Source organism: Kitasatospora sp. NBC_01302 (assembly GCF_035976515.1).
GTDB lineage: Bacteria > Actinomycetota > Actinomycetes > Streptomycetales > Streptomycetaceae > Kitasatospora.
This window is the reverse complement of record NZ_CP108404.1, coordinates 2,001,723-2,114,834: the sequence shown is the minus strand read 5'-3', so window position 1 is coordinate 2,114,834 and position 113,112 is coordinate 2,001,723. Positions and strand designations below refer to the sequence as shown.

The 113,112-nt window shown below is 73.3% G+C and carries 103 protein-coding genes, 6 tRNA genes and 2 pseudogenes (1 of these 111 cut by a window edge); 62 read left to right on the top strand and 49 right to left on the bottom strand.

Annotation, left to right across the window (positions count from 1 at the left end):
• On the bottom strand, positions 1–18 hold the beginning of the coding sequence (locus tag OG294_RS08575) for an FAD binding domain-containing protein (protein ID WP_327065830.1). The gene continues 870 nt to the left of window position 1, outside the view; only the first 18 of its 888 coding nucleotides appear in the window; its start codon is at positions 16–18; its stop codon lies off the left edge, out of view.
• Between the two features lie 526 nt (positions 19–544).
• Between OG294_RS08575 and OG294_RS08570 the strand changes: the two genes are divergently transcribed.
• Positions 545–2,137 carry a PucR family transcriptional regulator gene (locus OG294_RS08570; protein WP_327065829.1) on the top strand — a complete coding sequence of 531 codons (1,593 nt, stop codon included), beginning with the start codon at positions 545–547 and terminating at the stop codon, positions 2,135–2,137.
• Positions 2,138–2,230: 93 nt separating this feature from the next.
• On the opposite strand, the gene OG294_RS08565 is transcribed toward OG294_RS08570, so the two are convergent.
• Positions 2,231–3,403: an alpha/beta hydrolase gene (locus OG294_RS08565; protein ID WP_327065828.1), complete on the bottom strand. Its 1,173-nt coding sequence runs from the start codon at positions 3,401–3,403 to the stop codon at positions 2,231–2,233.
• Positions 3,404–3,713: 310 nt separating this feature from the next.
• Here OG294_RS08565 and OG294_RS08560 point away from each other — a divergent pair, with 310 nt between their 5' ends.
• A complete protein-coding gene (locus OG294_RS08560) occupies positions 3,714–4,796 on the top strand; it encodes an ROK family glucokinase (RefSeq protein WP_442789319.1) in 1,083 nt (360 codons plus the stop codon).
• A 24-nt stretch (positions 4,797–4,820) separates the two neighbouring features.
• Here the strand turns inward: OG294_RS08560 and qcrB are convergent, their stop codons facing one another.
• On the bottom strand, positions 4,821–6,407 hold the full coding sequence (gene qcrB, locus OG294_RS08555; RefSeq protein ID WP_327065826.1) for a cytochrome bc1 complex cytochrome b subunit: 1,587 nt from the start codon (positions 6,405–6,407) through the stop codon (positions 4,821–4,823).
• A gap of 261 nt (positions 6,408–6,668) precedes the next feature.
• Here qcrB and OG294_RS08550 point away from each other — a divergent pair, with 261 nt between their 5' ends.
• Entirely contained in the window at positions 6,669–7,472 is an 804-nt protein-coding gene (locus OG294_RS08550; RefSeq protein WP_327065825.1) for an exodeoxyribonuclease III, read from the top strand.
• 9 nt (positions 7,473–7,481) lie between these two features.
• Here the strand turns inward: OG294_RS08550 and OG294_RS08545 are convergent, their stop codons facing one another.
• Positions 7,482–8,174, bottom strand: a complete 693-nt coding sequence (locus tag OG294_RS08545; RefSeq protein ID WP_327065824.1) for a lysoplasmalogenase — start codon at positions 8,172–8,174, stop codon at positions 7,482–7,484.
• A gap of 245 nt (positions 8,175–8,419) precedes the next feature.
• Between OG294_RS08545 and OG294_RS08540 the strand changes: the two genes are divergently transcribed.
• The 3 genes from OG294_RS08540 to OG294_RS08530 all read left to right on the top strand — a co-directional run bounded on the left by OG294_RS08540 (position 8,420) and on the right by OG294_RS08530 (position 11,207).
• The gene (locus OG294_RS08540; RefSeq protein WP_327065823.1) at positions 8,420–10,252 is read left to right on the top strand and encodes a DUF2398 family protein; all 1,833 of its coding nucleotides are present in this window, start codon (positions 8,420–8,422) and stop codon (positions 10,250–10,252) included.
• Positions 10,253–10,340: 88 nt separating this feature from the next.
• The gene (locus tag OG294_RS08535) at positions 10,341–10,823 is read left to right on the top strand and encodes a helix-turn-helix domain-containing protein (protein ID WP_327065822.1); all 483 of its coding nucleotides are present in this window, start codon (positions 10,341–10,343) and stop codon (positions 10,821–10,823) included.
• Positions 10,824–10,856: 33 nt separating this feature from the next.
• A complete protein-coding gene (locus OG294_RS08530) occupies positions 10,857–11,207 on the top strand; it encodes a DUF4180 domain-containing protein (RefSeq protein ID WP_327065821.1) in 351 nt (116 codons plus the stop codon).
• Between the two features lie 19 nt (positions 11,208–11,226).
• Here the strand turns inward: OG294_RS08530 and OG294_RS08525 are convergent, their stop codons facing one another.
• The 3 genes from OG294_RS08525 to OG294_RS08515 form a co-directional block, all read right to left on the bottom strand.
• Positions 11,227–11,451 (bottom strand): hypothetical protein, encoded by a 225-nt coding sequence (locus tag OG294_RS08525; RefSeq protein WP_327065820.1) that lies wholly within the window; start codon positions 11,449–11,451, stop codon positions 11,227–11,229.
• Between the two features lie 196 nt (positions 11,452–11,647).
• Positions 11,648–13,318 carry a BCCT family transporter gene (locus OG294_RS08520; protein WP_327065819.1) on the bottom strand — a complete coding sequence of 557 codons (1,671 nt, stop codon included), beginning with the start codon at positions 13,316–13,318 and terminating at the stop codon, positions 11,648–11,650.
• Positions 13,319–13,443: 125 nt separating this feature from the next.
• Positions 13,444–14,418 (bottom strand): acyl-CoA thioesterase, encoded by a 975-nt coding sequence (locus tag OG294_RS08515; protein WP_327065818.1) that lies wholly within the window; start codon positions 14,416–14,418, stop codon positions 13,444–13,446.
• Positions 14,419–14,491: 73 nt separating this feature from the next.
• Here OG294_RS08515 and OG294_RS08510 point away from each other — a divergent pair, with 73 nt between their 5' ends.
• On the top strand, positions 14,492–15,433 hold the full coding sequence (locus OG294_RS08510) for a DUF389 domain-containing protein (protein ID WP_327065817.1): 942 nt from the start codon (positions 14,492–14,494) through the stop codon (positions 15,431–15,433).
• A gap of 22 nt (positions 15,434–15,455) precedes the next feature.
• On the opposite strand, the gene OG294_RS08505 is transcribed toward OG294_RS08510, so the two are convergent.
• The 3 genes from OG294_RS08505 to OG294_RS08495 all read right to left on the bottom strand — a co-directional run bounded on the left by OG294_RS08505 (position 15,456) and on the right by OG294_RS08495 (position 17,906).
• Positions 15,456–16,682 carry an MBL fold metallo-hydrolase gene (locus OG294_RS08505; RefSeq protein WP_442789124.1) on the bottom strand — a complete coding sequence of 409 codons (1,227 nt, stop codon included), beginning with the start codon at positions 16,680–16,682 and terminating at the stop codon, positions 15,456–15,458.
• A gap of 249 nt (positions 16,683–16,931) precedes the next feature.
• Entirely contained in the window at positions 16,932–17,384 is a 453-nt protein-coding gene (locus OG294_RS08500; RefSeq protein ID WP_327065816.1) for a MaoC family dehydratase, read from the bottom strand.
• 81 nt (positions 17,385–17,465) lie between these two features.
• Positions 17,466–17,906 (bottom strand): pyridoxamine 5'-phosphate oxidase family protein, encoded by a 441-nt coding sequence (locus OG294_RS08495; RefSeq protein WP_327065815.1) that lies wholly within the window; start codon positions 17,904–17,906, stop codon positions 17,466–17,468.
• Positions 17,907–18,128: 222 nt separating this feature from the next.
• Here OG294_RS08495 and OG294_RS08490 point away from each other — a divergent pair, with 222 nt between their 5' ends.
• The 13 genes from OG294_RS08490 (at position 18,129) to OG294_RS08430 (ending at position 32,871) form a co-directional block, all read left to right on the top strand.
• Positions 18,129–19,028, top strand: a complete 900-nt coding sequence (locus tag OG294_RS08490) for a hypothetical protein (protein ID WP_327065814.1) — start codon at positions 18,129–18,131, stop codon at positions 19,026–19,028.
• Between the two features lie 277 nt (positions 19,029–19,305).
• Positions 19,306–19,875 carry a hypothetical protein gene (locus OG294_RS08485; RefSeq protein ID WP_327065813.1) on the top strand — a complete coding sequence of 190 codons (570 nt, stop codon included), beginning with the start codon at positions 19,306–19,308 and terminating at the stop codon, positions 19,873–19,875.
• A gap of 5 nt (positions 19,876–19,880) precedes the next feature.
• The gene (locus OG294_RS08480; RefSeq protein ID WP_327065812.1) at positions 19,881–20,903 is read left to right on the top strand and encodes a hypothetical protein; all 1,023 of its coding nucleotides are present in this window, start codon (positions 19,881–19,883) and stop codon (positions 20,901–20,903) included.
• Positions 20,904–20,988: 85 nt separating this feature from the next.
• Positions 20,989–21,849: an SAF domain-containing protein gene (locus OG294_RS08475; protein ID WP_327065811.1), complete on the top strand. Its 861-nt coding sequence runs from the start codon at positions 20,989–20,991 to the stop codon at positions 21,847–21,849.
• Positions 21,849–23,333 (top strand): hypothetical protein, encoded by a 1,485-nt coding sequence (locus tag OG294_RS08470; protein WP_327065810.1) that lies wholly within the window; start codon positions 21,849–21,851, stop codon positions 23,331–23,333. The genes OG294_RS08475 and OG294_RS08470 overlap by 1 nt, the downstream gene beginning before the upstream one ends.
• Before the next feature lie 4 nt (positions 23,334–23,337).
• A complete protein-coding gene (locus OG294_RS08465; protein ID WP_327065809.1) occupies positions 23,338–25,059 on the top strand; it encodes a CpaF family protein in 1,722 nt (573 codons plus the stop codon).
• 49 nt (positions 25,060–25,108) lie between these two features.
• Entirely contained in the window at positions 25,109–26,119 is a 1,011-nt protein-coding gene (locus OG294_RS08460) for a type II secretion system F family protein (RefSeq protein ID WP_327065808.1), read from the top strand.
• Positions 26,116–27,003, top strand: coding sequence for a type II secretion system F family protein (locus OG294_RS08455; protein WP_327065807.1), 888 nt, complete (start codon positions 26,116–26,118; stop codon positions 27,001–27,003). Before OG294_RS08460 ends, OG294_RS08455 begins: the two co-directional genes overlap by 4 nt.
• Before the next feature lie 47 nt (positions 27,004–27,050).
• Positions 27,051–27,320 carry a hypothetical protein gene (locus tag OG294_RS08450; RefSeq protein WP_327065806.1) on the top strand — a complete coding sequence of 90 codons (270 nt, stop codon included), beginning with the start codon at positions 27,051–27,053 and terminating at the stop codon, positions 27,318–27,320.
• A complete protein-coding gene (locus tag OG294_RS08445; protein WP_327065805.1) occupies positions 27,317–27,706 on the top strand; it encodes a TadE/TadG family type IV pilus assembly protein in 390 nt (129 codons plus the stop codon). Before OG294_RS08450 ends, OG294_RS08445 begins: the two co-directional genes overlap by 4 nt.
• A 29-nt stretch (positions 27,707–27,735) precedes the next feature.
• On the top strand, positions 27,736–28,200 hold the full coding sequence (locus tag OG294_RS08440) for a TadE/TadG family type IV pilus assembly protein (RefSeq protein WP_327065804.1): 465 nt from the start codon (positions 27,736–27,738) through the stop codon (positions 28,198–28,200).
• Between the two features lie 79 nt (positions 28,201–28,279).
• Positions 28,280–28,729: a hypothetical protein gene (locus tag OG294_RS08435; protein WP_327065802.1), complete on the top strand. Its 450-nt coding sequence runs from the start codon at positions 28,280–28,282 to the stop codon at positions 28,727–28,729.
• On the top strand, positions 28,729–32,871 hold the full coding sequence (locus tag OG294_RS08430) for a LysM peptidoglycan-binding domain-containing protein (protein ID WP_327065801.1): 4,143 nt from the start codon (positions 28,729–28,731) through the stop codon (positions 32,869–32,871). The genes OG294_RS08435 and OG294_RS08430 overlap by 1 nt, the downstream gene beginning before the upstream one ends.
• 127 nt (positions 32,872–32,998) lie before the next feature.
• Here OG294_RS08430 and OG294_RS08425 read toward each other — a convergent pair whose 3' ends face one another.
• Entirely contained in the window at positions 32,999–34,576 is a 1,578-nt protein-coding gene (locus OG294_RS08425; RefSeq protein WP_327065800.1) for a hypothetical protein, read from the bottom strand.
• Between the two features lie 185 nt (positions 34,577–34,761).
• Complete coding sequence (locus OG294_RS08420) at positions 34,762–35,670, bottom strand: NADP-dependent oxidoreductase (RefSeq protein ID WP_327065799.1); 909 nt, start codon at positions 35,668–35,670, stop codon at positions 34,762–34,764.
• 70 nt (positions 35,671–35,740) lie between these two features.
• Between OG294_RS08420 and OG294_RS08415 the strand changes: the two genes are divergently transcribed.
• The 7 genes from OG294_RS08415 to OG294_RS08385 all read left to right on the top strand — a co-directional run bounded on the left by OG294_RS08415 (position 35,741) and on the right by OG294_RS08385 (position 41,911).
• On the top strand, positions 35,741–36,337 hold the full coding sequence (locus tag OG294_RS08415) for a TetR/AcrR family transcriptional regulator (RefSeq protein ID WP_327065798.1): 597 nt from the start codon (positions 35,741–35,743) through the stop codon (positions 36,335–36,337).
• 224 nt (positions 36,338–36,561) lie between these two features.
• The gene (locus tag OG294_RS08410; protein ID WP_327065797.1) at positions 36,562–36,735 is read left to right on the top strand and encodes a hypothetical protein; all 174 of its coding nucleotides are present in this window, start codon (positions 36,562–36,564) and stop codon (positions 36,733–36,735) included.
• Positions 36,728–37,300, top strand: a complete 573-nt coding sequence (locus tag OG294_RS08405; RefSeq protein ID WP_327065796.1) for a hypothetical protein — start codon at positions 36,728–36,730, stop codon at positions 37,298–37,300. The genes OG294_RS08410 and OG294_RS08405 overlap by 8 nt, the downstream gene beginning before the upstream one ends.
• Positions 37,300–39,108 carry a putative T7SS-secreted protein gene (locus OG294_RS08400; RefSeq protein WP_327065795.1) on the top strand — a complete coding sequence of 603 codons (1,809 nt, stop codon included), beginning with the start codon at positions 37,300–37,302 and terminating at the stop codon, positions 39,106–39,108. Before OG294_RS08405 ends, OG294_RS08400 begins: the two co-directional genes overlap by 1 nt.
• Positions 38,996–39,436: a YrhB domain-containing protein gene (locus OG294_RS08395; RefSeq protein ID WP_327065794.1), complete on the top strand. Its 441-nt coding sequence runs from the start codon at positions 38,996–38,998 to the stop codon at positions 39,434–39,436. Before OG294_RS08400 ends, OG294_RS08395 begins: the two co-directional genes overlap by 113 nt.
• A 75-nt stretch (positions 39,437–39,511) precedes the next feature.
• On the top strand, positions 39,512–40,747 hold the full coding sequence (locus tag OG294_RS08390) for a toxin glutamine deamidase domain-containing protein (RefSeq protein ID WP_327065793.1): 1,236 nt from the start codon (positions 39,512–39,514) through the stop codon (positions 40,745–40,747).
• A gap of 204 nt (positions 40,748–40,951) precedes the next feature.
• Positions 40,952–41,911: a DUF4190 domain-containing protein gene (locus tag OG294_RS08385; RefSeq protein ID WP_327065792.1), complete on the top strand. Its 960-nt coding sequence runs from the start codon at positions 40,952–40,954 to the stop codon at positions 41,909–41,911.
• A gap of 26 nt (positions 41,912–41,937) precedes the next feature.
• Here the strand turns inward: OG294_RS08385 and OG294_RS08380 are convergent, their stop codons facing one another.
• The 6 genes and pseudogenes from OG294_RS08380 to OG294_RS08355 form a co-directional block, all read right to left on the bottom strand.
• Entirely contained in the window at positions 41,938–42,573 is a 636-nt protein-coding gene (locus OG294_RS08380; protein ID WP_327065791.1) for an isochorismatase family protein, read from the bottom strand.
• A gap of 115 nt (positions 42,574–42,688) precedes the next feature.
• Positions 42,689–43,690, bottom strand: coding sequence for a GlxA family transcriptional regulator (locus tag OG294_RS08375; protein ID WP_327065790.1), 1,002 nt, complete (start codon positions 43,688–43,690; stop codon positions 42,689–42,691).
• 48 nt (positions 43,691–43,738) lie between these two features.
• A pseudogene (locus OG294_RS08370) lies at positions 43,739–43,996 on the bottom strand (hypothetical protein); the annotation flags it as partial.
• A gap of 173 nt (positions 43,997–44,169) precedes the next feature.
• A complete protein-coding gene (locus OG294_RS08365; RefSeq protein ID WP_327065789.1) occupies positions 44,170–44,529 on the bottom strand; it encodes a hypothetical protein in 360 nt (119 codons plus the stop codon).
• A complete protein-coding gene (locus tag OG294_RS08360) occupies positions 44,519–45,529 on the bottom strand; it encodes a transcriptional regulator (RefSeq protein WP_327071475.1) in 1,011 nt (336 codons plus the stop codon). Before OG294_RS08360 ends, OG294_RS08365 begins: the two co-directional genes overlap by 11 nt.
• 87 nt (positions 45,530–45,616) lie before the next feature.
• Positions 45,617–45,799, bottom strand: a pseudogene (locus tag OG294_RS08355) (helix-turn-helix transcriptional regulator); the annotation flags it as partial.
• Positions 45,800–46,036: 237 nt separating this feature from the next.
• Between OG294_RS08355 and OG294_RS08350 the strand changes: the two are divergent.
• From OG294_RS08350 to OG294_RS08335, 4 genes are read left to right on the top strand one after another with little or no spacing between them, the layout of a single operon-like run.
• Positions 46,037–46,444: a hypothetical protein gene (locus OG294_RS08350; protein WP_327065788.1), complete on the top strand. Its 408-nt coding sequence runs from the start codon at positions 46,037–46,039 to the stop codon at positions 46,442–46,444.
• Positions 46,441–47,097, top strand: a complete 657-nt coding sequence (locus OG294_RS08345; protein ID WP_327065787.1) for a hypothetical protein — start codon at positions 46,441–46,443, stop codon at positions 47,095–47,097. Before OG294_RS08350 ends, OG294_RS08345 begins: the two co-directional genes overlap by 4 nt.
• Positions 47,061–47,915, top strand: a complete 855-nt coding sequence (locus tag OG294_RS08340; protein ID WP_327065786.1) for a protein kinase domain-containing protein — start codon at positions 47,061–47,063, stop codon at positions 47,913–47,915. Before OG294_RS08345 ends, OG294_RS08340 begins: the two co-directional genes overlap by 37 nt.
• Positions 47,912–48,394, top strand: coding sequence for a GNAT family N-acetyltransferase (locus tag OG294_RS08335; RefSeq protein ID WP_327065785.1), 483 nt, complete (start codon positions 47,912–47,914; stop codon positions 48,392–48,394). The genes OG294_RS08340 and OG294_RS08335 overlap by 4 nt, the downstream gene beginning before the upstream one ends.
• A gap of 212 nt (positions 48,395–48,606) precedes the next feature.
• Here the strand turns inward: OG294_RS08335 and OG294_RS08330 are convergent, their stop codons facing one another.
• Positions 48,607–49,125, bottom strand: a complete 519-nt coding sequence (locus OG294_RS08330) for an HAD domain-containing protein (RefSeq protein ID WP_327065784.1) — start codon at positions 49,123–49,125, stop codon at positions 48,607–48,609.
• A gap of 77 nt (positions 49,126–49,202) precedes the next feature.
• Positions 49,203–51,221, bottom strand: coding sequence for a putative Ig domain-containing protein (locus OG294_RS08325; protein ID WP_327065783.1), 2,019 nt, complete (start codon positions 51,219–51,221; stop codon positions 49,203–49,205).
• Positions 51,222–51,458: 237 nt separating this feature from the next.
• On the opposite strand from OG294_RS08325, the gene OG294_RS08320 reads away from it, so the two are divergent.
• A complete protein-coding gene (locus OG294_RS08320) occupies positions 51,459–52,007 on the top strand; it encodes a GNAT family N-acetyltransferase (protein ID WP_327065782.1) in 549 nt (182 codons plus the stop codon).
• Between the two features lie 13 nt (positions 52,008–52,020).
• Here OG294_RS08320 and OG294_RS08315 read toward each other — a convergent pair whose 3' ends face one another.
• Entirely contained in the window at positions 52,021–52,974 is a 954-nt protein-coding gene (locus OG294_RS08315) for an AEC family transporter (RefSeq protein ID WP_327065781.1), read from the bottom strand.
• Positions 52,975–53,307: 333 nt separating this feature from the next.
• On the opposite strand from OG294_RS08315, the gene OG294_RS08310 reads away from it, so the two are divergent.
• Positions 53,308–55,458 carry a hypothetical protein gene (locus OG294_RS08310; protein ID WP_327065780.1) on the top strand — a complete coding sequence of 717 codons (2,151 nt, stop codon included), beginning with the start codon at positions 53,308–53,310 and terminating at the stop codon, positions 55,456–55,458.
• A gap of 97 nt (positions 55,459–55,555) precedes the next feature.
• Here the strand turns inward: OG294_RS08310 and OG294_RS08305 are convergent, their stop codons facing one another.
• The 4 genes from OG294_RS08305 to OG294_RS08290 all read right to left on the bottom strand — a co-directional run bounded on the left by OG294_RS08305 (position 55,556) and on the right by OG294_RS08290 (position 60,463).
• Positions 55,556–56,944, bottom strand: coding sequence for a S53 family peptidase (locus tag OG294_RS08305; RefSeq protein ID WP_327065779.1), 1,389 nt, complete (start codon positions 56,942–56,944; stop codon positions 55,556–55,558).
• Between the two features lie 388 nt (positions 56,945–57,332).
• Positions 57,333–58,091: a 3-oxoacyl-ACP reductase FabG gene (gene fabG, locus OG294_RS08300; RefSeq protein ID WP_327065778.1), complete on the bottom strand. Its 759-nt coding sequence runs from the start codon at positions 58,089–58,091 to the stop codon at positions 57,333–57,335.
• A gap of 14 nt (positions 58,092–58,105) precedes the next feature.
• Positions 58,106–59,293, bottom strand: a complete 1,188-nt coding sequence (locus tag OG294_RS08295) for a thiolase family protein (protein WP_327065777.1) — start codon at positions 59,291–59,293, stop codon at positions 58,106–58,108.
• A gap of 21 nt (positions 59,294–59,314) precedes the next feature.
• Positions 59,315–60,463, bottom strand: coding sequence for an acyl-CoA dehydrogenase family protein (locus OG294_RS08290; protein WP_327065776.1), 1,149 nt, complete (start codon positions 60,461–60,463; stop codon positions 59,315–59,317).
• Positions 60,464–60,597: 134 nt separating this feature from the next.
• Here OG294_RS08290 and OG294_RS08285 point away from each other — a divergent pair, with 134 nt between their 5' ends.
• Positions 60,598–61,230 carry a TetR/AcrR family transcriptional regulator gene (locus tag OG294_RS08285; protein ID WP_327065775.1) on the top strand — a complete coding sequence of 211 codons (633 nt, stop codon included), beginning with the start codon at positions 60,598–60,600 and terminating at the stop codon, positions 61,228–61,230.
• Between the two features lie 66 nt (positions 61,231–61,296).
• On the opposite strand, the gene OG294_RS08280 is transcribed toward OG294_RS08285, so the two are convergent.
• The 11 genes from OG294_RS08280 to OG294_RS08235 all read right to left on the bottom strand — a co-directional run bounded on the left by OG294_RS08280 (position 61,297) and on the right by OG294_RS08235 (position 72,425).
• Positions 61,297–62,406 carry a nitric oxide synthase oxygenase gene (locus OG294_RS08280; RefSeq protein WP_327071474.1) on the bottom strand — a complete coding sequence of 370 codons (1,110 nt, stop codon included), beginning with the start codon at positions 62,404–62,406 and terminating at the stop codon, positions 61,297–61,299.
• A 376-nt stretch (positions 62,407–62,782) separates the two neighbouring features.
• Entirely contained in the window at positions 62,783–63,583 is an 801-nt protein-coding gene (locus OG294_RS08275; protein WP_327065774.1) for a TIGR03084 family metal-binding protein, read from the bottom strand.
• 36 nt (positions 63,584–63,619) lie between these two features.
• On the bottom strand, positions 63,620–64,276 hold the full coding sequence (locus OG294_RS41065; RefSeq protein WP_442789123.1) for an AMP-binding enzyme: 657 nt from the start codon (positions 64,274–64,276) through the stop codon (positions 63,620–63,622).
• A complete protein-coding gene (locus tag OG294_RS41060) occupies positions 64,164–65,153 on the bottom strand; it encodes an AMP-binding protein (protein ID WP_442789122.1) in 990 nt (329 codons plus the stop codon). Before OG294_RS41060 ends, OG294_RS41065 begins: the two co-directional genes overlap by 113 nt.
• 55 nt (positions 65,154–65,208) lie before the next feature.
• The gene (locus OG294_RS08265; RefSeq protein ID WP_327065773.1) at positions 65,209–65,844 is read right to left on the bottom strand and encodes a hypothetical protein; all 636 of its coding nucleotides are present in this window, start codon (positions 65,842–65,844) and stop codon (positions 65,209–65,211) included.
• Between the two features lie 457 nt (positions 65,845–66,301).
• Complete coding sequence (locus OG294_RS08260) at positions 66,302–66,730, bottom strand: hypothetical protein (protein WP_327065772.1); 429 nt, start codon at positions 66,728–66,730, stop codon at positions 66,302–66,304.
• Between the two features lie 324 nt (positions 66,731–67,054).
• Positions 67,055–67,981: a MerR family transcriptional regulator gene (locus OG294_RS08255; RefSeq protein WP_327065771.1), complete on the bottom strand. Its 927-nt coding sequence runs from the start codon at positions 67,979–67,981 to the stop codon at positions 67,055–67,057.
• A gap of 154 nt (positions 67,982–68,135) precedes the next feature.
• Positions 68,136–69,470 (bottom strand): ALF repeat-containing protein, encoded by a 1,335-nt coding sequence (locus OG294_RS08250; protein WP_327065770.1) that lies wholly within the window; start codon positions 69,468–69,470, stop codon positions 68,136–68,138.
• 55 nt (positions 69,471–69,525) lie between these two features.
• The gene (locus OG294_RS08245) at positions 69,526–69,906 is read right to left on the bottom strand and encodes a YybH family protein (RefSeq protein WP_327065769.1); all 381 of its coding nucleotides are present in this window, start codon (positions 69,904–69,906) and stop codon (positions 69,526–69,528) included.
• Between the two features lie 170 nt (positions 69,907–70,076).
• Positions 70,077–70,940 carry a class II glutamine amidotransferase gene (locus OG294_RS08240; RefSeq protein ID WP_327065768.1) on the bottom strand — a complete coding sequence of 288 codons (864 nt, stop codon included), beginning with the start codon at positions 70,938–70,940 and terminating at the stop codon, positions 70,077–70,079.
• A 210-nt stretch (positions 70,941–71,150) separates the two neighbouring features.
• Positions 71,151–72,425: a phosphatase PAP2 family protein gene (locus tag OG294_RS08235; RefSeq protein WP_327065767.1), complete on the bottom strand. Its 1,275-nt coding sequence runs from the start codon at positions 72,423–72,425 to the stop codon at positions 71,151–71,153.
• Positions 72,426–72,879: 454 nt separating this feature from the next.
• On the opposite strand from OG294_RS08235, the gene OG294_RS08230 reads away from it, so the two are divergent.
• The 4 genes from OG294_RS08230 to OG294_RS08215 all read left to right on the top strand — a co-directional run bounded on the left by OG294_RS08230 (position 72,880) and on the right by OG294_RS08215 (position 76,935).
• Positions 72,880–73,722, top strand: a complete 843-nt coding sequence (locus OG294_RS08230; protein ID WP_327065766.1) for an SDR family oxidoreductase — start codon at positions 72,880–72,882, stop codon at positions 73,720–73,722.
• 4 nt (positions 73,723–73,726) lie between these two features.
• Positions 73,727–74,842 (top strand): S-adenosylmethionine:tRNA ribosyltransferase-isomerase, encoded by a 1,116-nt coding sequence (locus tag OG294_RS08225; RefSeq protein ID WP_327065765.1) that lies wholly within the window; start codon positions 73,727–73,729, stop codon positions 74,840–74,842.
• A gap of 199 nt (positions 74,843–75,041) precedes the next feature.
• Complete coding sequence (locus tag OG294_RS08220; protein WP_327065764.1) at positions 75,042–75,551, top strand: hypothetical protein; 510 nt, start codon at positions 75,042–75,044, stop codon at positions 75,549–75,551.
• Positions 75,552–75,738: 187 nt separating this feature from the next.
• The gene (locus OG294_RS08215; protein WP_327065763.1) at positions 75,739–76,935 is read left to right on the top strand and encodes a methyltransferase; all 1,197 of its coding nucleotides are present in this window, start codon (positions 75,739–75,741) and stop codon (positions 76,933–76,935) included.
• A gap of 126 nt (positions 76,936–77,061) precedes the next feature.
• Here the strand turns inward: OG294_RS08215 and OG294_RS08210 are convergent, their stop codons facing one another.
• From OG294_RS08210 to OG294_RS08200, 3 genes are read right to left on the bottom strand one after another with little or no spacing between them, the layout of a single operon-like run.
• On the bottom strand, positions 77,062–77,637 hold the full coding sequence (locus OG294_RS08210) for a hypothetical protein (protein ID WP_327065762.1): 576 nt from the start codon (positions 77,635–77,637) through the stop codon (positions 77,062–77,064).
• Positions 77,634–79,025: a hypothetical protein gene (locus OG294_RS08205; RefSeq protein ID WP_327065761.1), complete on the bottom strand. Its 1,392-nt coding sequence runs from the start codon at positions 79,023–79,025 to the stop codon at positions 77,634–77,636. The genes OG294_RS08210 and OG294_RS08205 overlap by 4 nt, the downstream gene beginning before the upstream one ends.
• Entirely contained in the window at positions 79,022–79,831 is an 810-nt protein-coding gene (locus tag OG294_RS08200) for an ABC transporter ATP-binding protein (RefSeq protein WP_327065760.1), read from the bottom strand. The genes OG294_RS08205 and OG294_RS08200 overlap by 4 nt, the downstream gene beginning before the upstream one ends.
• Positions 79,832–80,010: 179 nt before the next feature.
• Between OG294_RS08200 and argC the strand changes: the two genes are divergently transcribed.
• The 18 genes from argC to OG294_RS08110 all read left to right on the top strand — a co-directional run bounded on the left by argC (position 80,011) and on the right by OG294_RS08110 (position 102,288).
• The gene (gene argC, locus OG294_RS08195; RefSeq protein WP_327065759.1) at positions 80,011–81,039 is read left to right on the top strand and encodes an N-acetyl-gamma-glutamyl-phosphate reductase; all 1,029 of its coding nucleotides are present in this window, start codon (positions 80,011–80,013) and stop codon (positions 81,037–81,039) included.
• Positions 81,036–82,208, top strand: a complete 1,173-nt coding sequence (argJ, locus tag OG294_RS08190) for a bifunctional glutamate N-acetyltransferase/amino-acid acetyltransferase ArgJ (protein WP_327065758.1) — start codon at positions 81,036–81,038, stop codon at positions 82,206–82,208. The genes argC and argJ overlap by 4 nt, the downstream gene beginning before the upstream one ends.
• Before the next feature lie 54 nt (positions 82,209–82,262).
• Entirely contained in the window at positions 82,263–83,195 is a 933-nt protein-coding gene (argB, locus tag OG294_RS08185) for an acetylglutamate kinase (protein WP_327065757.1), read from the top strand.
• The gene (locus tag OG294_RS08180; protein WP_327065756.1) at positions 83,192–84,484 is read left to right on the top strand and encodes an acetylornithine transaminase; all 1,293 of its coding nucleotides are present in this window, start codon (positions 83,192–83,194) and stop codon (positions 84,482–84,484) included. The genes argB and OG294_RS08180 overlap by 4 nt, the downstream gene beginning before the upstream one ends.
• A gap of 18 nt (positions 84,485–84,502) precedes the next feature.
• The gene (locus OG294_RS08175) at positions 84,503–85,057 is read left to right on the top strand and encodes an arginine repressor (RefSeq protein ID WP_327065755.1); all 555 of its coding nucleotides are present in this window, start codon (positions 84,503–84,505) and stop codon (positions 85,055–85,057) included.
• Positions 85,058–85,231: 174 nt separating this feature from the next.
• Entirely contained in the window at positions 85,232–85,453 is a 222-nt protein-coding gene (locus tag OG294_RS08170) for a ferredoxin (protein WP_327065754.1), read from the top strand.
• Positions 85,450–86,628 (top strand): cytochrome P450, encoded by a 1,179-nt coding sequence (locus OG294_RS08165; RefSeq protein WP_327065753.1) that lies wholly within the window; start codon positions 85,450–85,452, stop codon positions 86,626–86,628. Before OG294_RS08170 ends, OG294_RS08165 begins: the two co-directional genes overlap by 4 nt.
• A gap of 105 nt (positions 86,629–86,733) precedes the next feature.
• On the top strand, positions 86,734–87,927 hold the full coding sequence (locus OG294_RS08160; RefSeq protein WP_327065752.1) for an argininosuccinate synthase: 1,194 nt from the start codon (positions 86,734–86,736) through the stop codon (positions 87,925–87,927).
• Between the two features lie 95 nt (positions 87,928–88,022).
• Positions 88,023–89,447, top strand: coding sequence for an argininosuccinate lyase (gene argH / locus OG294_RS08155; RefSeq protein WP_327065751.1), 1,425 nt, complete (start codon positions 88,023–88,025; stop codon positions 89,445–89,447).
• A gap of 294 nt (positions 89,448–89,741) precedes the next feature.
• Positions 89,742–90,245 carry a GNAT family N-acetyltransferase gene (locus OG294_RS08150; RefSeq protein ID WP_327065750.1) on the top strand — a complete coding sequence of 168 codons (504 nt, stop codon included), beginning with the start codon at positions 89,742–89,744 and terminating at the stop codon, positions 90,243–90,245.
• 448 nt (positions 90,246–90,693) lie between these two features.
• Positions 90,694–91,716, top strand: coding sequence for a methionine ABC transporter ATP-binding protein (locus OG294_RS08145; protein ID WP_327065749.1), 1,023 nt, complete (start codon positions 90,694–90,696; stop codon positions 91,714–91,716).
• Positions 91,713–92,414 carry a methionine ABC transporter permease gene (locus tag OG294_RS08140; protein ID WP_327065748.1) on the top strand — a complete coding sequence of 234 codons (702 nt, stop codon included), beginning with the start codon at positions 91,713–91,715 and terminating at the stop codon, positions 92,412–92,414. Before OG294_RS08145 ends, OG294_RS08140 begins: the two co-directional genes overlap by 4 nt.
• A 90-nt stretch (positions 92,415–92,504) precedes the next feature.
• Positions 92,505–93,332, top strand: coding sequence for a MetQ/NlpA family ABC transporter substrate-binding protein (locus tag OG294_RS08135; RefSeq protein WP_327065747.1), 828 nt, complete (start codon positions 92,505–92,507; stop codon positions 93,330–93,332).
• A gap of 158 nt (positions 93,333–93,490) precedes the next feature.
• A complete protein-coding gene (locus tag OG294_RS08130; protein ID WP_327065746.1) occupies positions 93,491–94,117 on the top strand; it encodes a GNAT family N-acetyltransferase in 627 nt (208 codons plus the stop codon).
• Positions 94,118–94,319: 202 nt separating this feature from the next.
• Complete coding sequence (cbiE, locus tag OG294_RS08125) at positions 94,320–95,540, top strand: precorrin-6y C5,15-methyltransferase (decarboxylating) subunit CbiE (RefSeq protein WP_327065745.1); 1,221 nt, start codon at positions 94,320–94,322, stop codon at positions 95,538–95,540.
• Positions 95,541–96,055: 515 nt separating this feature from the next.
• A complete protein-coding gene (gene cobT, locus OG294_RS08120) occupies positions 96,056–100,072 on the top strand; it encodes a nicotinate-nucleotide--dimethylbenzimidazole phosphoribosyltransferase (protein WP_327065744.1) in 4,017 nt (1,338 codons plus the stop codon).
• A 115-nt stretch (positions 100,073–100,187) separates the two neighbouring features.
• Entirely contained in the window at positions 100,188–101,438 is a 1,251-nt protein-coding gene (gene cobA / locus OG294_RS08115; protein WP_327065743.1) for a uroporphyrinogen-III C-methyltransferase, read from the top strand.
• 43 nt (positions 101,439–101,481) lie between these two features.
• Positions 101,482–102,288 (top strand): TrmH family RNA methyltransferase, encoded by an 807-nt coding sequence (locus tag OG294_RS08110; RefSeq protein ID WP_327065742.1) that lies wholly within the window; start codon positions 101,482–101,484, stop codon positions 102,286–102,288.
• A gap of 7 nt (positions 102,289–102,295) precedes the next feature.
• On the opposite strand, the gene OG294_RS08105 is transcribed toward OG294_RS08110, so the two are convergent.
• Together OG294_RS08105 and OG294_RS41055 are read right to left on the bottom strand one after the other, a co-directional pair.
• Positions 102,296–103,252: a hypothetical protein gene (locus OG294_RS08105; RefSeq protein ID WP_327065741.1), complete on the bottom strand. Its 957-nt coding sequence runs from the start codon at positions 103,250–103,252 to the stop codon at positions 102,296–102,298.
• A gap of 108 nt (positions 103,253–103,360) precedes the next feature.
• Positions 103,361–105,478 carry a protein kinase domain-containing protein gene (locus tag OG294_RS41055; protein WP_442789121.1) on the bottom strand — a complete coding sequence of 706 codons (2,118 nt, stop codon included), beginning with the start codon at positions 105,476–105,478 and terminating at the stop codon, positions 103,361–103,363.
• A 459-nt stretch (positions 105,479–105,937) separates the two neighbouring features.
• On the opposite strand from OG294_RS41055, the gene OG294_RS08095 reads away from it, so the two are divergent.
• Positions 105,938–106,159 (top strand): hypothetical protein, encoded by a 222-nt coding sequence (locus OG294_RS08095; protein WP_327065740.1) that lies wholly within the window; start codon positions 105,938–105,940, stop codon positions 106,157–106,159.
• Between the two features lie 230 nt (positions 106,160–106,389).
• On the opposite strand, the gene OG294_RS08090 is transcribed toward OG294_RS08095, so the two are convergent.
• From OG294_RS08090 to OG294_RS08070, 5 genes are all read right to left on the bottom strand, one after another.
• A tRNA-Val gene (locus tag OG294_RS08090) sits at positions 106,390–106,461 on the bottom strand.
• Between the two features lie 78 nt (positions 106,462–106,539).
• Positions 106,540–106,611: transfer RNA gene (locus OG294_RS08085), tRNA-Val, on the bottom strand.
• Positions 106,612–106,706: 95 nt separating this feature from the next.
• Positions 106,707–106,778: transfer RNA gene (locus tag OG294_RS08080), tRNA-Val, on the bottom strand.
• Positions 106,779–106,808: 30 nt separating this feature from the next.
• A tRNA-Cys gene (locus OG294_RS08075) sits at positions 106,809–106,882 on the bottom strand.
• Positions 106,883–106,935: 53 nt separating this feature from the next.
• Positions 106,936–107,008 (bottom strand) — tRNA-Gly (locus tag OG294_RS08070).
• A 242-nt stretch (positions 107,009–107,250) separates the two neighbouring features.
• On the opposite strand from OG294_RS08070, the gene OG294_RS08065 reads away from it, so the two are divergent.
• From OG294_RS08065 to OG294_RS08055, 3 genes are all read left to right on the top strand, one after another.
• The gene (locus OG294_RS08065) at positions 107,251–108,318 is read left to right on the top strand and encodes a chorismate-binding protein (RefSeq protein WP_327065739.1); all 1,068 of its coding nucleotides are present in this window, start codon (positions 107,251–107,253) and stop codon (positions 108,316–108,318) included.
• Between the two features lie 39 nt (positions 108,319–108,357).
• A complete protein-coding gene (locus OG294_RS08060; protein WP_327065738.1) occupies positions 108,358–109,173 on the top strand; it encodes an aminotransferase class IV in 816 nt (271 codons plus the stop codon).
• A gap of 67 nt (positions 109,174–109,240) precedes the next feature.
• A complete protein-coding gene (locus OG294_RS08055; RefSeq protein WP_327065737.1) occupies positions 109,241–110,080 on the top strand; it encodes a GNAT family N-acetyltransferase in 840 nt (279 codons plus the stop codon).
• Between the two features lie 9 nt (positions 110,081–110,089).
• On the opposite strand, the gene OG294_RS08050 is transcribed toward OG294_RS08055, so the two are convergent.
• On the bottom strand, positions 110,090–110,578 hold the full coding sequence (locus OG294_RS08050) for a DsbA family protein (RefSeq protein ID WP_327065736.1): 489 nt from the start codon (positions 110,576–110,578) through the stop codon (positions 110,090–110,092).
• A gap of 148 nt (positions 110,579–110,726) precedes the next feature.
• Here OG294_RS08050 and OG294_RS08045 point away from each other — a divergent pair, with 148 nt between their 5' ends.
• On the top strand, positions 110,727–111,203 hold the full coding sequence (locus OG294_RS08045) for a hypothetical protein (protein WP_327065735.1): 477 nt from the start codon (positions 110,727–110,729) through the stop codon (positions 111,201–111,203).
• A 33-nt stretch (positions 111,204–111,236) separates the two neighbouring features.
• Here the strand turns inward: OG294_RS08045 and OG294_RS08040 are convergent, their stop codons facing one another.
• Together OG294_RS08040 and OG294_RS08035 are read right to left on the bottom strand one after the other, a co-directional pair.
• Positions 111,237–111,821, bottom strand: a complete 585-nt coding sequence (locus tag OG294_RS08040; RefSeq protein WP_327065734.1) for a CGNR zinc finger domain-containing protein — start codon at positions 111,819–111,821, stop codon at positions 111,237–111,239.
• 315 nt (positions 111,822–112,136) lie between these two features.
• On the bottom strand, positions 112,137–112,550 hold the full coding sequence (locus OG294_RS08035; RefSeq protein WP_030056266.1) for an SsgA family sporulation/cell division regulator: 414 nt from the start codon (positions 112,548–112,550) through the stop codon (positions 112,137–112,139).
• Positions 112,551–112,950: 400 nt separating this feature from the next.
• Here OG294_RS08035 and OG294_RS08030 point away from each other — a divergent pair.
• Positions 112,951–113,022 (top strand) — tRNA-Val (locus OG294_RS08030).
• Positions 113,023–113,112: the final 90 nt, after the last annotated feature.

Here is a 113,112-nt window from a genome sequence, read left to right as displayed (position 1 = left end):
GGGCCGCAGGAACTCCATGCGGGTGTCTCCTCAAGTCGTCGCCGATCGAACCTTTGGGCACTGTGCCCCGGGGACCGTACGGCCGCGCCCTGCGACGCGGCCGTACGGTCCCCCCAACCTCCGAAGAGCGGAAGCGGTCACCCCGGCGTTGCCGGGGCGTCTTGTCCTGGTCACCGGGGTGTGTCCGGCGGCGTGTGGCCAGTGAACCGCCGACCCGGGGCCCGCAGGCAGTCACCGATGGCATGAAGCCCGCGCGCCGGGTCCGCCCGGCATCCTGTACGTTCCTCTAAGGACGACGAATGCGCTGCTGAGCGGTTTGCCAACCGCCCCGTCCGGCCGTGATCCGGCCGTGACGGCCCGGCGACACCCCGTGACCCCGCACAGTGCTGAGACATATCGCCGAAGGCCCGGGATTCGGGCATATGGTGACCCCCCGACCCGCGCGGACGGTCACCGTCGCCGTTCGCCCGACCCCCTGCCATCGCGACCCCTGACCGGCTACCACCCAGTAACCCGCCCCCAGTTCAGACGAAGGAGTCTGCGGATGCGTGTCCGTGACCTGCTCGCCCCCGGCGCCCCGAGGCTGCGGCTGCTTGCCGCCGAGGAGGAGCTCGACCGTCAGGTCAGCGGTGTCATGACCACGGACCTGCACGACCCGGGCCGCTACCTGCACGGCGGTGAACTGGTGCTCACCGGCATGCTCTGGCGCACCGCGCCCGAGGACTCCGAGCGCTTCGTGCGCACGCTGGCGGCCGGCGGGGCGGTGGCGCTGGCGGCCGGCGAGGCCGAGGTCGGGCCGGTCCCCGAGGACCTGATCGAGGCCTGCCGCCGGCACCGGATGCCGCTGCTGGCCGTCCCCGACGACATCGCCTTCTCCACCCTGACCGAGTTCATCGGCCGCCAGGTCTCCGCCGACCGCGCCGCCGACCTGGCCGCCCTGGTGGACCGGCACCGGATGCTCGTCTCGGCGGCCGGCGGCGGCGGGCTGGACGCGGTGCTCGACCTGCTCGGCGGGGACCTGGACCTGGACTGCTGGGTGCTCACCCCCACCGGGCGGGTGATCGCCGGCCCGGTCGAGCACCTGAGCGCCGAGGACCGCGACCAGCTGGTCCGCGCCCACCTGGCCGCCCAGCGCCAGCGCCGCCGCCCCCCGCACCGGGCCCGGCTGGCCTCCGGCGCCTACTCGCTGCTGCCCGCCACCTCCCGCCCCGAGGAGGGCACGGCCCTGTCGGACTGGGTGCTCGCGATCGCCGGCGACGTCACCGAGTGGACCACCAAGCGCCAGCAGCTGGCCGAGAACCTGGCCCGCCTGGTCGCCGCCGAGCGCGACCGCCGCGACGAGGGCCGCCGGCTGCGCCGCCGGATCGCCGACGAGGTGCTGACGCTGCTGCAGCGCGACGCCGACCCGGGCGAGATCAGCCGCGCCCTGTACGCCTCCTCGGCGATGGCCGCCCGCTACGAGGGCGCCGAGCCGGAGCCGGTGGCGCCGGAGGGCTCCTGGCTGGTGCTCAGCGCCGAGGGGACCGGCCTGCCCGAGGGAGCGGTGCGCTCGATCCTGGAGGAGGCGCTGACCGGCACCTCGGACCGCGCGCTGGTGGCCGGCGCCGGCACCGGCGCGGTGGTGGTGCTGCCCGCGCCGGCGGCCGCGGTGCCCGCCGACGCGCTGCGCGAGCTGCTCGGCCCGCTGGAGGCCGGACTCGGCTCGGCCGGCCGGATCACCCTCGGCGTCTCGGCCCCCGCGCTGGAGGCCGGCGGCCTGCGCGGCGCGCTGGAGGAGGCCCGGCACGCGCGCCGGATCGCCGCCGCCCGGGTCGGCCGGGTCTGCGTGGCCGGCCCCGAGGAGCTCGCCTCGCACGTGCTGCTGCTGGCCGCGGTGCCCGACGAGGTGCGCCGCGCCTTCCGCAGCCGGCTGCTGGACAAGGTGATCGCCTACGACATCGAGCACCAGGCCGACCTGGTGCGCACCCTGGAGGCCTTCCTGCGCTCGGACGGCTCCTGGACCCGCTGCGCCGCCCAGCTGCACGTGCACGTGAACACACTGCGCTACCGGATCGGGCGGATCGAGGAGCTGACGGGGCGTGACCTGTCCCGGCTGGAGGACCGGGTGGACTTCTACCTGGCCCTGGAGCTGGCCTGACCGGCTGTCGGCTGCACAGTCGCCTCAGGCCCCGGACCATTCGGTCCGGGGCCTGAGCGTTCGGTGCCGTCAGCTCGTCAGCTCGTCAGCTCGTCAGGAGGCGGGCTTGGGCGCCGGGATGATCGTGGTCAGCCACTTGAAGACGTCCGGCACCATCGGGCGCCACAGCGAGGGCGTGTGCGGACCGGTGGTCAGCAGCACCTTCACCGTCGTCGGCGGCTTGGCGGCGGCGGCCAGCGCCTGCCCGTCCTCGTAGCCGTCGCCCTTGTCGCCGCTCTGGTAGAGCGCGACGTTCGGCGGGGTCGCGGCGTGCTTGAGGATGTAGAGCGGGTTGGAGATCTCGTTCAGGTGCGGGTCCTTCGCGGTGAGCGAGGAGGACAGGCTGCTCGGCTCGTTGTAGCCCGAGAGGCTGACCGCGGCGCGGTAGCGGTCGGGGTGCAGCAGCGCCATCCGGTCGGCGCAGGCCGCCCCGGCGGAGAAGCCGCCCACCGCCCAGCCGTTCGGCGAGGGGTCGGCCCGGAAGTTGTCCAGGATCATCTGCGGCACGTCGGTGGAGAGCCAGGTGTCGGCGTTGACCTTGCCCGGGACGTTGGCGCAGCCGGTGTCGACCGTGGTGCTGATCAGCTGGGTGCGCGGCGAGATCAGGATGAACGGGGTGACCTGGCCGGACTTCATCAGCGGCGCCAGCTGCTCGGAGACCTTCAGCGAGCCGAACCAGGTCTTCGAGGACCCGGGGAAGCCCGGGAACAGCTCGACCACCGGGAAGTTGGTGTTCTTGTACGCCGGGTCGTTGTACTGCGGCGGCAGCCAGACGTTGACCTCGCCGTCGACCCCGGAGACCGTGCCCTTCAGGTCGGTGGTCTGCACGTCCTTGGGCACCAGCGGGTCGTCCACCGGCTTGAACTGCTGGATCACCTTGGCGCGGGCGGGCTTGGCGGCGTCGTTGCCGGGCTGGCCGGGCTGCCCGTTCGCGCCCGCGCCGTTCGCCCCGGCCACCGCGGCCGTCGGCACGTTGGGCACCGAACTGATGTGGCCGCCGTCACCCAGCAGGTCGTCCCAGCTGCCGTAGATCATGTTGGCGTTGTTGACCATCACGAAGATCATGGCCACCGCCGTCACCTGGCAGAACAGCAGCATCACCAAGCGGGCCAGGAACTGGACCGGCTTGGGACCCCCGACCCGCCCCCAGAGCACCAGGGTCACCAGGAGTGACACCGGTACCAGGATGATCGTGAGGATCAGGAAGGGCTGGCCTGTCAGTTGCATCAATGACTCTCGTATCCGAATTACTGCGGCCACCCGGACCTGGGGATGCCCGGTGCCTAACGACGTGCGGGGGTGGACGTATACAAGAACGACGGCGTGAACGTGTGCCCGGTTTCGTGCGTAGCTGACCGGAACCTGAGAGGAAGATCACGTGCAGCTGGGCGTTCGCCGTGTTCCGGCCTCCTAGTCTGACATCTGCCTGAGCGTGGCCCGGACCCGCGTCTCACCCCGCGCCCGGATGATCGGCGCGGCGTATCGTTCCAACGTGACCCAGCCCAACGGCCGCACCGGCCAACCCGTCCTCCCCGCGCTGCTCGGCCTCGGCCAGCGGGGCCTCGGTCAGCGCCGGTTCGACCGGTACGGCGCCGACCGCCGCCGCACCCTTCCGGCCGGCGTGCTGCGGCTGCCGACCATCGGCATCGACATCGGCGGCACCAAGGTGGTGGCCGGGGTGGTGAACGGCGAGGGGAAGATCGTCGAGCAGCTGCGCACCGAGACCCCGCACAAGAGCAAGAGCCCCAAGGTGGTCGAGGACGTCATCGTCGAGCTGGTGCTGGAGCTGGCCGACCGGCACGACGTGCACGCGGTGGGCATCGGCGCGGCCGGCTGGGTGGACCACGACCGCTCCCGGGTGCTCTTCGCCCCGCACCTGAACTGGCGCGACGAGCCGCTGCGCGAGGCGCTCAGCGACCGGCTGAAGTTCCCCGTGGTGGTCGAGAACGACGCGAACGCCGCCGCCTGGGCCGAGTGGCGCTTCGGCGCGGGCCGGGGCGAGGACCTGCTGGTGATGATCACCCTGGGCACCGGGATCGGCGGCGCGGTGGTGCGCCACGGCTACGTGGACCGGGGCCGCTACGGGCTGGCCGGCGAGTTCGGCCACATGCAGGTGGTCCCCGGCGGGCACCGCTGCCCGTGCGGCAACCGGGGCTGCTGGGAGCAGTACTCCTCGGGCAACGCGCTGGTGCGCGAGGCCCGCGAACTGGCGGTGGCCGAGTCGCCGGTGGCCCAGCCGCTGCTGGCCCGGGCCGGCGGCGAGGTGACGGCGATCACCGGGCCGCTGGTCACCGAGGCCGCCCAGGCCGGCGACCCGATGGCGGTGGAGCTGCTGCACGACATCGGCACCTGGCTGGGTGTGGGCCTGGCCAACCTGGCCGCCGCGCTGGACCCGGGCCGGTTCGTGATCGGCGGCGGTGTCTCGGCCGCCGGCGACCTGCTGCTCGCCCCCGCCCAGGACGCCTTCCGCCGCACCCTGACCGGCCGCGGCTTCCGTCCCGAGGCCGAGCTCACCCGTGCCGCCCTCGGCAACGAGGCCGGCCTGATCGGCGCCGCCGACCTGGCCCGCGCCGTCGCCCGCCGCTTCCGCACCGTCAAGCGCAGCCGCGCCGAGCGCTGAGCGGGTCCGCCGGCAGGGGCGGGCTCACTCCCGCTCGCTCTCCGGTGCCCCCGGCAGCTCGATCCGGTCGCGGTAGTACCAGCGGCTGAGCGCCGCGCGCAGCCGCGGCCCCGGCCCGCGGCCGGTGGCGCGCACGGGCGCCGGGCGGTCGTACAAGGTCAGCGCATGGCGCTGCACCGGGGTCAGCGCCCGCTGCTCGCCCTCGTAGCCGCCCTCGACCGACTGGCGGACGAACCCGGTGGGCGCCGAGCCGCCGGTGAAGCGGTCGCGGTCACCCGCCTGCAGCGCCAGGCAGAGACGGCGGGTGAGCCAGAAGGCGAACACCGGGGTGACGAAGAGCGCCACCCGCAGCACCCAGTCCACCGAGTCCACCGAGAGGTGCAGGACCAGCGCCAGCACGTCCTGCCCACCGGCCAGCAGCAGCACCACGTACGCCGTCATCGCGGCCACCCCCACCGCGGTGCGGGCCGGGCGGTCGCGGGGGCGGTCGCACAGGTGCCGCTCGCCGTGGTCGCCGGTGATCCACTGCTCCAGGAAGGGGTAGGCGTAGAGCGCCCCGAAGAGCACCAGCGGGAGGACCACCGCGGGCAGCAGCGGGTTCCACGCGATGGTGTGGCCCCACAGCCGGGTCTCGGTGCCCGGCATCAGCCGCAGCGCACCCTCCAGGAAGCCCATGTACCAGTCCGGCTGGGCGTCGGTGGAGGCCTGGTCGGCCCGGTAGGGGCCGTACTTCCAGATCGGGTTGATCTGCGCCAGCGCCCCGAGCGCCGCGATCACCCCGCAGACCATCGCCAGCAGCCCGGCGGTCTGGGTGGCGAACTGCGGGAACATCGGCTTGCCGACCACGTTGCGTTCGGTGCGCCCAGGGCCCGCCCACTGGGTGTGCTTGAGGTGGTAGACCAGGATCAGATGGGCCGTCACCAGGGCGACCAGCAGGCCGGGCAGCAGCAGGATGTGCGTGGTGTACAGCCGCGAGACGATGTCGGTGCCGGGCCACTCGCCGCCGAAGGCGAAGAACGCGAGGTAGCTGCCCACCAGCGGGACGGCCAGCATGAAGCCCTGCGCGGTGCGCAGCCCGGTGCCGGAGAGCAGGTCGTCGGGCAGCGAGTAGCCGGCGAAGCCCTCCACCAGGGCGAGCTGGAAGAGCGTCAGGCCGATCAGCCAGTTGACCTCGCGCGGCCGGCGGAAGGCGCCGGTGAAGAAGATCCGCAGCAGGTGCGCGCCGATCGCGGCCACGAAGACCAGCGCGGCCCAGTGGTGGATCTGCCGCACCAGCAGCCCGCCGCGCACCTCGAAGCTGATGTCCAGGGTGCTGGCGTAGGCCTCGGTCATCCGGATCCCGCGCAGCGGCGCGTAGCTGCCGGCATAGACCACCTCGCCCATCGCGGGCTTGAAGAAGAAGGTCAGGTAGACGCCGGTGAGCAGCAGCAGGACGAAGCTGTACAGGGCCAGTTCGCCGAGCAGGAAGGACCAGTGGTCGGGGAAGACCTTGCGCAGCTGCCCCTTGGCGGCGTCCAGGAACGGCAGCCGTCCGTCCAGGGCGACGGCGCTCCGCTCGGCGGCCCGGCCCAGGTCGGGCCCGCCCTGCTCCCCCGGTCGCCGCAGCCGCATGCGATCCGCACCTCGTCTCCGCTCCGGCGGCCGTCCGGGTGGACCGGCCCTCGCACCAGCTTGTCGCGGGTGCGGCGGACCGGCCCTGCCCCGCCCGCGCGCGGCGCCGGGGTTCACCCCGTCGCGCTATCCGCGGGCGCTCGGCCCGGCGGGTGCGGGCCGGATCTCGACGGTGGGCGGTGCTGTCGGTGCCGGACGGTATCTTCGGGGGCGGGTGCCAGGCCCGGCATCCGCCGCCCGTACCTGCTGGAAGGCCTGGTCGTGACCGTCCGCATCGCCACCTGGAACATCAACTCCGTCACCGCGCGGCTGCCCAAGCTCCTGGAGTGGCTGGAGAGCGCGAAGCCCGACGTGCTCTGCCTGCAGGAGCTCAAGTGCGCCGCGGACGCGTTCCCCTACGAGGAGGTGCGCGCCCTCGGCTACGAGACCGAGGCCCACGGCACCGGGCGGTGGAACGGGGTGGCCATCGTCTCCCGGATCGGCTTCGAGGACGTGGTGCGCGACCTGCCCGAGCAGCCGGGCTACCTGGCCGACGACGCGATGCTCCCGGTGATCGAGCCGCGCGCCATCGCCGCCACCTGCGGCCCGGTGCGGGTCTGGTCGGTCTACGTGCCCAACGGCCGCGAGGTCGGCCACGCCCACTTCCGCTACAAGCTCGACTGGCTCACCACGCTGCGCGACTCGGTGCGGGCGGACGCGGCCGGCGGGCGCCCGTTCGCCGTGCTCGGCGACTTCAACGTGGCGCCGAGCGACGAGGACGTCTACGACCTCGCCGACTTCGAGGGCGCCACCCACGTCACGCCCTTGGAGCGCGCCGCGCTGGCCGAGCTGCGCGAGGCGGGCCTGGCGGACGTCATGCCCCGCCCGCTCAAGTACGACCGGCCCTACACCTACTGGGACTACCGCCAGCTGGCCTTCCCGAAGAACCGCGGCATGCGGATCGACCTGGTCTACGGCAACCCGGCCTTCGAGGCGGCGGTGACCGACGCCTACGTCGACCGCGAGGCGCGCAAGGGCAAGGGCACCTCCGACCACACGCCCGTGGTGGTGGACCTCGACCTGTAGGACGGGGCCTCAGTCCTGGGCGGACTTCAGGGCGGCGGTGGCGAGCAGGTACTGGGCCAGCAGATAGGTCGACATGATCCAGAACTCGTGTCCGGGCAGCTCGCGCCAGCCGGCCAGGCGGGTGGCGATCAGCGTGTCGGAGAGCAGGAAGAGCGCGCCGCCGAGCCCGCCGCGCCGGCCCAGGCCCGCCGAGGCCACGGCGGTGGCGGCGAGCAGCAGGCTGTAGCCCGCCACCGGCGCCTTCAGTTCCCCGAGCCCGGGCCAGAGCTGGCTGATCATCACCGCCCAGGCCAGCGCGTACCCGGCCGCCACCAGCGCGGTGCGCCGACGGTCCGTCAGCGCACCCTGCTTGGCGAACATCGTCACGTAGCAGATGTGTGCCGCGGCGAAGGCGCCCATGCCGGCCAGGAACGCCGGCTCGCTGTCCACCTGGAGCAGTGCGTCCCCGGCGGCGCTGGCCAGCAGCGCGGGGGTGAGCAGCCGGGGCGCGCGGTCCGGCGCCGCCGAGCTGACGGCGTGGGTGGCGAGCAGGGGCATCAGGGCGGGCTTGGTGACCTGCTCGACCACCTTGGCCTCCGTCAGCAGCGAGCCCAGATGCGTGGCGGCGGTCGCGGCGAAGGCGGTCAGCAGACCGCGGGTCCGGCGCGGGGCCCGGAGCGCAGGGGCCCGGCGGGCGGTTGCGGTCGTCGTCAGGTTCAGCATGCCCGGCACGATAGGCGACCGGGGCGGACACCGGAAGACCGGGTTACCCGCGCGTAACCGCGGTCATCCTAGCGGTCCCGCCTGTTCGGTATCGCGCCAGGGCTTGCCCTGCCCCAACTGCCCGCCGACTCTCCGAGGCTGCGCCGCCACCTCACTCCGGTGTCTTAGGCTGTCTCCCGACACGATCGAGCGGGACGGACGAGCCGCGCGGCACACGGCCGCGGGACAGCACGGCGGAGGGGCGCGTGGGCGGGGGCGGAGGGCTGGAGGGGACCGATCCACCCACCGGCGCTGGTGACCTGCTGACCCTCCCTTCCGACGGCACCAGGCCGCCCACCGCTGCCACGCCCCCGCCGTCCTCCGGCGGCGGCACCGAAGCGGGCCCCGGCCCGCAGCCGGCCTACGGGGGCGAGGTGACACTGACCCTGACGGACTGGCAGCCGATCGAGCCCGAGCGGCGGCGCCCGGCGGCCGGGGGCGGAGCCGACCTCACCGAGGGGCTGCGCGAGCTCGCCCGGTGCTTCGCCGCCGCCACCCCCGACCAGGCCCACGACCTGTTCGCCAACGCCTTCGGCCTCTACGGTGCCCGGCACGTCGGCACCGCCCCTGCCCCGGCCTGCGCGGACCTCGCCGAGGCCAGCTGGTGGCACGGCCCGACGGTCCGTCAGCATGCCGGAGCGACGCCGTCGGGCGGCTCGCCGGCCCGTGCCCGGCGCGGGCGCCGCCTCGCGATCGCCCCCGCACCGGCCCCCTCCGCCGCCGCCGGCCGGCACCGCAAGCCCGAGCCGCCGGCCGGCGCGGCACTCCCGCAGGGCGCCGACCGCCGCCGCGCCGACGCGCTCTCGGCCGAACGCCGGGCCGCCGCACGGATGCTGCTCGCGCACCCGCTGGTCACCGCCACCGGCCCGCACGCCCAGGCCTTCGGACTGATCCGCCGTCACGCGGCCTGGCTCACCGAGCGCTTCGCCGAGCAGCTCGGCTATCCGCTCACCGTCACCGACTCCTTCGCCCGGTTGCGCAAGGCCGAGCTCGGCACCGGCACGCTGCGCCGCCTCACCGTGCACGGCCGCCCCTGCACCCCCGAGCAGTACGCCGCGCTGGCGCTGACCCTCGCCGTGCTGCTGGACGGCCCGGCGCGCTGGCCCGCCGCGCAGCTGGCGGCCCAGGTCGCGCACCCCGGCGCCGCCGCGGTGGGGGAGAGCGGTGCCGAAGCCGTCGCCGAGCCGGGGGTGCAGCCCCTCGCCGTGGATCCGGAGGCGGTCGGCGTGGCGATCGCGCTGCTCACCGAGTGGCAGGTCCTCGCCCTCTCCATACCCTCGGCAGCCGCGGCGCCCGCCGCCGCCTGGCTGACCGTCAACCGTGAACTCGCCGCTGCCGTGGTGGCCGGCTGCCGCCCGCCGGGCCCGCAGGACCCGCCGGCGCCGCGCACCACCGTGCCGGTCGCGGTCCGCCGCCGGCTGGTCGAGACACCGGCGCTGCTGCTGGCCGACCTGACCCCGCTGGAGCGGGAGTGGCTGTGGGAGTCGCGCACCGCCGAGGCGGCGATGCTCGCGGACTTCCTCGGGCTGACCGCCGAGATCCGCTGCGAGGGGATCGCGCTGCTCGACCCGGCGGGCGAGCTGACCGACCTGCGGTTCCCCGGTCCGGGGCCGCTGGCGCACGTGGCACTGCTGCTGGTCGAACGGCTGGTGGAGGAGCTCCGTCCGCTGCCCGCCGAGGACGAGCCAGCCGCCCGTCCGCCCGCGCCCGCGACCGCGGGCGTGCCGATCGCCGAGGCGCTGATAGACGGGATCCTCGGGGACCTGGCCGACGAGTACGACTCCGAGGACCACGGGCACGACCCGCGCGCCGCCCACTGGCGCCGGGCGCACCTGGCCGACCGGGCCGCCTTCCGCCGCGACCTGCTCGACCTGCTGCACGCGATGGGACTGATCGCCCCGAGCGCGCCGAGCGTTCCGTCCGGCGGCGAGCCGTGCGCCGCCCGCGGCGGCTGGACGCTGCTCGCCCCCGCGGCCCGCTACGCCGCGCGGCTCGAACTGGGCACCGAGCCGAGCACCGGGCGCCACTCCCGTCGCTGACCCCCTGCGTCGATCCCTCCCTATCACTCCCTATGCTGCCGTGAGGTTGGACAGCATAGGGATGTTTAGGGAAGGATGGTCCCAGGAGATGGCGCCGCAGATGTACTCGGTCGACCAGGTCGCCGTCCTGCTCGGCCTGCACGTACGCACGGTCCGCGCATACATCAGGGACGGGCGGCTCAAGGCCGTCCGGATCGGCAAGCAGTACCGGATCGCGGCGCAGGACCTGGCGGAGTTCACCGGCGGGTCCACGGCGGTGGCCGAGACCGAGGGCGCGTCCGGCGGTGCGGCCGAGGTCGCGACCGGGGGGTCGGGCGTCGCCGCGGCGGCGGAGGTCGAGGTGTCGAGCATCGTCCGGATCGACGGCATCGACGCCGTCGCGATGGACCGGCTCGCCACCCTGCTGCACGCCTCCGTCGCCCACCGCCCGGACCGGGTGCCGTTGCGGGTGGAGACGGTGCGCGACGAGGCGCGCCGCACCATGAAGATCATCGTGCTGGGCGGCGCGGAGGACAGTGCCGAGATCCTGCGCCTGGTCGGCGCGGTGGCGGCGGACATCTCAAGCCCCTGACAGAGAGGTTGAGTGGGAATGACGGTCCATCGGATGAGCGGTGCTGCCGTGCTGGTCTGCGAGCCGAAGGGGGATCCCGTGTCCGGCGTCCCGGACGCGCTGCAGCTGATCGGCGACGCGGCCGGCGGCGAAGCGCAGTGGGTGGCGGTGCCGGTGGCGCGCTGGCACCAGGACTTCTTCCGGCTGCGCACCGGCGTGGCCGGCGAGCTGCTGCAGAAGTTCGCGCAGTACCGGGTCAACGTCGCCGTGGTCGGCGACATCTCCCGGTGGACCGAGGAGAGTTCGGCGCTGCGCGACTTCGTGCGCGAGTGCGACCGGGGGAGCCAGATCTGGTTCGTCACCGACCTCGCGGAGCTGGACGAGCGGCTGGCCGCCCGGGGCTGACCGCCTCCCGGCCGGCCCGTCAGCGGCTCTGGGCCGCCGCGGTCACCGCGGTGTGGTGCTGGACGGTCTCCACGGTCGCGCCCACGCCGAGCGTGCCGAGCGCGACCGAGGCGGCCACCGCGGCGCAGGCCAGGTAGCGGCGGTGGCGCTTGGGCAGCGGAAAGCGTGCGGCGTCCGGTGCGTCCGGGGAGTCCGCGGGGAGGGGCTCCACCGGGAGGCGGAGCGGCGGCAACGAGTCGTCCATGGTCCGAGCATTCCAGTCGGGTGTTAAACGATGACGACACACGGGTGAACGCCGCACCGGCGGGATGCGGCGGTTTGGCACGAAACGGCCCGCCCCCACCTGGGCAGATGCCCCGGGAGCGGGCTCCCGGCCGACCGCAGGCCGGTCGGGTCCCGCTCGGCGGGCGGTGGAGAACGGCCGCGACGGCGGCGCTACTTCACCCGGACGGGGGAGCCTGGCCGGCCGGCACCTTGTCCGGCGGGTCGCCGACCGCCACCCGCACCGCGTCGCGCAGCCCGTGCCCGGGGTGGAACCGCGGCGGCCCGGCCGACGGGTCCTGGCGCAGCTCCTTGACCAGCGCCAGGCAGAGCCCGAGCATCACCACCACGAACGGCAGCGCGACCAGGATGGTGGCGTTCTGCAGCGCCGTCAGCCCGCCGGCCAGCAGCAGCGCGGCGGCCACCCCGCCCATCAGCACGCCCCAGACCACCACCAGCCAGGTGCGCGGGTGCAGCGAGCCGCCGCTGGAGAGCGAGCCGAGCACCAGCGAGGCGGAGTCCGCGCTGGTGATGAAGTAGGTCATGACCAGGAGCACGCACACCACGCTGCTCACCGACCCCCAGGGCAGCGACTTCATCATCGCGAAGAGCGAGGCCTCCGGACCCTGCGGGATGGTGGCCACCAGGTCCGCGCGCCCGGTGGCGTCCAGCCGGATCGCGGTGCCGCCCATCACGCAGAACCAGACCACGGTGGCCCCGCTGGGCACCAGCAGCACCCCGACCAGGAACTCGCGCACCGTGCGGCCGCGCGAGATGCGCGCGATGAAGGTACCGACGAAGGGCGCCCAGGAGAGCCACCAGGCCCAGTAGAAGATGGTCCAGGACCCGAGCCACTTCTCGTCCGTGAAGGCGCCGGTCTGACTGGCCATCGTGACCAGGTCGGCGAGGTAGCCGCCGACGGTGGCCGGGATGGCGTCCAGCACGTAGACGGTCGGCCCGACCACGAAGACGAAGAGCATGATCACCGAGGCCAGCACCACGTTGGCGGTGCTCAGCCACTTGACCCCCTTGTGCACCCCGGAGAAGGCGGAGAGCACGAAGGCGGCGGTCAGCGAGCCGATGATGATCAGCTGCAGGTGCCGGGAGTTCTGCGCCGAGGAGATGTAGCCCAGGCCGTCGGCCACCTGCAGCGCGCCCAGGCCGAGGCTGGTCGCGGAGCCGAAGACGGTGGCGAAGACCGCCAGCAGGTCGATCCCCTTGCCCGCCCAGCCGTTCGCCCGGCGCTCGCCGAGCAGCGGCACGAAGGCCGCGCTGATCCGGTTGCCCCGCCCCTTGCGGAAGGTCGTGTACGCCATCGCCAGGCCGCCGACCGCGTAGATCGCCCACGGGTGCAGGGTCCAGTGGAAGAGCGAGAACTCCAGCGCGGACCGGGCGGCCGCCGGGGTCAGCGGGGTCAGCCCGGAGCCGGGCTGCGGCTGGGCGTAGAGCTGGAGCGGCTCGCCGACGCCGTAGAACATCAGGCCGATGCCCATGCCGGCGCTGAACATCATGGCGATCCAGGCCAGCGTGGAGAACTCGGGGCGCTCCTCGTCGCGGCCCAGCCTGATCCGGCCGAACCGGCTGAGCGCCAGCAGCACGGTCAGCACCAGGAAGACGTCCGCGGCGACCACGAAGAGCCAGCCGAAGTTGTGCAGCACCCAGCCGAGCGCGGTGCTGGACGCGTGGCCCAGCGACTTCTGGGCGAAGACGCCCCAGCCGACCACGCCGAGCACCACCACGGCGCTGACCCCGAAGACCACCCGGTCGGTCGGCAGCGTCTCCCGCGGGGGCGGGGCCGGCGCCGGCAGCGGCGTCAGGAGGTCCGGGCTGTCGGGGGGCTGACGGGTCATCGGTGGCCTCTCGCCGCGACGGTGCGGCGGAAAGCGCCGCATATCGCACTATCTCCGGCGAAATCTCGGCACCGGCCCCCGACGCGCCGTGTTCCCCGACGCGCCGTGCCCCCGCCCCGCGGGCGTCAGCCGCGCGGCAGCGGGCGCCGCTCGCGCACCAGGGTCTCCTGGACGGCGGAGGCCACCAGCTGCCCGTCCCGGCTGTAGAACTCACCGAGCGCCAGCCCCCGGCCGTCCGAGACGGAGGGGCTGCGCTGGGCGAAGAGCAGCCAGTCGTCCGCCCGGAACGGCCGGTGGAACCACATCGCGTGGTCCAGCGAGGCCAGCGTGACCGGTGGCGGCTCACTGCGCTGGAAGCGGTGCGGCTGGCGGTGCAGCGCGGTGGTGGCGGCCAGCGTCAGGTCCGAGAGGTAGGTCAGCGCGCACACGTGCAGCAGCCCGTCCTCGGCCGGCAGCGGCGAACCGCTGCGCAGCCAGACGAACTGCTGCGGCACGCCCTCGGCCTCCGGCGGCATGCCCGGCGCGTCCGGCGGAATGAAGCGGATGTCCAACGAGTGGAACCCGGCCGCCTGGTCGAAGTCGGCCGGGTCGGCGCGCGCCCACTCCGGGAACGGGTCGGGCAGCTCCTCGGGCCCCGGCACCGGCGGCATGACGCGCTGGCGCTCGGGGGCCTGCTCGGGCTGCTTGAAGGAGGCGGAGAGCGTGAAGATCGCCTCGCCGCGCTGGACGGCCGTCACCCGGCGGGTGGCGTAGGAGTGGCCGTCGCGGATCCGCTCCACCTGGTAGATGATCGGGCGGCCGGGGTCGCCGGGTCTCAGGAAGTAGCCGTGCAGCGAGTGCACCCCGCGCCCGGCGGGCATGGTGCGGCCACCGGCGGTGAGCGCCTGGGCGGCCACCTGGCCGCCGAAGGCGCGCAGCGGGGCACCGGCGTGGCAGTGGCCCCGGAACAGGTTCTCGTCCAGCTCCTCGATCCGCAGCAGGTCCCGGAACGAGGCCACCTGGACCCCGCTCGCGGGGGTGGGAGCCGAGTGGTCGGCCTGACCCTGACCCTCGCCGGGCCCCTGGGCCGTCCGGTGGTCGCGTGCCGGTGCGTCTGCCATCCGGTCATAGTGGCAGAACGCACAGGGCGGCACTGTGAGGTGGGTTACCCGTCGGCAACCTCCGGAGTCCCTCGTGCTGCACCTGCGCCTGATCGTCCCCGGCCCGCTGCTCCCCGCCGTGCTCGACCTGCTGGACTCCACCCTCGGCGTCACCCACGTCGTCACGCTGCCGGCCGCGGCCCGGCGCCCGCCCGGGGACGTGGTGCTGTGCGACGTGGCGCGCGAGTCGGCGGACGAGCTGCTGGCGGGACTGCGTGCACTCGGGGTGCCCGAGCAGGGGGCGATCGACGTCTCCGCGCTGGAGCTGTCCATCTCGCGGGCCGCCCGGGAGGCCGAGAGCCGGGCCCCGGGCCTGGGCTCGGACGCCCTGGTCTGGGAGTCGGTCACCGAGGTCACCCACGAGGAGTCCGCCTTCTCCTACACCTACCTGGCGTTCATCGTCACGGCCACCATGCTGGCGGCCTGCGGCGTGGTGCTGGACAGCGCCGTGCTGATCGTCGGCGCGATGGTGGTGGGGCCCGAGTTCGGGCCGCTGGCCGGGCTCTGCGTCGCCCTGGTGCAGCGGCGCGCCCACCCCGCGCTGCGCTCGCTCACCGCGCTGCTGGGCGGGTTCGCGGTGGCGATCGTGCTGACCATCCTGTTCAGCTGGATGATGAACGCCTTCGGCCTCTTCACCGAGGCGGACTTCCACGGCTCGCGGCCGAACACCTCGTTCGTCTTCCAGCCGGACGCGCTCTCCCTGGTGGTGGCGTTCCTCGGCGGCGTCGCCGGGCTGCTCTCGCTGACCTCCGCGAAGTCCGGCGCGCTGGTGGGGGTGGCGATCTCGGTCACCACCGTGCCGGCGGCGGCCAACGCGGCGGTGGCGCTGGCCTACGGGGAGTTCGGGCAGGCCCGGGGGTCGACCGTGCAGCTGCTGCTGAACATGTCGGGGATCGTGATCGCCGGCGTGCTGACCCTGCTGGTGCAGCAGTCGGCCTGGCGGCAGCTGAGGAGCCGCCGCCGCACCGCCCGGTGACGGTGCGGCGGCCGAGCGGGCGTCAGGCCGGGACCTCGTCCTCGTGCGAGTGGGCGGGCGTGGCCGCAGCGGCGGGGGCGACGGGCGTGGCGGGCGCCGCGGGCACCAGCGGCGTGCTCTCCGGCAGGCCGGCGACCGTGCGCCACCAGGCGCGCTGCACGGGCGGCTCGGCCGGCTCGAACGGCGCGCCCGGCAGCGGCACCGCCACCGCGGCGCCGAGCGTGGCCGCCGCCGCCATGGTGCGTTCGGCGGGCTCCTCCCACGGGTGCGGCGCGAGGTTGAAGGTCGCCCAGTGGATCGGCAGCAGCAGCCCGCCGCGCACGTCCTGGTGCGCCCGCACCCCTTCCTCCGGCGTCATGTGCACCTCGGGCCAGAACTGGCTGTAGGCGCCGACCTGGGTCATCGTCGCGTCGAACGGGCCCAGCAGCTCGCCGATCCGGGTGAAGCCGGGGAAGTAGCCGGTATCCCCGCTGTGGAAGACCCGGTGCTCGGGGCCGGCCACCGCCCAGGAGGCCCAGAGCATCAGCGGGTCGGTGCGCGGGCCGCGGCTGCAGTAGTGCCGGGCGGGGGTCGCGGTCAGCGTCAGACCCGCCAGCTCGGCCGACTCCCACCAGTCCAGCTCGGTGATCCGCTCGGCGGGCACCCCCCAGTGCTCCAGGTGCGCGCCGACCCCCAGCGGGGCGGCGAACCGGGCACCGCTGCCGATCAGCGCCCGGATCGTCGTCATGTCCAGGTGGTCGTAGTGGTCGTGGGAGATCACCACGACGTCCACCGGGCCGAGGTCGGCCAGCCGGATCGGCATCGGGTGCAGCCGCTTGGGCCCGATCCCGGGGAACGGCGAGCAGCGCACGCCCCAGACCGGGTCGAAGAGCACCCGGCGGCCGTCCAGCTCGGCCAGCACGGTGGCGTGGCCCAGCCAGGTCAGCCGCAGCCCCGAGGCCGGTGCCACCGCCAGCTCGGCGGAGCGCAGCCGGTGCACCGGGATCGGCCGGGCCGGCACCCGCCGGCCCCGGTTCGAGGCGAGCTGGGCCCGGCTGATCTCCAGCGGCGAGCGCTCGTAGACCAGCCGGCGGGTGGGCACCGGGTTCTGGAAGGCGCCGTCCGCGAAGTTCGGGCTGCCCTGGATCCGCTCCAGGCGCGCGCCGGTGGGTACGGCGCCGAAGGCGTCCGTCCGCATCCGTCGCCAGCCGGCGGCCGACAGGCCGCGAAGATCGGTGAAGCGGGACGAGCTGGGGACCGAGCCGGGCACGGCACCTCCTAGGAAGGGACGTCAGGGGCACCACGTCGAGCGGACACCGGTGTGGTGCGGCGCCCGCTCGATACGATCAACACCTCATCGGGAGACTACCCAAAGCGACGCTGCCGGGCGCGGTGGATCGGGCGATCCACCCGCCGTTCGAGGCGTGGCGCTGCCGGTCGACGGGGCCGCTCCGGCAGGCCCGGCGGGACCGGTCCGACGGGGCGTCAGGATGCGGTCGCCGCCGGGCGGGGAGCGGGATCAGACGTAGAACCGGGTGATCGTCTCGGCGACGCAGTGCGGCTTCGGGCTGGCCTCGCTGCTGATGGTGAACCGGACCACCGCCTGCCGGCCGTCGGCCACCTCGGTCATCGAGAGCAGTTCGGCCGTCGCCCGCACCGGGGTGCCGACCGGCAGCGGAGCCGGGAAACGCACCTTCTCCGAGCCGTAGTTGACCGCCATCCGGATGCCCCCGACGCCGTAGCACTCCTTGGCCAGCAGCGGGATCAGCGAGAGGGTGAGGTAGCCGTGCGCGATCGGGCCGCCGAACGGGCCGGCCTTGGCGCGCTCGGGGTCGACGTGGATCCACTGGTGGTCGCCGGTCGCCTCGGCGAACAGGTCGACCTGCTCCTGCGTCACCGTGTGCCAGGCGCTGGTGCCCAGCACGGTGCCGACCGCCTCGGTCAGCTCGTCAAGGGTGGCGAAGGTCGTCATGCTGCGCTCCTGAGGCCGGTCGGGGGCTCGGACGGGCGGACGGCCTTCCGCCCGTCCCGGGAGCGTAGCCCTACCGACCGGTCAGTTGGCGGCTGGGGCCGGACAGGGCCTGGGGGAGTGCAGCAGGCGGTGGCCGGTGACCAGCTCGGCGGTGAGGGTGACGAAGAGCGGCTCGCGTCCGGCCACCCAGGGCAGCGGGCCGCCGTGCAGCAGGGCGGCGTGCCGGGCCGGGTCGCGGACCACCTCGGCCTGGCCGTGCACCACCACGCTCCAGCCGGTCCGGGTCGCCTCGTGGAGCCGGTCGGCCTGGAAGGCGGCCACGGTGCCGTCGAGGGCCCGGGCGAGCTGGCCGTCCTGCGGCAGTCCGAGCAGCAGCCGGCCGTCCGTGTCGAGCTGGAAGGCGACCGGGAGCACCCGCAGCAGCGCGTGTTCGGTGTACACCACGCGCCCGATGGGCACGGTGCTGAGCAGCCGCAGGCACTCGGCCTCGCTCAGGTCCTCGATACGGTCGACACGGTCCATGATCCGATGGTGCGCCTGCCGGGGGCGAGGCCAGTAGGGCCCATGGTCCCGGGTCCGGCGCGGGCCCGGGGCGGGTCGCGGGAGGGGCATCGGGACGGGAGCCGAGCCGTGAGCCGTGCCGAGTGCTGGGCCGGGCCTCGCTCCGAGGTGCAGGATGGGCCTCGTCCGACACGACAGGGGCGGGCCACGGTGGGGACGGGTACGGCGAAGAGGGGTGCGGCAGTGACGGGTCTGGGTGTGGGAGCCGGCGCGGGGGCGGGCGGTCTGGGGACGGGCGCGGCCGGCGGCGTCGAGCTGGTGGTGATCGGTGCCAACGGCGGGCCGGAGCGCAGCTACGGCGGCTCGGCGCAGGCCGCGCACGGAGCCGAGGTACTGGCCAAGGCGCTGCCGCCGGTCTGCTTCGACACCGGCAACCGGGGCTGCCGGGTGACCGTGGTGCCGCCCGACGCGGATGCCAACACGATGCTGACCGCGCTGAGCGCAGCCGCCCGGCAGGAGGGGCGCTGGCTGGTGGTCTGCCTGCTCGGTCAGCTGATCGCCGACCCGCGCGGTCGGCGCCTGGCGCTGGTCACCGCGGGCAGCACGCCCGACAACGCCTACATGCGCGGGCTGGCCTGGGACTGGGTGGTGAGCACCATGGTGCACGGCGCCCAGGAGGAGGCGCTGCTGCTGGTGGACGCCGTCGCCGCCCCCGAGACCTGGGCGGCCCTCGGCGGGGTGGCCGGCGAGCAGGGGGTGGCCGAGCTGCTGGTCCACTCCCGGGTGCCGCTCTGGGGGCGGATCGGCCCCTACCCCGGGGGGCGCCGCGGGCGCTCGGCGGTGCTCCCGGGCGCGGAGGGGTCGTTCAGCTGGGCGCTCGGCCGGGTCCTGGAGCGCGGAGTTCCGGGCGCGCCCCCCGCCCTCGCGCCGGCCGAGTTCCAGCCGACGGTGGCCGCCGAGCTCGCCTGGGGTGAACTGGCGTCAGGCATCGAGGCACGGCTGCTCGTCCCCCCTTCGGGTGGCCGGTTGTTGCTGCGGAATCGGGCCGCTGTGCGAGGTGCACTGGCCGGATTGTCGGTTTCTGAAGAACTGTTGGCTGTTCTGTGGCGCGAAAGTGCTCCAACGGATCCGCCTTCCGCGTAAGGTCAGGGGCCCAAGGTGTTGCCGTACGCGGTGGGGTTGGCGAAGAATCGTGCTCCACACCGCACTTCGGCACCAGGCAGGTGTTTTCTGCCAACTTCGGCCGACGGTCGGTTAGTCGCGACTAGGTGGGGCTATGCACCGGTGCAGGGCTTTGTTACGCCTGAGGGCGGTCGGGGTCGGCGCGACGGTTCTGCTCACGCTCCTCGCGGCGGGCTGCGCCGGGCGGTCGCCGGGGCAGCCGGAGCGGCTGTCAACTGCCGTGCCAGGTGCGGTGGGTGTGGCCGGTGGGGGATCGACCGGCGGGCCGGGCGCCGAACCCTCGGCCGGATCGTCGAATGCGCCGGGCGCCTCGGACGGTTCCGCGAACGGATCGGACGGATCTCCGGACGGGGGGGCTGCGACCGGCAGCCCGGCGCCGACCAGTGGGGCGCAAGGGGCGGTCGGCCGCGTCGTACTGAAGACCTATCAGGACTGGTGGGCCGCCCAGGTCTCGGCCTACTCCGGTGCTGATCCGAACGGGGCCCAAGTAAGGATCTATTCCAGCGGAACCGCGCTCGGAAACATCCTGACGAGCCTGCAATCCCTGCACGACGCCAAAATGGTGATGAACGGCAAGCCGGTGCTTTCCCCGGTGGTGCAGAGCGTCGATCTCGCCAGCAATCCGCAGCGCGCGGTGATCGAGGACTGCGTGGACGTCAGCGGCTGGCACCAGGTGGACGCCGCCGACGGCAGCAACAAGGACGCGCCGCAGCGGCTGACCCGCTATCCGGCGCAGGCGGTACTGCTGGTGAAGGGCAGTATCTGGACGGTGTTCGAGTTCAATCGCGAGACGGGCCGGACATGTTGAGGACCATGCGTCGAATCCCTGCTCTCCTCGGTCAACTCCTGCTGCTGACCGGCCTGCTGGCCGGCTCGGCGATCCCCGCGCGGGCGGCGGGGCCGTCCGGCGGCGTCAACCCCTGCGTGGTGCTCGCGGTCTGCGTGGTGCTCCAGGACCCCGGCAGCGGCGGCTCCCCCGGCGGTGGCGGGGCGACGGGCGGCGGCTCGGGGGGCGGCAGCGGCGGTGGCGGTTCGGGCGGCGCCGAGCCGACCTGCGCGTGGCACGGGGTGCAGCACCCGTGCTGGGACCCGGACCTGGGGTACTTCGACACCGCGAGCGGGTGCTACTTCACCCAGGCCGATCCGCAGCCGGCGGCCGACGACCCGTCCTGGGGCGGCAACACCTCAGCGGACGGCGCCGTCTACCTGAAGACCTGCTACGACGCGAACAACAATGCCGAAGGCGCCGCCCTGGTGTTCCTGAACAAGCCGCCGAACATCGCCGCGCCCCCGCCGACCCCCGCCACGGTGGCCCAGATGGCCGTCAAGAAGCTGCAGTTCGCCCGGCCGGTCCCGCACACCGCGCCGCCCGGTCAGGCCGTGGTGGGGTCGCCGGTCTGGTTCTGGTACGAGACCTCGGACGCCACCCACGACGAAACGGTCGGGCCGCAGAGCCAGACCGTCTCGCTCAACGGCGTCTCGGTGAGCGCCACCGCCACGCTGGTCGACGTGGTCTGGGACCTCGGCCACGTCGACCCCGCCACCGGGCAGGAAGCGACGCTGGACTGCAAGGGCAAGGGCGCCGGACACCCGTACGCGGACGGGCTGGCGCAGAACCCGCCGGCCGACGCGTGCATCGGGCAGTTCGGCCGCACCTCGCCCGCGGGGGCGGCCAAGGCGGCGACGACCAGCGGCTACGACCTGACGGTCACCCAGTACTGGACGATCACCACCACGAACCTCGCCGACGGCTCGCACCCGTGGGGGCCGGTCGACATCCAGGTCTCCAGCGATCCGCTCGCCCTCCAGGTCAACGAGCTCCAGGTGCTCAACTGACCTGCCGCCACCGCATGTCATCGCCCGTCATCGCGTCCCGTCGCATCCACCGCACGTCAGCGCTCGTCAGGAAGGCCGAAGTCCGATGGAGAACCGCACCTTCTCGTCGCCGACCCTCGGCGCACAGGGAGCCGTCGGCTACGGCCAGGACCAGGTGACCGCCGCGCCCGCGACCTCGCGCGCCGAGGCCCGCTCCGGCCCCCTCGCGCCGTCCCGCTCGCTGCGGGCGCGGCGGCGCCGGCCCGCCGTGATCGCCATGGCGGCGGCGCTGATCGCGGCCGGCGGCCTGGGCGGCGCGGTGCTCTACAACAGCTCCGGTCAGCGGATCGCGGTGCTGGCGCTGGCCCGTGACGTCCCGTACGGGCAGCCGCTGACGGCCGACGACCTGGTGGTGGCCCGGATCGCCAGCGACCCCGCGCTCGCCCCGGTGAGTGCCGCGGACCGGAATTTGGCGATCGGCCAGCGGGCCACCGGCGACCTGCACCGCGGCGCGCTGCTGCTGGCGGCTGACCTGACCCGGGCGCTGGTCGTGCAGCCCGGGATGCAGGAGGTCGGGCTGCCGGTGCACACCAGCCAACTGCCCGCCGACGGGCTCCAGGTGGGCCAGCAGATCGTGATCGTGCAGCTCGCCGACTCGAACGCCGGCTCGACGGGCGGCGGCGGGCACGGTCCGGTCACCATGAACGCGGTGGTGGCCGAGCTGGGCAAGGCGGGCAGCGACGGCAGCCAGGTGATCGACGTCGCCGTGCCGCCGAGCGACGCGACCACGCTGGCGGTCTGGGCGGCCGGTGGCAGGTTCCAGGTGATCCTGGCGCCGAAGGCGGGGGCAGGGGCGCCGTCCGCGGGGGCCTCGCCCTCGGCCGGATCCGGTGCGGCGTCCCCGGGTTCGGCGTCCGGGGCCCCGGGCTCGCCGTCGGCGCCGGCCTCCGGCGGGAGCGCGGCCTGATGGCCGTGATCGCGGTCACCGGCGGGCCGGGGGCGCCCGGGGCCACCACCACCGCGCTCGCGCTGCTGCTCTGCTGGCCGCTGGCACCGGGGCGCAAGGTCATGCTCGTCGAGTGCGACCCGGACGGCGGCGCCGCGCTGGCGGGCGCGCTGGAGGGCCGGGTCGAGGCGGTCTACGGGCTGCGCAACCTCGCCGTCGCCGACCGGCGCGGGCTGCTCGCGCAGGCCATCTGGGAGCAGCTGATCGACATCTCCCCGCAGGGCGCGGGCGAGCGGCTGCTGCTGCCCGGCCTGACCGATCCGGCGCAGGCCGCCGGGCTCGCCTACACCTGGGAGCCGCTGGTCGAGGCGCTGCGCGCGCTCGAACCGGAGGGCTACGACGTGCTGCTCGACCTCGGCCGCTCCGGCGCGCTCGGGCCCGGCGCGGTGCTGGCCCGGCGGGCGGACGCGGTGGTCGCCACCGTCCGCACCACGTTGCGCGGCCTGAGCGCCGCCCGCCCGCGGCTGGCCGCGCTGCGCGCGGACCTGGAGACGGCCGGCACCGGCACCGACGCGCTCGGCCTGCTGCTGATCACCGAGGGGCCCTACCCGGTGGCGGACATCACCCGCGAACTCGGCCTGCCGGTGCTGGGGACGCTCCCGTACGCGGTCCGGACCGCCCGGGTGCTCTCGGACGGCGGGGACAGCACCGACCGGCGGTTCGTCCGGTCGGAGCTGATGCGCACCGCCCGGACCACGGCGGACCGGATCCAGGCGCTGGTGGCGGAGCGGCGGGCCAGACTGACGGCCCCGGCCGGTGCCGCCCCGGCCGGGGCGGGTGGCGCGGCAGCCGAGGGCGGCCTCGCCTGGGGGGCCGCGCCGCAGCCGCCGTCCGCGGCGGTGGGGGAGCGGGTCCCCGAGGCCTCGCAGTACCAGGGGTTCCAGGGCTACGAGCCGGAGCAGGCCGGGCCGTCGGAGCGGCAGTACCAGCAGGCGTACGCGCCGCCGTCCGGCCAGCTCTTCGAGCCGCCGGCGGCCGAACCGGCGTACCAGCAGGCGTACCAGCCGACCCCTCAGCCGGCGTACCAGTCGACGTACCGGCCCGGTGTCGCCGAGCCGGCGTTCGGGCCGGGGCAGCCGCAGCCCGCGGAGCAGCCGGTGACGTACCAGCCGCCACCGCCCGCGCAGCCCGCACCCGCGCAGCCCGCGGCGCCAGCGGCGCCAGCGGTGCAGCCGTACCAGCAGCCGCAGCCGCAGCCGTCGGGGGTTCCGGCGGTGCGGGAGTACCCGGCACCGATGGCGGGCGGGCAGGCGTTCACCTCGTCCGCCGGGCAGGTGTACGTGCCGTCGGCCGGGCCGGTGCAGGTGCGGCCCGCCGCGCCGGGCCAGCAGCCCGCCGCGCCGCCGCCGCTGGCGGGAATAGCGCCGCACCCGGCGGCCCCCGAGCCGTTCCGGGCGCCGACCGAGGAGACCGAGACCCAGGGAGAGGTGCTCCGTGCGCGGTAGCCCCATGCGTGACCGCGCCACGGCCGTGGACGCGGATGCCCCGGCCGATCACGCGGCGCAGCCCGACGCGACCGGATGGGGAGGCCGGGTGGTGCCGACCGGGTCGCCGGCCGCCGGCCGGCCGTGGGCCGCACAGCCCGGCCCGCAGCCGCCGGCCCGGTCCTGGCCGGGCGACTGGTCGGCCACCGCCACCCACCCCCAGCCGCCCGCGCCCGCCCCCGCTGGTATGCCCGCCCCGATGCCCGCCGGCGTGCCCAGTGCCGTGCCCACCCCTGCCGCGACCGCCTCGCCCGCGGGGCTGCCCGTGCTGCCCGCCCCCGAGAAGTGGAGCGCGGGCACCGCACCCGTGGTGGACCCGAAGCTGGCCCGCGAGCTCAAGCGCCAGGTGGCCGCCGAACTGCACCAGCAGCTCTCCCGGCTGGCGCCGGGCCAGGGGCAGGAGGTGGACCGCGCCACCCGCCGCCAGCGCGGCCGCGCGCTGATCGAGGAGGCGGTGGCCCGCTGGTCCGACGGCTACGCCCAGAACCACGGCGTGCCCCCGACCCGGGAGCAGGACCGGGTGCTCGCCGAGGCCGTCTACGACCTGCTCTTCCGGGCCGGCCGGCTGCAGCCCTACCTGGACGACCCGGAGATCGAGAACATCCTGATCAACGGGTGCGACGACGTCTGGGTCTCGCGCGTCCACCAGCCGCTGCGCAAGGTGCCGCCGGTGGCCGACAGCGACGCCGAACTGATCGAGCTGCTCCAGGACCTGGCCCGCCAGCACGGCGGCGGCGAGCGCAGCCTGAGCACCGCCAACCCGACGCTGGCGCTGCGCCTGGAGGGCGGCATGCGCCTGCAGGCGATGACGGAGGTGACGCCGCGGCCCTACGTCGCGATCCGCCGCCACCGGGTCGCCTCCGCCACGCTCGCCGACATGGTGACGCTGGGCACCGTGGACTCGACGATCGCGGCCTTCCTGGCCTCGGCGATCAGGGCCCGGAAGAACGTGATGATCACCGGCACCCAGGGCGTCGGCAAGACCAGCCTGCTGCGCGCGATGGCCGCCGAGATACCGCCGGACGAGCGGATCGGCACCCTGGAGTCGGAGTTCGAGCTGTGGCTGCACACGCTCGGCCACCTGCGCCAGGTGGTGCCGATGGAGGCCCGCGAGGGCAACGGCGAGCGGATCGACGGCAAACCGGCCGGCGAGCTGACGATCGGTGAACTCATCCCGGCAGCACTGCGGATGACGCTGTCGCGGATCATCGTCGGCGAGGTCCGCTCGGGCGAGGTGGTCCCGATGCTGCGGGTGATGACCAACGGCGAGGGCGGGTCGATGTGCACGCTGCACGCGCGCGGTCCGCACATGGTGGTGGACCGGATCGCCGAACTCTGCCTGGAGTACGGCTCGCACATGACCGACGCGCTCGCCTACCGGCTGACCGCCAACGCGATCGACCTGATCGTGCACGTCTCGATGGTCGACGAGACGCCGGTGGGCGGCCGGCGCCACCGGTTCGTCTCGCACGTGCTGGAGGTCACCGGGCTCGGCGAGCACGGCCGCCCGGCGCTGAACACCGTCTTCGGCCCGCGCCCCGAGCTCGGAGAGCCGCGGGCCGTGCCGCACACGCCGCCGAACTGCCTGGACGACCTGCGCCGCGCGGGTTTCGACGCCGGGCTGCTGCAGTCCGCCTACGGCAGCTGGAGCGCGCCGCTCTCGCTGCGGATCGGGGGCCTGCGATGAGAGCGGCGCGACCGGGCCGTCCCGCCCGCCCCACCCGAGAGGGTTTCTGATGCTGCTCTTCGTCCTCTGCGGGGTCCTGCTCGTCGGCGGGCTGGTGGTGCTGGCCGCCGGGTTCGCCGGGATCGGGATCGGCGGCGCGGAGCGGGCCGCGCCCGGACCGCTCGCCACCCGCGCGCACGTCTTCTGGTACGGCGCACCCGGCGTACCGGATCCGCGCACCCTGCGCACCCGCCGGATCCAGCTCGCGATCTCGCTGGTCGCCACGCCGGTGGTCTGGCTCTTCAGCGGCATCGTGCTCAGCGTCCTGCTGGTCCCGCTGGTGGTCTTCGGCTTCCCCTGGCTCTACGCGGCCACCCGTTCGGACACCCGCCACATCGTGCGGCTGGAGGCGCTCGCCGACTGGACCCAGCGGCTCTCCGACGTGCTGCTGCTCGGCACCGGCCTCAACCAGGCGCTGCTCACCAGCGTGCGCACCGCGCCCGCCGCGCTGCGCACCGAGATCGAGGAGCTGGCCACCCGGCTGCAGGCCCGGTGGAGCGCCGAGGACGCGTTGCGGGCGTTCGCCGACGGCCTGGCCGACGCCACTGCGGACAAGGTGCTCGCCGCCCTGCTGCTGCGGGCCGGCGACAGCGGTCCCGGGCTCAGCCGGGCGCTGTCCGACCTGGCGGAGTCGGTGCGCGAGGAGGTCCGCCAGCGCCGCGCGATCGAGGCCGACCGGTCCAAGCACCGCACCACCATCCGGTGGCTGGTCACGATCATCTTCGGGGTGATCGTGGTGGGCTCCTTCAACGACCGCTACACCGCCCCCTACGGCACGGTGCAGGGGCAGTTGGTGCTGGCCGCGCTGGCCGGGCTGTTCGTCGCGGTGATCGCCTGGATGCGCTCGCTGGCCGCCCACAAGCCGCTGCCCCGGCTGCTGGAGCCCGATCGCCGCAGCCGGGTCGGGGCGCTGCCGGCGCCGGAGGACGAATCGCGGGCCGCCGGGGCGCCGTCCGCCGCAGCCCCGCGGCGCGCGGCGTCCGACGGTGCCGAGCCGCCGCTGCTCAAGGAGTCGCGATGATCTCCCCGTGGGCCGTGCTCGCCGGCTGCGTGGCGGCGGCCGGCCTCGCCCTGCTGATCGCCGAACTCCGCCCGGCCCCACCGGACCTGGGCCAGGCGCTGGAGCGCCTGCACCGCGCCCCGGCCCAGCACCGGGAGAGTGCGGCACAGGCCGGGGCCGCCTGGTACGACCGGCTCGGCGACCGCTCGCTGGCGCTGGCCGGCTCCCGGGTGCCGCTGCAGTCCCTGGCGCTGATCGGACGCACCCCGGCCCGGTTCATGGCGCACAAGCTGCTCTTCGCGCTGATCGGCCTGGTGCTGCCGGGCTACCTCTCGGCGATGGCGGTGTTCACCGGCTTCGCGCCGCCCGTCGCGCTGCCCGCGCTGGTCAGCCTGGCGCTGGCGGCGGGCGGCTGGCTGGTGCCGGACGCGATCGTGCAGGGCGAGGCCAAGGAGGCCCGGACCGAGTACCTGCACGGCATCGCCGCCTACCTCGAACTCGTCGCGCTGGAACGGGCGTCCGACCACGGGCCGGCCGAGGCGATGCGCCGCGCGGCGGCGGTGGGGCGGGGCACCGTCTTCCGCCGGATCCAGGACGCCCTGGAACGGGCCGCCACCGACCGCCTGCCCCCGTGGGACGGTCTGGACGCGCTCGCCGCCGAACTCGGCCTGACCCCGCTGCAGGACGTCGCCGACATCATGCGGATCTCCGGCACCGACGGCGCCGCGGTCTACGACACCCTGCGGGCCCGGGCCAAGGGCCTGCGCAACGAACTGCTGGCGGCGGAGCTGGCCGAGGCCGGCGCCGCCAGCGAGCAGATGGTCGCGCCGGGCGCGGCCCTCACCCTGCTGATGACCGTCCTGATCGTCTACCCCGCGCTCTACCAGATGCTCCATGCGTTCTGACATCCCGTCCGGCCCACCGGACTCCCGTCCCCCGAGGAGAGCGAACCATGAAGACCCTGCGCATCCTGGCGCAGCAGTTCCTGCTGCCCCTGCTGCTGCCCGTGACCTTCGGCGCGGCGCTGCTGCGGATCCACGGCGGGCGGGCCAAGGCCGCCCGGGCCGAGGGCGACCGCGGTGCGCTCAGCATCGAGATGGCGCTGATCGTGATCGTCGTGGTGGCGATCGCGGGCGCCGTGCTGGCGGCCGTGAGCAGCTTCGGCAACACCGTGAAGAAGACCGTGCCCACCACGCTCCCCACCGGGATCCCGACGCAGTGACGGCGGATCGTCGGGAACGCGACCGGGGCGCGCTCACCCTCAGCTTCGCGCTCGTCTTCCCGATGATCCTGCTCCTGGTGATGCTCGTGGTGCAGACCGCGCTGCTCTGGTACTCGCAGAGCGTGGCGCTGGCCGCGGCGCGCGAGGGGACGGATGCGGGACGGGTGCTGGGCGGCACCGACCAGGCGGCCACCGACCGTGCCACGGCCTTCCTGGACGGATTCCGCGGCCTGCTCGGCACCCCCACCGTGGACCGTCCGGTCCGCACCGCGGACACCATCACCGTCACCGTGCACATCCACCCGCTCTTCCTGCTGCCCGGGTTCGACGGTCTGACGGTCTCCCAGCGCGCGCAGGCGCCGATCGAACGGTATGTCGGGCCATGACGGCGCGACGGGAGGGGAGGGGGTGCGCGGTGGCGGGTGCGACGAGCGGCGCGGACGGGGGCGCGCGGCCCGCCGGAGCGGCCGACCGGGGCAGCCTCGCGATCGAGGCCGCGATCCTGGTCCCCGCCATCGCGCTGCTCTTCAGCCTGGCGATCATCATCGGCCGGCTGGAGACGGTGTCGGGCAGCGTCGACGACGCCGCCCGGGTCGGTGCGCGGACGGCCTCGCTGGACCGGTCGGGGCAGTCCCCGCAGACGGTGGCCGAAGCGGCGGTCAGGCAGGCGCTCGCCGACAACGGCGTCAGCTGCCGCCCCAGGGTGACGGTGAACGCCTCGGTGGTGCCGCTCGACGCCGGGCCGGTGCCGCTGAACGGCGTGCGGGTCGACGTCAGTTGTCCGGTCCAGGTGAATGATCTGTTCGTGGTGTGGGTACCGGGCGAGGTGACGTTGACCGGCTCCTTCACATCGGTCATCGACCGCTTCCGTTCGCAGTGACAGCGGGACGGGCAGTGAGGTCGGGACAGCACGACGGCGCCGTGGCAGCACGGCCGGACGAAAGCCCTGGGGAGGGGACGTGAGGGTCCGTCGGGGTGGCCGCGACCGCGGCACCATCTCGATCTTCGTGGCGCTCAGTGCCACCACACTGATGCTGTTCCTGGGCATCGTGCTGGACTGCGGCGGTCGCCTGCGCGCCATCGAGCGGGCCGACGCACTGGCGGCGGAGGCGGCCCGGGTCGGCGGTCAGCAGATCGACCAGGCCGCGCTGCTGGGCGGCGAGGGACCGAGGATCGACACGGCCGCCGCCTACGCCGCCGCCAACGCCTACCTGAAGCCGTACGGCCTGTCGGCCGAGCCGCCGGATCCGGCGAACCCGCCGCCGGCCACGGCCACCAGCATCACCGTCGTGATCAACACGACGTACCGGACCGCCCTGCTGGGGTTGTTCGACACACCGACCCTGACTGTCCATGGATCCGGCTCCGCCACGGTGGTGGACGGCCGCGAGAACACGGGAGGCGCCTGATGGCCGCACCACGAGCCAAGGTCCGTGCCCGAACGGGGAGTTCCCCGGACGCGGGCCACCCTGCCGACGGCCGGACCACGGCCGGCCCTACGGCCCGCGGCCGGACCGCTGCCGGCCGGGGGAGCGCCGGCCGTGGCGGGGCGCGTCGTCCGCAGCCGCGCCGTCGCAGCGCCCTGCGCGCCGTGCCGGCCGCGCTCGGGGCGCTGCTGGTGCTCGCGCTGCTGCTGGTCGGGGTGCCCGCGCTGCTGCTGTACGGCACCCAGGCGGTGGCCGCGATGGGCGGGGAGGGCCACACCAGCCTGCGCGAGGTGCTGACCACGCCGGACGACGGGCGGCTCTTCCTCTGGGCGCTGGTCGGCATCGGCTGGCTCGGCTGGGCCTGCTTCGCCTGCTCCGTCCTGCTGGAGATCCCGGCCCAGCTGCGCGGCCGGGTGGCCCGCCGGATCCCCTCCTTCGGCTGGAGCCAGCGGATGGCGGCCGGCCTGGTCGGCGCGGTGATCGCGCTGCTGCCGGTGGCCGGTGCCTCCTTCGCGGCCGGTGTACCCGGGCAGTTGGCCGCCGCGGCGGCACCCGCCCAGCTGGTGGCCGCGCCGCAGTACGCCGCGCTGGCGGCGGCACCGGCCACCGCGGACCACCTCGCGCTGCCGGCCGCCGACCCGCAGCCCCAGCAGCCGACCTACACCGTGCGGGACAGCCGCCCGGCCGACAGCCTGTGGTCGATCGCCGAGCACCAACTGGGTTCGGGCGACCGGTGGCAGGAGATCGCCACGCTCAACGCCGGCCGGGTGATGGACGGTTCCGGCGAGCGCTTCGACGCCGACCGGCCGATCCAGCCGGGCTGGCAGCTGCTGATGCCCGCCGACGCCAAGCCGGCCGGTGCCGCGGGCGGCGGCCCGAGCGGGCCGGCCGCGCCGGCCGCGGCGCCGGAGTCGACCGGCCAGCAGGGCGGCCAGGCCCAGCCGGGCGGCCAGTCGGGGGAGCGGCACGCCACCGCGACCGTCCAGCAGGGTGACACGCTCTCCGCCATCGCCCAGCGCGAGCTCGGCAGTTCGGACGCCTGGCCGCAGCTGTTCGACGCCAACAAGGGGGTGCGGGCGCCGGACGGCGAGACACTGGACGATCCGAACATGGTGGTCCCGGGCATGGTCCTGAACATCCCGGGCGCGCCCGCCGCCCCCGCGCCACCGGCGGCCCCGGCGCAGTCGGCGCCTGCGCCGCAGTCCGCACCGGCGCCGGGGTCGGCGCCCGCCGCCCAGGCACCCGCTGCGCAGTCGCCGGCCCCGCAGGACCCGGCGCCGCAGCCCCCTGCCGCCCAGGCGCCCGCCGCGCCGCACTCCACCGCGCCGTCCGCCAAGCCGTCGGCCGAACCGTCCGTCAAGCCGTCCGTCAAGCCGTCCGTCAAGCCGTCCGTGAAGCCGTCCGTGAAGGAGACCGCGCACCAGGGCTCCGGGGGCGACGATTCGCTCAGCGACTACACCGCCGCGCTGACCGCCTCCGGCATCGGCGTGCTGCTGGCCGCCGTCCTGGTCGGCGCCGTGGCGCACCGGCGCGGCGCGCAGCAGCGGGCCCGCCGCCCCCGGCACCGGATCCCGATGCCCACCCCGCCCGCCGCCGCCTTCGAGGCCGAGCTGCGGACCCGCCAGAACAGCACCGGCCTCGACCTGCTCAACCGCTCGCTGCGCACCATGGCCCGCAACGTCAGCCGCACCGGCAAGCGGCTGCCCGCGCTGGCCGCCGTCCGGGTCACCACCGGCGGCACCGTCGAGCTGCACCTGGCGGCCCCGGCCGTCCCGGTCGCGCCGTTCCGGGCCGCGCACGCCGCCAACGTCTGGTGGTGCTCGGCCGACTCCACCGACCTGCTCTCCACCGTGCAGGCCGCCAAGGTGCCCGCGCCCTACCCGGCCCTGGTCGCGCTCGGCACGGCCCCCGACGGTGCGACGGTCCTCGCCGACCTGGAGACGGTGCGGCTGATGCACCTGGCCGGCCACCCGGACGACGCACGCGGCGTGCTGCGCGCCCTCGCGCTGGAACTCGCCCACAGCCGGCTCGCCGACAAGCTGAGCCTGCACCTGGTCGGCTTCGCCGAGGACCTGCCGGTCTCCGACACCGTCGCCGACCGGGTGCACCGCTACCCGACCCTGGAAGCCGCCCTCGTCGCGCTGGAGACCCGCACCGCCCGGGCCCGCTCCTCGCTGGTCGCGGTCGGCGCCGCGCATCCGCGTGACGCGCGCAGCCGGGGCCACGCCGACGACGCCTGGGTGCCGGAGATCGTGCTCTCCGCCCAGGCGCCGATGGGTGACGTTCCGTCGGAGCTCGGCCGGCTGCTGGACGGCCGGCCGCGTACCTGCCTGGCGGTGATCGCCCGGGCGCCTGAGCGCGGCGCCGGTCCGGTGGCCCGCTGGACCCTGCCGAGCAGCGGCCAGGCCGTCCTGCCCGGTCTGCACCTCGGCGTGCAGCTCCAGCGGTTGACCGACGAGCAGTACGGGCACTGGACCGAGGTGCTGGAGACCGCCGCCTCCACCGCCCAGCACCCGGCCCCCGCCTGGACGGTCGACGGCGCGGAGCTGGAGCCCGCCGATCTCCCCAGGCCCGTGCCGGTGCTGGCGGGCGTGGGGGCGGGCGCCGCCCCGTTCATCGGCGGCTCGCTGCCGGACGGGCCGCCGGAGTCCGGGCCGCGGCTGATCGCCCGGGTGATCGGCACCGGCGCCAGCCCGTTCGCCACCGTCGACCCGGCGGCCTCGCCCGGGGGTGGCACGCCGCCGGTCTCGGTGGTGCGTCCGGTGCCGCTCCCGGCGCCGACCGCGAGCGCGCTGCCCGCCGTCGGCGCCGGGAGCGGCGGGATGGCAGGTCCGGTCGGTCCGGTTGGTCCGGTCGGGCCCCGGCACGGTGTCAACGGGCGGGGCCTGCGGGTGAGCAGCGGCCAGTCGGTGCCGCCCGCTCCGGTCGCGCTGCCCGGTCTGTCGCCGTTCGCCGGTCGACTGCCCTCCGGTGAAGCCGGGTCGCCCGTCGACGCCACCGTCGAGCCAGTGGTCGAGGCCGAGGTGGTGGCCGAGGCGGAGTCGATCCCCGAGTCGATCCCCGAGTCGATGCCCGAGTCCGCGTCCGAGGCCGAGAGCACCGCCGAGCTCCCCGTTGTCGAACCGTCCACCGGGGCCCCGGACCTCGCCCCGGACCTCGCTCCCGACGCCGACCCCGAGCCCGCGCCCGACGCCGAGCCCGCCCCCACGCACGAGCCCGCCCCCGCGCCGAGCGGCGTCGACCCGCGGGTCCCGTTCCGGCCCGAGCCGGTCCCCGCCACCCCGGCGGGCGGAACTCCCGTGCCCGGCACGGTGATCGCCCGCACCGACGCCGACGACCTGCTCGCCATCCTCCGCTCCCCGGAGGCGCACGCGATCCGCACCACCCCCCGGGTGCGCCTGCTCGGCCCGGTCGACGTGCTCGGCCCCACGGGCGCGGCCGAACCCATGGCCGTCCCCGCGCTCACCGAACTCGCCGCCTACCTCGCCCTGCACCCGGGCACCGACCCCGCAGCCGTCGACCGCGCCCTGCACCCGGGCGACCACGCCCGCCCGGACCAGGCCCCGCCGGCCACCCTCGCCGCCCTGGCCGACTGGATCGGCAGCGACCCGGACGGCCGCGCCTTCCTGCGCCAGGACGCCCAGTCCACCGGCACCTGCTACGCCTTCGCCCCCACCGTGACCTGCGACTGGGACGAGTTCCGCAGCCTCTACCGGCGCGGCATGCGCAGCACCAGCACCACCGCCGACGCCGCGCTCGCCCACGCGCTCGCCCTGGTCCGCGGCGCCCCGTTCGCCGAGGCCCCGACGGCCGGCTACGGCTGGGCCGAGACGGCGCGCCAGGACATGCTCGCCGCCGTGGTCGACACCGCCCACGAACTCGCCGCCCGCCGCCTGCAGTACGGCGACCACCGCAGCGCCGAGGCCGCGGTCTTCCGTGGCCTGGCCGTCGCCCCGGACGTCGAACTGCTGCACCGCGACCTGTTCTACGCCTACGCCTCCGCCGGCGCCCGCGATCAGCTCCTCAAAGCCGTCAACCGATTGGACGCCCTCAGCCGCCGCACTGGCCGCAGCCTCGACCCCGACACCGTCGCCCTCCTGCGCGACCTCCTCTCCAGCCCGTGACCTCGAGTCCCTGAACGACGACGACGGGCGGCACCAGGCCGGCTACGAGAGCCGCCTGGTGCCGCCTGCCGCCCGCCGCCGTCGATCCGTCGGTGGCGGCGCGGTGGTTCGGACGGTGCGGTTCGGACTACTTCGGGCAGGTTACGGCGCCCATGACGATGCCGCTGAAGGCGCCGGTCATCATGCCGATGGCCACTCCGGGGGGACCGCCCAGGAGGCCCATGACACCTGAGCTGACGATGCTGGTGCCGATCTTCGCGGCCATGCACTTGTCGTGGGCGTCGCTGCTCTGGGAGGCGGGAGCGGCCTTGTAGGACGCCACTGCCACCATACGGACGCTCTTCTCGGTGGCGGCAGAAGCGATGGGGTTGCCGTCGCCCAGGGAGAAGGTCGGGGGCGCGATGGTGCCGGTGACGGTGTCGCCGGTGACGCCCTCGATGGTCTGGGTGACGGTAGCGCCGTTGACCGTGAGATCTGCCTTGTGGGTGACACCGCTGGCGTCAGTGACGGTGCCGGGCATGACCGTCGCAATCGTGGCGCCGTCGGCGTCGCTGACCTTGACGCCGCCCTTGACGGCGGTCAGCTTGCCGCCCTTGGGCACGTCCATGACGGCCGATGCGGTCGTCGCGATGGCGGTGGGCTTGACGTCAGCGCCGGTGGTGCCGCTATCGGGAGGGGTCTCACCGGTGTGGGCGACATACATCGTCGAGCCGGCCGTCGAGTTGATGACCGGGACCGTGACGGTCGCGTCGGTCGTCCACGGCTGGTTGTCGGTGTCGAACGTCCAGGTGCCGGTGACCTTCTTGCCTACGGCCGCGAAGTCGACCCAGGCATAGTTCTTGGAAGGGACGTCCACGGCGATGCCGTTGATCGTCGACTCGTCCGAGGTGTACGTCTGCGTCGCGGTCAGCTGGCTGCTGATCATCGCCTGGACCGGGGTGGAGACGCCGACGGAGGTGGACACGCCCGCGGAGTACGACTGTGCCCAGCCGGAGTGGTAGATCGTGGTGAAGATCTGCTTCATCGTGGCGCTGGTGTCGTTGTACCAGACCGAGGAGGCGGGCTGGCGGGGCAGGGCCTCGGGCTGCCCTTCGGACTTCTCCGTCCACGAGCAGGTGGCGGTCTTCTTGGAGCACAGGTCGCTGTAGTAGTCGAGCGCCAGGCTCCTGGCCTCGGCCGCGTTCGCGGCGGGTATCGTCCACTCCTGGCTGGTGCTGCCGTTGCAGGCGTTGGGCTGGGCGAGGATGCCCCACAGGTGGAGGCCGCCCCGGTTGTCCATGCAGTACTCGGTGCCGGTGGTGTCGTCGCGGCGGATGATGCCGAAGGTGTTGGGCTTGCCGTCGACGGGGCGGAAGTGCCACTCCTCGCCGGTCTTCCCGCAGGACTGCTGGATGGCGGGCTGTGAGGCGTAGAGGCACTTGCCGGAGGAGGTGTTGGCGATGTCGAACGTGCCGGGGTCGCCGAGCTTGATCAGTCGCCAGTTCGTGTAGTTGGTGCCGTCGGGGGTGACGGAGATCTGGTTTCCGTCGTTGTTGCCGGTCGCGTTGAGGGTGCCGTACGGGCTGGTGAAGGTGTAGGCGTCGGTCGTCGCGGCGCTGGCCGGGGTGGCGCTCGCCGGGGCGGCGGCGAGAACGGGCGCCAGGAGGGTCAGGGCAACGGTCGGCGCGGTGAGGAGTTGCGCGGCCTTCTTCAGGGTCCTATTCATGATCACTTCCTGTGGTGGCGTGCGCGGTTCCTGGGGGCAGGGCGCACTGATGGCACCGATTGTGGTGTCGCCGCAGCCCGGCCGACAGGACAGCGCACCGGCCATATATGACCGGCCGTCAAGGCCCACTGACCTCGGCATTTCCCCAGGAACCACTGCTCACGAAGTCGCTCCCCCTGCACGGGTCAGGGGATCACCACCCGGCGCCCGCGCGTGTGGCCGGCCCGGCTGTCGACGTGCGCCGCCGCGGCCTCGGCGAGCGGGTACGACCGCTCGACCGGGATGTGGAGCCTTCCCCGCGCGATGAGGCCGACGGCCTCGGCGAGCGCCGCCGGCACGCTCCCGGCCGTTCCGGAGAAGCGGACGCCGAGCTCCGGGGCGGCGAGATCGGCGATGGAGACGACCGTCCGCGGATCCCCGGTCAGCTCGACGAGTTCGCGGATCACCCCCGAGCCGGCCAGGTCGAGGGCGGCGTCGACCCGGCCCGTTGCCCGACGCGCCAGCTGCCGCACCCGCTCGACCCAGCCCTCGCCGTACGTCGTGGCGAGGGCGCCCAGGCCGCGCAGGTAGTCCTGGTTCGCGGCGCCGGCCGTGCCGATCACCGCGATGCCGCGCTCGCGGGCGATCTGCAGCACCGCCGATCCGACACCCCCGGACGCACCGCTGACCAGCAGCGTCTGCCCGGACCGCACGCCGACCTGGCCGATGATGCGCAGCGCCGTCTCCATCACGGAGGGGTACCCGGCCGCCTCCTCGAACGTCAGGCCCTCGGGCATCCGGGCCCAGGCCGACAGCACGGCGAACTCGGCGTAGGTGTCCGCGCCTTCGCCGAACACGTGGTCGCCGACCGCGACCCCGTCGACGCCCTCGCCCACCTCGTCCACCACTCCGGCGGCGTCCAGCCCGACCCCGGCCGGCAACGTGATCGGGTGGGCACCGAGGATCTGGCCTTCGCGGATCCTCCAGTCGACGGGGTTCACGCCTGCTGCCCGCACCGCGATGCGTATCCGCCCCGGGCCCGCGTGGGGCTCCTCGGCATCCACGAGCTGGAGAACGTCCGGACCGCCGAACTCGGCGAAGCTCACTTTCTTCATGCCGTGGACCGTAGCACTAACGGTTAGTGTTTTGGAACGGTTATTGATTCGTATCTGCTAGTGTCCTGGCATGACCGAGCCGCCCGGACGCCGCGAGCGCAAGAAGGCCGCGACCCGCCAGAAGATCGCGGACACCGCCCTGCGGCTCTTCCTGGACCGTGGGTACGACGCGGTGGGCATCCGTGACGTGGCCGCCGAGGCTGACGTCGCCGTCACCACGCTCTTCGCGCACTTCCCCTCGAAAGAGGCCCTGGTCTTCGAGCGCGACGACGACTTCGAGCAGCGCCTCACCCGAGCGGTCACCGACCGCCCGCCGCACGAGCCGCTCATCCCCGCGCTGCGCTGCGAGATCCACGCCCTGGTCCGCCACTGCACGGCGGACAGCGCCGCCCCGGTCTGGCGCATGATCGACGAATCACCCGCCCTGCGCGCGTACGAGGAGTCGATGCGACTGCGCCACGCCGACTCCCTGGCCACCACTCTGGCCGCCGCCCCCGACCTCCCCCTCACCACGACCGCCGCCCGCACCCTCGCGAGGTTCGTGATCGACGCCTACTCCCTGGCCCGCGAGGCCGCCGAGCCGGCGGCCGCGGTGGACGAGATCTTCGAGATGATCGACGCGGCCTGGAAGGTCGCCGGTCCTCCGCACTCTTCTCATCGTGAGTGAGAGACTGTTCATCCGGTCAGGAAAGGGAGCTGATCGCCCCACACCCGATGGGAGGATCTGCGTGCTCCGGTGCTACGCCAGTACCTGGGGATCCGAGCCCGAGCAGTACCTGGCCTGAGTCAGCTGATTCACTGCTCGGCTCGCAATGCGACCGTATAGCCTTTTCCATCTGTTCAAGTGCTGACGGATTTGCCGGGGGCGTGGGACGCATGGGTACGGTGGGCATGGCGGAGCCGGTGGAGTACCTGACGGTGTACGGGTGGCGGCTCCTCGATGTTGCGGTGCCGATGCTCGGCGTACCGGCTGGAATCGCGCTGGACGTGGCCGGGACAGCACCGTTCCTGTCGCCGCCGGTGGTCGGGGTCGTGCCGGATGCAGTGGCGGTGGAGCGTGGCTGACTCGTATCAGGTGGATCCGAGGGCGCTGGACAGTACGGCGAAGGGAATCAACGATGCGATCGCGGAGCTGAAGGCGCTGGGCATCGACGAGGCCGCCGAGCAGGGGCGGGGATTTTCCGGTCTGGAGTTGACAGGGATGCAGGTCGGCAATCCCGGACTTCAGTCGGCTTTCTCGGACTTCTGCGAGCGCTGGAGCTGGGGCGTACGCACGTTGGTGCACGACGGCACCGAGATCGCTGCCCGGCTGGGTCTTTCCGCGGGCAAGTACTACGACCAGGAGCAGTACGCCTCGGGCGTATTGAAGGACGTGGTGAACGCGGCGATAGGCAATCCAGACCTGACGCAGAGCCAGGTGGAGGCACGTTCTTGGAGCAAGACCTTCGCGGACAATCCAGTCACCCAGGTGGCGAACGCCGACTACTCGAAGGCATCCCTCGACAAGGCCGCTGCCGACTCGGCCGCGACGTGGAAGGCGGAAGGCAAGGACATGGAAAACAGTGTTCCGTTGCCCGGGGTGCCGATGGTCGTGAAGTCGATGGAGCAGCAGGCGGGGGCTAAGGGCTGATGGGGTTCCTGGACGACATCGGTGATGGTGTCGAGGGGCTGTACGAAGACAGCAAAAAGGGCTTGGGGATGACCGTCGATTCGGTCTCCCACGCCGCGGGTGGAGTTCTGGACGCGGTCGGGTTCCGTGATGCGGCAAGGTCGGTGAAGAAGTTCGGCGACCACATCGCCGACGATCTCGGCGCGCAGGTCGGCGAGATGCAGTTGGGCGATTCGGACGATCCTAAGGACCTTGTGCATGGCGATGCGAAGGCGCTTGGCGAGGTAGCAGCCAAGCTACGAAAGTTCCACGATGCCTTCCAGGAAACGGGCGGTGGGCTGCAGGCGCTGGACTCGTCGCACTGGCAGGGGGCTGCGGCAGACGCCTTCCGGAGCCGCTTCGAACCGCACCCCCGACTGTGGCTGACAGCGGCAGACGCCTGCGTGAATGCGGCGGAGGCGTTCGACCGGTTCTCGCAGGCCGTCACTTGGGCACAGGACCAAGCCAGGCAGGCGATCGATGCGTACAACGCGGCACAGGCGGCCTTCCGGGAGGCGCAGGACGCGTACAACGTGAGTGTCGAGAGCTACAACACGGCCGTCAAGACGTACAACATGGCGTCGCAGGCCAAGCAGGATCCGGGACGGAGGCCCACCGACCCGGGCCCGTTCCAGGACCCGACTACTGGCCAGCTTGCCCATGCCCAGGACCTTCTGCGCGGTGCGCGGGCCGCTCGGGACCGGGCGGCCGGCAGTGCGGCTGCGGCGGTGAAATCGGCTACCGCTACGGCGCCGACTGAGCCGAGCTTCACCGAGCGGATGAAGCTTGACTCGGTTGACCTGGCCGAGGGCGGGTGGACCGGCGTGACTCATCTCTATGGCGGTCTGGCCAAGGGTGCGGCGGACATCGTTGACTTCGGGCGCAGCCTGAACCCGATGGACCTGTACAACATCACGCACCCGGCTACCTATCTCGACCACCTCAACAGTGTCGCCGCCGGCTTGGTGCACGCCGAGTTCCATCCGACCGATGTGCTAAAGGGTCTGGTCGGGTCGGGCTGGGGCTCGGATCCGTTCGAGGCGGGCGGCAAGTTCATCACCAACGTGGCATTCGGTGCGCTGACCGATGGCGGGGGAGAGGCAGCCAGCACCGCGGAGATTGCCGGAGTCAACGCTGCCAAGGACACGGGCGAGAATGCGGGCAAGGGCGTCACCGAGAACGCAGGAAAGGACGCTGCGGTCGGAGGGGCGGGCGGTGACTCCACGGCCGAGGCCGATGACTACGCCCGATGGGCGCACATGAGGGAGTTCGCTAGTCGGCCCAAGGGACCGTGGGGGCACCTTGCCAAGCCTGCCGACGGCATCGAGTCCAGTGCCATTCACGCTGGTTCGGTGGATCCGGAGACCGCGCAGCAGTTCCTCGACGACCAGTACCCGTGGATGCGCGACGTCAATCGGCCCCGCTTCGAAGACGGTACGCCCGGCTACAACCAGAACTGCTCGGAGAACGTCATCGCGGTCAACAAGCAACTGGACGGCATCGAGGCCACTGCCGATCCGTTGCTGGAGGGCCGTTGGCCTGACCCGGCCCGGTTGGGCAATCCGGATGCAAGCTGGGAGGATCCGCATACGTACGACAACATCATCCAGGATCTGAAATCGCGTGGAGAAGGCTCTCGCGGTGTGGTCTACATCAGCCGTGCGGACGGCACGGCGCATGTGTTCAACGCGCTCAACGATGGCAATGGCGTCGTCTTTCTGGACGGCCAGACCGGAAGACTGGGTCATCTGGAACCAGCGACCGGCATCAGATACCTTCCCTACCGCTAGCCGATACAGGAGCGAGTCGCACATGCTTTCCCGAAGCGAGGCCCACGACCGGGCCATGGATTTCCTCGATCAGCACTACGCGAAGGATCCGATGACCATCGTGCTGCAGCCCGAGCTGACAGCCGAGCACGACTGGGCCTGGGCTGTACGGTTCGACTCCCAGGAACACCTCGACACCGGCGACATCTTCAAGGCACCGTTCACCCGGCTGCTGATCGTCCCCAAGGATGGCTCGCCAGTACACTTCCCCCCGACCAGCTTCACTCTCGAGCAGACGGCGCACTACCTCGCCACGGGCCAGCGCCCCGGGCACCAGACGGAGAGTTGAAGTCCTGTGCCCCTGTCGGTCAGCGAAGCAACCGCCCAGGCCCGAAAGTGGCTTGCCGTCACCTACCGTGACCAAGTGGAACTGGCAGTCCCGAAGCCGGTCGCTCAATCCCCCGAGGCATTCCTGTACAGCTGCCGGGTGCTGCCGCAGCTGGGATTCCAGCCCACCCCGATGCTCAGCGCCTCCCTGGTGGTGCCGGTCAACGGCACCGGACCGTTCCACCCGGCGACCGACCGGCCGTGGGCCGATCTCGCCTCGCTGGCCCAGGACCCGAGGCCGCGGACCCAGGCCGGTCAGGCGCATCGCCTCAACGCCCGTGGCTGCGTGGTGGTCATGGACGGCATGATCGACGGTGTGCGGAGCAGTGCGCTGCCCTGGCGGCCGTACCAAGAGGCACCAGGCTGGTGGAGTCGACTGCTTCGCCGCCACTTCGGCCAAGCGGAGGTGGCTGTCTGCGACAGCTGGGACGAACTCATCGGTGCTGTCCAGGCGAGTGGCCCGGACACACGAGGCGTGGTGTGGGTACGGCGCGAGGTCGGCGGCGAGGAGGCCACCGGTCATCTGCTCTACGCCCACAACAATCAGGGGAACGTCGTTCTGCTCGACCCGCTCGCTGGCGGTTTGGCGCAACTGGAGCTGGAGCACGTCCGTCGGCTGACTCTGGCGCGGTTCCGTCGGGGTGCGCAGCCGGAGGCAGGATCTCAGGAGCCCTCGCGTCCAAGGGCGATGGACTTCCACGCGGCGAAGCACAAGGCCCAGGCGTGGCTGGACCAGCAGTACGGCGGGCAGGTGCTGCTAGTGGACCCACGGCCGGGCGACGAGGGGCCGCGCGGTTGGCTGTTCGCCTGCAACACACAGGCATTCCTGGCGGGAGGCCGCCGCGAGGATGCGTTGCTGGACGCAGCACTGGTGGTCCCCAAGGATGGCCGTCCGCCGTTCGGTCTGCCGAACTCCTCGCCCTGGAGCTGGTACACCCAGTGGTCGAGCGGACGCGATGATCTGCCACTGCCGCCCGCCCCGGCGCCGCTGGGCTGGTTCGAGCGCACGATGAGCTCGCTCGGCGGGCTGATCCGCGTGACAGACCACACCGCGTGGCCGACCGTGCTGGCCGAGCTGGCCACCCTGCCGACAGGTGTACGCGCCCTGGTCTGGGTCCGGCGACTGGACGGTCGAGGCCGCGAGTCAGTGGGCCTGCTTCTCAACGCTGGGTTGACCGAGCGTGGGCTGGTGCTCCTGGATCCGAGCACTGGCGAGCCCGCCACATTGGAGAGTGATGGCGTCACCGTGATGCATCTGCTCCGGTACCGCTGAGACCGCTGCCGACCTGCACCCGGAAGCGGGGCCGTCCGGCACCTGCCGCGGTGTCGACAGCGTTGGCCGCGGCTCGACCTGTTTGCCGGCCCCCGAGCCGCGCTTTCGCTGGCACGGGTCTGGGGGCGGGCGGTCGGCATGATCCGCTAGAGTCCGGCCACGGTCGGACTGCTGTGTGGGCAGTGGGCTTGGGGGAGCGGGCAGATGACGGACGCGGCGGGACCGGACGGCGGGGAGGCGGTGCGACCGCAGGACGCGGTGTCGCCCGGGGCCGGTGCGGGTGATCCGTGGGCGCCGCCGCAGGATGCCGTTCCCGCCGGGTACGCGGGGCCGCCGCCCGGGAGCGGGCCGTACCAGTATCCCTATCCGTATCCGTACGGGCAGGCCGGGCCGTATCCCGTCCCCTCCGACGGGCGTCGGGTGGTCGAGGGGACCAACGGGCTGGCCATCACCGCGCTGGTCACCGGGGTCACCTGCTGCCTCTGGCCGGCGGCACTGGGCTTCGGAATCGGCGCGCTGATCCAGCTCCGGCACCGTCGCCAGCGCGGCCTGGGGATCGCCGTCGCCGGGGTGATGCTCGGGGTGCTCGGGCTGGTCATGGGGGTGTTCGGCGCGATCCTCGGCCAGTGGCACTTCGCCGTGGGCGGCGCCAACACCTCCGGCACGTCGGTGTCGGACTCGCCGCTGCCCGCGCCCAGCTCCAGCCCTGCCCCGCCGACCCCTGTCCTGACCCAGGCTCAGCGGGACTTCCTGACGGACACCGCCGAGATCAAGGCGCAGGACCGGATCCTGAAGATGCCGGAGACCGACCCCGGGATGGCGGTCCAGGAGTCGGGGTGGACGGCTCAGGCCCTCGCGGACAGCGCGGCGATGCTCGGCCGGACGCAGTGGCCGGCCGAGGTCAAGGACCAGATGGCCGTGCTGGTGAGCGCTTTCCGGGCCGACCAGGCGGTCTGGAACGCCGCCGCCACCAACACCACCGACCCCGTGGGCGCCTACCAGGCGGCCCTGCGGACCAACGCTCCCTCGACCGCCGAGGCCGCCGCCCGCAAGGCTCTCGGACTCACGGACGACGACCGGCCGGTCGACCCGGGCACGACCGCGACCCCGCCCGCCCCGGACGGCACGCCGCCGGACGCCCCGCCCGCGCCGCCCGCGGTCTGAGCCCGCCTCCGCCTCGCCCGGCGCCGCTACCCGAGCCCCGGTGCCGTCAGCTCCGCCACCGTGACGGCGACCATCCCGAACAGGTCACCGATCGTGGTCAGCGCCGCTGCCTGCAGCGTTGCCGCGGGCAGTACGGTGCCGTCGGGGCCGGCCAGCGGGCGGGTGGCGGTGGCCTCGGCGACGACGGTGGGGCGGTAGCCGAGGGTGAACGCCCCCTGGGCGGTGAAGGCGACGCACAGGTGCGTCATGAAGCCGGCCAGCACCAGCTCCGTCCCGGCTCCCAGCTCGCGCAGCACCTTCTCCAGGTCGGTGGCGTGGAAGGCGTTGGGGAACTGCTTGACCACGACGCGCTCCCCGTCGACGGGCGCGACCTCGGCGCAGATCGCGCCGATCTCCGCCCGGATGTCGTACGGGGTGCCCTCGCCGCCGTCGTTCACGACGTGGACCACGGGGATGCGGGCGGCGCGGGCCGCCGCCAGCAGGCGGGCACCGGCCGCCAAGGCCTCCCGGGCACCCTCCAGCGCCATCACCCCGGTGGTGTAGGTGTTCTGGAAGTCGATCAGGACGAGTGTCGTGTCGGCGAGCCGCGGCAGCCGGCCGTCCAGGCCGATCACCTCGCGCAGCGTCGCGGAAGGGGTCACAGGGGTCAGGGGAGCAGTCATCGCAGGATTCCTTTCGAAGAGGGCAGGCATGACGACGGAGGGGTATGACGACAAACCGGCATGACGACAGAGGGGCACGGCGTGCGCGTGTGCCCGGAAATGGACGGACGAGGGATCAACCAGTGGTGCGGAAGCGGCGGCGGTAGGCCGCGGGTGTGGTGTCGATCTGCTTGCGCAGCGCCCGGTGCAGGGTCTCCACGGAGCCGAACCCGCTGGCGGCGGCGACCTGGTCCAGCGGCTGGTCGGTGCTCTCCAGCAGGCGGCGGGCCGCCTCCACCCGGACGGCCTCGACGTAGCCGGCCGGACTGCTGCCGGTCTCCTGGCGGAAGACCCGCGCGAAGTGCCGTTCGCTCAGCGACATCCGCCGGGCCAGCGCCGCCGCGGACAGGTCGTCGTCCAGGTGCTCGGCGATGTGGGTGCGCAGCTCCTCGATGTCCCGCCGGGAGGCGGCGGGCCGGCTCAGCGGCACCGAGAACTGGCTCTGCCCGCCCTGCCGCTTGAGGTACATCACCAGCTGCCGGGCCACCGCGAGCGCGACCTGCTCGCCCAGGTCCTCGGCCACCAGGGCCAGCGTCAGGTCCATGCACGCGCTGATCCCCGCGCCGGTCCACACCCGCCCGGACCGGACGAAGATCGGGTCCGCGTCCACCGTCACCGCCGGGTGCTCGGCCGCCAGTTGGGCGGCGGTCGACCAGTGGGTGGTGGCCCGCTTCCCGTCCAGCAGCCCGGCCGCGGCCAGCAGGTGCGCGCCCACGCAGACCGACGCCACCCGCCGTGCTCCCGGCGCGACCGCCTTCAGCCAGGCCACGACGGAGTCGTCGATCCGGGCCACCGGCCCCTGGGGGCGCAGCTCCACCGCGCCGGGCACCAACAGGGTGTCGAGCACCCCGCCGGCCTCGGCGACCTCCGTGACCTCGGCGAACGACAGGTCGGCCAGCAGCCGCACCCCGGCCGCCGTGACGACCTCGCCGCGCGAGGGCCCCGCCAGCTGCACCCGATAGCCCGCGCGGCCACCGGTCTCCCGGTTGGCCAGCGCGAACACCTCGGCCGGTCCGGTCACGTCGAGCAGGTCGACGTCCGGGAAGACCGCGATGACGATACGGCGGGTGGTGGGCATGCCCCCATCGTTGCCGCCGTCCGGCGCCTGCGCAATGACGCCCTTCTGTCACATCCGGACACGGGGCGCCCGCAGCCAGGCGTCTAGGGTGGCGAAGTCGGTGTCGGTCAGGCCCAGGCCCGGATCGACCCGGTGCAGCAGGGCCGGGCCGGGGTGGTGGGCGGCCACCCCGGCGCGGTCGTTGTCGGTGATCTCGTCGTCCACCCAGGCGAAGGCGCGCCCGGCGGCCCAGTCGACCAGGGCGCGGGTTTTCCAGTGCAGGCCGCTCCGCAGATCCTCGGCGGTGGGCTCCGGCCAGTCCACCATGAAATACGAAGTCAGCAGGGGGCCGCTACCGGGTCATCCGGGCCCTGGGCGACAGCCGCCACCGGCCGCTCGGGTTACCTCACCCCCAAGCCGCCGACCCAGCCGGCCATCCTGAATCACTGGAACTGCCCTCCCCGCCCCGGATGAGTCGGGGAGGTGCAGACGCAGACCGCTCAGGAACCAGTGAGCTCGATCGCCTCGAAGATGTCCGCATCAGTCTCCTGCTGCCAGGCGGGCAGGTCGTTCCAGTCGGCGACGTAGCCCGGCTTGGGGTTCTCGATGTGCTTGTGGATCTGAGCAATCCAACACGTCGCGACGAAGCGCCCCTTCTGCTCCCGGGAGAGCTTTGACGTATTCCCGTCGCTCACGCTGATGAAGTCGCGGACCTGGCCGTACACGGCAGCGGCGCATTCGCGTTCCCATTCCGGTGTCTCGTCCCATGGGGCGACGTAGCCGGCCTTCGGCTCGCCCGGGTAGTGCTTTGACACGCCCGCGATCCACGCTGCGCGGAAGATCTGGCCGTCAGACGACATGCGTCACTCCTTCGTAGGCGGCGCTGTCGAGCGCCGAGATCTGCTGGTGCAATGCTGAAGCCCGACCATCGGCCATGAGCGGGAGGAGGCGGCTCTTGACGTCCTCCAACTTCCTCCCGATATAGCCCGAGCCGGTCTGGCTCGCAAGCTCCAGAGCAGCGTGAGTGTAGTGGCCTGCCTGATCGAGATCGCGGCGTTCGGCACCCAGGGCCGCCAACTCCGCGAGCACCGCTCCCCGACGGCGCGGTGAGAGCTGCTGCGAGAGCGCGGTTGTCAGCGCTTGCTCTGCCAAGTCCGGGCGGCCGAGCGCGAGATAGCAGGTCCCACGCTCCTCGGCGAGGCGTGATCCGTCGAACCGAAGCCAGCCGCCATTGTGAAGCTGCCCGGACAGGTTGTGTACCTGCTCGGCGCCGTCGAGCGCGCGCTTGGTCGCATCGAGGTCGCCGAGGCCCGCATGCGCCTCCGCTTGGACCGCTGCCACCCAGTATCGGGTCGAGAGCTGACTGTCTCCTCGTTCTGCTACCTGAGACGCAGCTGACAGAATCGGAGCTGCGACGGCAAAGCGGCGCTCGTAGAGTTCGACAAAGGCATGCCTCGTCAACGCACAAGCCCACATATCGAAAGCTCGCGCCTCTTTGCTGGCGCTGGCGGCCAGTATGTAGCAGTGCGTGGCAACGGGGTACCTGTTGGCGTCGAAGAAGATCTCGCCAGCGAGCTGATACAAGTCTCCCACCAGCGCACAGAGCTGCTGGCGCGACGCATTGCTCTGGCTCTCGCCCAGCCCCTTGGCCAGGAGACCCAGTTGGTGCCGAACCATCGGGTACACGGCCTGCTTGGAGTCGGAGAGACCGAACAGTTTCCAGAGGTACGTGTTCAATTCGGGCCCGGTTTCTACCAGGGACGCAGCCGCTCCGGGGCGAGACAAGGGTGTGTCGGAGCCCGGCAGGGCAATGAGCGCACCGGTCACGGCGAGCAGGCTCAAGACATCGCGGCGCTTCATGTCGTCAGTATCACCAGAAGGAGGGGCAGCGGCGTAGACCACCGAGCGGTCAGGGGCTGTCACGTCTGGTGCGAGGAGGTCCGCCAGCCCTTCAGGGGTGACCTTGAGGACCCTTGCCATCTTGGGGTGTACGTACCCCTGGGGATCGGTCGCGCCAGCCTCCCAACGGGTAACCGTGGATACCGCTACCCCTAGCTCGTTGGCGAACGACTCCTGACTGTAGCCCAGTGCTCTGCGGCGCTCGGCGAGACGCTTCCTCCTCGGAGCCACGGGAGCCTCCGCTCAGATCAAGAAGCCCGAGGTCAGGCCGGGCGGTGCGTTGATTATGCCTGACAGGTGCTCACTTTCCGCTCTGGTTCGGGGTAACTCCTCGGCCGTTCACTGGATGCAGCTACTTCGAGCGGCGAAGGCCCGGTGGAAACGGACAGCGCCGGGCCGGGGCCTGCACCACCTTGCACCAACTCTCGGCCGTCTGGTCGAGCAGAGTCAACCCGATTGGAGAGACACATGCACACGGCCATCAAGCCCAGCGTCGAACTGGACGAACTGGGCAAGTTCTTCACCATCGCCGCGCGCCGGTTCGACGCCGGCCAGGCCGCGCCCCAGATGTTCTCCACCGCCATCGACTCCGTGTGGCACGCCCTCGTTGCGGACCCCGACGCCCACCACGACTTCAGCCTGCACCACGCGGGCCGGGAGCTGACCCACGCCGAGATGACGGGTCGCGGGCCCATCGACTGGGTGAGCACGTACGAGGAGGCGTACGGGCCGCTGCCCGAGATCTGGTTCACGAACGCCGATGGCACCGTGAACACCGAAGCCCTCGCGCAGTACCGGGAGACCGGAACCGTGGTCGCCGAGTGGGACTGCGGTCCTGTGGAGGGCGGCGATGGTGACGGTGTGACCACCAGGTGATCACCGCACCTCACGAAGGGGCGTCCCGGCTGACCGCCGGGGCGCTCCGCCTCACCGAGGCCCGGTCGGAGAACCCGGCCAGCATCGACGTGGGCAGCTACCTCACCGGGCTGTACGAGCACTGCCCCTTCCTCCGGCCCTCCACCGTGCGCCGGATGACCGGGTGGACCGTCTACGAGATCACACCCGGATCCCACCGGTACGCAGTGGAGGCGGAGTTGTTCTACGCCGGTGTCCAGGCCGCGGAATGGGTCCGGCCGCTCATGGGCCGGCCCAGCGGTGCTCTGGCGTGCGAGAACGTGGTGATCCTTAGGCACTGCGGGGACCTCGACCACCGCGAGCTGTTGGCCTGGCCGCACTGGGCGTTGAAGAACCTCTATGGCCCTGTCGGCGTGATGTTCGGCAAGTTCACGCAGGGGGCAGTGGAGACCTCCCGTGCCGGTCGGAGCATCCCGCCGCCGCCCTTCTCGTTCCTCCCGGTACGGGCGGCCGTCCGCCCGCTGGACCCAGTGCTTCTGAAGACAACGCCCGACCTCGCGGCGGCGCTTGCCGTGGCGGATGACGACGGGCGAGACGTGTTCGAGCGCATCCCTTGTGAGTGGAAGGCAGTACGAGAATGGGCGAGTTCACTCCCGATGCCGCTGAGGCCCTGAAGGCCGCGGAGGCCGTCTGTGGGCCGGTCGAGCTGGAGGAGATCAGCGACCGGCGCGGCTCGGCTGTTTGGAAGGCGACCGGTCCGCTCGCCACGGTCAGTATCAAGATCGGCACCGGGGAGGCCAGCGAGACCACGGCCCGCGAAGCCGCCGTACTCGACCGGCTCACCGGCTACACCGTGGCCGCCGGCCGGTTCGGCGAGGGCGTCTGGTACGTCACCCCGTGGTTGTCCGGACCGAGCACCTGGCGAGTCTTCCGACCGCTCCGGAAGGACCGCGAAGCCGACCGTACAGAAGCCAAGGTCGGGGCCGTCGCCCTGGCGCTCGCGGTGGCCGACCTCCACGCGGACGGGTGGGTGCACGGGGACATCCAACCGGCGCACGGCATCCACACCGAGAGCGGCGACGTCCGGCTCATCGACTTCGCGTGGTCCCGCAAGCTCGGGACCCCACCGCCGTGGACGGCCTTCGACGGAACCATGGTCCACCTGACCGCCCCCGAACTGGCCGCCCGGGTCTCCACCGGCCCGCAGCCCGTGGAGACCACGCAGGCCGCCGACGTGTACGCCCTGGCCGGAACGCTCTGGGCCTGCACCACGGGGAACTGGCATCTCGACTACGAGGCCGCCGCGATCGACCGGCGGATCGTCGGCCCCGCAGGGCTGCGCGACGCCATCGCCGCCCGCCGTGTCCCGCTGGCTGCGGTGACCCGGTGGCCGGACTTGCAGGCCATCCTGCGTGAAGTCCTGCTCTCCGAGCCGGATAGCCGACCCAGCGCCAGCGAACTCGCCGCCCTGATCGGCACGCTGGACACGTGATCGAACTGCGTGAGCTGACCCCCGAGGATGCCGAAGCGCTCCAGCAGATCTACAGCTCCGAATCGACCGTCTTCCTCGGGCGCGGACCGATGGACGAAGCCGAAGCGCTGCGCTACCTGGCTGCCGCGATGGCCGCCGCAGCGCAGAGGCCGCGCATGCGGTACATCCTTGGCATCGCCGTGCGCGCCGAACTCCTCGGCGTCATCAAGCTCAACCTGGACGGCCCTGGAGCCTCGGTCAGCTACATCCTGCGCGTGGATGCCTGGGGCCAGGGCTACGCCACCGAAGGGGTCCGCAAGATCCTCGCCCTGGCCTTCGGCTCCCTCGGTCTGCCGGAGGTCCGCGCCAAGCACCACCCGGACAACGCGGCCTCGGGGCGCGTCCTCACGAAGTCCGGCTTCACCCCTGCCGGCACGGTCGGCGGGTTCGAGATCCACGTCATCCGGCCGAGTGCGCCCCTGCCTTTCCGGCCGGCTTGAGGCCAGCCCCCGAGAAGTGAGAACACCATGGAACAGCTCTCCTCGTCGCGGCGGTGATCGCCGTCGCGGCCAGCGGCATTCGATTCAGGCGTACGGACTCGGCTCGTCCGCGCAAGCACCCGCCGATTGGAGATCAGCCTGACGATACGGCGGGTGGTGGGCATGCCCCCATCGTTGCCGCCGTCCGGCGCCTGCGCAATGACGCCCTTCTGTCACATCCGGACACCGGGCGCCCGCAGCCAGGCGTCGAGGGTGGCGAAGTCGGTGTCGGTCAGGCCCAAGCTCGGATCGACCCGGTGCAGCAGGGCAGGGCCGGGGTGGTGGGCGGCCACCCAGGCGCGGTCGTTGTCGGTGATCTCGTCGTCCACCCAGGCGAAGGCGCGCCCGGCGGCCCAGTCGACCAGGGCGCGGGTTTTCCAGTGCAGGCCGCTCCACAGGTCCTCGGCGGTGGGCTCCGGCCAGTCCACCACGGGCAGCTGTGGCAGGCCGAGTCGCGGGGCGAGGTACTCGTTCGCATCGGTCGTCCAGGCCGTTGCCCAGACCAGGTCACACGGCAGGGCCAGCAGCCGGGGGCCGTGCGCGGGGTCGAGCCGGTCCAGGTACGGGTCGGGGGCCGGGTCGTCCCGCAGCGGGTCGGCCGGCGCGCCGCCGCTGGGAAACCGCGGTGCCGCCGCTCCGTAGGGCAGCAGGGGGCCGTCGACGTCGAGGAAGAGGATGGGGGAGCGCGGCATGGCCGCACCCTAGCGAACGCGGACGGCTCCCGCCTCAACCCCGGAGGCGGGAGCCGTCGTTGCGCTTCGTCGGCCGACTACTGGACGTTGATCGCCGTGTCGTCGAGCACGAAGGAGGTCTGGTACTCGTTGTCCTCGGTGCCGGTGAACTTCAGCGTGACGTTCTGCCCGGCGTAGGCGGACAGGTCGAACGTGTGCTGCGCGTAACCGGTGTTGTGGTCCAGGTTCGAGTAGCTGTGCAGCGTCGAGAGCACCGTGCCGGCGCTGTTCAGCACCTGGACGGAGAGCGTGTCATAGGCCTTGGTGGTGCTGGTCTCGGCCGTGTCGACGTGCAGCCAGAAGCTCAGCTGGTAGCTGGAGCAGCCGGTCGGGAGCGTGACGGACTGGGCGAGCGTGTCGGTGTGCGTGCTGCCGTAGCCGTCCAGCCAGGCGTCCCAGCTGCCGCTGTGCGGCGGCTCGGAGCTGCTGTTGCTGACCACGCCGGAGGAGGTGCTCCACGGGGAGGCGCTGCCGGTCTCGAAGCCGGGGTTGCCGAGCAGCTGGGCCGCCGTGCAGCTGCCGCCGCCGGCGGGGTTGACGGTCCAGCTGAAGGTGGTGCTGCCGCTGGCGTTGGTGCCGTCCGTGGCGGTGACCGAGACGGTGCTGGTGCCGGCGGTGGTCGGGGTGCCGGAGATCAGGCCGGTCGAGGCGTTGATCGACAGGCCCGCGGGCAGCCCGGTGGCGGCGTAGGAGAGGGTCTGGCCGGAGGCCGAGTCGCTCGCGCTGACCTGCAGGCCGGCGGCGGTGCCGACGGTGCCGGTCTGGTTGCCCGGGTTGGCCACGGTCACGGTGTTGCTGCCGCCGCCGCCCGGGTCGACCGTCCAGCTGAACGAGGTGGAGCCGGAGGGGCCGGTGGAGTCGGTGGCGGTGACCGAGACGGTGCTGGTGCCGGCGGTGGTGGGGGTGCCGGAGATCAGGCCGGTCGAGGCGTTGATCGACAGGCCCGCGGGCAGCCCGGTGGCGGCGTAGGAGAGAGTGCCGCCCGCCGTGTCGGTGGCGCTGACCTGCAGGCCGGCGGCGGTGCCGACGGTGCTGGTCTGGGTGCCCGGGTTGGCCACGGTCACGCCGGCGCTGCTGACCTGGTTGAAGTCGGCGGTGAAGGTCGCCTCGATGCCGTTGAGCACGCCCGGGTCGCTGACGATCAGGCCCAGCTCGCGGTTGTGGTTCAGCGAGTTGTCGGAGAAGTTCTCCGAGCCGGCGAAGACCTTGGCGCTCGACGTGCCGTAGTCGGCGACGATCGCCTTGGCGTGGACGTAGAAGCCGGTCGAGCTGGTGTAGGTGGTCACCTTGCCGCCGGCGGCGGTGACCTGGTTGAGCTCGCTGGTGTAGGTGCTGTTCTCGTTCTCCGCCACCACCCGGACGGTGACGCCGCGCTGCTCGTCCGCGACGATCGCGTTGACCAGCGCGGTGTCGCCGAACTCCTCCTCCTGGACGTCCAGGCTGTGCTGGGCGCCGTTGACCAGGGCCAGCAGCTGGGTCTGCGAGTCGGTGGGCGACCAGACCAGGTCGTCGCCGTCGGAGGGGGTGATCGAGGTCTTCGCGTAGTCGGCGTTGAAGACCTGCTCGATCGCCGCGACGTCCTTGGCGTCGGTGTCGAAGACCCCGTAGTCGCGAGAGGTGGCGTAGTACGTGGTGTCGAAGTTGCCCGTGCTGATGTAGGACTTGGCGCCGTCGACGGTGATCGTCTTCTGGTGGGTGTAGACGAAGCTCGACGAGGAGTAGGTGACCCCGACCCCGGCGGCGGACAGCGCGCTGTAGGCGGCGCTGTTCACCGAGGTCTGCTTGGAGTCCAGGATGACGCGCACCGGTATACCGGCCTTCTCCTTGGCCACCAGGTCGTTGACCAGGGTGGTGTCGCGCAGCTCGTAGATCGTCACGTCGATCGACTTGGTCGCCGAGTTGACGAAGTTGTAGATCGCGCTCTCGCCCTGGTCCGGGAGGATGACCAGGGAGTACGTGCCGGTGGCGGCGTGGGCGCCGGCCACCGGCAGCAGGGCGCTGGCCGCGGCGGTCGCACCGGCCGCGAGGGTGAGCAGAGCACGACGCGTGTGTCTCATTCGGGTCTCCGGACGTAGTCGACGGGGAGTTCCACGCGCGTAGCTCTTGGGGTGCAACGCGCGTAGCACTCAAGTAAGACACAGGCCTGATGGCGCGTGAAGTGTGCGCGCATGACAAGTAATTGAACAGCGGGACGACGGGAGACGGCGGTGGCCGATAATCGGTTCTCATGTTTGCTGGGGGCTGCGAACCTCCCGTGTGGACTGTGCCGTTGAGGCGAAGGAGAGGTGGGATCCTTGCTGCTCCGCGACGTTGAACCGGGTGATCTGGACGCCTATGTCCGGATGCGCTGCGATCCGGCGATGATGACCGAACTCGGGGGCCCGCTACCGCGCGAGGCGATGCCGGACAAGGTGCGCCGGGACGTGGCACGGGTGCTGGCGGACCATCAGTGGATCAAGATGATCGTCCCCGACGAGTCCCGGCCGGCGGTGGTCGCCGGAACGGTGACGCTCTGGGCGCACGCCGGCGGTGCGGACCGTGGTGCGGACGGTGGTGCGGAGGCGCGCGAGGGCGTGGCGGCGCACACGGCGGCGCGCTCGGAGATCGGGTGGATGGTCCTGCCGGAGTTCCAACGGCAGGGGCTGGGCAAGCGCGCGGTGCGCGAGCTGCTCGCCCGCGCCCGCGCCGACGGCCGGTGGGGGACGGTCAGCGCGTTCCCGGCCCGCGGCAACGCCGCGTCGAACGCCATCTGTCGCGCCCTGGGCTTCCACCTGGTCGGCGAGGAGCGCAGCGACTTCGCCGGCCGCGTCCTGCTGACCAACCACTGGACGATCGCGACCTGACCACGGGCGGGGCTCAGTGCATGGTCGGGGCGAGGGTCCAGTCGATCGCGGAGAGGGTGAGCATCGACAGCAGCGTCGACCAGAGCACCGAGTTGCGCGGCAGCGCGGTGTTCAGGCCGTACTCGCGGGCGTAGATGAAGACGTTCTGCGCGGTCGGCAGCGCCGAGCAGATCACCACGGCGAGCAGTTGGTGCGGGGTCAGGTGCAGCAGCAGGCTGCCGACGGCGAACGCGACCAGCGGCTGCACCAGGTTCTTGGTGACCACCGAGAGGCCCACCTCGGCGCGCAGCGAGCCGTCCGCCGAGGCCGGGCGGGCGTGCAGCGACATGCCGAGCGTGACCAGCGCGGTCGGTACCGCCGCGCCGCCGAGCAGGTCGCAGGAGTGGCCCAGCGCGCCGGGCAGGTGCAGGCCGGTGGCGGAGCTGAGCACCCCGAGCGCGGAGGCCAGGATGATCGGGTTGCGCAGCGGCAGCCGCAGCAGCCGGCCCAGCCGTTCGGCCCGGGTGCCCTCGGTGCTGGTCCCGGCGTCCAGCGCGCCCAGGATGATCGGCGTCACCAGCAGGACCTGGAAGAGCAGCACCGGGCCGACGAACGACGCGTCACCGAGCACCTGGACCGCCACCGGGATGCCCAGGTTGGCCGAGTTGACGTAGCCGGCCGCCATGCCGCTGATCGCCTGCTCGGCGGGACGGCGGCCGAACAGGAAGCGCGCGCCGGCCCAGCCGAGCAGCGAGGCGACCAGCGTGCCGGCCGCGAAGGCGAGCATCGAGGCGTTGGCGAAGGTGCGCAGCGGCGCCTTGGCGAGCATGGTGAACAGGGCGGCGGGCATCGCGACATGGAAGACGAACCGGCCGAGCACCGCCTCGGCCTGTTCGCCGAGCAGACCGGTGCGGCTGACCAGGTAGCCGACGGCGGTCAGCGTCCAGATCGGCACGAAGCTGGCGAGCAGGGGTTGCAGGGTGTGCATGGCTCGCTCCTCGGCTGGCGGCATGGCTGGCGGCGCGGCCGGCGGACTGGCTGGCGGCTTGGCACCGCACAGTCAACCAGGCCACCGGAAGCGGCCGTTCCGTGCCCCCGTCCCCGCGCCCGCGCCCGCGTACCGACCGGTAGGTACCACCGGGTCGGCCCGGCACCCGGGCGCGGCACCCGGTGCCGCCGGTGCCAGGGCCTGTCCGGCGACGCACCCGGCCTGGAATGCGAGGTCGCAGACCCCGTATGGTGGCGCGAAAGGGGGAGCGGTGTGCCAGCCGCGACCCGTGGACCGAGATCGCCCAGGGTGGCGGGCGGGTGGTGACCGGCGGTGGCGGACAGTGCATCGATCCCCGGAGCTGCGGTGCCGCCGCCCGACCGGCCGGCGGGCGGGTGGCCCGGCGCCGTCGGCCAGCGGCCCGCCGGCGGGTACGACCCGGAGCGCACCGCGCCGATCCCCGCGCCGGTGATCGAGGACGCGGTCCCCTCGCCGTACCGGACCCCGCCCGGTGCCCCGGCCAGCGCCCACGCCGACATCTGGTCCGGCGTCGCCCCCGCGCCGGTCGACCTGGCCCCGACCGCCGTCCTGCCGCCGATCGAGGACGCCGCGGCGTCCTCGTACCGCCGGGGCGGGTCGGAAGGCACGGCCGTGCTGCGCGCGGTGGTGCCGAGCCCGGCCACGGCGGTGCTGCGCGCGGTGGTGCCGCCCGCCGCCCAGAGCGGTGACGCCCAGGCGCCCGCCGAGTCCGCGCCCGCCCCCGCCGCCGCGCCGGACCTCGCTGACGAGCCGCCGGCCTCCTCCGGCTGGACCGGTACCTTCACGCTGCCGCCGCAGGGCGCCGCAGCCCCCGGCGCGGGTCCGGGCTCCTGGGTCGGCGGCGGCCTGCGGGGCCGCATCCTCGCGGTCGAGGGCGGTTACGGCAGCGCGGGCCGGCGCGGCTGGGGGCGCGGTGGCGCGGGAGCGTCGCAGGTGCTCTCCGCGATGCTCGCGGCCGTCGCCCCGCAGACCCTGCTCGCGGCCGAGTCGGTCGACGCCGTCCACCTGCCCGCCGCCAGCGACCCGCAGACCGTCCTCGCCCACCTGCGCGCCGCCTCCCGGCACCCGGGACCGCTGCTGGTCCACCTCGGCGGCCACCTGGTGGCGGACAAGCGCGGCGCCGGGCTGTACCTGACGCTGCGTGACTCGAAGACCGGCACGATCCGCCAGGACGGGCTGGCCTGGTCGGCGATCGCCAGTGAGCTGCGGGCCCGGCCCGCCGAGTGGGACACGCTGGTGCTCGCGGACCTGAGCGCCGAGCAGAGCGCCTGGCCGCTGCTCCAGGGCGGCAGCACGGGACCGTTCACCGAGGGGCTGCCGCTGTGGGCGGTGGTCGGGCCGGACCCGGAGCAGATCGGCACCTTCACCCGCGCGCTGATCGAGGCGCTGCACGGTGGCCGCCCGGGAGCCGGACCGCTGCTCACACCGGAGCAGCTGCGGGCCCAGGTGCACTCGGTGCTCCGCCCGGACGTGCTGATCTTCGCCTCGTACGGCCAGGAGCGCCCGGTCTTCCGGAACACCGCGCGTCAACTCGCCGGCGAGGCCCAGCCGCAGGCCGCCCCGGCGGTCGGCGGACCTGCCGTCGCCGCCGTCGCCGCGACGGTGCCGCTGCCGCGTCCCGCCGCGAACCGCGGACCGGTCTCGCTGGCCAAGCCGGGCGTGCCGCCGACGGTGCGGCCGATCCACCTGGTCACGCTGCTCAAGGCCGATGCGTGGACGGCCCCCGAGGCGGCGGTGGCCGAGCCCGCGCAGGCGCCGGTGGCGCCCGACCCGGCCGAGGCCGTGACCGAGCCACTGCCGCGCCCGTCGGCGGCCGGCGCCCCCGACGCACAGCCGGACGCAGCCGCACCCGTACCCGCGCCCGCAGCCGCCCCCGTCGAGGCGACCCCCGTCGCCCCGGCCCCCACCGAGGCCGTACCCGAACCTGCGGCCGCCGCCCCCGCCGCCGCGCCGGAACCCGCCCCCGCCACCGCGCCGGAACCCGTGCCGCCGCCGGACGACTACCGCGAGGCGATCGGCCTGATCGTCCGCACCGCCGACGCCGGCGAGCACGAGCGGGCCGCCGACCTCGCCCTGACCCTGGAGGGGCAGGCGGTCACCGCCCACGGCGCGATCTCCGCACCGGTGCTGATGGTGCGTCAGGTCAGGGCGCACGTCGCCAGGCTGTCGGGCGACCCGGCGACGGCCTCGGAGCTCTACCGGCAGGTGGCGCTGGTGCTGCTGGCCGCCGAGGGGCCGCAGGATCCGGAGGCCCAGCGCGTGGCGACCAACGCCGAGGCCTGCTGGCGGGCCGTCCAGGACCCGCGGCGGGCGGTGCAACTCGGCCCGCTCATGCTGGAGTTGCGGGCCCAGCTGCCCGGCGAGGACGGCCGCAAGCTGCGCTCCTCGGAGCGCTACCTGGCGAAGCTCGAAGCAGCGGCCCGGGCGATGACGGGTCCGAGCTGACGCACGCACGACCACAAGCACCCGGGTGGGGCACTCACGAACGAGTGCCCCACCCGGGTGCGTTGCGGCGTGCCGCGGATCGGCGTCAGCCCGGTGCTCAGTGCCCCGCGAGCGTGCGCACGAAGCGGTTGGCGTCGATCGTGCCGAGGCCGGAGGCCAGGTCGTAGCCCTGGGTGGCCTGGTAGCCCGTCACGTTGTTCCAGCCGTTGTCACCGGTGGTGACGTCCTGGAGGCCGCTCCACTGCGAGGGCAGCAGCGACATGCCGTACAGGCGCCAGTTGATCTGGCCCAGGCGGTAGCCGGCGCGCTGGTCGGCGAGCGCGACGATGCCGGAGAAGATCGGCGAGGCCTCGCTGGTGCCACCGGTGAGGTGCCAGCCGACCGCCTTCGGGTCGTAGGACTCGTAGGTCCAGGCCGAGCCGTCGACGGCGGCGCTCATGCTGATGTCGGGGGTGCCGCGGTGGTCGCCGACCACGTTGGCCACGCCCGCCTGGTACCACGGGCGGTCGAAGACGGCGGAGGTGCCGCCGCCGCCCGCACCGTACGCGTCGTGCCAGACCTTGTCCGGCGCGGTGCGGTTGCCGTTGTTGTCCAGGGTCAGCTCGGTGCCGCCGACCGAGGTCACCAGCGGGTCCGAGGACGGCCAGGAGTTGACCTTGTGGGTGTAGAGGTTGTTGTTCAGGTCGTCGTCGGTGACCCCGTTGTCGCCGGAGGAGGCGAGCACGGTGACGTTGTGCGCGGCCGCCTCCTTGAAGGCGTAGCGCAGGTCGGTGAGCGACTTGTAGTCACCCTTGTCGAAGCCGGGGAAGGTGTCCTCGGTCGCGCCGAAGCTCTGCGTGATGACGTCGCCCTTGCCCTGCTTGATCAGCGACTGCTCGGCGGACATCATCTCGGGCAGGCCGGTGACGCCCTCGGTCTCCGAGACACCGGTCTCGACCAGCACGATGTGCGCCCCGGGGGCGATCGCGTGGGCGTACTCGACGTCCAGCGTGGTCTCGCCGGCCCAGCTGGTGTGGTCCGGGTTGTTCGCGTCGAAGGGCGGCACGTTGCCCCACTTGACGACCTCGACGTTGGTGTCGGGGATGCCCCACTGCTTGTCGAAGGTCTCCAGGTCGTGCTGGATGGTCGGCGAGCCGAAGGAGTCCACGATGACGATCGTGCGGCCCTTGCCGGTGGTGCCGTCGGCGTACAGCGGGTTGAGGTCGTACGCGGCGCGGTACTGCAGCGGCGAGTAGCAGTGGATGCCGATCTGCGTGACGCAGTCACTGGTGCTCAGCGGCGCGGTGCGGGCCTTCGAGTCCTGGTGGCCCTCGGACGCGGGGTGCAGCTTGAACGCGACCTTGGCGGGGGCGTCGGCTGCGAGGGCCGTGCCGCTCTGCACGGTGACCATGCCGGTCGTCAGGGCGGTGGCCCCGACGGCGAGCAGCGCGAGGGCGCGGGTGGTCGTGGAGCGTCGGGGGCCCGCGGTGGCGGGGGAGGTGCCCATGGGACTCCTTGGGATGGGGAGGGGAGTTGCCGAGACGCGGGCTCGGCCCGGACATCCCATCGTGTGGAGAGCTGATGAATCTATAGTCATTTTGGACTCTTGACATTCATCGTGAACATGCCGAACAGTTCCGCGAATAACCGCGGGATTAGCCCGATCGGCGCAGGCCAGGGCGGTGGCCCGCGCTCGGACGGTTCGTCAAGTGCCGGTCAAGAGAAGACGATGACGGTGGCCCGGCGGCTCAGCTCCAGAGCGCGCGCACCGCTCGACATGTCGCGCTCCCCTCGTCCGGCCCGCGGTGGGCCGCGGTGGTGACAAGCGGTCCGGCCGCGTGATCATTCCCGCGGCCGGACCCGGCTCCGATCAGCCCTACCGCGCCCCGACCGCCTTACCGCGCCCCGCCGTTGACGTACAGCGTCTGCCCGCTGACGTAGGAGGCCTCCTCGCTGGCCAGGAACGCGACCACCGCGGCGATCTCCTCCGGCCGCCCCGGCCGGCGCAGCGGGGTGCGCGCCGACACCTCGGCCTGGTGCTCCTCGGGGCTGGCGCCGACCCGCTCGGCGGTCGCCTCCGTCATCGCGGTCACGACGTAGCCGGGGGCGACCGCGTTGACGTTGATGTTGAACGGGCCCAGCTCGATGGCCAGCGTGGCGGTCAGGCCCTGGATGCCGGCCTTGGCGGCGGCGTAGTTGGCCTGGCCCCGGTTGCCGAGCGCGGAGCGGGAGCTGAGCGAGACGATCTTGCCGTACTTCTGCGCCACCAGGTACTTCTGCGCGACGTGGCTGCAGTTGTAGGCGCTGGTCAGGTTGACCGTCAGCACCGCGTCCCAGTCGGCCTTGGGCATCTTGAAGAAGAGGTTGTCCCGGGTGATCCCGGCGTTGTTGACCAGGATGTGCAGGCCGCCCAGCTCCTCGACGACGCGGGCGAAGGTGTGCTCCACCGCGTCGTAGTCGCTGACGTCGCAGCCGTACGCGTGCGCCGTGCCGCCCTTGGCGGTGATCGCGTCCGCGGTCTGCCGGGCGCGCTCGGCGGTCAGGTCGACCACCGCGACCGTGGCGCCCTCCTCGGCCAGCAACTGGGCGGTGGCGGCGCCGATCCCCTGGGCGGCGCCGGTGACCACGGCGACCTTGCCGGTGAAACGTGACATCTGTGCAGGCTCCTTCAGTTCTTCTCGATCAGGACGGCGGTGCCCTGGCCCACGCCGACGCACATGGTGGCCAGGCCCCGCCGGGCGCCGGTGCGGCGCATCCGGTGCAGCAGGGTGGTCAGGATCCGGGCGCCCGAGCCGCCCAGCGGGTGGCCGAGCGCGATCGCGCCGCCGGTGGGGTTGACCAGCTCCGGGTCCAGTCCCAACTGGTCGACGCAGGCCAGCGCCTGGGCGGCGAAGGCCTCGTTCAGCTCGGCCTCCTCCAGGTCCCCGACGCGCCAGCCGAGCCGGTCGAGCGCCTTGCGGGTGGCCGGCACCGGGCCGATGCCCATCACGTCCGGGCCCACCCCGGCCGAGGCCCCGGCGGCGTAGCGGCCCAGCGGCTCCAGGTCGAGCTCGCCCAGCGCCTGCTCGCTCACCAGCAGCAGCGCCGCCGCACCGTCGTTCATCGGGGAGGCGTTGCCGGCGGTCACCGTGCCGCCGGGGCGGAAGGCGGGCTTGAGCTTGGCCAGCCGCTCCAGGCTGGTGTCCTCCCGGATGCCCTCGTCCTGGGTGACCGTCACCCCGTCCGGGCGCAGCACCGGCAGCAGCTCGGCGTCGAAGTGGCCGTCCTTGCGGGCGGCCGCGGCGCGCTGGTGGCTGCGCAGCGCGAAGGCGTCCTGCCGCTCGCGCCCGATGCCGTACCGGCTTGCCACCTCCTCGGCCGTCTCGCCCATGCCGAGCACCCCGTGCAGTTCGTGCATCAGCGGGTTGGTCAGTCGCCAGCCGAGCCGGGTGTCGAAGGTCTGCATGCTGTGCGGCAGCGCCTCGTCGGGGCGGGGCAGCACGAACGGCGCCCGGCTCATCGACTCGCAGCCGCCGGCCACCACGACGTCCGCCTCGCCCGCGGCGATCGTGCGGGCCGCCATGGTGACCGCCTCCAGGCCGGAGGCGCACAGCCGGTTGACGGTGGCGCCGGGCACGCTGTCGGGCAGCCCGGCGAGCAGCACGGCCATCCGGGCCGCGTTGCGGTTGTCCTCGCCGGCCTGGTTGGCGGCGCCCCAGTAGACGTCGTCGATCCGGGCCGGGCCGAGCGCGGGGACGTCGGCCAGCAGGCCGCGCAGCACGGCGGCCGACAGGTCGTCCGGACGGACGGTGGACAGGGCGCCGCGCAGCCGGCCGATCGGGCTGCGGCGGGCGGCGGCGAAGTAGACGGGACGCACCTCGGTGGGCTCCTCTCCTGATCAGAACGCGTTGACGCCGGTCAGCGACCGGCCGATGAGCAGCTTGTGGATCTGGCTGGTGCCCTCGTAGAGGGTCATCACGCGCGCGTCGCGCACCAGCTTGCTGACCGGGTACTCGTCGATGAAGCCGTAACCGCCGAAGACCTGCAGCGCGTTGTTGGCGGCGCGCACCGCGGCCTCACTGGCGAAGAGCTTGGCGACCGAGGACTCGGTGGCGAACGGCAGCCCGCGTTCGATGTGGTCGGCGACCCGCCAGGTGAGCAGGCGGGCGGCGTCCAGGTCGACCGAGATGTCCGAGATCAGCTCTTGGACCAGCTGGTAGGAGGCGATCGGCTTGCCGAACTGCTCGCGCTCCGTCGCGTAGCGCACGGCGGCGTCCAGGGCGGCCTGGATGATGCCGACGCAGCCGGCCGCCACCGACATCCGGCCCTTGGCGAGCGCGGCCATCGCGACCGTGAAGCCCTTGCCCTCGGGGCCGAGCCGGGCGCTGTCGGGCACCCGGACCCCGTCGAAGGAGAGCTCGGCGGTGGCCTGGCCCCGCAGGCCGAGCTTGCCGTGGATCTCCCGGCGGGTGAGACCGGGGGTGTCGGTGGGGACCAGGAAGGCGCTGATGCCCTGGTGGCCCGGTCCGCCGGTGCGGGCGAAGACGAGCGCGACCTCGGCCCAGCTGCCGTTGGTGATGAACATCTTGGCGCCGCTGATCAGCCAGTCACCGCCCTCGCGCACCGCCTTGGTGGTGAGGTTGGCGGCGTCCGAGCCGGTGCCGGGCTCGGTGAGCGCGAAGCAGCCCAGCGCCTCGCCGGAGCAGAGCCGCGGCAGCCAGTGGCGCTTCTGCTCCTCGGAGCCGTAGCTGTTGATCGACTTGGCGACCAGGCCGAGCGAGACCGAGACGATCCCGCGCACCGCGGAGTCGCCGCGCCCCAGTTCCTCCAGCACCAGGCAGTACGCCAGGTGGTCGCCGCCGCTGCCGCCGTGGCTCTCGGGGATGGTCAGGCCGAGGAAGCCGAGCTTGCCCAGCTTGCCGACGATCGCGCGGTCGACCGACTCGGCGCGGTCCCAGTCCGCGCAGTACGGGGCGATCTCGCGCTCGGTGAACTCGGCGGCGAGCGCGCGGACCGCGGCCTGTTCCTCGGAGAGTTCCAGGTTCACTGTGGCCCGTCCTCGTAAACTAGCGCTGCAAGTTTTTTCGGACTCTAGCCCGCCCGGCCCCGGTCTGGGAAGGGTGCCCTGCGAGAATGGCCCGACCCGCCGCCCGCCCTGCCCCGTTCGGAGGACATCCGCCCATGGCCCGGCCCCGCACCCCGCTGCTCAGTCGCGGGCGGATCGTGGCGGCCGCGCTCGCCGTGGTGGACGCCGACGGCCTGGAGGCGCTCTCCACCCGCCGGCTGGCCACCGAGCTGTCGGTCAGCGGTCCCTCGCTCTACAACCACTTCGCCACCAAGGACGAGCTGCTCGACGCTGTGGTGGACAGCGTGATGGGCGAGGTGGACCTGGGCATGTTCGCCACCGGCGCCGACTGGCGCACCGCGCTGCGCGACTGGGCCCGCTCCTACCGGGCCGCGCTCGCCGCCCACCCGCACGTGGTCCCGGTGCTCGCCCAGGGGCCGGGGCGGCGGCCGAACGCGCTGCGGCTGGCCGACGCGGTCTTCGGCTGCCTGGTGGAGGCGGGCTGGCCGCGCGGCCAGGCCACCCGGATCGGCGCGCTGATGCGCTACTTCATCACTGGCTCGGCACTCGGCTCCTTCGCGGCCGGGTTCCCCGAGGACGAGCGGCTCTACGCGGACGACTACCCGCACCTGGGCGAGGCGCACCGGCTGGCCGAGCACCGGCGCGCGGTGGACGAAGGGGCCTTCGAGACGGGGCTCGCGGCGCTGCTGGACGGGCTGGCGCTGCGGTTCGACGAGCTGGAGCGGTGAGCCGACCGGCACTCACCGGTCGGCCCACCGGGGATCAGGCCCGGCTCACCAGGGATCAGGCCCGGCTCACCAGGGCTCGCGGGCCACGAACGCGGGCCGGGTGGCCGGGTCCACCGCGTCGTAGTAGCGGTGGTAGACCGGAGTCAGCCCGCCCGACACCGGCGGCACGATCCAGCTCCAGTCCGTCGGCGTCTCGCGCCCCAGCCGCTTCTCCTGCGCGATGTGCGTCAGGAACCGCTCCGACTCGGTGTGGTGGTCCGTCATCGTCACCCCCGCCTCCTGGTAGGAGTGCAGCACCGCCCGGTTGAGCTCGATCAGCGCCCGGTCCTTCCAGAGCGTGCGGGCGCTGGAGGTGTCCAGGCGCAGCCGCTCGGCGATCTCGGCGAGCATGTCGTAGCGATCGGCGTCGGCGAGGTTGCGGGCGCCTATCTCGGTACCCATGTACCAGCCGTTGAAGGGCGCGGCGGGGTAGCGGATGCCGCCGATCTCCAGGGTCTGGTCACTGATCGCGGGGACGGCGTACCAGCGCAGGCCGAGCTCGGCGAACCACGGGTGGTCGGGGTGGCTCAGCGGCACCTCCAGGGTGCTGTCGTCCGGCAGTTCGTACCACTGCGGCCGTTCGCCGGCCCGCTCCTGCACCAGCAGCGGCAGGATGTCGAACCGGCCCTCGCCCGGCTTCCAGCCCAGGTCGGCGGCCCTGGCCGCGAGCTGTCCGCCCGCCGGGTCCCCGGTCCAGCCGCCGTCACCGTCCGGGTAGCCGGCGTAGCGCACCAGCTGGGAGTTGACGATCCGGGCCGCCGGACGCCCGGGGCGGTCCGGCGCGAAGACGCTGATCACCGGGCGGACCCGGCCGCCGTTGGTGGCCACCCGCAGGTGCTCGAAGCACTCCTGGGCCAGCTCGTCGGCCGAGGAGACCTCGCGCAGGTCGCGCACCACCAGGCTGCGCCAGTAGAGCCGGCCGATGCAGCGCGCGGAGTTGCGCCAGGCCACCTTGGCGCCGAAGGCCAGCTCCTCGGGGGTGTGCCGGTAGGTGCCGGTGCGGGCGATCTCGTCCAGCACCTCGCGCTCCCGCTGCACCGGGCTGCCCGCGCCCGGCTGCTCGGCGTGGAACTGGCGCACGAACGCGGCGGCCTGGTCGGGGTCGGTGAAGGCGGGGGTGAACAGGCTCGGCGGCATCCGCCGGGCCTGCCCGGGGACGGTCTGTCCGGGGACGGTCTGCCCCGGGACGGTCCGTCCGGGGACGGCCTGCCCGGCGGCCGGTCCGCCCTGGCCCATGGGGCAGCCCGGCGCGAAAGCGGCCACCGGGTCGGTGTCGGGCTTACGGGTGCGTATCCGGCTGAAGATCACAGATGGCGTCCTTTCCGCCCTTATGGATAGCGGAAGGGGCAGCTCGGCGGTCGGTTGTGACCGAATCCCGCACAGATTCCTCCCGGGACACGCTAGGCTTCCTCCTCCTCGTGTGGATCTTGTGGAGGCCGACCGGCGTGCTGGTCGGCGGCCATGGCACGGCTTCTCCACAAGGTGTTTGCCCTGACGTCGATATGACGGAGAGTCAGCTCCGTTTGTGCGACTCCCGGCCCGCGCCGGGCGGTCCGGCGAAGACCTGCGCGATCGGGACCCACGCGGTCGCCACCGGTCCGGAGACCCGCAGCGCCAGATCGTCCGGGTGGCTCCGCTGGGTCACCAGCAGGCAGAAGTCCAGCGCCGGGCCGGCGATCCGGTCCGCCGCCTCGGCCGGGCCCCAGGACCACTCCTCGCCGCCCGGTCCGGTCAGCTCCACCCGCACCGGCTCGGTCGGCACCGCCAGCCCGTGCGCGGAGAAGGCGAAGCCCAGCGTGCGGACGCCCAGGTGCGCGATGTGCCGCAGCCGGGCGGTGGGCTTGCGCTCGGCACCCAGCGCCTGGGCCACGTCGTCACCGTGCGCCCAGGTCTCCATGATCCGCGCGGTGGCCATCGAGGGGGCCTTCATCGGCGGGCCGAACCAGGGCAGGCGGGTCTCCGGGGGCACCCCGGCCAGCGCCGCCAGCACCTCGCCGCGACCCTGCCGCCAGCGGTCCAGCAGCTCGGCCGGCGGCAGCGCGGCACCGGCGGCCGCGGCGTCGTCGACGATGCCCTCGAACTCCGAGGCCCCGGAGAGGAGTTCGGTGGCCGCCGGGTGGAAGGTGGCCGGGTCGCGCACCGAGCGCAGGCTCCAGTCGTCGGTCCAGGCCAGGTGGGCGATCTGATGGGCCACCGTCCAGCCCGGCGCGGGCGTCGGGGTGGACCACCGGTCGGCGGGCAGCCGGGCGACGAGCGCGTCCAGCTCCGCGCCCTCGTCCCGTAGGTCCGCCAACAGTGCGGCGACGTCCGTCATCTGCTCTCTCCCTCTCTCTCGATCCGTACCGGGGTGTCAGTTGACCGCATGCTCGCGCCCGGCCCAGTACGGCTCGCGCAGCACGAACTTCTGCAGCTTTCCGGTGCTGGTCCGCGGCAGGGTGTCGCGGAACTCCACCCGGGTCGGCGCCTTGTAGCCGGCCGCCCGGGCCTTGCAGTGCGCGATCAGGGTGGCCTGGTCGGCGGTCCGGCCCGGCTTCAGGACGACCAGCGCCAGGATCGTCTCGCCCCACTTCTCGTCCGGTATCCCGATCACCGCCACCTCGGCCACCGCGGGGTGGTCGTAGAGCACGTCCTCCACCTCGATCGAGCTGACGTTCTCGCCACCGGTGATGATCACGTCCTTCTTCCGGTCGGAGATGGTCAGGTAGCCGTCCCGCAGGGTGCCGCCGTCGCCGGTGTGGAACCAGTCGTCCCGCAGCGCGGCGGCGGTCTCGTCCGGGCGCTCCCAGTAGGAGTCGAGCACGGTGCTGGAACGCACCAGCACCTCGCCCTCCTCGTCCACCCGCACCCGGGTGCCGAGCGCCGGCGCACCGGCCCGGACCAGCTTCTCGGCCCGTTCACCGGGCGGCAGCTCGTCCCACTCGGCGCGCGAGCGGTTCACCGTGATGAGCGGGGAGGTCTCGGTCAGGCCGTAGATCTGCATGAACTCCCAGCCCAGCTCGCTCTCCACGCGCTGCACCACCGAGGTCGGCGGGGGAGCACCGGCCACGACCATCCGCACCCGGTCCCGGCCCGGCACCGGCCCGTCCCACGCTGCCGCGGCTATCCAGCACCGCGGCCACCACGGCGGGCGCCCCGCTCAGGAGGGTCACGCCGTGCCGTGCCACCCGGCGCAGGATCTCGGCGCCATCCACCTTGCGCAGCACGATGTGCCGGCCGCCGAGGCCGGTGACGCCGTAGGGCATGCCCCAACCGTTCGCGTGGAACATGGGCAACGTATGGAGGTACACGTCACGATCTGACACGCCGAAGTGTAGGGCCATCAGCGTGGCGTTCAGCCAGTTGTTCCGGTGCGTGAGCCGGACGCCCTTGGGGCGTGCGGTGGTTCCGCTGGTGAAGTTGATCGTCGCGGTGTCGTTCTCGTCGACGGCGTGGTGCACCGGCTCCTGGTCGAAGGCGTACAGCTCGGCATCGGTGGCGGCACCGATCACCCGGCGGTGGGCGCACTTCACCCCGGCCAGCGCCTCGTCCAGCTCCGGGTCCACCAGCAGCAGGCTCGCACCGCTCTGCTGGACGATGTAGTCGACCTCCTCCGCCTTCAGCCGGAAGTTGACCGGCACCAGGATCCGGCCGTAGCCGCTCACCCCGAAGAAGGAGGTGAGCAGCCGGGCCGAGTTCTGCGAGACGATCGCCACCCGCTCGCCCGGCCCGATCCCCAGCCGGTCCAGGCCGGCCGCCTGGGCCCGGGCCAGCTCGGCCATCCGGCGGTAGGTCACCTCGCCCCAGGAGGCGGCGGGCTGGTCGGGCTCGTCGACGATGCCGACCCGGTCGCCGTACACCAGCGCGGCCCGGTCGAGGAAGTCCATGACGGACAGTGCGGTCTGCATGACGCAACTGTGGCGTGAGTGATCGGTTGTGCGCCAGACCCAGTTGTCGGCGGTGTCAGCCTCGTGCGGCCACCTCCCGTTCCGCGGCGGCGCGCAGCACGGCCCACCGGGGGCGCCGGGCCTTGGGTCGCGCCTGGCGCCGGGCCTGGTGCCGGGCCTCCCAGCGCTCGCCCGCGGCGGCCACCCGGGCCTCGCGGGCGAGCGCGGCATCGTCCAGGGTGGTGACCTGGCGGGCCCGCCGCTTGATCCGGGCGCCGACGGCCTGCTCGAACCACGTGCGGGCCTGGTCCTGCTGGTGGTTGGTGAGCTGGTACTCCAGGCCCATGGTGGGGAACCGCCGGATGGGGTGGTTCAGCGCGGTCACCCGGGAGGCGCGCAGCCTGCCCCGTGGGCCGCACCAGTAGAGCGTGCCGAGCTCGACGCCCACCACGTCGGCGAGTGCTATTCGCCGGGTACGGAGGGTGTTGCGGAGCAGGATGGCCTCCTCGTCCGCGAACAGGTGCGCCCGTTCCATGCGCAGCGCCAGGGTGACCCCGGCGGCGAGCGTGCAGACGCCGCCGATCACCGCGACGAGCACGCTGTCGGGGCCCGCCACCAGGACCGCGGCAGGAGCGATGCCGGGCAGGAGGACGGCGCTCAGCGCGGCACCGTGCCGGGGCCCGGGCGACTGCTGGAGGTAGAGGGGCTCCATGTCAGGAGGTGAGGTCGGCGGCGTAGCTGGACCGCTGCCATGCGAATTGGCTCATGCCCATCCTCAACTATCGTTCATGATGGAGTGAATGAAGCCTTGTGAGTCGTGCTCCGGCAGAGCTACCGACTCGATTCGCTCCAGGATCGCTCGACAGCTTGCCAGGTGGGCCGGGGAGTTGAAGAGGTGGGAGCCGAGAGACGAGTCGGCTTGGACGGTGTCCAGCTCCGGCACTGCCTCCTCCACGTAGGCCAGGCGGTGGCGGTCATCGCCCGGCTACTGCTGGATCTGGCGGCAGAACTCACCGAGCGCACCGCCAGGGTGATCACGGCCGCTCGGGCGGTCAAGGCCGCCTGGCCCGCTCCGGCTGACAGTCGCAGAGATCCTGTCCAGCCTCCCGAGCAATCGAATCGGGGGCACCAGCCCGGAGACGGCCGACCAGCTCCTTCGCAGCAGACCCCTAGCAGGTCGGCCCGGAGTGGTAGCCGGACCACCAGTTGACGATCTGATTGTTGTTCTGGTCGAACTCGATGACCAGCTCGTCGACGCAGGTGCCGGTCCCGTTGATGCGCACCGGGCCGGCGTAGGTGGTGTAGTTCCCCTCGTCGAACCCGCCGTGGACTCCGCCCTGCGTGGTGATCGAGATCTCGGTGAGCGTCTTGACCCCCGCGTACTCGGACTTCACGAAGACCGAGCAGTTGTTGCTGCCGTCCCAGTAGTCGTAGACCCAGCCCGCCGCGTGGCCGCTCATGTCGGTCACCTCGTGGGACCAGACGAGGTTGCCCGCGCAGCCGTAGCTGTCGGCGGAGGCGCTCGGGGCCGCGATGACACCGCCCAGCATCGTGAGGCCGAGGACGGAGAGACCGGATATGAACCTGCGTGCGCGCATGGCGGGGTCCTTGCGATGGAGAGGGCCTGACGCGACATCAGGCGAGGGCGTCGGTGATCTTAGTGATGCCGGGACGTGTTGATCAACAAGCCGCGAACGTCGGATCACTCGCCGGGCTTCGTCATCCCGCCCAAGGGAGTTCGGCGTGGCGACACCTTGCGACGGCTGATCCTCCATCCGTCAGCGGTGCGCACGACGGTGTCGTCGTAGGTGACGGAACCGCAGGAACCGTCCGCCTTGGCACCTGCGAGCGGCCCGGCGCCGGTCGGTAGGTTGACCGGATCCGGGCACTGACCGACGTCGACCTCGACGCCGGTCCGTCCGTCAAACCCGCAGGGCCTGGACGAGCCAGGAGTACACCGGGATCAGGCCCGGCACCACCTGCCAGCCGTTGACGACCCAGACCAGCCGCCAGTACCGGTCCACCGCGGGATCGTGCGCCTCCTCGAACCGCGTGGCCAGCCAGTCCCGGAACTCCTTGTCGGGCGTCCGGGCGAACACCGTGGCGAAGCGCCGGACAAGGTCGTCGACGACGGGTGCGGCCCGGTCGCTGAGCGGGTCGATGCCGGACTCCACGGCGTCGGCCACCTGCTGACGGACGAAGGCAGTCAGCTCCTCGCCGACCTCGCTCTCGATGGCGGGCGGCTGACCGGCAGCCTGGCGCAGGGCCGCTCGGCGCATCCGGACCCGGAACCCGTCGTCGCCGACCAGCTCGGCGAGCTCCACCCAGGCGGCGACCTGCTCGCTGGACGGGTCGTCGGGGAGATGGGGAGTGGCAGCACGAACCATGGCCACCGCGGCCGGGTCGGCGTCCACCGTGCCGAAGGTGCCGTCCACGAAGTCGTCGATCAAAAGTCGGCGCTCCTCGTCGGACAACTGCGTGAGCCTGTGCATGAGCTTGGTCTCCTCGGGATCGGAACCGCGTCCGGCGACGACTCGCAGAACACTCCGACGCAGGCGCAGCGCCCGGATCTGGACGTCGATGGCGTCGGCGTGCGCGGCGGCGACTTCCGCCACCGAGAGCTCACGGTCCATGACCCGCTGGATCGTGGCCAGGTCGATGCCCAACTCACGCAGGGTGCGGAGGAGTTCCAGGCGAAGCAGTGCGTCGAGGTCGTAGCGCCGGTGCCCGGCGGGACTTCGGGTGGTCGGCGCGACCACCCCCGAATCGGAGTAGAACCGGATGGTCCGCACGGACAGGCCGGTCCGCCGGGACAGCTCCCCGATCGAGTAGAGGGTCGTCGCGTCCATGGCCCCCACTCTGCGGCCTCCACCCACTGGAGATTCAAGTCGGCTCCGCAGCTGGGCCCCCAGACGCCGGGCGCGAGCGGCGGCGGGCGAAGGGCGGGCCTGCGCCACCCCGCGCGGACGCGGTGGCGGCGCAGGCTGCTCGACCGGACCGCGCTCAGCTCTCGGCGGAGGAGGAGCGACGGCGTCCGGCGCGGGTCAGGGCCGCACCGGCGCCCAGGGTGACGACGGCACCGCCGACCAGCCACGGGAGTTCGGCGCCGCCGCCGGTGTAGGCGAGCCGCGCGTGACCGGCGACCGTGACCGGGGCGTCGTAGCCGTTCCCGGACCTGCCGGCGGCGGCCGTCGGCGTGGCGCCCATCGACTGGACGGCCTGCGGGCTCGTCGCCGCCACCGGCTTGACGCCGGTGTTCCCGGCAGGCGGCATCGTGCTCGGGTCGGCCGGCGTCGGCCGAACGACCGGGCCGCCGCCCGTGCTCGGGGACGGGCTCGGGGACGGCGTGTTCTTGGCCGCGTCCTTGGCAGCAGCCTCCTTCGCCGCCGCGTCCTTGGCAGCAGCGTCCTTGGCAGCAGCGTCCTTGGCCGCGGCATCCTGCTCGGCCACGTCCTTCGCGCGGGCCTCGAACTGACCCACCTCCAGGAACTGCTTGATGTCCTCGGCGCTGCCATCGATCGCGGCCCTGGCAGCCGCCTTCACGTTGGGCCCGCCGGCGCTGTAGATCTGGCTCACGCGGACCTGGTCGTCGATCAGGCGGGCCTTGAACTGGCCGACCTCGAGGAACTGCTTCACTGCCTCGGGCCCGCCGTCGAGCGCCGCCCGCCCCGCCTTCTGCACGCTGGGGCCGCCGACGCTGATGATCTGTGCGACGTGCACCCGGTCGTCCTCGCGACGGGCCTCGAACTGACCCACCTCCAGGAACCGCTTCACTGCCTCGGGCCCGCCGCGCAGCGCTTCCTTGGCCGCGTCCTTCACCACGGGGCCGCCGACCGCGAGGATCTGAACCACGCGCACGCGGTCGTCGATGTACCGGGCGTCGTACTGGCCGACCTCCAGGAAGCGCCGCACGTCCTGCGGCGTCCCGTCCATGGCCTTCTGTGCGGCCTCCCGGAGGCTCACGCCCGTGCTCTTGTCGGCCAGGATCCGCATGACCGCGACCCTGTCGTCGTCCTCGGCGGTCTTGTCCTTGGCGGCCTTGTCCTGGCCACCCTGCGCAGGGTCCGCGTCGGGCACCGAGGCGCCCGGTGCCTTGCCGCTGCCGGCGTCCGCGGCGCTCGCGTACGACGGGAGGAGGACGGCCGGCGCTATCGCGACGGAGGCGATGACCGCCGACACACGGGCCAACTTCATCAGATCAACCTGCTTCCTTGCCAATCCAAAATCGTCCTCCGATGATAAGTGACTCTTGATCTGTTCTTTACCGCAGCTTGGCGCCTGGCAGAACCTCGCCCGCAGGCTCGTCGCCAGCCCCGCTCCGGACTCGTTCGTAGGCATTCCATAACCAGTGAAAAGCGGACATACCGAGCCACCGGAAAGCTCCGGCACCGGCTCAGGCGGTGCCGAGCGGATTGAGCAGCGTGAAGCGCCAGCCGCCGTCGCCGGCCCGGCGGGCGATGTTGGCGGTGGTGCCGGTCGGGGCGATCCGCTCGCCGTCGGGGCCGTCGATCTCCATGGTCCAGTCGGTGACCAGCAGGGCGGTGTCCGCGCCGACCAGCGCATGCCGCGGGACGTTCGTCAGCCGGCCGCGCGCGGCGACGGTTCCGCCGATCTCCGCCCGCAGCGCCTCGGCGCCGGTGATGTGCTCGCCGGTGACCGTGCGCATGCCAGCGCCGGGAGCGAACAGCGCGAGCACGCCCTCGACGTCGCCGGCATTCAGGGCGTCCTGGAAAAGGGCCGGCAGCTTCGCGGGGTCGGTGACGACAGTGGGCATGGGGGAGTCCTTACTCGCGATCAACGGGAATGCGGGAATGCGGGAATGACGGCCGGTCAGTCCGGCGCCCCGACAAGGCGCCTGTGCTCCGGCCGTGACTCCACGATGCCCCGCGACCGCCCTCCGGACGAGGTGCGGCCGGGACTCGGAATGATCGAAAGTGGACAGCCTCACCCGCGCCGGGGCACGAACGGGAAGGTCTCGTCCTTCCCGTCCTCGATGATGCTGTAGCTGCTCTCGTCCACCGGTTGCCACTCCTCGGGCAGATCGGTGAGCGGCTCCGAGACCACCACGCGGGTCCGGTCGGAGACCAGGCGCAGGTTCGCGTTCTCGGGGTGCAGCGACTGCAGCGCCTCCATGCTCGTGCTGTAGAAGAGCGAAGGCGCGGGCGGCCTGCTCGCGTAGCGGAAGGCCCAGATCCGGACCCCGTCCGAGACGGCCACCGTCATCTGCACGGGATCGGGCACCCCGTGCCGCTCGGCGGTGGCCTCGACCAGCCCGACCATGCGTTCCACCGAGCCGGGCACGTCCTGCACCAGGCCGAAGGTGAGGGCGAGGTGGAACATGGTCTCGGTGTCGGTGGTGCCTTCGACCAGCGGGAAGAGCGCGGGGTCGATCGCGAGCATGAGGTCCCGCCGCAGCTCCGGGAACCGGCTGATCCCGCCGTTGTGCATCCACAGCCACCGGCCGTGCCGGAACGGGTGACAGTTGGTCTCCTGCACCGCGGCGCCCGGACTGCTCGCGCGGATGTGGGCGAAGAAGAGGCCGGAGCGGACGTGGGCGGACAGGTCCCGCAGGTTCCGGTCGCCCCAGGCCGGTTCGACGCCGCGGAACAGCGCGGGGGTCTCGTCGGCGTCGAGCGGGTCGTCGCTCGGCTCGGTGTACCAGCCGGTTCCGAAGCCGTCGCCGTTGGTCGTGCCGGCGTCGCCCCGCAGGCGGGAGTGCTGGCTCTGGTCGATCAGCGAGTGGGCGGGCTTGTAGAGGAGCTCTTCGAGCAGGATGGGTGTCCCGGTGTAGGCCAGCCATCGGCACATGGGTTCGTCACCACCTTGCCGGTGCGCAGCGCGCCCGGCGTCGACGCATGCCGTCCTCTTCCACCGTAGGGCGGTTCCCCCGAGGAGGCGCGTCCGGCGGCCCGACTTTCGCGCCGAGACCGGGCCGAGCGCCACCGAGCCGGCCCCGGCGGCCAGTTGGGAGGCGCTCGGCCCACAGCCCGATGCAGCACAATTCGAACCAGAACGACTTCAGACCAGTTCGAGCTGCCGCTCCGACCGCTGCGCCGGAACGGTCGCCTTCGGCTCCCAGCCCTTGGTGGTCCGGATGTAGCCGTAGATCATCGAGGTCATGGCCAGAATGAGGAGTGGTCCGAACCCCCACGGATTTTCGGCCATTGTCATCGACAGGTAGCGGTACGCCAGCAGCAGCGCGACGAAGACCGTTGCACCGTACGCGACCAGCCGCGTCGCCGACCGGTCCCAGCCCCGGGCGAGCGCCCGCAGTGCCCCCTCGACCGTGAGGGCGAACACCACGCCGGCCACGATGTCCGTGCCGTAGTGGTAGCCGAATCCCAGCGTCGCGGCGAGCGTGGCGAGCAGCCAGAACGCGCCCGCGTACCGCAGGACGCGCGGGCCCTTGCGGGAGTGGACGAAGATCGTGGTCGCCCAGGCGATGTGCAGGCTGGGCATGCAGTTGCGCGGGGTGAGCCCGTCGAACAGCATGTGGTGCGGGGCCTGGATCGGCGGCGGGGTGTGCGGCCACAGGTTGGCCAGCGCCCACTGCCCACCGTCGGCGCCGTAGACGAAGATCGGGCCGACCACCGGGAAGAGCATGTAGATGCCGGGTCCGAGCAGGCCTATCACCAGGAAGGTCCGCACCAGGTGGTGGCCCGGGAAGCGGCGCTCGACGGCGACGTTGCGCAACTGGTAGAGCGCGACCAGCCCGGCGGCCACCGGCAATTGGATGTAGACGTAGTTGAGGATGTCGCTGCCGATCGGGCCGGTGGCGTTGACGAGCCGGCCCATCAGCCACGACGGGCAACCGAGCGCGTGGTCGGCGAGGGCCACGTACTGGTCGAGCACCATCGGGCGGGTCTTCGCCGTGATGAGCAGCCAGGTGTCGCCGGTCTTCCGGCCGGCCACCAGCAGCAGGCCCAGCCCGACGCCCTTGAGCAGCAGGAGCCGTTCCCGGCCGGTGCGGCGCGTGAGGGCGATGACCGCGTAACCCAGCAGCACCCACAGCGCGCCGTTGCCGAAGTTCATCCTGGCGCCGGCCATCAGCCGCACCAGGCAGAAGACGACGTCGATGCCGACCGCGGCACCGAGTGCGACGAACCGTTGCCGCCAGGTGAGCACCACCATCATCAGCCCCAGGCTGGTGTACAGCAGCGGCCCCGACTTGGGGGCGAAGACGACCTCGCGCGCCTGGTTGGTGATCGGCCCCGGGACCCCGTAGTGGCGCGCGGTGATCTCCAGCGCGACGAGGAAGGCGAGGGTCACCACACCCGCCGTGGTCCACAACATCGCCCGTGGTTGGCGCCACGCGGCGGACAGAGCTCTGTAGTTGATCCGCGAAAACACTCGCGACGCTATAGATATCAATTTTGGCCGATTTGGTAGGTTGTCTTTAGATGGGTCACGATTCATACCGGGCGGCATGATCTTCCGGCGAGGGACGGGCGATTGGGGCGATCGGGGGCGGGGTGCCGGGATTTCTATCATGCTAACGGAGCGGTACCGAGGGGTTTCGCGCGCATGTCCTCAAGGCCCTCTCGCCAGGCGCCTCTCCTGCGGACCAGTGACCTAAGGCCCGTGGATACGTGACCTGAGGCCCATGACCCAAGCCCCACGATCTCCGGGCCCGTGATCAGCAAGATCCGGGGTCCTAGGACGGTCCAGGACCCTAGGGCCATCGAACGACCCCCGCCCAGCCCCGGGCCCGATCCGCGCCCGGGGTCGGCGGCGGGACAGTTCAGGCATGGACACCACCGAGCACACCGCCCTCCCGCAGACCACCCACGCCGCCGACGCCGTCCACGCCACGCACGCCACCGGCCCCACCCGCCACGGCACCCCCGCGCAGCCCCCGGTCGCCGTCGTCACCGGTGCCTCCCGCGGGCTCGGCCTGGAACTCGCCCGCGCCCTGGCCGCCGACGGCTGGCACCTGGTGATCACCGCCCGCACCGCCGCCGACCTGGCCGCCGCCGAGGCCGAACTCGCCGCCCGCACCACCGTGATCGCGCTGTCCGGCACCGTGGTGGACGACGACCACCGCGCCGACCTGGCCGCCGCCGCCGACCGGCTCGGCGGCGCGAGCCTGCTGATCAACAACGCCTCCACCCTCAACGGCGCCGCCGACGAGTCGGCCCCGCCGCTCCCGCCGCTCGCCGTGGTCCCGCTGCCCGACCTGCTGGAGACCTTCGAGGTCAACGCCCTGGCGCCGATCGCCCTCACCCAGCTGCTGCTGCCGCAACTGCGCGGGCGCACCGGCGCGGTGCTCAACATCAGTTCGGACGCGGCGGTCGAGGCCTACCCGGGCTGGGGCGGCTACGGCGCCGCCAAGGCCGCGCTCGACCACGCCTCGGCGGTGCTCGCCGAGGAGGAGCCCGGGCTGCGGGTCTGGGCCGTCGACCCGGGCGACCTGCGGACCCGGCTGCACCAGCAGGCCTTCCCCGGCGCCGACCTGTCCGAACTGCCGCCGCCGAGCAGCGTGGTGCCCGCCTTCCGCACCCTGTGGCGTGAGCGCCCGGCCTCCGGCCGCTACCGCGCCGCGGACCTCGCGGCCCGAGCCGACCTCGTGACCGCTCCCGCAGGAGTCTGACGCGATGCCTTCACCACGCCCGGCCGCCGACACCCTCACCTCCGACGAAAGTCTCGACTTCACCGTCCCGCCCGACCTCTCCGCCCCCGCCCCCGCCGAGGCCCGCGGCCTGCGCCGCGACGGCGTCCGCCTGCTGGTCGGCCGCGGTGGGCGCGCCGGCACCCTCCCCACCGCCGAGCACCACCGCTTCACCGACCTCCCCGAGGTGCTGCGCCCCGGCGATCTGCTGGTGGTCAACAACTCGGCCACCCTGCCGGCCGCCCTGCCCGCCCGGCTCCCGGACGGTGAGCCGCTCGCGCTGCACCTCTCCTCCGCCCACCCCGACCCGCGCGGCGGCCACCTGGTCGAGCTGCGCCGCCCCGCCCGCGCGGGGACCGGTGCGGCGCGGTACCTGCCGCCCGCCGAGAACCCCGCCCACCCCGGCCTGCGGCTCACCCTGCCCGGCGGTGGCCGGGCCGTGCTCACCGCCGCCTGCACCGCGCGGCTCTGGTACGCCCGGCTGACCCTCCCGGCGCCGCTGCCCGAGTACCTCGCGGCCCACGGCAAGGCGATCCGCTACGGCTACGTCGACCGGGACTGGCCGCTCGGCGCCTACCAGACGGTCTTCGCCACCGAGCCCGGCAGCAGCGAGATGCCCAGCGCCGCCCGCCCGTTCACCGCGGAGCTGGTCAGCACGCTGGTGGCGCGCGGCGTGCTGATCGCGCCGATCACGTTGCACACCGGCGTCGCCTCGCCCGAGCTGCACGAGGCGCCCTACCCGGAGCGCTACCGGGTGCCCGCGGCCACCGCCGCCCTGGTCGCCCACGTCCGGGCCACCGGCGGCCGGGTGGTCGCGGTCGGCACCACCGCCGTCCGCGCCCTGGAGTCCGCCACCGCACCGGACGGCCGCACCCGCCCCGCCGACGGCTGGACCGACCTGGTGATCACCCCGGACCGCGGCGTGCGCGCGGTGGACGGCCTGCTGACCGGCTGGCACGAACCGCGCGCCTCGCACCTGCTGATGCTCGAAGCCGTCGCAGGCCGCCCCCTGCTCGCCCACTGCTACCGCGAGGCGCTGGCCGCCGGCTACCTCTGGCACGAGTTCGGCGACGTCAACCTGCTCCTGCCGGACGCCGGTTGAGGACGTCCGGCGCCGGGGGAGCAGCGGGGTTCTCGTCGTGGGTCCATGGGTCAAGTCCACCGCCTGACACCGGGTGAGGCGCAACCGCTGCGGCAACTCCGGTACGACTAATGCCCGGTGAGGCGTGGCGGGCTGCGGCCCTTCGCCGACGTACGGTCGAATGTGGCTCGCTCGTACCCCTTCGCAAGGAGTCAGCCCGATGCCACGATCGTCCTCCCTCCTCCGCGCCCTGCGGCTCTCCGCCACCGTCCTGCCGGTGCTGCTCGCCGCGGGGCTGGCCGCGCCCGCCCCGGCCGCCGCGACCGGCCCGGCCGTCCGCCACTGCGCCACCGTGGTCAGCCCGACCCGGACCCTCGGGCAGGCCTGTTCCGACCGCTCCACCGCGGACGCGCTCAGCCGGATCGCCGCCGAGCCGGGCCAGCCGGTCGACCGGACCCTGCTGCTGGAGGAGTACAAGGACATCGACTACGGCGGCGGCATCCTCTACTCCTTCTACGGCGACGCCGGCGGCTGCGACGGGACCGGCTACCACCTGGTCAACTACATCGACGTGGCGCTCAACGTCTCCTCGATGAAGGGGTACCACGACTGCAACGCCGTCCACCTGTGGTCCACCCTGAGCGTGGAGAAGACGATGGACCTGCCGGCTCCCCAGCTGGGCGGGAACTTCAACGACTCGGTGCGCGAGCTCCAGGTCTTCCACCGCTGACGGCACCAGGGCGAGACCGGGGTGGAACGCGGAGGCCGCCTTCTGCTCCGGCGTCAGCCGGTCGCTGCTCAGCAGCTCGACCGAGGCGCGCGAGAGCAGCCGCTCTCCGGCGCACCGCCCGCCGTGCCCGCCCGCCGCCGGTGCCGCTGCGCCAGGGGCGGCGCCGAGCGGTTAGCCTGGGCGCACAATGAACCGTTTCACCACGTCATCGGGCGACTTCCAGCTCACCCGCTTCCCCGAGGACCCGCGCGAGCAGCTGCGCGCCTGGGACGCCGCCGACGAGTACCTGCTGCGCCACCTGCACGGCGACCGGCCGCAGCCGGACGAGGGGGCCGAAGCCGCCCCCGTCGAGCTGCGCGGCACCGTGGTGGTCCTCGGCGACCGCTGGGGCGCGCTGAGCACCGTGCTGGCCGCGAGCCGCCCCGAGGCCGAGCTGGTCCAGCTCGGCGACTCCTACCTCGCGCAGCAGGCCACCCGCGCCAACCTCGCCCGCGCGGGCCTCGCCCCCGACGCCGTCCGGCTGCTGGCCGGCACCGAGACGCCCCCGGCGCGCATCGACGTGCTGCTGGTCCGGGTCCCCAAGAGCCTGGCCCTGCTGGAGGACCAGCTGCACCGGCTGGCCCCCGCCGTGCACCCGGGGACGCTGGTGGTCGGCACCGGCATGGTGACCGAGATCCACACCTCCACCCTGCAGCTCTTCGAGCGGATCCTCGGCCCCACCCGCACCTCCCTCGCGGTGAAGAAGGCGCGGCTGATCTTCTGCACCCCGGATCCGGCCCTGGTCCGCCCGGCGAACCCCTGGCCGCTGAGCTACGCGCTGCCCGGCGACCTCGGGCCGGCCTCGGGGCGCACGGTGGTCAACCACGGCGGCATCTTCTGCGCCGAGCGCCTCGACATCGGCACCCGCTTCCTCCTCCAGCACCTGCCGGCCCGCCGCGGCCACGAGCAGGTCGTCGACCTCGGCTGCGGCAACGGCATCGTGGGGACGGCGGCGGCGCTGGCCAACCCCGAGGCCGAAGTCACCTTCATCGACGAGTCGTTCGCCGCCGTCGCCTCGGCGGAGGCGACCTTCCGGGCGAACACCCCGGCCGGTGCGCCCGCCCGCTTCCAGGCCGGTGACGCGCTGGCCGCCGTCCCGGCCGGCTCGGTCGACCTGGTGCTCAACAACCCGCCCTTCCACTCGCACCAGGCCACCACCGACGCCACCGCCTGGCGGATGTTCACCGGTGCCCGCCGCGCCCTGCGCCCTGGCGGCGAGCTCTGGGTGGTGGGCAACCGGCACCTCGGCTACCACGTCAAGCTCCGCCGGCTCTTCGGCAACTGCCGGACGGTGGCGGGCAATCCGAAGTTCGTGATCCTCTGCGCGGTCAAGCGGTCCGAATGAATCCTGCCGAACCGGCACCCCGGGCCGCCACCCTCCACCCGGCCCCCACCGACCGCGCCGCCCTCGCCGCCCTCCACGCCGCCGCCCTCCACTGGTTCGGCGTCTGACCACGCCGGCGGTGGTCCGTCACCGTCTGGCCCCCGTCGTGGCGTACAGCACGGTGCCGCTCGCCAGCAGGGCCCACGCGGTCCAGCTGGACGCCGACGTGCCGGGGGGAGAGATCATCCAGCTGGCCACCTGTCCCGCGGTGCCGCCCAGCGGAGGGGCGAGGAGGGTGTACCCGAGCCAGCCGGTCGGCAGGGCCCAGGCGAACGGCGCCCCGCAGAGCACCGCCCCGAGCGCGGCCAGGCCGACCAGGCCCGCGCTGTCCCGGACGACGAGCGCGGTCGGGGCCAGTTCCGGCCCCGCCGCCTGGACCGCCAGCAGCGCCAAGGCGGCGACCGCGCCGATCAGCAGCACGTGCACCGCCCGCCGGGGCAGCCACCGGATCGCGGCCGTCCGGTCCAGCGCGGCATCCTGCCAGCCGAGCCCGACGGAGGAGGCCGCCACGTTCGCGGTGAGAACCAGGGCCGCGGTCCCCAGGCTCGCCGAGTGCTTGCCGCTGCCCCGGTCGAGGGCCCACAGCGCCAGGGCGACGAGCATGACCGCGGCGGCCGAGGTGGGCACCTGCCGTGAACGCGCGTGCAGCAGCAGCCATCTCATGAGGAAGCCTCCCCGGTGAGAGCCGCGAGTTCGTTCGTGCAGGAGAGCGCGGCGGCATGCAGCCGGGCGATCCGCGAGCGCTGCTCGGCCGGCGGCAGGGCCGTCAGCTTCTGCCAGGCGGCGTCGGCCTGCGCCCAGGTGCGCTGCGCGTACACGTCGCTGTCCGGCTTCTGCAGCGGTTCGAGCTGGTGGTCGCCGAGGGCCCAGCTCGCGGCGATGCTCTGCGCGGGGACGTCGACCAGCCCCCCGCCCTCCCCCGGGCCGCGCGGTTCGCAGTTGGGCGCCAGGCCCTGGGCGACCAGGAAGCGGGTCAGGTCCGCCCCCGACGCACGGGCGATCAGCGGGTCGTCCAAGTCGACCAGCACCACGTCGGCGGAGAGTTGGCGTTGGTCGCCGAGCGCGCGCAGCGCGGTCTCCTCCCGCACCGAGGCCGGCGCCTGGTCGCCCAGGGCGTCGTGCAGCACCCGCAGCGCCTCCTTGCCGCGTGGCGCGAGTGCGGGCAGGTGCGAGCTGTTGGCCTGCGTCACGCACACCGGGCCGTCGCAGACCAGGGCCGCGGCGGCCTTGTCGACGACGTAGGTGCCGCGCGGAGCGGCCGGGAGGATCAGCAGGGCCAGGGCCGCGCCGGCCAGCACGGGAGCCACCGCGAGCAGCCGGGCCCGGCGGGTCGTGGCCAGCAGCAGGGCGAAGCCGGTGGCGAGCAGGCCGAGCAGCCAGAGCGTCTGGCCCAGGTGCACGGAACCGGAGAGGGTCAGCAGCATCTCCCGCGGCTGTGCGGTCGCCGGCGACAGCAGGACGAGCCGGTTCGGCGCGAGGCCCGCCGGCAGTGTCCCCTCATTGCTCGGCCGCAGGAACATGCCCGTCATGAGGAGGAACACCACCAGGGCCGGCGGGGTGAGTGCGGAGGGCACGGCCCGTGCGACGCCCATGCCGAACACGGCCCCCGCGACCAGGGCCAGCACCGCGACCAGCGAGATCGGCAGCCACCCCAGGGGCAGGTAGCTGGTGGCGCCGAGGGCCACCTGGACGCCGCCCACCAGGACGAGCAGGCCGAAGCCCGACGCCAGCGCGAGCGCCGTCGCACCCGCGGGCAGCGCCGCCCGGCGCCAGGCCGGCAGCGGCGTGGTCGCCAGCAGTTCGGTCATCCGCGCGCGGGAGTCGCGCAGCCCGTACACCGCCCCCATGCCCACCACCAGCGGCCACCAGAAGGTCAGCAGGGACCGGGTCCACAGGGCCATCGAGGTCCACTGGGCCGTCCACCCGCTGGTGCCCTGCCACCAGAGCCCGTTGAACAGACAGAACACCGCCAGGCTGCCGCCGAGGACGACGACGCCGCTCCACGGGGCGATCGAGCGCTTCAGCTCGGTGCGCAGCACCCGCCCGTTCACCAGGTACCCCGCTGCGGCTCGGAGTTCTGCAGCAGCGCCGAGTAGCCGCGCTCCAGCGGGCTGTCGCCCGGGTACTCGGCGCTGCCCGCCGCGGCCAGGACCTCCGGCGGGCCCTGGAAGACGAGGCGGCCCTCGGCGAAGAGCACCACGTCGGTGCAGGCGGCGGCGACGTCCTCGACCAGGTGGGTGGAGACCACCACGCAGGCGTCGCGGCCCAGTTCCTGCAGCAGCTCGCGAAAGCGCAGCCGCTGCGCCGGGTCCAGGCCGACGGTCGGCTCGTCCAGCAGCAGCACGGTCGGCTCGTTGACGATGGCCTGCGCGATGCCGGCCCGGCGCACCATGCCGCCGGAGAGGGTCTTCATCCGCTGGTCGGCCTGGTCGGCCAGGCCCACCCGCTCCACCGCGCGCTGGACGGCGGCGGGGATCTCCGCCTTGGGGACCTCCTTCAGCCAGGCCATGTACTCGACGAACTCGCGCACGGTGAAGCGCTTGTAGTAGCCGAACTCCTGGGGCAGGTAGCCGATCCGGCGACGCAGCGCCCGCAGGTCGCCCAGCCCGCCCAGGGAGGTGCCGCACAGCCGCAGCTCGCCCTCGGTGGGGCGCAGCACGGTGGCCAGCGCCCGGATCAGGGTGGTCTTGCCCGCTCCGTTGGGCCCCAGCAGGCCGTGGGTGCCGGTGCCGAGCGAGAGGTCGAGCCCGTCGACGGCCATCTTCTTGCGGCCGACCCGTACTTTCAGCCCGGTGGCCTGGATCTCCCAGGCGTAGGTCTTCGGCGCGGTGTCTGCCGCGCTCGTTGCGGACGTCATGCGGTGGTCCCTTCCGGTCGCCAGCGTGATCTCACACCAGCCAGACGGCGGCTGCGGCGCGCAGGTTCTGCCGCTGCTGTGAGCTGCGTCACAGCAGCGCGGCGGGAGGCCCACGTCCACTCCTTGCATGAATGTTCCGCAGTGCGTATATTCATGCCAAGTCCCGAGGAGGAGTGGTCATGACGTTGCGAGTCGCCGTTGCCGGAGCCAGCGGGTATGCGGGCGGCGAGGTGCTGCGTCTGCTGCTCTCGCATCCGGAGGTGGAGATCGGGGCGCTGACCGGCGGGTCCAACGCCGGTACACGGCTGGGGGAGTTGCAGCCGCACCTGCTGCCGCTGGCCGAGCGCGTGCTGGAGCCGACCACGCCCGAGGTGCTCGCGGGCCACGACATCGTCTTCCTCGGGCTGCCGCACGGGCAGTCCGCCGCCGTGGCCGAGGCGCTCGGCGAGGACGTGCTGGTGATCGACTGCGGGGCGGACTTCCGGCTCAAGGCGGCGGCGGACTGGGAGCGGTTCTACGGCTCCGCGCACGCCGGGACCTGGCCCTACGGGCTGCCCGAGCTGCCGGGGCACCGCGAGGCGCTGAAGGGGACGAAGCGGATCGCCGTGCCCGGGTGCTACCCGACGGCCGTCTCGCTCGCGCTCTTCCCCGCCTATGCGGCCAGGCTGGCCGAGCCGGAGGCCGTGATCGTGGCGGCCAGCGGCACCTCGGGCGCCGGCAAGGCGGTCAAGACGCACCTGCTGGGCAGCGAGGTGATGGGCTCGGTCAGCCCGTACGGGGTCGGCGGGGTGCACCGGCACACGCCGGAGATGTCGCAGAACCTCGGCGCGGTGGCGGGGGAGCCGGTGAACATCTCCTTCACTCCGACCCTGGTGCCGATGTCCCGCGGCATCCTGGCCACCTGCACGGTCAAGGCCAGGCCCGGCGTGACCAGCGGCGACGTGCGCGCCGCCTACGCCACCGCCTACGCCGACGAGCCGTTCGTGCACCTGCTGCCCGAGCTGCAGTGGCCGCAGACCAAGTCGGTGCACGGCGCCAACTCCGCCCTCGTCCAGGTCACGCTGGACGAGCACGCCGGGCGGATCATCGCGATCAGCGCGATCGACAACCTGGTCAAGGGCACCGCCGGCGGCGCGGTGCAGAGCATGAACATCGCGCTCGGCCTGCCCGAGACGCTCGGCCTTCCTGTGAACGGAGTCGCACCGTGACCACCCATCAGAACACCGTCGGCGTCACCGCCGCCAAGGGCTTCCGGGCGGCCGGGGTGACGGCCGGCCTCAAGGCCTCCGGGGCTCCGGACCTGGCCCTGGTGGTCAACGAGGGCCCGTCCTACGCCGCGGCGGGGGTCTTCACCAGCAACCGGGTCAAGGCGGCTCCGGTGCTCTGGTCCCAGCAGGTGCTGAAGGGCGGCCGGTTGGCCGCCGTGGTGCTCAACTCCGGTGGCGCCAACGCCTGCACCGGTCCCGAGGGCTTCCAGGACACGCACGCCACCGCCGAGCGGGTCGGCACCGACCTGGGTGTCAGTGCCGGCGAGGTGGCGGTCTGCTCGACCGGACTGATCGGCGAGCGCCTCCCGATGGACCTGCTGCTGCCCGGCGTCACGCTCGCCGTCAAGGAGTTGGCGGCGGACGGGGGCGAGGCGGCGGCGATCGCCATCAAGACCACCGACACCGTGCACAAGACCGCCCAGGTGACCGGCGAGGGCTGGACGGTCGGCGGAATGGCCAAGGGCGCCGGCATGCTCGCCCCGGGCCTGGCCACCATGCTGGTCGTGCTCACCACCGACGCTGCCCTTGAGGCCGGCCAGTTGGACGCCGCGCTGCGCGGCGCCACCCGCACCACCTTCGACCGGGTGGACTCCGACGGCTGCATGTCGACCAACGACACGGTGCTGCTGCTCGCCTCCGGCGCCTCCCGGGTCACACCCGGCGAGGCGGAGTTCGCGGCGGCGGTCGAGCAGGTCTGCGCCGACCTCGCCCGGCAGCTGATCGGCGACGCCGAGGGTGCCAGCAAGGACATCCGGATCGACGTCACCGGTGCCGCCACCGAGGACGAGGCCGTCACGGTCGCCCGCACCATCGCCCGCAACAACCTGCTCAAGTGCGCCCTGCACGGCGAGGACCCCAACTGGGGCCGGGTGCTGGCCGCGATCGGCACCACCGCGGCCGCCTTCGACCCCGACCAGCTGGACGTGGCGATCAACGGCGTCTGGGTCTGCCGCGGCGGCGCCGTCGGTGAGGACCGCTCGCTGGTCGACATGACGGGCCGTCAGGTGGTCATCACCGCCGACCTGCACGCCGGCCAGGCCCAGGCCACGGTGTGGACCAACGACCTCACCGCCGACTACGTGCACGAGAACAGCGCCTACTCCACCTGATCCCCGGCACCACCCCACCATTCGGCGACTGACACCTCAACCGGGACTGACACCGTGCAGATCGCACCCAAGGGCGAACAGGCCCGCAACAACACCGCGTTGCCCAAGGCGCTGACCCTCATCGAGGCGCTGCCCTGGCTGGAGCGGTTCCACGGCAAGACCGTGGTGATCAAGTTCGGCGGCAACGCCATGGTCGACGAGTCGCTCAAGACGGCCTTCGCCCAGGACGTGGTCTTCCTGCGGTACGCCGGCCTGCACCCGGTCGTCGTGCACGGCGGCGGTCCGCAGATCAGCGCGCAGCTGGAGAAGCTGGGGCTGGAGTCCTCGTTCACCAACGGTCTGCGGGTCACCACCCCCGAGACCATGGACGTGGTCCGGATGGTGCTGGCCGGACAGGTCCAGCGCGAACTGGTCGGGCTGCTCAACGAGCACGGGCCGTTCGCGGTCGGCATGACCGGCGAGGACGCGCACACCATGACCGCCGTCAAGCGGTACGCGGTGGTGGACGGCGAGCAGGTGGACATCGGCCTGGTCGGCGACATCGTCAACATCGAGTCCGGCGCGGTCAAGGCGCTGATCGCCGACGGCCGGATCCCGGTGATCTCCAGCATCGCGCGCGGCACCGACGGCCACGTCTACAACATCAACGCGGACACCGCCGCCTCGGCCCTCGCTGCCGCGCTGGGTGCCGAGATGCTCGTGGTGCTCACCGACGTCGAGGGGCTCTACGCGGACTGGCCGAACTCCGACGACGTGATCAGCCAGCTCACCGCGACCGAGCTGGAGGCCATACTGCCCACGCTGAGCAGCGGCATGGTGCCCAAGATGGAGGGCTGCCTGCGCGCGGTGCGCTCCGGGGTGGGCACCGCCCGCGTGCTGGACGGGCGGGTCCAGCACAGCCTGCTGCTGGAGATCTTCACCGACGAGGGGATCGGCACCATGGTGGTGCCGGACGACGAGAGCGCGGTCCTGGGGGGCCTGGCATGAGCGACACCGAGAACACCCACCTGGCAAGCGGAAACGACGAGTTGACCAAGCGCTACCAGGACGCCTTCACCGACAACTACGGCACCCCCCGCCTCCCGCTGGTCCGCGGCGAGGGCGCGCTCCTCTGGGACGCCGACGGCAACGAGTACCTGGACCTGCTCGGCGGCATCGCGGTCAACGCGCTCGGCACCGCGCACCCGGCGCTGGTCGCCGCGGTGACCGGGCAGATCGGGCGGCTCGGCCACGTCTCCAACCTCTTCACCGCCGAGCCCACCATCGCGCTGGCCGAGCGGCTGCTCGCGCTGGACGACCGTCCGGGCCGGGTCTTCTTCTGCAACTCGGGCGCCGAGGCCAACGAGGCCGCCTTCAAGATCAGCCGGCTGACCGGGCGCACCCACCTGGTGGCCCTGGAGGGCGCCTTCCACGGCCGCACCATGGGCTCGCTCGCCCTCACCGGCCAGCCCGCCAAGCAGGAGCCGTTCCGGCCGCTGCCGGGCGACGTGACGCACGTCCCGTTCGGTGACATCGAGGCGCTGCGCGCGGCGGTGACCACCGCGACCGCGGCCGTGGTGCTGGAGCCGATCCAGGGCGAGAACGGCGCGATCCCGCTGCCGCCCGGCTACCTGCGGGCGGCCCGCGAGATCACCCGGGCGACCGGCACCCTGCTGATCCTGGACGAGGTGCAGACCGGCATCGGCCGCACCGGCCACTGGTTCGCCCACCAGGCCGAGGAGGGCGTCGAGCCGGACGTCGTCACCCTGGCCAAGGGCCTGGGCGGCGGCCTGCCGATCGGCGCGGCGATCGCCTACGGCGCGGCGGGGGACCTGCTCCGGCCGGGGCAGCACGGCACCACCTTCGGCGGCAACCCGGTGGTCGCCGCCGGCGCGCTCGCGGTGCTCGACACCATCGAGAGCCAGGGCCTGCTGGCCCAGGTGCGCACCGTCGGTGACCAGCTGCGGCACGGCGTCGAGGCGCTCGGCGACCCGCTGATCTCGCACGTGCGGGGCGCGGGCCTGCTGCTCGGCATCGTGCTCACCGAGCCGGTGGCGGCGGCGGTCCAGGCGGCGGCCCAGCGGGCCGGCTTCCTGGTGAACGCGGCCGTGGCCGACGCGGTGCGGCTGGTTCCGCCGCTGATCCTCACCGAGGCACAGGCCGGCGCCTTCCTGGCCGCACTGCCCGCGATCCTGGACAGCGTCCGCGCCGAGGCGGCCGCGGCGGACCGCCCGGGCACCGCACCGGCGGCCACCGCGGCCCGGCCGGGCGACCCGGCCGAGCAGTCGCGCGGGTAGTCCGGGAGAATCATCATCATGAGCGTGCCCCCATCCGACCAGACCCCCGCCGGCCCGACGTCGCAGGTCCCGCAGACCCGCACCGCGCGCCACCGGCGGATCGTGGACCTGCTGACCCGTCAACCGGTCCGCTCCCAGAGCCAGTTGGCCAAACTGCTGGCCGACGACGGGCTGGTGGTCACCCAGGCCACGCTCTCCCGGGACCTGGACGAACTGGGCGCGGTCAAGATCCGCAACCGGGACGGCGCGCTGATCTACGCCGTCCCGGCCGAGGGTGGCGACCCCACGCCGCGCGCCCCGATGGGGGAGTCGGCGAGCGAGGGGCGGATGGCCCGGCTGGCCGGCGAGCTGATGGTCTCGGCCACCGCCTCCGGCAACCTGGTGGTGCTGCGCACCCCGCCGGGCGCCGCGCAGTTCCTCGCCTCGGCGATCGACACGGCCGGGGTGCACGAGATCATCGGCACCATCGCGGGCGACGACACGGTGCTGCTGATCAGCCGGGACCCGGCCGGCGGCCAGGCCCTCGCCGACCACCTGATGCAGCTGGCCCAGGCCCGAACGGACCGTGCGTAGCGCGGCCAGCGCGGCCAGCGCGGCCGGTGGGGCGGCGAAGGGGTGGAAACCGGCCATTCTCGGACCGCCTCGGCGCCGCCCTCGCACGGACACCACAACAGCGGGCTAGGTTGAGGCCAAGGACTGCCGGTCGCCGCGGGCAGCCGGTCCCCTTCGCGCCCAACGAGGTCCGCCATGCACGTGACTGTCGATCAGGATCGCTGCTGCAGCTCAGGCCAGTGCGTCCTGACCGCCCCCGAGGTCTTCGACCAGAACGAGCAGGACGGGCTGGTGCGGCTGCTCCAGGACCGTCCGGCCCTGGCCCTGCTGCCCGCCCTGCGCACCGCCGCCGCCCTCTGCCCGGGCGGCGCCATCACCGTGACCGTCCCGGCCGCCGGCGGGGAGAGCGGCGCATGAGCATCGTCGACGAGCTCGCCTTCCCGGCCCCGCGCCCGTCGGGCTGCCCCTTCGACCCGCCGCCCGCCTACCGCCGCCCCGCCACCCGGCTGACCCTGTGGGACGGCAACCCCTGCTGGCTGCTGACCGACTACCAGGACGTCCGCACCGTGCTGAGCGACCGCCGCTTCAGCGCCGACGGGCGCAACCCGGGCTTCCCGATCCTCACCCGGAGCCAGCAGGAGCTGCGCAACGAGACCCCGAGCTTCCTGCGCCTGGACGACCCGGAGCACGCCCGGCTGCGCCGGATGCTCACCACCGAGTTCCTGATCAAGCGGGTGGAGGCGATGCGCCCGGGGATCCAGCGCATCGTGGACGAGGCCCTGGACGCCATGGTCGGGCACGGCCCGCCGGCCGACCTGGTCGCCGAATTCGCGCTGCCCGTGCCCTCGTTGGTGATCTGCGAACTGCTCGGTGTGCCCTACGGGGACCACGCGTTCTTCCAGCGCGAGAGCTTCCGGCTGCTGGACACCACCGCGCCCGCCGCGACCACCCGCAGCGCCTTCGAGGCGCTGACCGCCTACCTCACCGAGCTGGCGGCGAGCCGGCGGGGCCGCGAGGACGGCATCCTCGCCAGGCTGGCCGCGCGCACCGACCTGACGCTCCCGGAGGTAGCGGTCACCGGCCTGCCCCTGCTGGTCGCCGGCCATGAGACCACCGCCAACATGACCTCGCTCTCCGCCCTGGCGCTGCTGAAGCACCCGGCCCAGGCCGATCTGCTGCGCGAGCGGCCCGAGTTGATTCCGGGTGCGGTCGAGGAGTTCCTGCGCTACCTGACCATCATCGGCTCCGGGCTGCCCCGGGTGGCCCTGGCGGACGTCGAGCTGCCCGGCGGCACCCTGGTGCGGGCCGGCGAGGGCGTGCTGGCCGTGCTCTCCACCGCCAACCGGGACGAGGGGCTCTTCCCCGGCGGCGAGGAGCTGGACGTCGCCCGGGACGCCCGCCGCCACCTGGCCTTCGGCTTCGGCGTGCACCAGTGCCTGGGCCAGCCGCTGGCCCGGGCCGAGCTGCAGATCGCCCTCTCGACGCTGCTGCGCCGGCTGCCCGCGCTGCGGCTGGCCGTGCCGTTCGACGAGGTCCCGTTCCGCAACGAGACGGTCATCTACGGGCTGCGCGCGCTCCCGGTCGCCTGGTAGCCCGGCCCGGCCGCTTCGTCCACCGCCTCCAGGGCTTTGAGTTTCATGCAGGGTCGTGCATACTTATGCCCATCACCGCATGAGACACCGAAGAAGGAGAAAGCCGTGACCGAGCGCGTCGTACTCGCCTACTCGGGCGGTCTGGACACGTCCGTCTGCATCGGATGGATCGCCGAGGAGACCGGCGCCGAGGTCATCGCCGTCGCCGTCGACGTCGGCCAGGGCGGCGAGGACCTCGACGTGATCCGCCAGCGCGCCCTGGACTGCGGCGCGGTCGAGGCCGAGGTGGCCGACGCCCGCGACGAGTTCGCCAACGAGTACTGCCTGCCGGCGATCAAGGCGAACGCGCTCTACCAGGGCCAGTACCCGCTGGTCTCGGCGCTCTCCCGCCCGGTGATCGTCAAGCACCTGGCCGCGGCTGCCCAGAAGCACGGCGCCACCACCGTCGCGCACGGCTGCACCGGCAAGGGCAACGACCAGGTCCGCTTCGAGGTCGGCATCAACTCCCTCGCCCCGGGCCTGAAGTGCATCGCCCCGGTGCGTGACTACGCGATGACCCGGGACAAGGCGATCGCCTTCGCCGAGGCCAAGGGCCTGCCGATCGCCACCACCAAGAAGTCCCCGTACTCGATCGACCAGAACGTCTTCGGCCGGGCCGTCGAGACCGGCTTCCTGGAGGACATCTGGAACGCCCCGATCGAGGACGTCTACGAGTACACCCAGAACCCGGCCACCGCGCGGGAGGCCGACGAGGTCGTCGTCACCTTCGAGGCCGGCGTCCCGGTCGCGATCGACGGCCGCAAGGTGAGCGTCCTGCAGGCGATCGAGGAGCTCAACCAGCGGGCCGGCGCCCAGGGCATCGGCCGGCTCGACATGGTCGAGGACCGGCTGGTCGGCATCAAGTCCCGGGAGATCTACGAGGCCCCCGGTGCGATCGCGCTGATCACCGCCCACCAGGCGCTGGAGAACGTCACCGTCGAGCGCGAACTGGCCCGCTACAAGCGGCAGGTCGAGCAGCGCTGGGCCGAGCTGGTCTACGACGGCCTGTGGTTCTCCCCGCTCAAGCGCGCGCTGGACGGCTTCGTCGACGAGGCCAACCAGTCGGTCTCCGGCGAGATCCGGATGGTGCTGCACGGCGGGCGGGCGGTGGTCAACGGCCGCAAGTCCGACCAGTCGCTGTACGACTTCAACCTCGCCACCTACGACACCGGCGACACCTTCGACCAGTCGATGTCCAAGGGCTTCATCGAGATCTTCGGGATGTCGTCGAAGATCGCCGCCCGCCGCGACCTGGCCTGAGCCCCCCGGACCACCCCCTCCCGAGCCCCGGCCGCGTTCCCCCCGCGGTCGGGGCTCACCCCCACCGTCCGACCACCCAGCAAGGAGCCCACGCGATGCCGTCCGACCATCCCGCCGACGTCCGCCTCTGGGGCGCGCGCTTCGCCGACGGCCCCTCCGAGGCGCTGGCCAAGCTCTCCGCCTCGGTCCACTTCGACTGGCGGCTCGCCCCGTACGACATCGCCGGCTCCAAGGCGCACGCCCGGGTGCTGCACGCCGCCGGGCTCCTGACGGACGACGAGCTCGCCGCCATGCTCGCGGGCCTGGACCAGCTGCTGGCCGACGTCGAGTCCGGCGTCTTCACCGGCACCATCGCCGACGAGGACGTGCACACCGCGCTGGAGCGCGGTCTGCTGGAGCGGCTCGGCCCGGACCTTGGCGGCAAGCTGCGGGCCGGGCGGTCCCGCAACGACCAGATCGCCACCCTGTTCCGGATGTACCTGCGGGACCACGCCCGGATCATCGGCGGCCTGGTCCTGGACCTCCAGGAGGCACTGGTGGGCCTGGCCGAGGTGCACCCGGACACCGCGATGCCCGGCCGCACCCACCTGCAGCACGCCCAGCCGGTGCTCTTCGCCCACCACGTCCTCGCGCACGTGCAGGCCCTCGGCCGGGACGCCGAGCGGCTGCGCCAGTGGGACGTCCGCACCGCCGTCTCGCCCTACGGCTCCGGCGCCCTGGCCGGTTCCTCGCTGGGGCTCGACCCGCAGGCGGTCGCCGCCGAACTCGGCTTCGAGCGCGGCTCGGTGGGCAACTCGATCGACGGCACGGCCTCGCGCGACTTCGTCGCCGAGTTCGCCTTCGTCACCGCGATGATCGGGATCAACCTCTCCCGGATCGCCGAGGAGGTGATCATCTGGAACACCAAGGAGTTCGGCTTCATCACGCTGCACGACGCCTTCTCCACCGGTTCCTCGATCATGCCGCAGAAGAAGAACCCGGACATCGCCGAGCTGGCCCGCGGCAAGTCGGGCCGGCTGATCGGCAACCTGACCGGGCTGCTGGCCACCCTCAAGGCGCTGCCGCTGGCCTACAACCGGGACCTGCAGGAGGACAAGGAGCCGGTCTTCGACTCCTGTGACACCCTCGAGGTCCTGCTGCCGGCCTTCACCGGCATGATGGCCACCCTCACGGTCCACCGCGAGCGGCTGGAGGAGCTGGCCCCGGCCGGCTTCTCGCTGGCCACCGACATCGCCGAGTGGCTGGTCAAGCGCGGTGTGCCGTTCCGGGTGGCGCACGAGGTGGCCGGCGCCTGCGTCAAGGTCTGCGAGGCGCAGGGCATCGAGCTCTGGGACCTGACGGACGGGCAGTTCGCCGAGATCTCCGAGCACCTGACGCCGGAGGTCCGGGACGTGCTCAGCGTGCACGGCGCGATCGGTGCCCGGGACGGGCGCGGCGGCACGGCGCCCGGCGCGGTGGCCGTCCAGCTGGCGGAGGTCAAGGCGGACCTGGCCGTCCAGCGCGAGTGGAGCGGCCACTGACCACCGTCGGTCACCGGCCGCCGGTCCATCGTCGGCGGTCGGCACCGGCCACTCATCCGTCCGTGGCCGCCACGCCGTGACGTTCGAGTGATTTCCGCCACCAGAGACCGCCGGCTGGTTGAGAACAGCTGAAGGCTGGGTAGAGCGCTGGCGAACGTATCGCCGATTTCGGCTGATACGGTCATGCGCTGTTCCCGGTCAGGGCCGATCCCCGGCCGGGCGACCTCCGGCAGGCCATCCGGTGCGAAACCCTCACCCTGCGCGCCGGGCATTGACGATGGGAGGCCCCCGCACATGGGCATGAGCGTGATCATCTCGGTGGCGACCGAGCAGGACACCGAACAGATCCTCAAACTCCAGTACCTCGGCTACCAGAGCGAGGCCGAGCTCTACGGCGACTGGTCGATCGAGCCGCTCACCCAGAGCCTGACGAGCCTGCGCGAGGAGTTGGCGGACCGTCACGTCCTGGTCGCCCGGCTCGGCGGCGAGGTGGTCGGCTCGGTGCGCGGCTGGGTCGAGGAGGACGGCGTCGGCCGGATAAGCCGCCTGGTCGTGCACCCGCGGATGCAGCGGCACGGCCTCGGCGGCCGACTGCTGCGCGCCGTCGAGGAGCGGCTGCTGGCCGGCGAGCGCCCGGTGCGGGCCTTCCGCCTGAACACCGGCCACCGCAGCCTCGGCAACCTGCGCCTGTACGCGCGCCAGGGCTACCGGCAGGTCGGCACCCGCCAGGTGACCAGCGAGCTGAGCTTCGTGGACCTGGAGAAGCCCGTCGAGATCCCGCTGGCCGCCGCGGTCTGACCCCGTCGCCGCATCTGGTCTGTACCACTCAACGCCGAACGGCCCCGCCTCACGAGGCGGGGCCGTTCGGCGTTCCGCCGTGCCGTGCCCGGGTCGTGTCCGCAATGCGGACGTCACATCCTGTTCATTGGGACGCAGCGTTCTCATCTGTTTTACTGGTTTCATGACTGCGACGACGAAGACCACCGCCACCGGCACCATGCCGGCAGGTGTGCGTGGCATGTGTTGTCGAATGTGTCACTGCTGATCGGGCCTCTCGCCCCGCGGGCCGCTGCCCGCCCTCCCGCTCGATCTGCCGCCTCCCGCTGAGCCTTCACGGGACTCCGGCAGTCTCCGATCGAGCCAGACCCTCCTGAGTCACATCCCCCGCCCCCGGCGACGGCGTCACCACGCCCGCGTCCGGGCCGGCTGTGTACGACCCACCGACCCCGACCATCGGAAAGCAGCTGTGATCACCACCAAGGACCTCACCAAGGTCTACACCTCACGCGGCCGGCAGGTCAGCGCCCTGCGCGGCGTCGACCTGCACGTACGCGAAGGCGAGGTGTACGGCGTCGTCGGCACCTCCGGCGCGGGCAAGAGCACGCTGATCCGCTGCGTCAACATGCTGGAGCGCCCCAGCTCCGGCACGGTCACCGTGGACGGGGTCGAGCTGACCGCCCTGCGCGGCAGCGAGGATCGTGCCGGCCGTGAGCTGCGCGCCGCCCGCAGCCGGATCGGCATGGTCTTCCAGCACTTCAACCTGCTCTCCTCGCGCACCGTGCAGCAGAACGTCGAGCTGCCGCTGGAGCTCACCGGACTGGACCGCACCGCGCGCCGCCGCAAGGCCGCCGAGCTGCTGGACCTGGTCGGCCTCGGCGACAAGGCGCGCACCTACCCGAGCCAGCTCTCCGGTGGCCAGAAGCAGCGCGTGGGCATCGCCCGGGCGCTGGCCGGCGACCCCAAGGTGCTGCTCTCCGACGAGGCCACCTCCGCGCTCGACCCGGAGACCACCCGCTCGATCCTCAAGCTGCTGCGCGACCTCAACCAGCAGCTCGGCCTGACCGTGCTGCTGATCACCCACGAGATGGACGTCATCAAGTCGGTCTGCGACTCCGCCGCGCTGATGCGCGACGGGCGGATCACCGAGGCCGGCACGCTCGCCGACCTGGTCGCCACCGACAGCTCCGAGCTCGCCCGCGAGCTCTTCCCGCTCAGCGAGTTCGGCACCGGGCGCCCGGACGGCACGGTGCTGGAGATCACCTTCCAGGGCGACACCTCCGGCCGGCCCTTCGTCTCCCTGCTCGCCCGGACCTACCAGGTCGATGTCAACATCCTGGGCGCCGCGGTGGAGACCATCGGGGGCCGCCAGGTCGGCCGGATGCGGGTCGAGCTGCCCGGCAGCCACCAGGACAACGTGGTGCCGATCGGCTTCCTGCGCGAGCAGGGCCTTCAGGTGGACGTCATCAGCGCGATCGGAGCTCTGGCATGAACTGGGACGACATGCAGCCCCTGCTGCACGACGCGACCATCGAGACCCTGCAGATGGTCGGCATCGCCACCCTGATCACGCTGCTGGTGGGCCTGCCGCTGGGTGTGCTGCTGGTGCTCACCGACAAGGGCGGGCTGCTGCGCAACGTCGCGGTGAACAAGGTGATCGGCGCGGTGGTCAACGTCGGCCGCTCGCTGCCCTTCGTGATCCTGCTGGTCGCACTGATCCCCTTCACCCGCTGGGTGGTGGGCACCACGATCGGCTGGCAGGCGGCCACCGTGCCGCTGGCCGTGGGCGCCATCCCGTTCTTCGCCCGGCTGGTGGAGAGCGCGGTGCGCGGCGTGGACGGCGGGCTGGTCGAGGCCGTCCAGTCGATGGGCGGCGGCACCTGGGCCGTGGTCCGCAAGGCGCTGCTGCCCGAGGCCCTGCCCGCCCTGGTCTCCGGCCTCACCACCACGGTGATCGCGCTGGTCGGCTACTCGGCGATGGCCGGCACGGTCGGCGGCGGCGGCCTGGGCAACCTGGCGATCACCTACGGCTACATGCGCTTCGAGACCAACTTCATGATCGTCATCGTGATCGAGCTGGTGATCCTGGTCACCCTGGTCCAGCTGCTCGGCGACTTCGCCGGGCGCCGCCTGGCCCACCGCGGCTCCGCCGCCGGCCTGCTGGCCAAGCTGCGCCGCCCGGCCGCCTGACCGCCCCGGCCGCACCGGCGCGCAACAAGACCTCCGCCCCCGGACCCCCGGGTGCGCGGCCCCTGGTAACAACGGAGAAAGGCACTTTTCGTGCGTACCGTCCTGAAGTACACCGCAGTCCTCGCCACCGCCGGCCTCACGCTCTCCGTGGCGGCCTGCTCGTCCGGCTCCTCCAGCTCCTCGAACAGCGCCGACAAGCCGCTCGTCGTGGTCGCCAGCCCCACCCCGCACGCCCAGATCCTGGACTACATCCGGGACAACCTGGCGGCCAAGGCGGGCCTGAAGCTGACGGTCAAGGAGGTCTCGGACTACACCCAGCAGAACCCCGCCGTGCAGGACGGCTCCGCCGATGCCAACTTCTTCCAGCACGTCCCCTACCTGACCGACTTCAACAAGACCCACGGCACCGACATCGTGCCCGTGGAGAACGTCCACCTGGAGCCGCTGGGCGTCTACTCGAAGAAGGTCAAGAAGGTCGCGGACCTGGCCGACGGCGCCTCGGTGGCCGTCCCCAACGACGCCACCAACGAGGGCCGCGCGCTCAAGCTGCTGGCCGACAACCAGGTGATCACCCTCAAGGACGGCGTCGGCACCGGCGCCACCATCCGCGACATCACCGGCAACCCGAAGCACCTCAAGTTCAAGGAGCTGGACGCCGCCCAGCTGCCGCGCGCCCTGGACGACGTCGACGCCTCGGTGATCAACGGCAACAACGCGCTGGGCGCCGGCCTCAAGCCGGCCACCGACGCGATCCTGCTGGAGAAGGCCCAGGGCAACCCCTACGCCAACGTGCTCGCGGTCAAGAAGGGCCACGAGAACGACCCGCGCGTGCAGAAGCTGGCCCAGCTGCTGCACTCCGACGAGGTGAAGAAGTACATCGACGACACCTTCCAGGGCTCGGTCATCCCGGCCTTCTAGAGCCGCACCCGCGCACCGGACCGGGCCCCGCCGCACCCCGCGGCGGGGCCCGGCGCGCGTGTCGCGGGCGGTCGGATCTGACGCCCCGTCGACCCGCGGCGGAACCCGGCGCGCGCGGGGGCGTACGGTGGGTGCACCACCCGGCGAGGAGAGACGGTATGCCAGCGAGTTTCCCCGAGACCGCGATCAGCACCGAACGGCTGCTGCTGCGCCCTCTGGAGGAGGGCGACGTGCCGGAGCTGGTCGCCATGATGGCCGACGACCTGGTGCTCAGCTGGACCGACGTCCCCCAGCCCTACACCCGCGAGTACGCGCTGCACTGGGTGCGCCGGCAGGTGCCCGCACTGCGCGCGGAGGGGCGCGGGATCGCCTTCGCCGTCACCGAGCACCTGACCCAGCGTCTGGTGGGCACCGTCGAGCTGCGCAACACCGACTGGCGCCTGCTGAGCACCGAGGCCGCCTACGTCACCGCTCCCTGGGCCCGCGGCGAGGGCTACGCGGTCGAGTCGCTGCTCGGGGTGGCCCAGTGGCTCTTCGAGGACCGCGGCTTCCTCCGTCTCGAACTGCGCACCGCGGCCGGCAACACCGCCGCCCAGCAGGTCGCCCAGAAGATCGGCTGCATCAGCGAGGGCGTGCTGCGCAGCGCCTGGATAGTGCGCACCGGCGAGGTCGGCTCGGCGGGGGAGGAGAGCCGCAGCGACCTGATCGTCTGGAGCCTGCTGCCGGAGGACCTCGAACCGCTGGAGCCCGCCCACCCCTCCTTCGCCGGACTCCACCGGGAGTAGAACCCTCCTGGCGGCCGGAAGGGGCACGAGCCGCGCGGCCACCGCACCCGCCCACCAGGTAACCTCCTCTGCGGGACGGATGACCTTGCGGCGGGGGTGGGTACACCTCGCGCCCGCGGTCCCGGACCAGCCCGGAGCCCGCCGCGCGACCGCCGTGCGCCGTGGCCAGTCGTGTGGCGGGAATCGAGGGAGAACAGCCGCGATGGCGGACCGGATCACGGTCATCGGGTGGGACGGCACGCCGCTGACCGAGGCGGCCGCTGCCGCACTCGCCGCGGCCACCCTGGTGGCGGGGGCGCCCTACCAGCTCAACGCACTGCCGGTGCCGGCCGCTGCCGAACGGATCGCGCTCGGCAGCGTCGAACTGGCGGCCCGTCGGATCGCCGAGCACCGCGGGGCGGTGGTGGTGGTCGCCGAGGGGGATCCCGGCTTCTTCGGCGTGGTGCGCACCCTGCGCCGGCCCGAGTACGGCCTGGAGCTGGAGGTGCTGCCGGCCGTCTCCTCGGTCGCCGCCGCCTTCGCCCGCGCCGGTATGCCCTGGGAGGACGCCCAGGTGGTCAGCACGCACGGCGGACGGCTGCGCCGGGCGGCCAACGTCTGCCGCGCCCACTCCAAGGTCGCGGTGCTGACCAGCCCCGACGCCGGGCCCAGCGAGCTGGCCCTGATGCTGCGTGGGGTGCACCGCACCTTCGTGGTCTGTGAGGCGCTCGGCACCGAGGACGAGGACGTCACCGTGCTCACCTCCGACCGGGTGCCCGACCACGACTGGCGCGAGCCCAACGTGGTGCTGGTGATCGGCGGCAACGCGCAGACCCAGGCCGTGGACGCGCCCTCCGGCTGGCTGGCCGGGCGCCCGGTCGGCTACCCGGCCGCCGAGCGCGGCTGGGCGCTGCCCGGCGACGCGTACGACGGCGAGAGCGCGCAGATCCTCTCCCCGCAGGCGCGCGCGGTGATCCTGGCCCGGCTCGGCCCCGGGCCGGGCGACCTGGTCTGGAACGTGGGCGCCGGCAGCGGCGCACTCGCCGTCGAGACGGCGCGGTTCGGCGCGGCCGTGGTCGCGGTGGAGGCGGACGCGGCCACCTGCGCGCGGATCGCGGTCAACGCGCGCCGGTACGGGGTCGAGGTGGAGACGGCCGCCGGCCAGCCGCCCGAGGTGCTCGGCGGGCTGCCGGAGCCGGACGCGGTGGTGGTGGAGCACGGCGGTGCCGAGGCGGTCGCCGCGGTGCTGACCCGCCGTCCGGGCCGACTGGTGGCACTGGCCCGCACGCTCGGCGAGGCCGAGGCGATCCGGGGGGTGGTCGCGGCCGCGGGCTACCAGGTCGAGGGCGCGCTCCTGCAGTCCGCCCCGCTCACCGCCGACGGCGGGCTGAGCATCGGCCCGGGGGAGAGCAGCGTGCTCCTGTGGGCCGAGGCCACCGCCTGACGGGAACCTCCCAGGCCTCGAAGCCCTGGGAGCCGCGTCCCACCTGCTGGGAAGTCGGTTCCTGACGAACTGACAATCGAGGACGAATCGGACACCGTACCGCTGAGCGGTCAGTCGAGGCCGGTAGTCTGACGATCCGACCGCCGCTCGGGATCTTCGTACGGCGGTCGGCACCGACGTGGTGCAACCCACACGCGGATCGGTGTGTGGGCATTCGACTGACACCAGCCCGACCGGGAGAATGTCCCGGGGCCCGGGCCGGTCGTGCCGGTTGCCCCGGGCTGTCGTTAGTTCAGGTGACGGTGAACGGTGACCGGCTACCCCGATCGGGGCCGGTCAGCGCCGCCGGACACCGGGACCACCGGGCGGCCCACGGCTGTCGCGCACCACGTGCGACGGCCGGCAGGTTGGACTGTGGGTGGGCCGGCACGCGGCTTGGACCCGAAGCGGGCGGTGCGCCTTGGTCGGCGACCGGGCCGCCAAGGACGCGGAAGCGGCCTGGAAGGAGTGTTGACATGACCGACGGCGGTCACGTCCCCAACGAGGGACGGCCGGAGCACCTGCTCCCCGGGACCGGGACTGATCCGGCACAGGGAGGTGGCGGGTGGGGCACCGACCTCGTCGGCCAGGCCGTACCGGCAGCAGTGTCGGGTGCGGGCTACACCTTCATCGACCAGCCCGACCGGGTGGACCAGCTCGACGACGAGGACGACGTCCTGCTGATGCCGGGTCCGCAGGGCTCCTGGAGCGACGCGTCCACCGCGCCGGTGGTCTCGCTCGGTGAGGCCCTCGCGCCGCAGGGCGGCCTGCCGGGCACGGGCTACCCGGTGTACACCGCGGACGGGGTGGCCTTCCCGTCCGCCACCGTTCCGGTGCCCACCCCGATCGCCCCGGCCGGCGCCGCCTCCGCGCTGGCCGCGCCGGCTTCGCCCGCCCCGCAGCCCCTGGCACCCCAGCCCGTCGCTTCCCAGCCCGTCGCTCCGCAGCCGGTGGCCCCGCAGGTCGTCCCGCCGCAGCCGGTGGCCGCTCCGGAGCCGGCCCCCGGGCTCGTCTCGGTCGCCCCGGTCTTCCTGGAGCCGATCGCGCCCGTCGCGCCCGTCGCGCCGGTCCAGCCTGACGCCGGGTCGGCCACCGCGGTCGCGCCGGTGGAGCAGCCCGCCGAGCAGCCGCCGGCCGGTACCCCGGTCGAGCCCTCCTGGCCGCCGGTGGACCCGCCCGGCCTGGTCGCCGAGGCCGTCGCCCCGGTCGAGCCGGATCTGCAGACCGTCGTCCTCACCGCGCCCGCCGTGCCCGTCGCCGTGCCGCAGGCCGCCGCGCCGGCGGAGTCCGTCGCCGCGCCCGCCCGCCGCCCGCTGCACGCCGGTCCGCCGATTCCGGACCCCTCGCTGATGACCGGTCAGGTGCCGGTCCGTTCGCTGGCCGACCGCGGTCCGTCCGCGCCGGGCACCACGCCGCCGCACGGCATCCCGGTCGTCACGCCCGCGGCCCCGGTGGCCGTGGCCGCCCCGGAGCCGGCCGAGCCGCCGGCCGATGCGGTGGTGATCCCGGCTCAGGCCACCTCGAGCGAGTCACCGTCGGTGCCCGCCGTCCCGGTCGGGGAAGCCGCTCCGGCTGCGGAAGCCGCTCCGCTCGCGGAGCCCGCCCCGGTGGCGGAGCCCGTCGTGGCGGCCCCGGTGGCCGAGCCGACCCCCGCCGAGGGCGCCGAGGCCGCGGCGGCCCAGAACGCGGCCCCGGCCGAGCCGGTTGCCGAGCCCGCCATCGCCCCGGAGGCCGCGCCCACCGAGGCTGCCCCCGAGTCGGTGACCCCCGAGGCCGTGACCCCGGACGCCGCTGACCCCACCGTGCCGCAGGCCGCCGCACCGGCCGAGCCGGCCGCCGGGACCACGCCCGCGGAGCCCGCCGCAGCGCAGCCGGCCGCCCAGCCGACCGAGCAGGTCCAGCCGACCGAACAGGCCCAGCAGGCCCAGCAGGACGAGTCGGCCGAGACTCCTGTTGACGCACCGTCGGCGGAAGCCGCCCCGGTCGCCGCCCCGGCCCCGGAGACCAACCAGGCTGAGGAGCCGACCCTGACTTCGACGCCCGCTCCGGTCCCCTCCGCGACCCCGGCCGAGGCCGCCTCCGTGGCGCCGGCGGCCGAGCCCGTCACGGAGCCCGCTGTCGCCGCGCCCGCCGCCGAGGCCGTGCCGCCGCAGCCCACCGAGCCCGCCGCCGAGGCGGCTCCCGAGGCCGCCCCGGCCCCGGAGGTCCCGGCCCAGGCCGCACCGCCGCGTCGGATCGCCGCCTTCCTGGCCGCGCCCGCCCCGCTCGGCCTGGTCGTGGAGCCGACCGCCACCGAGCCGCAGCCCGAGGTCGCGCCGGCGGAGCAGCCCCAGGCCCAGGCCGCCGGCGCCCCGGTCGCCGACCCCGCTCCCGGGATAGCGCCCGCCGCGGAGCCCGCTGCCGAGGCGGTCGCCGAGCCCGCCGTGGCACCCGCGGCCGAGCCCGCCACCGAGCCGGCGGCCGAGCCGGCCCCGGAGCCCGCCGCCGAAGCCGCCCCCCAGGCCGCCGCCACCGCCGAGCCCAGCGAGGCGCCCGCCGCCACCGAGACCCCCGGCGCCCCGGCCGCCGAGGCGTCCGCGGCCCCCGAGGCAGCAACCGCTCCCGAGGCCGCAACTTCCCCCGAGGCCCCGGAAGCAGCCGAGGCCCCCGAGGCCGCCGCCGCTCCCGGGACCGCGGAGCCGACGGAGGCCACCGAGGCCACCGAGTCCGCCGAGCCCACGGAGCCCGCCGAACCCCGCGCCCCGGCCGCCCCCGGCTACGACGACCCGATGCGCGAGGCCGTCCACCAGGTGATGCGCGAGCGCCGCGACATCCGCAACGGCTTCCGCCCCGACCCCGTCCCGCACGAGGTGCTGCTGCGCGTCCTGGAGGCGGCCCACACCGCCCCCAGCGTCGGCTACTCGCAGCCCTGGGACTTCGTGGTGATCCGCTCCTCCGAGACCCGGCAGCGGATGCACGAGCTGGCCGTCCGTCAGCGCGAGGCCTACGCGGACTCGCTGCCCAAGGGCCGCGCCAAGCAGTTCAAGGAAATCAAGATCGAGGCCATCCTCGAGACCCCGGTGAACATCGTGGTCACCGCCGACCGCACCCGTGGCGGCCGGCACACCCTGGGCCGGCACACCCAGCCCCAGATGGCCCCCTACTCCGCCGCGCTGGCGGTGGAGAACCTCTGGCTGGCCGCCCGCGCCGAGGGCCTGGGCGTCGGCTGGGTGAGCTTCTTCGACGAGGAGGAGATGGTCCGCGAGCTCGGCCTGCCCGAGCACCTGGAGGTCGTCGCCTACCTCTGCGTCGGCTACGTGGACGCCTTCCCGGACGAGCCCGAGCTGCAGCAGCAGGGCTGGGCCAAGAAGCGCCCGCTCTCCTGGGTGGTCCACGAGGAGCAGTACGGCAACCGGGCACTGCCCGGCGAGGAGCCGCGCGGCGTGCTCGCCGAGGCCCTGCGCACCATCCGCCCGCTGGACGCCAAGGCGCTCGGCGAGGCCTGGGACCGGCAGAAGCGGATGACCAAGCCGGCCGGCTCGCTCGGCATGCTGGAGATCATCTCCGCCCAGCTGTGCGGCCTGTCCCGCAAGTGCCCGCCGCCGATCCCCGAGCCCGCCTGCGTCGCGGTCTTCGCGGCCGACCACGGCGTGCACGCCCAGGGCGTCACCCCCTGGCCCCAGGAGGTCACCGCTCAGATGGTGGCCAACTTCCTGGCCGGCGGCGCGGTGGTGAACGCCTTCGCGAACCAGATCGGCGCCGAGGTCTGCGTGGTGGACGTGGGCGTGGCCACCGAGCTGCCGGCCGCCGTCCAGCAGGGCCGCACCACCGGGCTGCTGCCGCGCAAGGTCAAGCCGGGCACCGACGACATGACCCAGGGCCCGGCGATGACCCGGGAGGAGGCGCTCAAGGCGCTGGAGATCGGCATCGAGACCGCCCGCGACCTGGTCGCGGCCGGCAACCGGGTGCTGATCACCGGCGACATGGGCATCGCCAACACCACCGCCTCGGCGGCCCTGATCGCGGTCTTCACCGGCACCGACCCGGCCGAGGTCACCGGGCGCGGCACCGGCATCGACGACGAGACGCACGCCCGCAAGGTCGAGGTGATCCGCCGCGCCCTGGAGCTGCACCACCCGGACCCGACCGACCCGCTCGGCGTGCTGGCCGCGGTCGGCGGGCTGGAGCACGCCGCGATCGCCGGCTTCCTGCTCGGCGCGGCCAGCCTGCGCACGCCGGTGATCCTGGACGGGGTGATCGCCGGTTCGGCGGCCCTGGCCGCCAAGGCCATCGCCCCCGAGGTGCTGGCCGCCTGCATCGCGGGCCACCGCTCGGCCGAGCCCGGTCACCAGGCCGCGCTGGCCAAGCTCGGCCTGCGCCCGCTGATCGACCTCGACCTGCGGCTCGGCGAGGGGACCGGTGCTCTGCTGGCCCTCCCGCTGGTGCAGAGCGCGGCGCGGGCGATGCACGATGTAGCCACCTTCGACTCCGCCGGCGTCACCGAGAAGCACTGAGTTCCCACCTCCCGACCCCGTACCGGCCCGAGGGCGTGCCGGTACGGGGCCGTGTTGCCGCACCCCGCCGCGACACACCCTGCGACCGACCCCTCACCAGCTCAGGAGTAGCCAGATGACCGCGCCGAACCCGCACCCGAGCACCGAGGGGCGCACCCCCTACCCCGTGGGGCTGCTGCTGACCGGCCGACGGGTCGTGGTGGTCGGCGGCGGCCAGGTGGCCCAGCGCCGGCTGCCCGCGCTGATCGCAGCCGGGGCCCGGGTCGAGCTGATCTCCCCGACCACCACCCCCGCCGTCCAGGCGATGGCGGACGCCGGCGAGATCGACTGGCAGCAGCGCGGCTACGCGGACGGCGACCTGGCCGAGGCCTGGTACGTGCTGGTCGCCACCGACGACCACGCCGTCAACGAGGCGGTCAGCGCCGAGGCCGAACGCCGCCGGGTCTTCTGCGCCCGCAGCGACGACGCGGCGGTGGCCACCGCCTGGACCCCCGCCACCGGCCACGACGAGGGCACCACCGTCGCCGTGCTGACCGGCGACCCGCGCCACTCGGCCGCGCTGCGCACCACCATCGTCGAGGGCCTGCGGGACGGCAGCCTCAGCGCCCGCCAGTACCGGCAGCGCACGGCCGGTGTGGCGCTGGTCGGCGGCGGCCCCGGTGACCCGGACCTGATCACGGTGCGGGGCCGCCGGCTGCTCGCCGACGCCGACGTGGTGGTCGCCGACCGGCTGGCCCCGCGCGAGCTGCTCGCCGAACTCCCGCCGCACGTCGAGGTGGTCGACGCCTCCAAGATCCCCTACGGCCGCGCGATGGCCCAGGAGGCGATCAACCGGACGCTGATCGAGCACGCCAAGGCCGGCCGGTTCGTGGTCCGGCTCAAGGGCGGCGACCCCTATGTCTACGGCCGCGGCGGCGAGGAGCTGCTGGCCTGCGCCGAAGCCGGCATACCAGTGACGGTGGTGCCCGGCATCTCCAGCTCGATCAGCGTGCCGGCCGCCGCCGGCATCCCGGTCACCCACCGCGGCATGACCCACGAGTTCACCGTGGTCTCCGGCCACGTCGCGCCGGAGGACCCGCGTTCGCTGGTCAACTGGGAGGCGCTGGCGGGGATGACCGGCACGCTCGTGCTGCTGATGGCGGTCGAGCGGATCGGCGCCATCGCCGCCCGGCTGATCGCCGGCGGACGCGCGGCGAGCACGCCGGTCGCGGTGGTCCAGGAGGGCACCACGGCCACCCAGCGCCGGCTCGACGCGACCCTCGGCACGGTGGCCGACACCGTCGCCGCCCAGGGCGTGCGCCCGCCGGCGGTCATCGTGGTCGGCGACGTGGTGCACGTCCTCGACCCCGCCACCCGCACGGCCTGATCCGCCGCCAGACACCCCGCCGACACAGCCCCCCGAGAGCAGCATGACCGAGCCGCAGACCATCACCGATCCCGCCGACCCCCGGCTGGCCGACTACACCGACCTGACCGACGTCGAACTGCGCCGTCGCCGCGAACCGGCCGAGGGGCTGTTCATCGCCGAGGGCGAGAAGGTGATCCGCCGGGCGCTCGCCGCCGGGTACGAGATGCGCTCGATGCTGCTGACCGCCAAGTGGCTGGAGGTGATGGCCGACGTGATCGCCGAGGCCGACGCCCCGGTGCACCTGGTCGAACCCGGGCTCGCCGAGCAGGTGACCGGCTACCACGTGCACCGCGGCGCGCTCGCCTCGATGGCCCGCAAGCCGCTGCCCGACGTGCTGGAGGTGCTGACCGGCGCGGGCCGGATCGCCGTGCTCGAAGGGCTGGTGGACCACACCAACCTCGGCGCGATCTTCCGCAGCGCCGCTGCCCTCGGCATGGACGCGGTGCTGCTCTCCCCGGACTGCGCCGACCCGCTCTACCGGCGGGCGGTCAAGACCTCGATGGGCGCCGTCTTCTCCGTCCCCTACGCCCGGCTCGACCCGTGGCCCGGCTCGCTGGCCACCCTGCGCGACGCGGGCTTCCACCTGCTCGCCCTCACCCCCGCCGAGGGCTCGGTCGAGCTCGCCGCTGCCGCCCCGCACCGCCTGCCCAAGGCGGCGCTGATGCTCGGCGCCGAGGGCGACGGGCTGACGGACCAGGCGCTGGCCGCCGCCGATCAGCGCGTGCGGATCCCGATGGCGCACGGAATCGACTCGCTCAACGTCGGCGCGGCGGCGGCCGTCGCCTTCTACGCCGTCAACGCAGGCTGACGGCTGGTCAGTTGCCCCGCTCGGCCGCCCACTCCACCCAGGCCTGCACCCAGTGGGCCAGCAACTGCGCCGAGTTCTCGTCCGTCGCCCGCTGCTGGGCCGCCCAGTACCGCTCCCAGCGCAGCTGCGCGGTCTCGCTGGCCACCGGCTGGCGCAGCCCGACGTACCGCAGCAGCTCCTCCAGGGCCGCTGCCCGCGGTCCGTCCCGCTCGGTGAACCAGGGCACCTTCAGGCGCAGTTGGGAGAGCTGGTTGACCATCGAGTAGAGCTGGTCCTCGGCCTGCTCGGAATCGCACTCCAGCACCTTGGCCAGCTCCGCCACCGCACGGCGGGCCAGCGCCCGGTAGGCCGCGCCGGCGTCCGGGCCGCCCGGCACGAAGGTCTCCAGGAAGGCCCGCACCGCCGCCACCCCCGAGGCCGGCGGCAACTGCGGCTCGGGCAGCGTACGCTGCTCGGCCGCGAGACGGGCGATCTGCACGTTGCGCTCCAGCACGTAGGGCAGCAGGTCCGCCACCGGGCCGAGTTCGACGTCCTCGGGGGAGGGGCCGTGCCCGAGCACCGTCACCGCCTGGTCGCCGACCGCCGTGCGCAGCGCCCAACTGCCGCCCAGCAGGCACAGCTCGCCCTGCGGTGACGTCCGGCGTATCGGCTCCGCCCGGGTGCGCGGCAGCCGGCCGTTGCGGATCTCGCGCAGCAGGGCCTTGAGCAGATCGGCCGGCTGCCCGGCACTGCCCGGCGGCTCGGTGGTCACGGTGAGATAGGGGCCGTCGGTCTCCCGCCAGTCGCCGTAGGCCAGGGTGGCGGCGACCGTCACCTCGTCCTCGGTCTCCCAGCCGGCCAGGACGGCGGGCACCACGACCGGCCGCCGCAGCCCGTGCACCGGATACGGCGGTCTCGCGGCGAACTCTCGCAGCCGCTGCTGGTACTGCTCCAGACGGTCGGGATCGGGCGGCATCCGTTTCATGCCGCAGAGTCTCGCATCCATCACCGACAGTCAGAACCCCGGCGCCCGTGGCAAACCCCGACCACGCCCCCTGCGCTCCAACGCGCCCCTCGGCCCAGGCCCGCGCCGTCAGCCCGCGCTGGCAGCCGCCGCGGCGCGCGGCCCGGTTCCGGTGCCGCCGCTGATGCCCGCGCCCGGCCAGGACTCGTCCAGCGTGCCGTCCGCCCGCACGGTGTAGCGGGTGCTGGCCGTGGCACCGGTCTGGGTCACCCGCTCCTCCCGCACCAGGGCACCCTCCTCCAGGTGCCAGCTGGCGGTGGAGAGCGGGTCGGCGGCGGAGCTGCGGGCGGTCAGCGGAACGGGGGTGTCGCCGTTGAAGCCGAAGAGCTCCACCAGGTCCACGGGGACCGAGCCCTCGGTGCGCCGCAGCACCACCACGGCGGCGGGGGTGCCGTGGTAGCGGGCGGGCAGCACGCCGGCCAGGGTGACCACCGGCGCGCCGGGCGCCGGATCGGCCGAACGGCCGCCGCGCAGCGCGATCGCCGGGCCGCCGGCGGGGTCGGCGTAGCTGCGGTCGGGCCAGTCCACGGCCGGCCCCGCGGCGGTGGCCGGCCCGAACCCGGCCGCGCCCGAGGGCACCGGGCTGCCGGTGCCACCGCTGGTGCGGGCCGCCGGGGCCACCGGCGGCGAGGGCTGGACGCCGTCCGCCGACAGCCCGATCGCCGGCCCGGGAGCAGCCGCCTCGACCCCGCCCGGGCCGGACGCCGCGTTCGCCCCGGCGCCGCCCGCCGGGTCCGAGGCGCTGTTCGCGCCGCTCGGGTCGCCGCCGGTCGGCGTGCTGGCCGCCGCCGTGCTCGGCGCGACGGCCGGCGGCGGCAGACCCTGCGAATGCCGGTTCTCACAGCCCTGCGCGGCGGCGATGGCCAGCGCCACCCCGATCGTCACGGTGATGAAGACCACCACGCGCTGCCGCAGCAGCCGCTGCCGCGGGTTCAACGGCCGACCGGGCGGCGGGGTGTGCTGGCGGTCGCGCGGCTGCGGACGCCCGCCGCCGGCCGGCCGAACCGGCCGCCCGCCGGGCGGTGTGGCCACCACGGGGCGTCCGCCCTGGTGCTCGCCCGGCCCGGGCGTGCGCACCGGCTGGGCGGCTCTGGCCGCGGCGGGGCCGGCCGCTCCCTGGCCGGTGCTCCCGGCACCGTGCGGCGTCGGGTAGGGCTGCGAGCGCGCGAACCGAGGCCGGCCCTGGGCGCGCGCCTCGTCGGCCTCCCGGGCCACCCGCTCGGCCCGCTCGGCCTCCCGCACGGCCGCCTCCCGCCCGGCGCCCTCCCGCGCCGGTCCGCCGTGCTCGTGCTCACGCGTCGGGACGGCCGCCGCGGGAGCCGGTGCCGCGGTGCCGCTCGCGCCGGTTCGCACCCGCCCGCCGCCCGCCGCCCGGGCGGCCAACTCGCTGAGCCGCTCGTGCAGGTGGGCGGCGCCGGGGCGGTCCAGCGGCTCCTTGGCCAGGCAGGCCCCGACCAGCGGCGCGAGCGGTGCGGGCACCTCGGAGAGATCCGGCTCCTCGTGCACCACGCGGTAGAGCATCACCTCCGAGGAGGCGCCGGAGCCGAACGGCGTGTCACCGGTGAGCGCGTACGCCAGGGTGGCCCCGAACGCGAAGACGTCGGTGGCCGGCGTCACGGCCACCCCGCGCACCTGCTCGGGGGCCAGGAAGCCGGGCGAGCCGACCGCGGTGCCGACGTGCGTCAGGGTGCTGGCACCGCGCGACCACGCGATGCCGAAGTCGATGATCCGCGGTCCCTTGGGGGAGAGCAGGATGTTCGAGGGCTTGAGGTCGCGGTGCACCACACCCGCCTCGTGGACCTTCACCAGCCCGTCCGCGAGCGCCGCGCCGATCCGGGCCACCTCGGGCCAGGGCAGCGGCCCCTCGTCCCCGACCCGCTTGTACAGCGAGGGCCCGGGCACGTAGGCCGTGGCCAGCCAGGGACGGTCCGCCTCCAGGTCGGAGCCGACCACCCGGGCGGTGCAGCCCGCCCTGATCCGGGAGGCGGCGGCGACCTCGCGGGCGAACCGGGTGCGGAACTCCGCGTCCTCGGCCAGCTCGGCCCTGATCAGCTTCAGTGCGACCCGCTGGCCCTTGCGGTCGGAGCCCAGGTAGACCACGCCCATCCCGCCGGCACCGAGTCGCCGGTGCAACCGGTACGGGCCGACGATGCGGGGGTCCTCACGCCTCAGCCGCATCATCGCCATGTCGTCCCCGTCAGCCCGTGAGGTGGGCAACCCGTGAGGTGGGCCCCGCAGACTGGGGCATCGTCAGTTGCTGTCGGGGCACAGCTTACGGACTGTCGGCTGCGGTGTGCTGATACGCAACACGCGAACCGCCGGTGGGATTGTCCGATGTCCGTGACGAGCTGTCACCGCACGGTCGCAGCGCCCTGCCGGAGCGGGCCCTCAGGGCTGTCTCTCAGGGTTCCCTCGGGGGTTGACAGCCCGCTTCCTCCCTCTGCGGTAGTACGTCCGACGACCCGTCGTCATCCTCCCGGACCGCTGGCGAACGATACGCGGGCATGACGCCACGACCCTTGCCCCCGCCTAGTGTTGATCTCAGCGGTGGACGGAGTGCTCGTCCCCCGAGGTTTCCGTCCACCGCTCCTTTGACCGACCCACCCACGACATCCAGACGACGCGCACCGGGGCAGGAGCAGGATCATGGCAACGCAGTTCACCGGCGCCCGCGAGCACCGGCGACCGGTCGCCGACCGCATCCAGTGGCTGCAGCGCACGCGGAGCGGCTCCAGCCGCGAGCAGCGCCACCCGGCCGTCGCGCTGGCGATCGCGCTGCCCTGTGCGATCGCGCTGATGATGCTCTTCGGCGGGTGGGAGCAGATGGTCACCCAGACCAGGGCGGTGGCCCAACTGATCGGGCGCTGATCCCAGGGGACAGGGATCGGACGCCGGCCGGCGGTGCGCCTTCGCGGGGACACGCGGACGGGCGACAAGCGAAGGAGCGCGCCGGCCAACCAACGAGTGCCGTGGCCGGACGTCGGTGAGGGCGTCGGGCCACGGCACTCGTCCGTGCGTAGCCGGTCGGGTACGGGTGAGGCCGCCCCAACGCCCAAGGGCCGGACCCTCGATGAGGATCCGGCCCTTGAACTCTCCGGTGCGCGATACTGGGATCGAACCAGTGACCCCTACCGTGTCAAGGTAGTGCTCTCCCGCTGAGCTAATCGCGCCGGTCCGCCGACGTTGCCGACAGCGTTCTGGCTGGTGACCACGGTGCGACCGTGATCGGAGGCCCCGAGGGGCCTGCGTGCGCGATACTGGGATCGAACCAGTGACCCCTACCGTGTCAAGGTAGTGCTCTCCCGCTGAGCTAATCGCGCCTGCCCACCGACGTCTCCGACGGTGTTCCGGCTGGCGGCCACGGTGCGAGCCGTGACCTGCGGTCCTGATGGACCAGGGCCCCGAAGGGCCTGTGTGCGCGATACTGGGATCGAACCAGTGACCCCTACCGTGTCAAGGTAGTGCTCTCCCGCTGAGCTAATCGCGCGGGAAGACCCCCGGCAGGCCGGGGGACCTCTGGAGGTGGAGACGGGATTTGAACCCGTGTAGACGGCTTTGCAGGCCGTTGCCTCGCCTCTCGGCCACTCCACCAGGCAACTTCGGTTGAACCATATCAGGAAGAACGATCATGCTGTCCTTCACCGAGCGGACGACGAGATTCGAACTCGCGACCCTCACCTTGGCAAGGTGATGCTCTACCAACTGAGCCACGTCCGCCTGTCTTCCGGTCACTTCCCCGCTTTTGGCGGCTCCGTTTCCCGGCGACGTGTTGAACTTTAGCGGAAACCTGGGCCAGCTCAAATTCCGTATCCGGAGTGCGCCGCCGAGCACCCTGTGCGCCCCGCCGATCACGGCCCCGCCAGGGGCCCCGGCGTCCCCGCAGGTCAGCCGGTGAACCGGGCTCCCGCACGGGCCGCCGCCTAGACTTCGACCCACCGCGCCCCACCCGCAGGAGAACCGTGTCCAGCGCCAGCCCCGCCCCGCGTCCCGACCAGCCGATCGCCCGTTTCGGCGGCCGGCTCGCCACCGGACTGCTCGACGTCACCGACGATCCCGCCGCACTGGAGAGCACGGGCTGGTGGGCGGTCGCCTACGACTTCGAAGGCCGCCTGACCTGCGCCCGGTTCGCCGAGGTCCACTCCGACCCGACACCCGCCCCGGTCGCCGACCGGTGGCGCGGCCCGCGGTCCGGCGACTGGCACAGCTCGCTCGACCGCGCCGCCTACCTCGCGGGCGTGCAGCGGATCCGCGAACACATCGCGGCCGGCGAGGTCTACCAGGCCAACCTCTGCCGGGTGCTGACCGCGCCGCTGCCCGACCCCGACCCGGCCCACAGCGACATCGACGCCCTGACCGGTCTGCTGGCCCACGGCAACCCCGCGCCCTACGCCGGCACCGTCCGGCTGCCCCGGCACGGCGTGGAGATCGCCACCGCCTCTCCGGAGCTCTACCTGAGCCGCCGTGGCCGCACCGTCGCCTCCGGGCCGATCAAGGGCACCGGGCGCACCGAGCACGACCTGCTGGAGAAGGACCACGCCGAGAACGTGATGATCGTCGATCTGGTCCGCAACGACCTCGGCCAGGCCTGCGCGGCCGGCAGCATCACCGTCCCCGACCTGTGCGTGGTCGAGAAGCACCCCGGCCTGGTCCACCTCGTCTCCACCGTCGAGGGCACGCTGCGGGCCGACGCCGGCTGGCCCGAGCTGCTCGCCGCCACCTTCCCGCCCGGCTCGGTCACCGGCGCACCCAAGTCCAGCGCGCTGCACATCATCGACGCCCTGGAACGCGCCCCCCGCGGTCCCTACTGCGGTGCCGTCGGCTGGGTCGACGCCGACCGCGGCGAGGCCGAACTCGCGGTCGGCATAAGGACGTTCTGGATCGACCGGAGCGATCCCGGCACCCCGCTGCTGCACTTCGGCACCGGCGCCGGCATCACCTGGGGCTCCGACCCCGAGGGCGAATGGGCCGAGACCGAGCTCAAGGCCGCCCGGCTGGTCGCGATAGCGTCGGGCGACCACCCGGAGTAGAGCCCTCCACTCCGGGCTCCCACCCGTGGAGGTAGTGCGATGATCTGGCTCAACGGCGCGCTGATCGAGGAGTCCGCCGCCGAGGTCTCCGTCTTCGACCATGGACTGACCGTCGGCGACGGCGTCTTCGAGACGGTCAAGGCCGTGCACGGACAGACCTTCGCCCTCACCCGCCACCTCGACCGGCTGGCCCGCTCGGCCGCCGGCCTCGGCCTGCCCGCCCCCGACCTCGAAGAGGTCCGCAAGGGCTGCCAGGCCGTGCTCGCCGCCACCCCGATGCCGCTGGGCCGCCTGCGGATCACCTACACCGGGGGAGTGGCCCCGCTCGGCTCCGACCGCGGTGACGCCCCGCCCACCCTGGCCATCGCGCTCGGCGCGGCAACCGCCCGCCCCGACACCACCGCCGTGGCCACCGTCCCGTGGACCCGCAACGAGCACGGCGCGGTGGCCGGCCTGAAGACCACCTCCTACGCCGAGAACGTGGTCGCGCTCGCCCACGCGCACCGCCAGGGCGCCAGCGAGGCCCTCTTCGCCAACACCGCGGGAGCGCTCTGCGAGGGCACCGGATCGAACGTCTTCGTGGTCCTCGGCGGCAGACTGCTCACCCCGCCGGTGGCCGCCGGCTGCCTGGCCGGGGTGACCCGCGCGCTGGTCGTCGACTGGTGCGAGGCCGAGGAGGCGGACCTGCCGTACCAGGTCCTGCGCGAGGCCGAGGAGGTCTTCCTGACCTCCACCCTGCGCGACGTCCAGGCCGTCGCCCGGGTCGACGACCACCAGCTGCCCGCCCCGGGCCCGGTCACCGCCCGTGCGATGGCCGCCTTCGCCGCCCGCGCGGCCGACGACCTGGACCCGTGAGCCGACCGGCGCCAGGGTGGGCCGGATCCCTCGTTACGCGGCCGCCCGCCCAGGGAAGAGAGCAGCCATGACCACCACTCTGCGCCCGGCCGGGCCCGAAACGGCGACCCCGGACGGCGGAGCCGATCGCCGCTGGCTGATCTGCGCCAACGGCCGCCCGGTCGGCACCGTGCGCACCGTAGCCCGCCGCTACGGCTCCTACCGGGTCGGCCGGATCGAGGAGTTGGCGGTCACCGACGGCCCGCGTCGCGGTCGCGGCACGGTCGCCGTGCTCGCCGCCGAGGAGGTGCTGCGGGCCTGGGGGTGTCACCGCGCCGAGGTCACCGTCCCGGTCGAGGCCCGGCCCGCGCACGCCCTGGCGCTCGCCCTCGGCTACGTCGAGACCAACCTGCACCTGCTCAAGCGGATCGGCCGACCGGCGCCGCTGCGAAGCGGCCTGACGATCCGTCCGATCGGCCCGGCCGAGTACCCCGACTGGCTCGCGGCCACCCAGGCCGAGTTCCAGGCCCAGCTGCGGGGCGCCGGCTTCAGCGCTGACCAGGCCGTGCAGCGCTGCGCCGCCGAACACACCCGCCTGCTGCTCCAGGGCCACGCGACCCCCGGCGTGGCCCTGCGCCGGCTGCTGCTCGACGAGCGGCCGCTCGGCAGCCTCTGGCTCGCGCTGGACAACGGCCGGCTGTCCGACGGCAGCCCGCTGGCCTGGGTGATGACCATCGAGGTGGCCCCCGAAGAACGAGGAAAAGGCTACGGCCGCGAGCTGCTGCTCGCGGCCGAACGTGAATGCCTCGCGGCCGGGGTGCGCGACCTCGGCCTGAATGTCTACGCCGACAACACCGTCGCGCTCGGCCTCTACGCCTCGCTGGGTTACCGGACCGCCGGCCGGGTGCTGACGAAAACGCTGCTGTGAATTCCGTGCTCAGGCTTCCAGCAGGTCGATGATCCGCTCCCGCAGACCCTCCTGGCTCTGTCCGCCGTCCAGCCGCTGCCCGGCCACCAGGTAGGTCGGCGTGCCGGTCACGCCGATCGCCTTGCCCTCGGCCTGGTCGGCGTCCACCACCAGCGTGTGCCGGCCGTCGATCAGCGCCAGCTCGACCTCCTCGGCGTCCAGGCCGACCGCCGCGGCCACCTCCAGCAGCAGCTGCTGCCCGCGCTTCTCCAGCTCGTCCACCCGGGCCAGCACGGCCTCGACGAACGGCCACCCCAGCCCCTGCGAGAACGCCTCCTCGGCCGCCTCGGCGGCCGCGTACGCGTGCTTGTGCTTCTCGAGCGGGAAGTGCCGCAACGAGACGGTCAGCGCGTCGCCGTACCGCTCACGCAGCGCGCGGACGTCGTCGAGCGCGGTGCGGCAGTCCGGGCACTGCAGCTCGCACCAGAACTCCAACTGGGGCAGGGAACCATCGGTCATGCGCCCAGTGTTCCACTAGCAGAGACCTGCACCGACCAGGACGGAGAGCCATGCGCACCAGCGACTCGACCCGGCGCCCGAGATCAGGCCCGGCGCGTCCATCGGCGCGCCCCGCCGCTCCGGCCCGCCGCACGACCCGGGCCCGGCCATGCTGACCGGCGCCATCTGTTACGCCCTGACTGTCGCCGGCCTGGCGCTGGCCGCCACCCACGGCCTGCGCCGCCGCTGGCGCACCGCCACCCGCTGGGCGGGCCTGGCGCTGCTGCCGGCCGGCGTCTACCTGACCGGCCTGGTCCCGGTCGGTACCGCGATCGGCCGCGCGGTCGGCCACTGGGCCACCAGGCTGGTCTTCGATCCCCGGGTCTGGACGGGCGTCGGCCTGCTCGGCCTCGCCGTCCTGCTGCTGGTGCTCAGCCGCCTGGGCGCCGCGGGCGGCTCGGGCCGCACCGAGGCCCCGGCCGACGCGGTCGGCCGCGGCGAGTCCCGCTCCCGCGAGGGACGGGCCGCTCCGGCCGCCGCCGCCCCGCCCGCCGTGGACCCGGCTCCCAAGGGCAAGAAGAGCGCTGCCGACGAGCTCGGCGACTTCTCCGACATCGAGGAGATCCTGCGCAAGCGCGGCATCTGAGGCGGCGCGGCGGGTGGCCGCGCCGGGGGCGGGTCAGCCCACGCCGACCGTGACGTCGTCCGCCGCCCCGGCCGAGCGCTGGCGTGCCCGGTAGGCGGCGACGTGCATCCGGTTCCCGCAGGTGCGGCTGTCGCAGTAGCGGCGCGAGCGGTTGCGCGACAGGTCCACGAAGACGCGTGCGCAGTCCGGCGCCTCGCAGCGCCGCAGCCGCTCGCGCTCGCCGGCCATCAGGATCAGGCCCAGCGCCATCCCCAGCTCGGCCGCCAGGTGGTCGGCCAGCGCCGCGTGCGGGGCGAAGTAGTGCATGTGCCAGCCGTGGCCGTCGTGGTCGGTCAGCCGGGGCGTCGCGTTCACGGCCGCCACCAGCGCGTTCACCAGCTCGGCGGCGATCCGGGTGGAGGGTGCGGTGAAGACGTCCCGCAGCTGCCCGCGCAGCCGGTGCACGGCAGCCAGGTCCACCGCCGTGACGGAGTCCACCTCGCTGATGTCGCCGCGCACCACGAAGGCGTCCAAGGCGGCCACATCCGGCAGCTGCTCGGTGCCCGCCACTTCCGGGGCGGTGTTGAGCAGCTCGACCAGAAGGCCCAGGGCGCACTCGGTGTCATGGGTGATCAGCACGTGGGAACTCCTCGCGTGCGCCGGGGGGCGGTCGGTGCCGCCCGCTTCTCAACACCGGCGAACTCTACCGGCCCGTGCCTGCGAACGTGCCGAAGGCGCCCGGTGCCACGGCGCCCGGCCCGCTGCAGCGAGCCGGGCGCCGTGGCACCGGACGCCTTCAGTGGGGCCGGCGCGCCGCTCACGCGTCAACCCCTTGGACGACCGGCCCCGAGACCGCGAAGCGCGGTTGAATCGGTGGCCGTGCCCCCGAGTAGGACAGCCACCTGAGAGGTCGACGACCGTCGACCGGACGACCGGGGGAGCACCCCCGGCCCTTCAGCTCTCGGCAAGGATGTGCGACAGCTCCCGATCCAGATCGAAGTGGCGATGCTCGGTGCCGGGCGGCACGGCGGCGTCGGTCCGCTTGAGGAAGGACTCAAGCGCCCGGGCCGGTGCTTCCAGCAGGGCTTCCCCCTCGGGGGAAGACAGCGCGATGCAGACGACTCCCTGTCCGTGACTGCGTGACGGCCACACCCGGACGTCTCCGGTCCCGGTGGGTCGGTGCAGCCCCTCCGCGAGCAGGTCGCGGGCGAACACCCACTCCACGGTCTCGTCCGCACCGGTGTGGAAGGTCGCGTGCACGGCATAGGGGTCGGCGGTGTCGTAGCGCAGGCCCGCGGGGACGGGCAGTGAAGACTCGCTCGACACGATGAGGCGCAGGTGCAGCTCGCAGCTGACCGTGGTGTTCATAAGCGCCAGGGCCTTTCGCTCAGTGTGCGCTCGGGGAATCGCACGTCGGCGAACGGACCATCCCACCCCCGGCGGCGATGTAAACCCCTCTGTCCCGATTCGGGGCCCCGCGGTAACCCTTCCGGCGCATTGCGCAATCGCCCGGAAGCGGTGCGGAACCGGGCCGGATGCGGATATCGGGTTCGAGCGGCGAGAGGCGGGGTGAGAGGTCGGGCGGGAGTCCGCGCGGGGCTTCGGCGGGACCTCGGGTGAATCGTGAGGAATGGTGACGGATCGTGACGGAGGGCGACTGTCGGGCTGGTGGGACTTGGTCCGGGGCGGTTCGGGCGGCGATCGACGGTGACGGGGTGGGGGTGGTGCGGAGCACCCCTCGGGATGCGGTAATGTTTTCCCTGCAGCCGGGCGATTAGCTCAGCGGGAGAGCACTTCGTTCACACCGAAGGGGTCACTGGTTCGATCCCAGTATCGCCCACCGGATTGCAAGTAAGGCGTAGGACCCCGGTTATTTATTGACCGGGGTCCTACGCCTTTCTGTTGTTTCGCGGTGGATTGCCGACTCTCC

Bases quoted from the DNA above. Each gene is read 5' to 3' on its own strand.
- cobT (WP_327065744.1), top strand. From the start codon at position 96,056: ATGACCGACGGCGGTCACGTCCCCAACGAGGGACGGCCGGAGCACCTG.
- OG294_RS08060 (WP_327065738.1), top strand. From the start codon at position 108,358: ATGATCTGGCTCAACGGCGCGCTGATCGAGGAGTCCGCCGCCGAGGTC.
- OG294_RS08470 (WP_327065810.1), top strand. From the start codon at position 21,849: ATGGCCGTGATCGCGGTCACCGGCGGGCCGGGGGCGCCCGGGGCCACC.
- OG294_RS08250 (WP_327065770.1), bottom strand. From the start codon at position 69,470: ATGCCTACGAACGAGTCCGGAGCGGGGCTGGCGACGAGCCTGCGGGCG.
- argC (WP_327065759.1), top strand. From the start codon at position 80,011: ATGACGTTGCGAGTCGCCGTTGCCGGAGCCAGCGGGTATGCGGGCGGC.
- OG294_RS08525 (WP_327065820.1), bottom strand. From the start codon at position 11,451: ATGGACGACTCGTTGCCGCCGCTCCGCCTCCCGGTGGAGCCCCTCCCC.
- OG294_RS08280 (WP_327071474.1), bottom strand. From the start codon at position 62,406: ATGCCGCCGAGCCTGTTCACCCCCGCCTTCACCGACCCCGACCAGGCC.
- OG294_RS08465 (WP_327065809.1), top strand. From the start codon at position 23,338: ATGCGTGACCGCGCCACGGCCGTGGACGCGGATGCCCCGGCCGATCAC.
- OG294_RS08035 (WP_030056266.1), bottom strand. From the start codon at position 112,550: ATGAACACCACGGTCAGCTGCGAGCTGCACCTGCGCCTCATCGTGTCG.
- OG294_RS08045 (WP_327065735.1), top strand. From the start codon at position 110,727: ATGCTGACCGGCGCCATCTGTTACGCCCTGACTGTCGCCGGCCTGGCG.
- OG294_RS08385 (WP_327065792.1), top strand. From the start codon at position 40,952: ATGACGGACGCGGCGGGACCGGACGGCGGGGAGGCGGTGCGACCGCAG.
- qcrB (WP_327065826.1), bottom strand. From the start codon at position 6,407: ATGCGGCTGCGGCGACCGGGGGAGCAGGGCGGGCCCGACCTGGGCCGG.
- OG294_RS08230 (WP_327065766.1), top strand. From the start codon at position 72,880: ATGGACACCACCGAGCACACCGCCCTCCCGCAGACCACCCACGCCGCC.
- OG294_RS08430 (WP_327065801.1), top strand. From the start codon at position 28,729: ATGGCCGCACCACGAGCCAAGGTCCGTGCCCGAACGGGGAGTTCCCCG.
- OG294_RS08275 (WP_327065774.1), bottom strand. From the start codon at position 63,583: ATGACGGACGTCGCCGCACTGTTGGCGGACCTACGGGACGAGGGCGCG.
- OG294_RS08415 (WP_327065798.1), top strand. From the start codon at position 35,741: ATGACCGAGCCGCCCGGACGCCGCGAGCGCAAGAAGGCCGCGACCCGC.
- OG294_RS08565 (WP_327065828.1), bottom strand. From the start codon at position 3,403: ATGCAACTGACAGGCCAGCCCTTCCTGATCCTCACGATCATCCTGGTA.
- OG294_RS08395 (WP_327065794.1), top strand. From the start codon at position 38,996: ATGTGTTCAACGCGCTCAACGATGGCAATGGCGTCGTCTTTCTGGACG.
- OG294_RS08175 (WP_327065755.1), top strand. From the start codon at position 84,503: ATGAGCGTGCCCCCATCCGACCAGACCCCCGCCGGCCCGACGTCGCAG.
- OG294_RS08240 (WP_327065768.1), bottom strand. From the start codon at position 70,940: ATGTGCCGATGGCTGGCCTACACCGGGACACCCATCCTGCTCGAAGAG.
- OG294_RS08220 (WP_327065764.1), top strand. From the start codon at position 75,042: ATGCCACGATCGTCCTCCCTCCTCCGCGCCCTGCGGCTCTCCGCCACC.
- OG294_RS08330 (WP_327065784.1), bottom strand. From the start codon at position 49,125: ATGCCGCGCTCCCCCATCCTCTTCCTCGACGTCGACGGCCCCCTGCTG.
- OG294_RS08050 (WP_327065736.1), bottom strand. From the start codon at position 110,578: ATGACCGATGGTTCCCTGCCCCAGTTGGAGTTCTGGTGCGAGCTGCAG.
- OG294_RS08530 (WP_327065821.1), top strand. From the start codon at position 10,857: ATGAGCGGTGCTGCCGTGCTGGTCTGCGAGCCGAAGGGGGATCCCGTG.
- OG294_RS08170 (WP_327065754.1), top strand. From the start codon at position 85,232: ATGCACGTGACTGTCGATCAGGATCGCTGCTGCAGCTCAGGCCAGTGC.
- OG294_RS08180 (WP_327065756.1), top strand. From the start codon at position 83,192: ATGAGCGACACCGAGAACACCCACCTGGCAAGCGGAAACGACGAGTTG.
- OG294_RS08200 (WP_327065760.1), bottom strand. From the start codon at position 79,831: ATGACGTCCGCAACGAGCGCGGCAGACACCGCGCCGAAGACCTACGCC.
- OG294_RS08340 (WP_327065786.1), top strand. From the start codon at position 47,061: ATGGGCGAGTTCACTCCCGATGCCGCTGAGGCCCTGAAGGCCGCGGAG.
- OG294_RS08235 (WP_327065767.1), bottom strand. From the start codon at position 72,425: ATGTTGTGGACCACGGCGGGTGTGGTGACCCTCGCCTTCCTCGTCGCG.
- OG294_RS08150 (WP_327065750.1), top strand. From the start codon at position 89,742: ATGGGCATGAGCGTGATCATCTCGGTGGCGACCGAGCAGGACACCGAA.
- cobA (WP_327065743.1), top strand. From the start codon at position 100,188: ATGACCGCGCCGAACCCGCACCCGAGCACCGAGGGGCGCACCCCCTAC.
- OG294_RS08410 (WP_327065797.1), top strand. From the start codon at position 36,562: ATGGCGGAGCCGGTGGAGTACCTGACGGTGTACGGGTGGCGGCTCCTC.
- OG294_RS08245 (WP_327065769.1), bottom strand. From the start codon at position 69,906: ATGCCCACTGTCGTCACCGACCCCGCGAAGCTGCCGGCCCTTTTCCAG.
- OG294_RS08285 (WP_327065775.1), top strand. From the start codon at position 60,598: ATGGCCCGGCCCCGCACCCCGCTGCTCAGTCGCGGGCGGATCGTGGCG.
- OG294_RS08365 (WP_327065789.1), bottom strand. From the start codon at position 44,529: ATGTCGTCTGACGGCCAGATCTTCCGCGCAGCGTGGATCGCGGGCGTG.
- OG294_RS08420 (WP_327065799.1), bottom strand. From the start codon at position 35,670: ATGAAGAAAGTGAGCTTCGCCGAGTTCGGCGGTCCGGACGTTCTCCAG.
- OG294_RS41055 (WP_442789121.1), bottom strand. From the start codon at position 105,478: ATGGCGATGATGCGGCTGAGGCGTGAGGACCCCCGCATCGTCGGCCCG.
- fabG (WP_327065778.1), bottom strand. From the start codon at position 58,091: ATGTCACGTTTCACCGGCAAGGTCGCCGTGGTCACCGGCGCCGCCCAG.
- OG294_RS08055 (WP_327065737.1), top strand. From the start codon at position 109,241: ATGACCACCACTCTGCGCCCGGCCGGGCCCGAAACGGCGACCCCGGAC.
- OG294_RS08570 (WP_327065829.1), top strand. From the start codon at position 545: ATGCGTGTCCGTGACCTGCTCGCCCCCGGCGCCCCGAGGCTGCGGCTG.
- OG294_RS08480 (WP_327065812.1), top strand. From the start codon at position 19,881: ATGCGTCGAATCCCTGCTCTCCTCGGTCAACTCCTGCTGCTGACCGGC.
- OG294_RS08255 (WP_327065771.1), bottom strand. From the start codon at position 67,981: ATGGACGCGACGACCCTCTACTCGATCGGGGAGCTGTCCCGGCGGACC.
- cbiE (WP_327065745.1), top strand. From the start codon at position 94,320: ATGGCGGACCGGATCACGGTCATCGGGTGGGACGGCACGCCGCTGACC.
- OG294_RS08130 (WP_327065746.1), top strand. From the start codon at position 93,491: ATGCCAGCGAGTTTCCCCGAGACCGCGATCAGCACCGAACGGCTGCTG.
- OG294_RS08520 (WP_327065819.1), bottom strand. From the start codon at position 13,318: ATGACCCGTCAGCCCCCCGACAGCCCGGACCTCCTGACGCCGCTGCCG.
- OG294_RS08210 (WP_327065762.1), bottom strand. From the start codon at position 77,637: ATGAGATGGCTGCTGCTGCACGCGCGTTCACGGCAGGTGCCCACCTCG.
- OG294_RS08380 (WP_327065791.1), bottom strand. From the start codon at position 42,573: ATGACTGCTCCCCTGACCCCTGTGACCCCTTCCGCGACGCTGCGCGAG.
- OG294_RS08215 (WP_327065763.1), top strand. From the start codon at position 75,739: ATGAACCGTTTCACCACGTCATCGGGCGACTTCCAGCTCACCCGCTTC.
- OG294_RS08095 (WP_327065740.1), top strand. From the start codon at position 105,938: ATGGCAACGCAGTTCACCGGCGCCCGCGAGCACCGGCGACCGGTCGCC.
- OG294_RS08545 (WP_327065824.1), bottom strand. From the start codon at position 8,174: ATGCTGAACCTGACGACGACCGCAACCGCCCGCCGGGCCCCTGCGCTC.
- OG294_RS08475 (WP_327065811.1), top strand. From the start codon at position 20,989: ATGGAGAACCGCACCTTCTCGTCGCCGACCCTCGGCGCACAGGGAGCC.
- OG294_RS08165 (WP_327065753.1), top strand. From the start codon at position 85,450: ATGAGCATCGTCGACGAGCTCGCCTTCCCGGCCCCGCGCCCGTCGGGC.
- OG294_RS08360 (WP_327071475.1), bottom strand. From the start codon at position 45,529: ATGAAGCGCCGCGATGTCTTGAGCCTGCTCGCCGTGACCGGTGCGCTC.
- OG294_RS08325 (WP_327065783.1), bottom strand. From the start codon at position 51,221: ATGAGACACACGCGTCGTGCTCTGCTCACCCTCGCGGCCGGTGCGACC.
- OG294_RS08305 (WP_327065779.1), bottom strand. From the start codon at position 56,944: ATGGGCACCTCCCCCGCCACCGCGGGCCCCCGACGCTCCACGACCACC.
- OG294_RS08105 (WP_327065741.1), bottom strand. From the start codon at position 103,252: ATGAAACGGATGCCGCCCGATCCCGACCGTCTGGAGCAGTACCAGCAG.
- OG294_RS08425 (WP_327065800.1), bottom strand. From the start codon at position 34,576: ATGAATAGGACCCTGAAGAAGGCCGCGCAACTCCTCACCGCGCCGACC.
- OG294_RS08260 (WP_327065772.1), bottom strand. From the start codon at position 66,730: ATGCGCGCACGCAGGTTCATATCCGGTCTCTCCGTCCTCGGCCTCACG.
- OG294_RS08350 (WP_327065788.1), top strand. From the start codon at position 46,037: ATGCACACGGCCATCAAGCCCAGCGTCGAACTGGACGAACTGGGCAAG.
- OG294_RS08315 (WP_327065781.1), bottom strand. From the start codon at position 52,974: ATGCACACCCTGCAACCCCTGCTCGCCAGCTTCGTGCCGATCTGGACG.
- OG294_RS41060 (WP_442789122.1), bottom strand. From the start codon at position 65,153: ATGCAGACCGCACTGTCCGTCATGGACTTCCTCGACCGGGCCGCGCTG.
- OG294_RS08450 (WP_327065806.1), top strand. From the start codon at position 27,051: ATGAAGACCCTGCGCATCCTGGCGCAGCAGTTCCTGCTGCCCCTGCTG.
- argH (WP_327065751.1), top strand. From the start codon at position 88,023: ATGCCGTCCGACCATCCCGCCGACGTCCGCCTCTGGGGCGCGCGCTTC.
- OG294_RS08515 (WP_327065818.1), bottom strand. From the start codon at position 14,418: ATGGCAGACGCACCGGCACGCGACCACCGGACGGCCCAGGGGCCCGGC.
- OG294_RS08495 (WP_327065815.1), bottom strand. From the start codon at position 17,906: ATGGACCGTGTCGACCGTATCGAGGACCTGAGCGAGGCCGAGTGCCTG.
- OG294_RS08375 (WP_327065790.1), bottom strand. From the start codon at position 43,690: ATGCCCACCACCCGCCGTATCGTCATCGCGGTCTTCCCGGACGTCGAC.
- OG294_RS08455 (WP_327065807.1), top strand. From the start codon at position 26,116: ATGATCTCCCCGTGGGCCGTGCTCGCCGGCTGCGTGGCGGCGGCCGGC.
- OG294_RS08225 (WP_327065765.1), top strand. From the start codon at position 73,727: ATGCCTTCACCACGCCCGGCCGCCGACACCCTCACCTCCGACGAAAGT.
- OG294_RS08460 (WP_327065808.1), top strand. From the start codon at position 25,109: ATGCTGCTCTTCGTCCTCTGCGGGGTCCTGCTCGTCGGCGGGCTGGTG.
- OG294_RS08500 (WP_327065816.1), bottom strand. From the start codon at position 17,384: ATGACGACCTTCGCCACCCTTGACGAGCTGACCGAGGCGGTCGGCACC.
- OG294_RS08110 (WP_327065742.1), top strand. From the start codon at position 101,482: ATGACCGAGCCGCAGACCATCACCGATCCCGCCGACCCCCGGCTGGCC.
- OG294_RS08400 (WP_327065795.1), top strand. From the start codon at position 37,300: ATGGGGTTCCTGGACGACATCGGTGATGGTGTCGAGGGGCTGTACGAA.
- OG294_RS08535 (WP_327065822.1), top strand. From the start codon at position 10,341: ATGGCGCCGCAGATGTACTCGGTCGACCAGGTCGCCGTCCTGCTCGGC.
- OG294_RS08265 (WP_327065773.1), bottom strand. From the start codon at position 65,844: ATGGAGCCCCTCTACCTCCAGCAGTCGCCCGGGCCCCGGCACGGTGCC.
- OG294_RS08140 (WP_327065748.1), top strand. From the start codon at position 91,713: ATGAACTGGGACGACATGCAGCCCCTGCTGCACGACGCGACCATCGAG.